Annotated in this window: 115 protein-coding genes and 7 pseudogenes (2 of these 122 running past the window's edge); 63 read left to right on the top strand and 59 right to left on the bottom strand. The window is 61.7% G+C overall.

Translation table 11 applies throughout. From position 1 onward, the window contains the following. Positions 1–179: the 5' end (the start) of a LysR family transcriptional regulator gene (locus B0E49_RS11695; protein ID WP_077562380.1), read on the bottom strand. 757 nt of this gene lie to the left of the window's left edge; the window shows 179 of its 936 coding nt (coding positions 1–179); it begins with the start codon at positions 177–179; its stop codon lies beyond the left edge, outside the window. Between the two features lie 130 nt (positions 180–309). Here B0E49_RS11695 and B0E49_RS11690 point away from each other — a divergent pair, with 130 nt between their 5' ends. Both B0E49_RS11690 and B0E49_RS11685 read left to right on the top strand, forming a co-directional pair. Next, positions 310–1,281 (top strand): tripartite tricarboxylate transporter substrate binding protein, encoded by a 972-nt coding sequence (locus tag B0E49_RS11690; protein ID WP_168175047.1) that lies wholly within the window; start codon positions 310–312, stop codon positions 1,279–1,281. Then, entirely contained in the window at positions 1,281–2,138 is an 858-nt protein-coding gene (locus B0E49_RS11685) for an alpha/beta fold hydrolase (RefSeq protein WP_077562378.1), read from the top strand. Before B0E49_RS11690 ends, B0E49_RS11685 begins: the two co-directional genes overlap by 1 nt. A gap of 859 nt (positions 2,139–2,997) precedes the next feature. Here B0E49_RS11685 and B0E49_RS11680 read toward each other — a convergent pair. Continuing rightward, complete coding sequence (locus B0E49_RS11680) at positions 2,998–3,498, bottom strand: hypothetical protein (protein WP_077562377.1); 501 nt, start codon at positions 3,496–3,498, stop codon at positions 2,998–3,000. A 630-nt stretch (positions 3,499–4,128) separates the two neighbouring features. Between B0E49_RS11680 and B0E49_RS11675 the strand changes: the two genes are divergently transcribed. The 3 genes from B0E49_RS11675 (at position 4,129) to B0E49_RS11665 (ending at position 6,562) form a co-directional block, all read left to right on the top strand. Beyond that, positions 4,129–5,490, top strand: a complete 1,362-nt coding sequence (locus B0E49_RS11675; RefSeq protein ID WP_077562376.1) for a hypothetical protein — start codon at positions 4,129–4,131, stop codon at positions 5,488–5,490. A gap of 402 nt (positions 5,491–5,892) precedes the next feature. Beyond that, complete coding sequence (locus B0E49_RS11670; RefSeq protein WP_077562375.1) at positions 5,893–6,273, top strand: hypothetical protein; 381 nt, start codon at positions 5,893–5,895, stop codon at positions 6,271–6,273. 73 nt (positions 6,274–6,346) lie between these two features. Beyond that, positions 6,347–6,562, top strand: a complete 216-nt coding sequence (locus tag B0E49_RS11665) for a helix-turn-helix transcriptional regulator (RefSeq protein ID WP_077562374.1) — start codon at positions 6,347–6,349, stop codon at positions 6,560–6,562. Positions 6,563–7,038: 476 nt separating this feature from the next. Here the strand turns inward: B0E49_RS11665 and B0E49_RS11655 are convergent, their stop codons facing one another. From B0E49_RS11655 to B0E49_RS11645, 3 genes are all read right to left on the bottom strand, one after another. Beyond that, positions 7,039–7,617: a hypothetical protein gene (locus B0E49_RS11655; RefSeq protein ID WP_077562372.1), complete on the bottom strand. Its 579-nt coding sequence runs from the start codon at positions 7,615–7,617 to the stop codon at positions 7,039–7,041. 105 nt (positions 7,618–7,722) lie between these two features. After that, the gene (locus B0E49_RS11650; RefSeq protein WP_077562371.1) at positions 7,723–8,109 is read right to left on the bottom strand and encodes a hypothetical protein; all 387 of its coding nucleotides are present in this window, start codon (positions 8,107–8,109) and stop codon (positions 7,723–7,725) included. A 57-nt stretch (positions 8,110–8,166) separates the two neighbouring features. Beyond that, positions 8,167–9,195 carry an AcrVA2 family anti-CRISPR protein gene (locus B0E49_RS11645; protein WP_077562370.1) on the bottom strand — a complete coding sequence of 343 codons (1,029 nt, stop codon included), beginning with the start codon at positions 9,193–9,195 and terminating at the stop codon, positions 8,167–8,169. Positions 9,196–10,071: 876 nt separating this feature from the next. Here B0E49_RS11645 and B0E49_RS20205 point away from each other — a divergent pair. The 6 genes and pseudogenes from B0E49_RS20205 (at position 10,072) to B0E49_RS11615 (ending at position 13,920) form a co-directional block, all read left to right on the top strand. After that, complete coding sequence (locus B0E49_RS20205) at positions 10,072–10,212, top strand: thermonuclease family protein (RefSeq protein ID WP_144264536.1); 141 nt, start codon at positions 10,072–10,074, stop codon at positions 10,210–10,212. Between the two features lie 246 nt (positions 10,213–10,458). Further along, a complete protein-coding gene (locus B0E49_RS11640; RefSeq protein WP_077562369.1) occupies positions 10,459–10,725 on the top strand; it encodes a hypothetical protein in 267 nt (88 codons plus the stop codon). 373 nt (positions 10,726–11,098) lie between these two features. After that, positions 11,099–11,605 (top strand): hypothetical protein, encoded by a 507-nt coding sequence (locus B0E49_RS11635; RefSeq protein ID WP_144264535.1) that lies wholly within the window; start codon positions 11,099–11,101, stop codon positions 11,603–11,605. 782 nt (positions 11,606–12,387) lie between these two features. Beyond that, entirely contained in the window at positions 12,388–12,738 is a 351-nt protein-coding gene (locus tag B0E49_RS11625; RefSeq protein WP_286137952.1) for a thermonuclease family protein, read from the top strand. 43 nt (positions 12,739–12,781) lie between these two features. Beyond that, positions 12,782–13,288, top strand: a pseudogene (locus B0E49_RS11620) (transposase); the annotation flags it as partial. 179 nt (positions 13,289–13,467) lie between these two features. Continuing rightward, positions 13,468–13,920: a tripartite tricarboxylate transporter substrate-binding protein gene (locus tag B0E49_RS11615; protein WP_077562366.1), complete on the top strand. Its 453-nt coding sequence runs from the start codon at positions 13,468–13,470 to the stop codon at positions 13,918–13,920. Positions 13,921–14,131: 211 nt separating this feature from the next. Here B0E49_RS11615 and B0E49_RS11610 read toward each other — a convergent pair whose 3' ends face one another. After that, the gene (locus tag B0E49_RS11610; RefSeq protein WP_077562365.1) at positions 14,132–16,042 is read right to left on the bottom strand and encodes an FAD-dependent monooxygenase; all 1,911 of its coding nucleotides are present in this window, start codon (positions 16,040–16,042) and stop codon (positions 14,132–14,134) included. Positions 16,043–16,218: 176 nt separating this feature from the next. Here B0E49_RS11610 and B0E49_RS11605 point away from each other — a divergent pair, with 176 nt between their 5' ends. Beyond that, complete coding sequence (locus B0E49_RS11605; protein ID WP_077562364.1) at positions 16,219–16,725, top strand: hemerythrin domain-containing protein; 507 nt, start codon at positions 16,219–16,221, stop codon at positions 16,723–16,725. Further along, entirely contained in the window at positions 16,722–17,363 is a 642-nt protein-coding gene (locus tag B0E49_RS11600; RefSeq protein ID WP_077562363.1) for a YitT family protein, read from the top strand. The genes B0E49_RS11605 and B0E49_RS11600 overlap by 4 nt, the downstream gene beginning before the upstream one ends. A 628-nt stretch (positions 17,364–17,991) precedes the next feature. On the opposite strand, the gene B0E49_RS11595 is transcribed toward B0E49_RS11600, so the two are convergent. Further along, a complete protein-coding gene (locus B0E49_RS11595) occupies positions 17,992–19,074 on the bottom strand; it encodes an IS630 family transposase (RefSeq protein ID WP_077562362.1) in 1,083 nt (360 codons plus the stop codon). Between the two features lie 497 nt (positions 19,075–19,571). On the opposite strand from B0E49_RS11595, the pseudogene B0E49_RS21025 reads away from it, so the two are divergent. Next, a pseudogene (locus B0E49_RS21025) lies at positions 19,572–19,994 on the top strand (tubulin-like doman-containing protein); the annotation flags it as partial. A 501-nt stretch (positions 19,995–20,495) separates the two neighbouring features. Continuing rightward, positions 20,496–20,933 carry a hypothetical protein gene (locus tag B0E49_RS20905; RefSeq protein ID WP_286137950.1) on the top strand — a complete coding sequence of 146 codons (438 nt, stop codon included), beginning with the start codon at positions 20,496–20,498 and terminating at the stop codon, positions 20,931–20,933. 361 nt (positions 20,934–21,294) lie between these two features. Here B0E49_RS20905 and B0E49_RS11580 read toward each other — a convergent pair whose 3' ends face one another. The 7 genes from B0E49_RS11580 to B0E49_RS11555 all read right to left on the bottom strand — a co-directional run bounded on the left by B0E49_RS11580 (position 21,295) and on the right by B0E49_RS11555 (position 28,216). After that, the gene (locus tag B0E49_RS11580; protein ID WP_077562359.1) at positions 21,295–22,281 is read right to left on the bottom strand and encodes a fumarylacetoacetate hydrolase family protein; all 987 of its coding nucleotides are present in this window, start codon (positions 22,279–22,281) and stop codon (positions 21,295–21,297) included. A gap of 42 nt (positions 22,282–22,323) precedes the next feature. Continuing rightward, positions 22,324–23,334 (bottom strand): PDR/VanB family oxidoreductase, encoded by a 1,011-nt coding sequence (locus tag B0E49_RS11575; protein ID WP_077562358.1) that lies wholly within the window; start codon positions 23,332–23,334, stop codon positions 22,324–22,326. Continuing rightward, positions 23,331–24,104, bottom strand: coding sequence for an HpcH/HpaI aldolase family protein (locus B0E49_RS11570; protein WP_077562357.1), 774 nt, complete (start codon positions 24,102–24,104; stop codon positions 23,331–23,333). Before B0E49_RS11570 ends, B0E49_RS11575 begins: the two co-directional genes overlap by 4 nt. Then, entirely contained in the window at positions 24,101–25,003 is a 903-nt protein-coding gene (locus B0E49_RS11565; protein WP_168175046.1) for a VOC family protein, read from the bottom strand. The genes B0E49_RS11570 and B0E49_RS11565 overlap by 4 nt, the downstream gene beginning before the upstream one ends. Further along, positions 24,984–25,850, bottom strand: coding sequence for a cupin domain-containing protein (locus tag B0E49_RS20530; protein ID WP_168175045.1), 867 nt, complete (start codon positions 25,848–25,850; stop codon positions 24,984–24,986). The genes B0E49_RS11565 and B0E49_RS20530 overlap by 20 nt, the downstream gene beginning before the upstream one ends. A 22-nt stretch (positions 25,851–25,872) precedes the next feature. Further along, complete coding sequence (locus tag B0E49_RS11560) at positions 25,873–26,847, bottom strand: tripartite tricarboxylate transporter substrate-binding protein (protein WP_286137949.1); 975 nt, start codon at positions 26,845–26,847, stop codon at positions 25,873–25,875. 100 nt (positions 26,848–26,947) lie between these two features. Continuing rightward, a complete protein-coding gene (locus B0E49_RS11555) occupies positions 26,948–28,216 on the bottom strand; it encodes a Rieske 2Fe-2S domain-containing protein (RefSeq protein ID WP_077562354.1) in 1,269 nt (422 codons plus the stop codon). Positions 28,217–28,377: 161 nt separating this feature from the next. Between B0E49_RS11555 and B0E49_RS11550 the strand changes: the two genes are divergently transcribed. Further along, on the top strand, positions 28,378–28,938 hold the full coding sequence (locus B0E49_RS11550; protein WP_077562353.1) for a carboxymuconolactone decarboxylase family protein: 561 nt from the start codon (positions 28,378–28,380) through the stop codon (positions 28,936–28,938). Here the strand turns inward: B0E49_RS11550 and B0E49_RS11545 are convergent. Together B0E49_RS11545 and B0E49_RS11540 are read right to left on the bottom strand one after the other, a co-directional pair. Next, positions 28,935–29,711: a helix-turn-helix domain-containing protein gene (locus B0E49_RS11545; RefSeq protein WP_077562352.1), complete on the bottom strand. Its 777-nt coding sequence runs from the start codon at positions 29,709–29,711 to the stop codon at positions 28,935–28,937. The two genes, B0E49_RS11550 and B0E49_RS11545, sit on opposite strands and share 4 nt — an antisense overlap. 180 nt (positions 29,712–29,891) lie before the next feature. Beyond that, positions 29,892–30,323 (bottom strand): alpha/beta fold hydrolase, encoded by a 432-nt coding sequence (locus B0E49_RS11540; RefSeq protein WP_353647353.1) that lies wholly within the window; start codon positions 30,321–30,323, stop codon positions 29,892–29,894. Here B0E49_RS11540 and B0E49_RS20900 point away from each other — a divergent pair. Together B0E49_RS20900 and B0E49_RS21020 are read left to right on the top strand one after the other, a co-directional pair. Beyond that, positions 30,213–30,455: a hypothetical protein gene (locus B0E49_RS20900; protein ID WP_286137948.1), complete on the top strand. Its 243-nt coding sequence runs from the start codon at positions 30,213–30,215 to the stop codon at positions 30,453–30,455. The genes B0E49_RS11540 and B0E49_RS20900 overlap by 111 nt on opposite strands. Beyond that, positions 30,355–30,849 (top strand): transposase, encoded by a 495-nt coding sequence (locus B0E49_RS21020; RefSeq protein ID WP_353647352.1) that lies wholly within the window; start codon positions 30,355–30,357, stop codon positions 30,847–30,849. The genes B0E49_RS20900 and B0E49_RS21020 overlap by 101 nt, the downstream gene beginning before the upstream one ends. A gap of 30 nt (positions 30,850–30,879) precedes the next feature. Here the strand turns inward: B0E49_RS21020 and B0E49_RS11530 are convergent, their stop codons facing one another. From B0E49_RS11530 to B0E49_RS11520, 3 genes are all read right to left on the bottom strand, one after another. Next, positions 30,880–31,473 carry a MarR family winged helix-turn-helix transcriptional regulator gene (locus B0E49_RS11530; RefSeq protein ID WP_077562350.1) on the bottom strand — a complete coding sequence of 198 codons (594 nt, stop codon included), beginning with the start codon at positions 31,471–31,473 and terminating at the stop codon, positions 30,880–30,882. Next, entirely contained in the window at positions 31,470–33,161 is a 1,692-nt protein-coding gene (locus tag B0E49_RS11525; protein ID WP_077562349.1) for an acyl-CoA dehydrogenase family protein, read from the bottom strand. Before B0E49_RS11525 ends, B0E49_RS11530 begins: the two co-directional genes overlap by 4 nt. Positions 33,162–33,666: 505 nt before the next feature. Continuing rightward, positions 33,667–34,416 (bottom strand): GntR family transcriptional regulator, encoded by a 750-nt coding sequence (locus B0E49_RS11520; protein WP_286137947.1) that lies wholly within the window; start codon positions 34,414–34,416, stop codon positions 33,667–33,669. A gap of 618 nt (positions 34,417–35,034) precedes the next feature. On the opposite strand from B0E49_RS11520, the gene B0E49_RS11515 reads away from it, so the two are divergent. Both B0E49_RS11515 and B0E49_RS20200 read left to right on the top strand, forming a co-directional pair. Continuing rightward, the gene (locus tag B0E49_RS11515; protein ID WP_077562347.1) at positions 35,035–36,090 is read left to right on the top strand and encodes a porin; all 1,056 of its coding nucleotides are present in this window, start codon (positions 35,035–35,037) and stop codon (positions 36,088–36,090) included. Positions 36,091–36,209: 119 nt separating this feature from the next. Continuing rightward, a pseudogene (locus B0E49_RS20200) lies at positions 36,210–36,383 on the top strand (IS5/IS1182 family transposase); the annotation flags it as partial. 182 nt (positions 36,384–36,565) lie between these two features. On the opposite strand, the pseudogene B0E49_RS11505 reads toward B0E49_RS20200, so the two are convergent. From B0E49_RS11505 to B0E49_RS11445, 13 genes and pseudogenes are all read right to left on the bottom strand, one after another. Beyond that, positions 36,566–36,916 (bottom strand): annotated as a pseudogene (locus tag B0E49_RS11505) (transposase); the annotation flags it as partial. A gap of 107 nt (positions 36,917–37,023) precedes the next feature. Then, positions 37,024–38,295, bottom strand: coding sequence for an IS256 family transposase (locus B0E49_RS11500; protein WP_077562344.1), 1,272 nt, complete (start codon positions 38,293–38,295; stop codon positions 37,024–37,026). 55 nt (positions 38,296–38,350) lie between these two features. After that, positions 38,351–39,229, bottom strand: a pseudogene (locus B0E49_RS11495) (ISL3 family transposase); the annotation flags it as partial. A gap of 82 nt (positions 39,230–39,311) precedes the next feature. Next, positions 39,312–40,091 carry an SDR family oxidoreductase gene (locus B0E49_RS11490; RefSeq protein WP_077562343.1) on the bottom strand — a complete coding sequence of 260 codons (780 nt, stop codon included), beginning with the start codon at positions 40,089–40,091 and terminating at the stop codon, positions 39,312–39,314. Positions 40,092–40,112: 21 nt separating this feature from the next. Beyond that, positions 40,113–41,462: a 3-hydroxyacyl-CoA dehydrogenase gene (locus B0E49_RS11485; RefSeq protein WP_077562342.1), complete on the bottom strand. Its 1,350-nt coding sequence runs from the start codon at positions 41,460–41,462 to the stop codon at positions 40,113–40,115. Positions 41,463–41,474: 12 nt separating this feature from the next. Continuing rightward, entirely contained in the window at positions 41,475–42,263 is a 789-nt protein-coding gene (locus B0E49_RS11480) for a crotonase/enoyl-CoA hydratase family protein (protein ID WP_077562341.1), read from the bottom strand. A gap of 36 nt (positions 42,264–42,299) precedes the next feature. Next, a complete protein-coding gene (locus B0E49_RS11475) occupies positions 42,300–43,268 on the bottom strand; it encodes a PDR/VanB family oxidoreductase (protein ID WP_286137946.1) in 969 nt (322 codons plus the stop codon). A 27-nt stretch (positions 43,269–43,295) separates the two neighbouring features. Then, positions 43,296–44,579 carry an aromatic ring-hydroxylating oxygenase subunit alpha gene (locus B0E49_RS11470; protein WP_077562340.1) on the bottom strand — a complete coding sequence of 428 codons (1,284 nt, stop codon included), beginning with the start codon at positions 44,577–44,579 and terminating at the stop codon, positions 43,296–43,298. Positions 44,580–44,613: 34 nt separating this feature from the next. Next, a complete protein-coding gene (locus B0E49_RS11465) occupies positions 44,614–45,591 on the bottom strand; it encodes a tripartite tricarboxylate transporter substrate-binding protein (protein ID WP_077562471.1) in 978 nt (325 codons plus the stop codon). A 39-nt stretch (positions 45,592–45,630) separates the two neighbouring features. Next, positions 45,631–46,869, bottom strand: a complete 1,239-nt coding sequence (locus tag B0E49_RS11460; RefSeq protein ID WP_077562339.1) for a Rieske 2Fe-2S domain-containing protein — start codon at positions 46,867–46,869, stop codon at positions 45,631–45,633. A 45-nt stretch (positions 46,870–46,914) separates the two neighbouring features. Next, positions 46,915–47,916, bottom strand: coding sequence for an amidohydrolase family protein (locus B0E49_RS11455; RefSeq protein WP_077562338.1), 1,002 nt, complete (start codon positions 47,914–47,916; stop codon positions 46,915–46,917). Positions 47,917–47,954: 38 nt separating this feature from the next. Further along, the gene (locus B0E49_RS11450) at positions 47,955–48,338 is read right to left on the bottom strand and encodes a RidA family protein (protein ID WP_077562337.1); all 384 of its coding nucleotides are present in this window, start codon (positions 48,336–48,338) and stop codon (positions 47,955–47,957) included. Between the two features lie 26 nt (positions 48,339–48,364). Further along, positions 48,365–49,135: a GntR family transcriptional regulator gene (locus B0E49_RS11445; protein ID WP_286137943.1), complete on the bottom strand. Its 771-nt coding sequence runs from the start codon at positions 49,133–49,135 to the stop codon at positions 48,365–48,367. A gap of 297 nt (positions 49,136–49,432) precedes the next feature. On the opposite strand from B0E49_RS11445, the gene B0E49_RS11440 reads away from it, so the two are divergent. The 13 genes from B0E49_RS11440 (at position 49,433) to B0E49_RS11380 (ending at position 62,251) form a co-directional block, all read left to right on the top strand. Beyond that, a complete protein-coding gene (locus B0E49_RS11440) occupies positions 49,433–51,583 on the top strand; it encodes an acetate--CoA ligase family protein (protein ID WP_077562335.1) in 2,151 nt (716 codons plus the stop codon). An 11-nt stretch (positions 51,584–51,594) separates the two neighbouring features. Continuing rightward, positions 51,595–52,782 carry an acyl-CoA dehydrogenase family protein gene (locus B0E49_RS11435; RefSeq protein WP_077562334.1) on the top strand — a complete coding sequence of 396 codons (1,188 nt, stop codon included), beginning with the start codon at positions 51,595–51,597 and terminating at the stop codon, positions 52,780–52,782. Between the two features lie 29 nt (positions 52,783–52,811). Then, positions 52,812–53,945, top strand: a complete 1,134-nt coding sequence (locus tag B0E49_RS11430) for an acyl-CoA dehydrogenase family protein (RefSeq protein WP_077562333.1) — start codon at positions 52,812–52,814, stop codon at positions 53,943–53,945. A gap of 1 nt (position 53,946) precedes the next feature. Further along, the gene (locus B0E49_RS11425; protein ID WP_217349238.1) at positions 53,947–54,291 is read left to right on the top strand and encodes an aldehyde dehydrogenase family protein; all 345 of its coding nucleotides are present in this window, start codon (positions 53,947–53,949) and stop codon (positions 54,289–54,291) included. A gap of 37 nt (positions 54,292–54,328) precedes the next feature. Beyond that, positions 54,329–55,309 (top strand): Bug family tripartite tricarboxylate transporter substrate binding protein, encoded by a 981-nt coding sequence (locus tag B0E49_RS11420; protein WP_077562331.1) that lies wholly within the window; start codon positions 54,329–54,331, stop codon positions 55,307–55,309. A gap of 221 nt (positions 55,310–55,530) precedes the next feature. Continuing rightward, positions 55,531–56,736 carry a thiolase family protein gene (locus B0E49_RS11415; protein ID WP_077562330.1) on the top strand — a complete coding sequence of 402 codons (1,206 nt, stop codon included), beginning with the start codon at positions 55,531–55,533 and terminating at the stop codon, positions 56,734–56,736. 5 nt (positions 56,737–56,741) lie between these two features. Next, on the top strand, positions 56,742–57,194 hold the full coding sequence (locus B0E49_RS11410) for a Zn-ribbon domain-containing OB-fold protein (RefSeq protein WP_077562470.1): 453 nt from the start codon (positions 56,742–56,744) through the stop codon (positions 57,192–57,194). 11 nt (positions 57,195–57,205) lie between these two features. Further along, entirely contained in the window at positions 57,206–58,423 is a 1,218-nt protein-coding gene (locus B0E49_RS11405) for a CaiB/BaiF CoA transferase family protein (protein ID WP_077562329.1), read from the top strand. Between the two features lie 18 nt (positions 58,424–58,441). After that, entirely contained in the window at positions 58,442–59,443 is a 1,002-nt protein-coding gene (locus B0E49_RS11400; protein WP_077562328.1) for a DODA-type extradiol aromatic ring-opening family dioxygenase, read from the top strand. A gap of 24 nt (positions 59,444–59,467) precedes the next feature. After that, positions 59,468–60,142 (top strand): RraA family protein, encoded by a 675-nt coding sequence (locus tag B0E49_RS11395; protein ID WP_077562327.1) that lies wholly within the window; start codon positions 59,468–59,470, stop codon positions 60,140–60,142. 2 nt (positions 60,143–60,144) lie between these two features. After that, complete coding sequence (locus B0E49_RS11390; RefSeq protein WP_077562326.1) at positions 60,145–60,822, top strand: RraA family protein; 678 nt, start codon at positions 60,145–60,147, stop codon at positions 60,820–60,822. Next, the gene (locus B0E49_RS11385; protein ID WP_077562325.1) at positions 60,819–61,481 is read left to right on the top strand and encodes an RraA family protein; all 663 of its coding nucleotides are present in this window, start codon (positions 60,819–60,821) and stop codon (positions 61,479–61,481) included. Before B0E49_RS11390 ends, B0E49_RS11385 begins: the two co-directional genes overlap by 4 nt. Positions 61,482–61,483: 2 nt before the next feature. Next, the gene (locus B0E49_RS11380) at positions 61,484–62,251 is read left to right on the top strand and encodes an enoyl-CoA hydratase/isomerase family protein (protein ID WP_077562324.1); all 768 of its coding nucleotides are present in this window, start codon (positions 61,484–61,486) and stop codon (positions 62,249–62,251) included. A gap of 53 nt (positions 62,252–62,304) precedes the next feature. Here the strand turns inward: B0E49_RS11380 and B0E49_RS20195 are convergent. The 8 genes and pseudogenes from B0E49_RS20195 to B0E49_RS11340 all read right to left on the bottom strand — a co-directional run. After that, positions 62,305–62,876, bottom strand: a pseudogene (locus tag B0E49_RS20195) (IS5 family transposase); the annotation flags it as partial. Between the two features lie 36 nt (positions 62,877–62,912). Then, a pseudogene (locus B0E49_RS20615) lies at positions 62,913–63,089 on the bottom strand (helix-turn-helix domain-containing protein); the annotation flags it as partial. A 432-nt stretch (positions 63,090–63,521) separates the two neighbouring features. Next, positions 63,522–63,974: a DUF4124 domain-containing protein gene (locus B0E49_RS11365; protein ID WP_144264533.1), complete on the bottom strand. Its 453-nt coding sequence runs from the start codon at positions 63,972–63,974 to the stop codon at positions 63,522–63,524. An 84-nt stretch (positions 63,975–64,058) separates the two neighbouring features. Further along, positions 64,059–64,922 carry a restriction endonuclease gene (locus B0E49_RS11360; RefSeq protein ID WP_077562320.1) on the bottom strand — a complete coding sequence of 288 codons (864 nt, stop codon included), beginning with the start codon at positions 64,920–64,922 and terminating at the stop codon, positions 64,059–64,061. Positions 64,923–65,075: 153 nt separating this feature from the next. Beyond that, positions 65,076–65,288 (bottom strand): helix-turn-helix domain-containing transcriptional regulator, encoded by a 213-nt coding sequence (locus B0E49_RS20610; protein ID WP_077562319.1) that lies wholly within the window; start codon positions 65,286–65,288, stop codon positions 65,076–65,078. A 3-nt stretch (positions 65,289–65,291) separates the two neighbouring features. Then, complete coding sequence (locus B0E49_RS11350) at positions 65,292–65,615, bottom strand: addiction module antidote protein (RefSeq protein ID WP_077562318.1); 324 nt, start codon at positions 65,613–65,615, stop codon at positions 65,292–65,294. Continuing rightward, positions 65,612–65,938 (bottom strand): type II toxin-antitoxin system RelE/ParE family toxin, encoded by a 327-nt coding sequence (locus B0E49_RS11345; RefSeq protein ID WP_077562317.1) that lies wholly within the window; start codon positions 65,936–65,938, stop codon positions 65,612–65,614. The genes B0E49_RS11350 and B0E49_RS11345 overlap by 4 nt, the downstream gene beginning before the upstream one ends. 173 nt (positions 65,939–66,111) lie before the next feature. Beyond that, entirely contained in the window at positions 66,112–67,086 is a 975-nt protein-coding gene (locus B0E49_RS11340; RefSeq protein ID WP_077562316.1) for an NADPH:quinone oxidoreductase family protein, read from the bottom strand. Between the two features lie 132 nt (positions 67,087–67,218). Between B0E49_RS11340 and surE the strand changes: the two genes are divergently transcribed. Genes surE through rlmD form a run of 5 tightly spaced genes read left to right on the top strand, consistent with a single transcriptional unit; the run spans position 67,219 to position 72,194 of the window. Then, positions 67,219–68,007 (top strand): 5'/3'-nucleotidase SurE, encoded by a 789-nt coding sequence (gene surE / locus B0E49_RS11335; RefSeq protein ID WP_077562315.1) that lies wholly within the window; start codon positions 67,219–67,221, stop codon positions 68,005–68,007. Further along, on the top strand, positions 68,007–68,810 hold the full coding sequence (locus B0E49_RS11330) for a protein-L-isoaspartate(D-aspartate) O-methyltransferase (protein ID WP_077562314.1): 804 nt from the start codon (positions 68,007–68,009) through the stop codon (positions 68,808–68,810). Before surE ends, B0E49_RS11330 begins: the two co-directional genes overlap by 1 nt. 11 nt (positions 68,811–68,821) lie before the next feature. Continuing rightward, on the top strand, positions 68,822–69,712 hold the full coding sequence (locus tag B0E49_RS11325) for a peptidoglycan DD-metalloendopeptidase family protein (RefSeq protein ID WP_077562313.1): 891 nt from the start codon (positions 68,822–68,824) through the stop codon (positions 69,710–69,712). A 5-nt stretch (positions 69,713–69,717) separates the two neighbouring features. Further along, positions 69,718–70,731: an RNA polymerase sigma factor RpoS gene (gene rpoS / locus B0E49_RS11320; protein WP_286137941.1), complete on the top strand. Its 1,014-nt coding sequence runs from the start codon at positions 69,718–69,720 to the stop codon at positions 70,729–70,731. 41 nt (positions 70,732–70,772) lie between these two features. Further along, entirely contained in the window at positions 70,773–72,194 is a 1,422-nt protein-coding gene (gene rlmD / locus B0E49_RS11315) for a 23S rRNA (uracil(1939)-C(5))-methyltransferase RlmD (protein WP_077562312.1), read from the top strand. Positions 72,195–72,243: 49 nt separating this feature from the next. On the opposite strand, the gene B0E49_RS11310 is transcribed toward rlmD, so the two are convergent. Then, complete coding sequence (locus tag B0E49_RS11310; RefSeq protein ID WP_077562311.1) at positions 72,244–72,945, bottom strand: Bax inhibitor-1/YccA family protein; 702 nt, start codon at positions 72,943–72,945, stop codon at positions 72,244–72,246. Positions 72,946–73,128: 183 nt separating this feature from the next. Between B0E49_RS11310 and B0E49_RS11305 the strand changes: the two genes are divergently transcribed. The 7 genes from B0E49_RS11305 (at position 73,129) to sufT (ending at position 79,537) form a co-directional block, all read left to right on the top strand. After that, entirely contained in the window at positions 73,129–73,536 is a 408-nt protein-coding gene (locus tag B0E49_RS11305) for a GlcG/HbpS family heme-binding protein (RefSeq protein ID WP_077562310.1), read from the top strand. A gap of 221 nt (positions 73,537–73,757) precedes the next feature. Continuing rightward, a complete protein-coding gene (gene sufB / locus B0E49_RS11300) occupies positions 73,758–75,212 on the top strand; it encodes a Fe-S cluster assembly protein SufB (protein ID WP_077562309.1) in 1,455 nt (484 codons plus the stop codon). Between the two features lie 20 nt (positions 75,213–75,232). Further along, positions 75,233–76,006, top strand: coding sequence for a Fe-S cluster assembly ATPase SufC (sufC, locus tag B0E49_RS11295; RefSeq protein WP_077562308.1), 774 nt, complete (start codon positions 75,233–75,235; stop codon positions 76,004–76,006). A gap of 4 nt (positions 76,007–76,010) precedes the next feature. After that, on the top strand, positions 76,011–77,258 hold the full coding sequence (locus tag B0E49_RS11290; protein WP_077562307.1) for a SufD family Fe-S cluster assembly protein: 1,248 nt from the start codon (positions 76,011–76,013) through the stop codon (positions 77,256–77,258). After that, positions 77,251–78,507: an aminotransferase class V-fold PLP-dependent enzyme gene (locus B0E49_RS11285; RefSeq protein ID WP_077562306.1), complete on the top strand. Its 1,257-nt coding sequence runs from the start codon at positions 77,251–77,253 to the stop codon at positions 78,505–78,507. The genes B0E49_RS11290 and B0E49_RS11285 overlap by 8 nt, the downstream gene beginning before the upstream one ends. After that, on the top strand, positions 78,504–78,995 hold the full coding sequence (gene sufU / locus B0E49_RS11280; RefSeq protein ID WP_077562305.1) for a Fe-S cluster assembly sulfur transfer protein SufU: 492 nt from the start codon (positions 78,504–78,506) through the stop codon (positions 78,993–78,995). Before B0E49_RS11285 ends, sufU begins: the two co-directional genes overlap by 4 nt. Continuing rightward, on the top strand, positions 78,992–79,537 hold the full coding sequence (sufT, locus tag B0E49_RS11275; protein WP_077562304.1) for a putative Fe-S cluster assembly protein SufT: 546 nt from the start codon (positions 78,992–78,994) through the stop codon (positions 79,535–79,537). The genes sufU and sufT overlap by 4 nt, the downstream gene beginning before the upstream one ends. Positions 79,538–79,556: 19 nt before the next feature. Here sufT and hemP read toward each other — a convergent pair whose 3' ends face one another. The 10 genes from hemP to ppsR all read right to left on the bottom strand — a co-directional run bounded on the left by hemP (position 79,557) and on the right by ppsR (position 86,271). Further along, on the bottom strand, positions 79,557–79,778 hold the full coding sequence (gene hemP / locus B0E49_RS11270) for a hemin uptake protein HemP (RefSeq protein ID WP_077562303.1): 222 nt from the start codon (positions 79,776–79,778) through the stop codon (positions 79,557–79,559). An 11-nt stretch (positions 79,779–79,789) separates the two neighbouring features. After that, positions 79,790–80,206, bottom strand: a complete 417-nt coding sequence (locus B0E49_RS11265; RefSeq protein ID WP_077562302.1) for an ExbD/TolR family protein — start codon at positions 80,204–80,206, stop codon at positions 79,790–79,792. 41 nt (positions 80,207–80,247) lie between these two features. After that, positions 80,248–80,961: a MotA/TolQ/ExbB proton channel family protein gene (locus B0E49_RS11260; RefSeq protein ID WP_077562301.1), complete on the bottom strand. Its 714-nt coding sequence runs from the start codon at positions 80,959–80,961 to the stop codon at positions 80,248–80,250. A 15-nt stretch (positions 80,962–80,976) separates the two neighbouring features. Beyond that, on the bottom strand, positions 80,977–81,669 hold the full coding sequence (locus B0E49_RS11255) for an energy transducer TonB (RefSeq protein WP_144264532.1): 693 nt from the start codon (positions 81,667–81,669) through the stop codon (positions 80,977–80,979). A 140-nt stretch (positions 81,670–81,809) separates the two neighbouring features. Then, positions 81,810–82,043, bottom strand: a complete 234-nt coding sequence (locus B0E49_RS11250; protein ID WP_077562300.1) for a (2Fe-2S)-binding protein — start codon at positions 82,041–82,043, stop codon at positions 81,810–81,812. Positions 82,044–82,177: 134 nt separating this feature from the next. After that, positions 82,178–82,414, bottom strand: coding sequence for a hypothetical protein (locus B0E49_RS21015; RefSeq protein WP_353647350.1), 237 nt, complete (start codon positions 82,412–82,414; stop codon positions 82,178–82,180). 35 nt (positions 82,415–82,449) lie between these two features. After that, positions 82,450–84,405 carry a ferrous iron transport protein B gene (gene feoB / locus B0E49_RS11240; RefSeq protein ID WP_077562298.1) on the bottom strand — a complete coding sequence of 652 codons (1,956 nt, stop codon included), beginning with the start codon at positions 84,403–84,405 and terminating at the stop codon, positions 82,450–82,452. Further along, positions 84,402–84,734: a FeoA family protein gene (locus B0E49_RS11235; protein ID WP_077562297.1), complete on the bottom strand. Its 333-nt coding sequence runs from the start codon at positions 84,732–84,734 to the stop codon at positions 84,402–84,404. The genes feoB and B0E49_RS11235 overlap by 4 nt, the downstream gene beginning before the upstream one ends. A 150-nt stretch (positions 84,735–84,884) precedes the next feature. Continuing rightward, on the bottom strand, positions 84,885–85,361 hold the full coding sequence (gene bfr / locus B0E49_RS11230; RefSeq protein ID WP_077562296.1) for a bacterioferritin: 477 nt from the start codon (positions 85,359–85,361) through the stop codon (positions 84,885–84,887). Between the two features lie 88 nt (positions 85,362–85,449). Beyond that, entirely contained in the window at positions 85,450–86,271 is an 822-nt protein-coding gene (ppsR, locus tag B0E49_RS11225) for a posphoenolpyruvate synthetase regulatory kinase/phosphorylase PpsR (protein ID WP_077562295.1), read from the bottom strand. A gap of 218 nt (positions 86,272–86,489) precedes the next feature. On the opposite strand from ppsR, the gene ppsA reads away from it, so the two are divergent. From ppsA to dnaB, 7 genes are all read left to right on the top strand, one after another. Continuing rightward, entirely contained in the window at positions 86,490–88,904 is a 2,415-nt protein-coding gene (gene ppsA, locus B0E49_RS11220; RefSeq protein ID WP_077562294.1) for a phosphoenolpyruvate synthase, read from the top strand. A 50-nt stretch (positions 88,905–88,954) separates the two neighbouring features. Further along, on the top strand, positions 88,955–91,285 hold the full coding sequence (locus B0E49_RS11215; RefSeq protein WP_077562293.1) for a VC_2705 family sodium/solute symporter: 2,331 nt from the start codon (positions 88,955–88,957) through the stop codon (positions 91,283–91,285). A 75-nt stretch (positions 91,286–91,360) separates the two neighbouring features. Further along, entirely contained in the window at positions 91,361–91,738 is a 378-nt protein-coding gene (gene rpsF, locus B0E49_RS11210) for a 30S ribosomal protein S6 (protein ID WP_077562292.1), read from the top strand. A 22-nt stretch (positions 91,739–91,760) separates the two neighbouring features. After that, complete coding sequence (priB, locus tag B0E49_RS11205; RefSeq protein ID WP_077562291.1) at positions 91,761–92,048, top strand: primosomal replication protein N; 288 nt, start codon at positions 91,761–91,763, stop codon at positions 92,046–92,048. A 31-nt stretch (positions 92,049–92,079) separates the two neighbouring features. Further along, entirely contained in the window at positions 92,080–92,361 is a 282-nt protein-coding gene (gene rpsR, locus B0E49_RS11200; RefSeq protein ID WP_077562290.1) for a 30S ribosomal protein S18, read from the top strand. A 13-nt stretch (positions 92,362–92,374) separates the two neighbouring features. Continuing rightward, a complete protein-coding gene (gene rplI / locus B0E49_RS11195; RefSeq protein ID WP_077562289.1) occupies positions 92,375–92,827 on the top strand; it encodes a 50S ribosomal protein L9 in 453 nt (150 codons plus the stop codon). Between the two features lie 172 nt (positions 92,828–92,999). Continuing rightward, entirely contained in the window at positions 93,000–94,406 is a 1,407-nt protein-coding gene (gene dnaB / locus B0E49_RS11190) for a replicative DNA helicase (RefSeq protein WP_077562288.1), read from the top strand. A 50-nt stretch (positions 94,407–94,456) separates the two neighbouring features. Here the strand turns inward: dnaB and B0E49_RS11185 are convergent, their stop codons facing one another. The 3 genes from B0E49_RS11185 to B0E49_RS11175 all read right to left on the bottom strand — a co-directional run bounded on the left by B0E49_RS11185 (position 94,457) and on the right by B0E49_RS11175 (position 97,344). Further along, positions 94,457–96,196 (bottom strand): PhoH family protein, encoded by a 1,740-nt coding sequence (locus tag B0E49_RS11185; RefSeq protein ID WP_077562287.1) that lies wholly within the window; start codon positions 96,194–96,196, stop codon positions 94,457–94,459. A gap of 181 nt (positions 96,197–96,377) precedes the next feature. Next, on the bottom strand, positions 96,378–96,854 hold the full coding sequence (locus B0E49_RS11180; RefSeq protein ID WP_077562286.1) for a peroxiredoxin: 477 nt from the start codon (positions 96,852–96,854) through the stop codon (positions 96,378–96,380). Positions 96,855–96,963: 109 nt separating this feature from the next. Then, complete coding sequence (locus tag B0E49_RS11175; RefSeq protein ID WP_077562285.1) at positions 96,964–97,344, bottom strand: Mth938-like domain-containing protein; 381 nt, start codon at positions 97,342–97,344, stop codon at positions 96,964–96,966. A gap of 63 nt (positions 97,345–97,407) precedes the next feature. Between B0E49_RS11175 and B0E49_RS11170 the strand changes: the two genes are divergently transcribed. The 7 genes from B0E49_RS11170 to B0E49_RS11140 all read left to right on the top strand — a co-directional run bounded on the left by B0E49_RS11170 (position 97,408) and on the right by B0E49_RS11140 (position 104,376). Next, the gene (locus tag B0E49_RS11170) at positions 97,408–98,652 is read left to right on the top strand and encodes a pyridoxal phosphate-dependent aminotransferase (RefSeq protein ID WP_077562284.1); all 1,245 of its coding nucleotides are present in this window, start codon (positions 97,408–97,410) and stop codon (positions 98,650–98,652) included. Between the two features lie 22 nt (positions 98,653–98,674). After that, positions 98,675–100,021, top strand: coding sequence for a homoserine dehydrogenase (locus tag B0E49_RS11165; RefSeq protein ID WP_077562283.1), 1,347 nt, complete (start codon positions 98,675–98,677; stop codon positions 100,019–100,021). Between the two features lie 141 nt (positions 100,022–100,162). Further along, positions 100,163–101,731, top strand: a complete 1,569-nt coding sequence (locus B0E49_RS20895) for a threonine synthase (RefSeq protein WP_077562282.1) — start codon at positions 100,163–100,165, stop codon at positions 101,729–101,731. Between the two features lie 69 nt (positions 101,732–101,800). Then, the gene (mobB, locus tag B0E49_RS11155; RefSeq protein ID WP_077562281.1) at positions 101,801–102,334 is read left to right on the top strand and encodes a molybdopterin-guanine dinucleotide biosynthesis protein B; all 534 of its coding nucleotides are present in this window, start codon (positions 101,801–101,803) and stop codon (positions 102,332–102,334) included. Further along, positions 102,331–103,566: a molybdopterin molybdotransferase MoeA gene (locus tag B0E49_RS11150; protein ID WP_077562280.1), complete on the top strand. Its 1,236-nt coding sequence runs from the start codon at positions 102,331–102,333 to the stop codon at positions 103,564–103,566. Before mobB ends, B0E49_RS11150 begins: the two co-directional genes overlap by 4 nt. After that, a complete protein-coding gene (locus B0E49_RS11145) occupies positions 103,563–103,814 on the top strand; it encodes a MoaD/ThiS family protein (protein WP_077562279.1) in 252 nt (83 codons plus the stop codon). Before B0E49_RS11150 ends, B0E49_RS11145 begins: the two co-directional genes overlap by 4 nt. 4 nt (positions 103,815–103,818) lie before the next feature. Continuing rightward, positions 103,819–104,376: a molybdenum cofactor biosynthesis protein MoaE gene (locus B0E49_RS11140; protein ID WP_077562278.1), complete on the top strand. Its 558-nt coding sequence runs from the start codon at positions 103,819–103,821 to the stop codon at positions 104,374–104,376. Positions 104,377–104,406: 30 nt separating this feature from the next. On the opposite strand, the gene B0E49_RS11135 is transcribed toward B0E49_RS11140, so the two are convergent. Beyond that, a complete protein-coding gene (locus tag B0E49_RS11135) occupies positions 104,407–104,886 on the bottom strand; it encodes a MarR family winged helix-turn-helix transcriptional regulator (RefSeq protein ID WP_286137938.1) in 480 nt (159 codons plus the stop codon). A 141-nt stretch (positions 104,887–105,027) separates the two neighbouring features. Between B0E49_RS11135 and B0E49_RS11130 the strand changes: the two genes are divergently transcribed. The 3 genes from B0E49_RS11130 to clpB all read left to right on the top strand — a co-directional run bounded on the left by B0E49_RS11130 (position 105,028) and on the right by clpB (position 109,922). Continuing rightward, a complete protein-coding gene (locus B0E49_RS11130) occupies positions 105,028–105,960 on the top strand; it encodes a tripartite tricarboxylate transporter substrate binding protein (protein ID WP_286137966.1) in 933 nt (310 codons plus the stop codon). Positions 105,961–105,990: 30 nt separating this feature from the next. Then, positions 105,991–107,226 (top strand): flavin-dependent oxidoreductase, encoded by a 1,236-nt coding sequence (locus B0E49_RS11125; RefSeq protein WP_077562275.1) that lies wholly within the window; start codon positions 105,991–105,993, stop codon positions 107,224–107,226. An 83-nt stretch (positions 107,227–107,309) separates the two neighbouring features. Next, complete coding sequence (gene clpB / locus B0E49_RS11120) at positions 107,310–109,922, top strand: ATP-dependent chaperone ClpB (protein ID WP_077562274.1); 2,613 nt, start codon at positions 107,310–107,312, stop codon at positions 109,920–109,922. Here the strand turns inward: clpB and B0E49_RS11115 are convergent. The 3 genes from B0E49_RS11115 to B0E49_RS11105 form a co-directional block, all read right to left on the bottom strand. Further along, the gene (locus B0E49_RS11115) at positions 109,897–110,316 is read right to left on the bottom strand and encodes a type II toxin-antitoxin system death-on-curing family toxin (RefSeq protein ID WP_077562273.1); all 420 of its coding nucleotides are present in this window, start codon (positions 110,314–110,316) and stop codon (positions 109,897–109,899) included. The two genes, clpB and B0E49_RS11115, sit on opposite strands and share 26 nt — an antisense overlap. Continuing rightward, positions 110,313–110,537 (bottom strand): AbrB/MazE/SpoVT family DNA-binding domain-containing protein, encoded by a 225-nt coding sequence (locus B0E49_RS11110; protein WP_077562272.1) that lies wholly within the window; start codon positions 110,535–110,537, stop codon positions 110,313–110,315. Before B0E49_RS11110 ends, B0E49_RS11115 begins: the two co-directional genes overlap by 4 nt. Before the next feature lie 88 nt (positions 110,538–110,625). Then, positions 110,626–110,892 (bottom strand): hypothetical protein, encoded by a 267-nt coding sequence (locus B0E49_RS11105; RefSeq protein ID WP_144264530.1) that lies wholly within the window; start codon positions 110,890–110,892, stop codon positions 110,626–110,628. A 64-nt stretch (positions 110,893–110,956) separates the two neighbouring features. On the opposite strand from B0E49_RS11105, the gene B0E49_RS11100 reads away from it, so the two are divergent. Next, a complete protein-coding gene (locus B0E49_RS11100) occupies positions 110,957–111,460 on the top strand; it encodes a PaaI family thioesterase (RefSeq protein WP_077562270.1) in 504 nt (167 codons plus the stop codon). On the opposite strand, the gene B0E49_RS11095 is transcribed toward B0E49_RS11100, so the two are convergent. Next, on the bottom strand, positions 111,438–111,638 hold the 3' portion of the coding sequence (locus tag B0E49_RS11095; protein ID WP_077562269.1) for a chaperone modulator CbpM. Its footprint extends 120 nt past the window's final position; only the last 201 of its 321 coding nucleotides appear in the window; its start codon lies beyond the right edge, outside the window — the gene reads right to left on this strand; its stop codon occupies positions 111,438–111,440. The genes B0E49_RS11100 and B0E49_RS11095 overlap by 23 nt on opposite strands.

Raw genomic sequence — 111,638 nt, 5'->3', positions numbered from 1 at the left:
GCTTCCAGCAATTGCTCAAGGTCCGCCAGCGCCTGGGTTGCCGTCGGCTGGCTGATACCTACAGCGTCGGATGCCCGCTTGACGGTTTGCAGTTCAGCAACCTTGACGAAAACGTGCAAGTGCCGCAGGCGCGCTCGATTCAACAGGCGGTTGCGCAAGGTGGTGGCGGTAGTTTCCATGGTCCAAGCCTTTAAACGTCAGCAATGGCGTGATATCGGTATTGTCTATTGCAAGCCGCCTTTTTTAATTGGACGTCAATACATGATGCCATCAGACTTGGTGGATTCCCAAAAGCACAAGGAGACCTCCATGCACAGTCCCACCCTCCAGCGCCGCCTATTGATCGCCTTGGCGATCGCTGCCCTGGCTCCGGCCGCGTTGAGCCAGACCTATCCGGACAAGCCGATCACGCTGGTAGTGCCCTATCCACCAGGCGCAGCAGTGGATCGGATGGGCCGCGCTCTGGCACTCGAACTTGCCAAACGATTGGGCAAGTCGGTCATTGTCGAGAATATCGGCGGCGCGTCGGGCACGATCGGGGCGATGAGGGTGAAGCGGTCGCCGCCCGATGGCTATACCCTGCTGCTTGGGTCCGTCAATGAACTACTGGTGGCTCCTGCTGTATTCAAGTCTGGGTATTCCTTCAAGGACTTCACGCCCATCGCCAAAAGTGCCCTCAACAGCACGGTGTTGGTGGCCAATCCGCGCTTGCAGGCCAACGACGTCGATCAATTGACTGATCTGGTCAAACATACCAAGGAGCCATTGCTGTGCGGTGCGACCGGCTCCGCGATGATGCAGACAATCGGTGGCGAGGCTATCGCCGGTGCCGCAGGCTTCAAGATAGAGAACATCGTCTACAAGGGGGGAGGCCCGTTGCTCAATGACCTGCTCGGCGGTCAGGTGATGGTCGGGACGATCGCGTTGACTTCCGCCCTGCCGATGATCCGGGACGGCAGGCTCAAGGCCCTGGGAATCATCTCGGAGCACCGTGACCCAACCGCGCCGCAGATTCCCACCGTCAACGAAGGCAAGGCGGTGAAGGGGGTATCTGCCGACCTCTGGTCTGGGCTGTTTGGCCCGGCCAATTTGCCGGCTCCCATCACCGCGCGCCTAGCGTCGGTAATGCGCGAAGTCCTCGCCGATCCCGCTTACCGGGAAGGCGAATTCAAGGCGGGTAGCGTCGTTGTAGACGCAGGCGATCCAAAAAGTTTCGCGACGTTCGTGCGGCAGGAGGCTGCTCGGCTGCAGCCCCTGCTGGCCAAGGTCAAGGCAGACTGATGGCACGCTTTGAACAGTTGGCGCTTCAGCGCACAGTAATCGCCGGCACAAACGAGATCCACTACGCCCAAGCAGGCGATGGACCGCCACTGGTTTTCGTTCACGGAGGAATGGGGGATTGGACATCGTGGGCCCCCCAATGGGAAGCATTTACCTCCCGCTTCCAATGTTTCACGTACAGCCGCCGCTATAGCAGCCCTAACAGGAATGAGATCAACAGTACCAGTCATTCGGTGCTTAACGAAGCCCAGGACCTGGCCGACTTGCTCGAAAGTTGGCTTGCCGAACCTGCGGTCCTCGTGGGTACTTCCTATGGCGCTTACACAGCGCTCCAGGTGGCACTGGCTTGGCCGCATAAGGTGAGAGCACTCGTCCTGACCGAGCCGCCCATCCTTCCGTTTGCCGACCGGGTTCCCGGGGGACGTGAGGCCCGTGTGCGCTTTGAGCGTGAGGTGCTCCAGCCATCCGACAGGTCATTCGCGGCGGGAATGCCCGAGGACGCGGTCCGGATCCTCACGGACGGAATCAACGGTAGCGCGGCGGGTGAAGCATCCACACCAGCGGGGCGCGCGCGACGCCTGCGCAATTCCGAGGCCATGCGCGCGCTCGCATTGTCCTCCAACGCCTACCCCGCACTTGACGAGACAGCGATGCACGCGTTGCGGGTGCCTACGCTCCTGCTTCAGGGTGACAGGACGTTGGACGTGCACCGTGCTACGACCGCCGCAGTGGCCGAACTGATGCCGAACGCCGAGTTCATGCAGGTGGCGGACAGTGGGCACGGCGTGCATCGTGACAACCCCGAAGAATTCAATCGAGTCGTACTGGGATTCCTTTCGAAGGAACTCCAATCGTAAGTTGACGAGGTTTCGTAGGGCACTCGAAGGCGCCTCGGGCTCATCCGGGCGCAGCCACCCACAGGCCTGAAGTTCACTACGCCTATCATCATGCTTGGGATGTCGGTTCCATTGAAGCAGCAGGTTGTCTTTCGTGTTGTGGCGCCTCTAGCGCTTCTCGTCACAACCAGATTGCTTGCTTGGGGCGCAGGATAGGCTTGGGACTGGCCCCCAATCACGCCGCCAACTGGGTCCCTTTTACCCCGCCATTCACTGAAGTTGTTTGCTGATGAAAAGTCGACATGACTGGCTTCGACTTTCCCCAGGTTGCCTTTGCGTTAACACGCCGACTGAGGTTGGCGCAGACTGTCGGCGTGTCGGCCACGAAAGCCCCGAAGATGCTCAACACCCCTTAGCAAATAGTCGCTGCTAAAAATCACTTCCAGGCCAATTGGCTCTTACGTTTTGGTTTTTCCCGTGCTCCACTGTTGCGCACGACGTCGACGCCAAATTGCTGACGATCAAGGCGTCGAGGTCAATGTCCGGTATGGAGCGACCAGTTCTGAAACCTCTACAGCCGCAGTCAGTCTTGAGCGGATCCTCTGCCGCGCATGTTGGCCGTCTGCTCCCGGTCGCCTCCCGCACGTCAGGCAAGCGCAAAGCGTCGATGTTAAGCAACAAAACGGTGGTCGCTCGGTCTTCCCTGTTCAAATTGTCCGCGCATGCCGGCCGACCCGTGTGCCCCCTGTGACGGATCTGATCTCCTGCTGATAGTGACTTGGCCCAAAGGCATATCCTCGCGGGACGGCCCGGATGCAGCAGATGATCCGCCGGCCAAATGGACCACGCATATCAGCCTGGGCCTCTTCTCGCAAACGATTCATCGGTACAAATTCATTATCCGGTATGGCTTTGGTATGGTGAGGTAGGTCATCGCAACGTATTGCTCAATGCCAAGACATCGGTCTCCAAGGCCCATTTCATACACTTCCGGGTCATCAGCAATATCAATCTCTTCACCCGTTTCAGGGTCTACAACTGCAAGCTTGATGGCGTCGAGATTATCGATAGGAACAATTTCCTTGAATGCTTCAAAAGCGCATCGCGCGGCCATGCTATCTTCTAAGTCGTCCGGCACGAATACTTGATAGAGGCCCGGGACGAGCAAGTCTTCTGGGTCCGCTCCAGCAATGTCCGAGGAGTTAATTGTGGCGTGTACGTATAAGTAGCGTCCGTCCGTGGGCACTGCATGCTTGGCATTGATGTCTCTTGCCGCATCGAGGAAAGACTTGGTTTTATCGTGCAATGTTGAATAAATGTTCATGTAAAGAAAGATTTGAAAGAATTGAATATCTATCGGTTGGCCAACTGATATTTCCATTTTCAGGTCTTTCCTCGAGGTCCGCAATCCAAAGAATGTGTTCTTTGGAGGAAATCTAAAAACATATTTTTGAAAGCATTAAAACCGGCCGGAGAACAAATTCTTTAGCTGTTTTTTTGCAACGCATATAGATTGATTCCATTGCCTTGGGATGCTTACGACGATTCGGATCGTGGAAAGTTGGGGGCCGGCCGCTGTGCGCTGCGACAAGTAGGTGTCTGCCGTCACAGTAAAGTAATTACAAGCGCGTGGGCGGCGCAACGACGCCAAGGCGCTAGGTTCAGCTCTCCATCATGGTGGGCAGCATCACGTCCGCCCAAAGATTGCCATCGCTGGTCGCATTTGTAATCGCGATGCTGGCCGTCCTTTTCATGAAATGAACCTGACTACGTCCATGGAACGAGTCATCGCCGCGATGCTCAAGGACCCCGAAGAGAGTTCGCCAAGGTGCCCAACCAGCATACGGAAGGCGCGTTCGCTCCTCGGGTGAAGGCTGGCTTGAACTGCCCCCTCGTTCCATCTTCTCAAGGCTTGACGCCACCTCAAGCCCCGGGGCGGTCCAGGGCCACTTTCAAAAGGAATAAAACTTCTACCTAGACCGGTTTCCACTTACTCATTTGCAGGAAACCCATGTCTAATTTTTCCAACAACCCCCTCCAATCCTTGCTTGACACCCGACCCGAAAACGACAGCGGCTTTCGCTCCGAGGTCTCGCAGGAGGCGCTCAATCGCGCACTGCAAAGTGCCGGACTGCCTGCTGGCGTGCCCCCCGAGCACGGAGCCTTCTTGCCGGCGCTGGTGGGGGACATGCGAGACCAGGCGGCAGCACAATCCGGCGGCCTGGCCTTGTTTGCGCTGTCGGGCAGCGACCTGCCGGGGCTCATTCCGCCGGGTTTGAGCGACTATGTGGTCTGGTACTTCACTCTGCCGTCGCAGATGAAAGACGCCATTGCCGAGTTGCTGACGGCGACCTTGGATTGCTTTGGGAACTTGACTGGGGACCCCTGGAGGAATGCCGTCTTCTTGGGACTGGTCACGCAAACGCAGCTGTCGCAGGGGTATCGACAGGACGGTACCAAGCCGCCGTCCCTGTGTTTCACCCAGGAGGGCACCTCCTTGTCCCGGGCGTGCAGGCAGGGCTGCGTTCTGGTGGTGTTCGACTGCGCCGGAGCGTTGCATCTGCGGGGCATTCCCATGGGCGAGAACATGATTCTCGGCCTGCAAGGATGCGAGGGGAGCTCCTTTCAGCGGCCCAGCAGGATTTATGCCTGGAAATATCTCCAGGAGCGCACGCGGGCGGTGGAGGAAACCGGTCACGACCCCGAGGGCCCGCCCGCCGGCGGTAACCACATCGTGACGGTGTATTCGCCAACGCAGGGCCAGGGCGCTGTGCGCCAGGCGTTGCCCGCGCATGTCATGCAACGTATGCCCCGTATCCGATGGTGTGGCATCGAGGATGCTGCCATCGGTCGGCTGAGGAAGGTCACCCACTTCCTGGAGGGCGCTCAGAGAGACGACGACCGCGTATACCTGAAAAATACCGTGGTACGGGAATTCCATGATGCCCTGGAATCTGAGCCCCTTGGCGCATGGGTCGAGCAGGTGGCCTTGCGCGAGGACAGCAGCAAGTCGTGCTATGTGCTGGTGCTGCAAGTCGGCTCCCAAGTGTGCGTGGTTGCGATGGACGTGGCGGACGAGCGGTTTCAGCAAGCGTATCGAATCTGGGCCGAAAAAGGGGCCTGCCCGCTGGCACTGGAAAATCTGAGGAACGGACGCATCGTGACCCGCGAAGTCGCCTGGCCTTCGGATTTCACCGGCAAGAGCGCCGCCGTCGGAAGCACGCATCCCCAAGCACGCCTGCCGGGCCGCGACCTGTCCGGCGACCCGGCCGTGTGGGCGCTGGTCGAGACGATTGGTGCTGCCGATGGGGAGCGCCTGGTTTGCTATAGCTGCGATGCAGTGGATGAGCACGATTGGGCCAATGCGTCCTAGAGCCGCTTGAAGGTTCGGCTTCCCCCGAACCGCCCGCAGGACAGGCCCATCGCGGACGGTGTTCCGGGCGATGGCGGACACCCTGCGCTAGCGTCCTGAGTGACGGTGGCAATCGAATCCCAACTGTCCGCGATGGCGCTGGACTGAAGCGATTCGGCATGGGTTAAACGGCGTTGGCGAGCTTTCTCATAGACTCGCCTTTGAGGGCCATCTTGTGTTTTCCGTACACACGGAAGTCAAGACGCTGCGCAAGCATTACTTCCAGCCGCGCGCTGCGAAGCAGGCAGCTACGCTCGCTGGAAAGGCCTCGGGGAGGAACATCCGAGTGTAGTGGTTGCCGAAGGGGGCCTTCCATATAAACAGCCTCTATATACGAGACTTCCCAACTATGAAGGACCTGAAATGGACACCGTGTGCCGCCGCATCGAAGTCAGCGATATCGTCAAACGAACCTTGCTCGATGTATTCACCACCCGCATTGCTCACCTCATTGCGGACGCCACTCCCGAGCACGCGAGGGACGGGAGCCTGTATGCAAGCAAGGAGAACGTTGTTTTTGCGTTAATACACAAGCATGTTATGGAGTTCTGCGCCGAATGGATGCTGGAGGAGGAAAGCGGCCTTGACCTGCTGGATGAGTGCGTTCCCAGGCTTTTTGGAGTGGCGGACAAACTCGGCCCCCACATGAAAGAACCTCGGCAGGCGCTGGAAGCCGCGTGGACAGGCGCAATGAACGCAGCGCGCGACGCCCTTGCCGATGCGGCTGGCGGCGCTGGGATGTGACCGAAGGCTAAACATTTCTCCCTAGACCAATCGCGGGCATCCCGTCCGCGATTGCGACTCCAAGGAGAAAGAAGTGTTCGAAAACAGTATTTCCAAGACAGCCGAGCATTCGGTCTACCTTACTGCGGCCGATGTCGCCCATCTTCTGCGTATCAGCTTGCGCACGCTGCACTCCCACGTCAAGCACAGGCGCGTGCCCAGCCCTATCTGGCTTGGGGGGAAGCGGCTTTGGGCGGCACAGGTCATTCACGACTTCCTCGGGGCGGCAAGGAATCACAAGCGCCGTTGAACTCGTGCACATGCCGTCAAGTGAGTGCGTAATTCCTCTAACCAATCAGCAGCAATTTGTCATGCATTCCGTCTCCGCCGACCTCACCCCCACCAGTTGAGTCTTGCTGGTATAGCGCCCCCTCATCTGAGGTTCTCCTGGAAATTGTTTCGTCCCAACTGGAGGATGCGCTCGATCTCCTTGGGATGGCGCTGGAAACGTATATTCTTGACGACGACGGCTGTGACGAAGCGAGGGAAGCAAACCCCTCTGGTCCGGCGGAGCCATGCCTTGCAGGTCCTCCTCCGCGCCCGCAACGCTCGCGCCACGCTGCGCTTGACCCCAAGCAATGCACATGCGGACGGCGTCCACGCGTGATGCGGAGCATCCAGATTCCGGCGTCCGCGCGCGGCCAAGACCCGGTCCCAGCCTTGGGGGCGAAACGAAAGTAGAGGGTCGGTGCAGTAGGTGGCTTTGGGGGCCACCAAGGCAGCCGCTCAGACGACTGCCGCAGGAGTAACGTGAAGCGCCTTCGCTGCCGCTTCCGACCCCACCAACACGGCCACGTGCTTCCTGGCCGCCGTGAACGACGGCAAATTCAACGAGCACAAAGCCGGAAGGCCCGGAACCACTTGCGATGCATGGGTGAACCAAGCCCGCGCAGAGGCAGCCGTGGTCGCCTTATCCTTGTACCTGCACAGGGTCTGGAACAGCAACCGTTCTTCGAGGGGAAGCGTGACGTTCCTGTAGACCAGGTCGATGCGGCCTTGGCTGCGAGCAAGGTCGAGCAACTTGCGAGTCGAGCCGTCACGCAGATTGAACAGGAAATACAAGGCAACGCCGCCAACAAGTAGCGCCAAGCCTCCGGTCGGAGTGGCGGAGCTCCCTGAGAGAACGAAGTCCATCCAGTCCGTTTCGGATGTGCCCAGACATGACCCTTCGAACAAGGTGGGAAGCGCGACCAAGACCCGGTGACGACCTGCGGTGTGGAGGGGCGACACGGGCTCACTGGTGAGGAGGCCCACGGTTAGCTCCACGTTGGCGGAGAAAGGAAGCGCGAAGATATGTGCTGACACGATGAACTCCTGAAAAGTAAAAGGAAGGGAATAAGGTGTAGCCCACGAGGTTTATCCGTCGGCGAACACCGGTGAACGCAGAGGAGGGCGCCGGGCACCCTGCTCTCATTCGTCTAGGTAGCTTGGCAGTTTAGGAAGGGCCGCAATTTCGTACGCACGGGCCGCCTGCGCGGCTACCAATGCTTCGTCGAACTTATTTGGAGGCACTGGCTCTTGCATTGAGTCAAGCACTGATTTCGAATAGTCGTAGCGGCCGCGCAATTGGTTAAAGTCAGCCACTTCCGCTTCGTCATGATCGTACGAACCATCCTGTCTCACCTGGCTAGTGCGGTACACCTCGACCAACGCCAGAGTCATCGCATCATGGGCGGTGTCGTAGGCTGCAATTTCCTCAGGACTAGAGTATTTCTTTGTGGTCATGTTGATATTTGCCCCGGGCCGGTGGATTGCGATGCGCAAAGTGGCAACCGCTGCGTCATGTGAGTAGTCCATTTAGACTCATCAAGTTTTCAAATCACCGTGAGTCGTACTTCCTGTGAAGAGACCGGCTCATTTGACAGCCCGAATTGTTGCGGGCAAGTCAGCGACATCGTCTAAATTCACCGCAATCGGCGGAAGCCAGCGAAGTTCGAATTTTCTGTCACGCGTGGCGATTTCACTCCCATCCTCCCGCTTCAATGGACCTGACAGAAAACCGTGCCAGTGTGCACGGCGGATATGGCCGCGCAGCCCATTGCGGGGCTCGCCATGTCCGGAACTGGCCACCTGATTGGCTTTGCGAAGCGCAGCACCTAAGCGAACGCCTACGTCCCAAGTCGTCACCCGGTTGGGGGGGAACAGTCGCCAACCACCGCCCTTGACTCGCGTTGGAGCCGGATGACTGGGCGTTCGCAAGCGGTCACCAATCTCTGATGCCTGGCTACACACGTAGAGCACGAGCGAAAGCAACTGCTCATGAATGGCTACCAATTGCGGCATATCGTCTGACATGTCGAATTTGGGTAGGCCATGCCGTTGTGATTCTGCGAAAACCCTTTCGATGGCTTCCTTGAGAGGCCATTGGCCCAGATGCAAAATGATGGGAGAGAGATAATCATCAGCGTCGGTCAACATACGCAATTCATGTCGACCGTCGTTCATGTCATACTCGAGATGCACCCACACACCGTGCAGTTGATCGCCTCCCCAAGCTAGGCCCGGCGTCTCAATATAAATGCACCATTCGGGCAAGTGATAAAGAACATCGCAAGGAATATCGCGTTCCACCGGGGTGTCTTTTACGGCATCGAAGACCGTAGGGTCGAACCGGTAGATACCTTGGGTGACCCGCCATGCGCCGAGAGCGCCCAGGCGTGACACGTCGCCCACCTTATCGAGTCCAAGCGGAATCATGCTCCCCTTACTGACTATGGCGTAGGTTCCGGCGAGGGGAAAAAAGCACCAATCAGGCCAGGTGGGCAGGCCCTTACCTCGGTCAGCGCGGAATTCGTCTATTTGCTTCCAGGCATCGGGATATTCCCGCGCAATTGCAACTAACGCGTTGCGAGGACGACAGGCGTTGCTATCAAGCTTGGTCATTTTTGAAAACTTTCAATTACAGAAGTGAGGAAATCAGTAACCCGGGTATCTTGAAGCTGACTGGGTTTGTTTGCACGAGGCGTCATCTAAAGCCTTTCATACTGTCGCTTTTTTCATCATCACTTCCAGTATCTATTTAAGATACCCAAGTAATGAACTTGAGTACGGGATATTTCGAGCGTTTAGCAGTATCAAGTAATCTCAATGTTGCTGATTATCTCATGTGTTGATTTACCAAAGTCAACAGATTTATGCGTCCGTCTGATGTCGACTCCAGATTGAGAGGAATCCAATATCGCGCCAGCATTTAATAATATTATTAATATCTTTTAAAAAATTACGGACAATAAGTAATCAAAATAATGAAGTTTCAAAGAATTACATTGGCACTGCTTTGGCGTAGTGGCCTTGCCGGTGGTGGCAGTGGTCTGCTGGGTATGCCAGGCCATGAATTGAGCCAAATTCCGTTGGCACCGCTGTGGTATGAAGGCCGTTTTGGGCACTACATCGTTACGGTTTCGAGAGTCTGGTAAGCGTACCGGCGCCCAGAACTTTCAACGTTGAAAGTTCTGGCGTGGAGCGTCCGGGTGCATCTTGCGGCGCCTCAGCCAAATGACCGGCACCGACTTTCAGCGCTGAAAGTTTTTGCTGCGCCATCGATACGTTACATGCAGTTACGCATCAGTGCAATGTCGGACGTTGACTTTGAACGCTGAAAGTCGTCAGGGGGCCTTCCACGGAACGGATACGCGTTCTCGATGACACCGACGCAGAAGTCAATGATTTTGGCGCTCGTGCTTGTTTTAAGCTCCAAGCTGACGGAGCCGCGACGATGGAAGGCCAGGTCGTGGGCGTGACTGCTAATGACGCGGTGGCATGGTGACGCCCCTGATTGCAGCCAAGGCTCGGCACAAAATTCGCCTGACGGGTATCGGCGCGCCAAAAAAGAAGCACAACCCTTCGGTCAGCGGCCAGCCGTCAAAGGATAATCTGTCGACCCGGGTGTTTGGCAAGTAGCCTTGGCCGACCCGCAAACTTATAACCTATCTGGCCCCAGCCTTGACAAGCACCGTGCACTAGTCCGGCTTCGACTGGACCGAGAATAGGGCGCGTTCGCAACTGGACAGGCAGACGCTGCCGAGCCGCTTGCTACTAGGGATGAATCAAGTCCACTAGTACTGAAACTGCATGAATCGCGCCAACGCTCCCTATAATGAATGACTTTGAGCGTGCAGGCGGACGGAGCGTCATTGGAAAGACGCTTTGGGCTCGACGAATGCCGGGATAGCCGAACCTCAGGATTACCTCAATAGGGCTGACTGCAGCAGCCCCTTCGTCAACTACTGCGCCGACGCCCTTCTGAATCGAGCGGGCAGCGCCATTCTGTCCATCAACCGCGCGAGAGCGACATCGAGTCTTGGTCTCGTGGCCTCGGCGTCGAACGACCTTGCCCTCGCCAACCGGTTTGTAGCCACCTCGAAAGAGATTGCGACGCCCAACAGCATGCTCGCAAGCTCGCTGAAGGCTTGAGCCTAGGTTTATCTGAAGGCACTCCCCTGCTTTGCCGACATTTAAACACACATGACTCACGACTCGTGAGTTCTGTCTCTTTAGACCGTTGAATAGGTTTTAGGCCATCTCATGGATTTTAGAAATCTGCCACCATTGAGAATTGCGATTGACCATTGACCGGCCAACTGTGTTGATTTTGCCGAAATCGCAGAAGTTTCTATCGCTGTTTGTGAATGGAATCACATTTTCGACCAAATAGGGCATTGCGCCATATGCGATTCAAGGTTCAAATTGCGCTTGCTTCTGCAGGAGCACCAATTTATCTAAACTAAATTCGCCTCAAGGCGATATTTTTAGATTCGATAATGATTTTAGATTTTAAAGGATTTTTATGTATACTTCACAAAGTAACGCTAATCGGGTGCCTGACAGTAGCGCGACTCAATTCAGCCTGACGATTAATGGAGCCGAGCTCCACATTCATTGCTGCCAGCCAAGTGAGTGGGCAATTGGCCAGTACCGACGAGCGCTTGCCCAATTTGCCTTGTTGGAACGGGAAGGAGTGGCGTATTTTCTCAGCAACTTCGGCGACATTGGGTGGATGGAGGCACCGTTTCACGCGGCCATCAATCCCCAACAGGTGGCCGGTGTACCTCCTGAGTTTGTTGCGGGGCGCCATCATATCGGTCTCCTTGTGAAACTGCGGGACTCAAATTCGCATGCCAGCTACGGGGGGCGCTTCGTGACTCTCAGCAAGCCGCTGTCTGCGCGACTGGTTGACGTCGCCAAAGAGCAATTGGCGACGCCGATAAGTACGCATGAGTATGAAATGCGTATTCAGCGCGCGTTTTCGCTGTTGACGCCGTCGCAAATGGCCAGTATGGCAACGCTGCAGTGACAGGGAGGGGAGGGCGAACCGGCTGCCAATGAGCCCTCGATGCAGGAAGTGAAGGGAGCAGATGACGTTGGACAACGGGCTGCGGTCCAAGCCTTTGAACATATCTCCCGTCTCAGCGGGCACACGTCCAGCCAACGCGCAGATTCAGTCACGCCAGGAGCAAGAGAGCTCAGTCGACATCTGATTGCGGACGCCCAAGCAACCGGGTGGAGTGAACTTAGGCTGCAAGGCACGCGGTATCCGGTTCACCCCAAGATTGAGGGCAGCAACTTGACGTGCCGGCTTTACCTGCCCTGCCGCATCGGGGAGAGAGCAAAGACTGCCATCCTAATTGCTGTCGCGCTCGATGCAGTCAAAGGGCAGAGCTGCTGGACTGACGTTCACGCCGCGGTCGGCGCACTGACCACCGCGACGAGTGCCAACCGGCCGCCATCGCAACCCTGGATTGCGGCTATGCCGATGTTCGATGAGTTCCTTCCGGGAATCCAAGAACGTAGGTTTGCGGAGCTGTTGAAGATGATGCGGTGGGCCGGAGGGTTTGAACGCTGCCTTGGCTTCGGGTTCGCAGATTGGTTTGTGGGCAATTAGCCAAGCGAGAGAACGCGGTCGGGTCAAACTCAGGTGTTGCGCGTCGTGATGCAATATGTCGCCAGAACCTGCTCGCAACCCCTTACTTGAACCATGCTTTCGAAGGAATCGGTGTTATTCACGAAGACTTCACGAGCGAAGGGGCGCGGCAATCGTGACGGTGGATAGAACTTTCGGCGCTGAAAGTTCACGGAATGGGCACCGAATCGGGCGGCTATGCATGCGCCATGACGCTCCCCCAAAAACGAATATTGCTGGCCCTCGCTCTTTGCCTCAGCGCCGGGCTGACAGTCGCCTCAACCATTGAGGGCCGCGTTGTGGGCGTGGCAGATGGCGACACCGTGACCGTGCTGGATGCAGGCAAGGTGGTGCAGCACAAAGTCCATCTGACGGGAATTGACGCCTCAGAAAAGGCGCGGCCGTTCGGCCGACGCGCCAAGCAGAATTTGTCAAACTGGGTGTTTGGCAAGCAGTTGCAGGTCGAAACGAACAAGAGCGACCTGTATGGGCGCGCGCTTGGCAACGTGATGGCCGGATGTAATTGACGCCAATTTGGAGCATGTCAAGGCAGGATTCGCGTAGCACTTCATGCCCGAGGCCTTGGCGGCGGTGTTTCCGGCCACCACGCTGCAGACCTGTATCGTGCATCTGATTCGCAACTCCCTGGCCTATGCCAGCTGGAAGGACCGCAAGCTGCTGGCCGCGGCGATCCGGCCGATCTACACGGCCACCAATGCCGAAGCGGCGCAGGCCGAGCTCGATGCCTTCGAGGCTGGCCCCTGGGGCCAGAAGTTCCCCACCGTGGTGGCCGCCTGGCGCCGGGCCTGGAGCCATGTGCTCCCGTTCTTCGTGTTTCCGCCCCAAATCAGACGAGTGATCTACACGACCAACGCGATCGAGAGCGTCAATGCGAGGCTGCGCAAGATCATCAAGACAAGAGGCCACTTCCCCAGCGACGATGCGGCCTCCAAGCTGATCTGGCTGGCCCTGCGAAACATCACGGCCGATTGGGGCCGTGCGGCCAAAGACTGGAAGGAGGCGATGAACCAATTTGCGATCCTCTATGAAGATCGTTTCACGAAGGTTGCCGCTTAAGATGTGGCACCGACTTGCCCACCGCGGCGTGCGTTCGTCGCAAGCGACGCCCGCCGCCGTGGACAAGTCTACTCAGCGCCTTGAACACAAAAATTCGGACAGCCCCGGGCGCAGCCGACTTCTTCACAGCACAACACAAATTCTTCTTGCTATCCGGGAGGCATCCATATAAGACCTCCATGCACCGCACCACCCTCCAGCGACGTCGCCTATTGATTGGGTTGGCGATCGCTGCCCTGGCTCCCGCCGCGTTGAGTCAGACTTATCCGGACAAGCCGATCACGCTGGTAGCGCCCTATCCACCAGGCGCAGCAGTGGATCGGATGGGCCGCGCTCTGGCACTCGAACTTGCCAAACGCTTGGGCAAGTCGGTCATTGTCGAGAATATCGGCGGCGCTTCGGGCACGATCGGGGCGATGAGGGTCAAGCGGTCGCCGCCCGATGGCTATACCCTGCTGCTCGGGTCCGTCAATGAACTACTGGTGGCTCCTGCTGTATTCAAGTCTGGGTATTCCTTCAAGGACTTCACGCCCATCGCCAAAAGTGCCCTCAACAGCACGTTATTGGTGGCCAACGGGCGCAATGACTGTCGAAATCGACGCCACTTTGCTGACGGGCAGGGACTGAGGTGAATGTCGGGTATCGAGCGAGCGTTTCGGGAAATCCTATGTCAACTAACCCTGCGATGCAGACGACAGCGGTATTTTGGACCGCTTCTCGATGCCGCCTTAGTTGACCGTGAGGTCTTCCGGCGTCTTGCATAAGCATTCACTAAACCACCCTGGCGTAGGCTGCGGTAGACACTCAATGCATACCACAGCCGATGTCTGATATGACGTCAAATTACCGCAGTATCCCTGCGAAGAATGCAGCCAATTCGTCAAAGCCATCCAATGGCAAGACGTGCGCGACATACTGATCGGGGCGAACCACCACCATACAGCCCTTGTCTCGGTTGACCCCACGCATGTCGAAAATATCTCCGGCACCTTTGTGGTCGACGCAGAATGCCTTTTCATGGTCTTGCAAACCGAGTTTGCCGGTTTTTGGCTTAAGCAGGGAAGGCATGCTTTCGTAGGCCAACTGATCAAAGGTTTGCTGGAACACTGCGCGAAAGTCGATTACAGCGTCAATGTCTTCGTCTTTGCGGGTGTGCCTGACAATCGGGGAACTTGCGTTGGTTTCCAGCCAGTCAGCGAGCCTGTGTATCGATGAGCCCGAGTTTGAACTGTCGGCCTTGCCAGCGAAAGCATAGATTCGCCAGCGCGCGTCTGCCTCGGCGGCATGGCCAAGCTGCATTTGTTTGGCATCCGACAAACGCACCACCGGCGCCGAGTGGAAGCGCCGGCCAATCGCCTCCCCGGTGGCAAGCGCCTGATGCGTACCGCCGCCGAAAAGCGTTGACTGGTCATATTTCACCGCGATGCCACCAGTGAACTCCAGATTCTTTTTGAACTGGCGAATGATGCGCGGTTCTTCGGTGCCATCCCGCTCGGCCTGGGTGGTCGGTGCCGACATAATCCGTGCCCACTCGTGGTCAGTCTCAACCAGTCTTTTGGCCTCGGTCAGCCGTTCCTTAGAGTAACTGCGCAGCAGGCTGGCGTCAGCCCTGCCCTGGAGCACGTGCACCAGCTTCCAGCCAAGGTTGAAGGTATCTTGCATCGAAACGTTCATCCCCTGACCCGCTTTGGGAGAGTGGGTGTGACAGGCATCTCCTGCAGTAAATACGCGGGGATTGCGGTCTTCGCCTTCCGGTACGTCGTCAAATTTATCGGTTATGCTGTGCCCGATATCGTAGATAGACCACCAGACCACCTCCTTCACCTCGATGGTGTAGGGACGAATAATGCGGTTCGCGGCGGCAATCATGTCCTCTTGGGTGAACTTGCGATGGGCTGCTTTTTCATCCGGTTTGAGCTTGTCGAGTTCGACATACATCCGAAATATATAGCCACCCTCGCGAGGCAGAATCAGCACATTGCCTTCATTGGCGGAAGAGATCAGACACTTCTGCCGCACATCGGGAAAATCGGTATTGGCCAGGATGTCCATCACACCCCAGGCTTGATGCGCGGCATCCCCGTGCAGTTCCCCTCCAATGGCCTTACGGACCGCTGAGTGTGCGCCATCGCAACCGACCACATACTTTGCCCGTACAGTTCGCGTTGCCCACCAGTTCACGCCGCTCGCGTCTTTCAATGTCACCGTTACGGGGTAATCGTCCGTCGTGGAGTCGATCGTCAAACCCACAATTTCCCAGCTGTAATCCGGCTCAAGCCGCGACGGTGAATTCCGCATGACTTCCAGAAACAGCTCGTGAAGCCGCGCCTGATTAATCAGGATGTGCGGCATTTCCGAGCTGTCGTCGGCCACGTCTTGCACTCGGCCAACCCGGTTGATGTGCTCAGGGTTAACTGGATCTGGCATCCAGAAATTAGTCTGGTTTACCCAGTACGTCTCGCGTTTGACCTTATCGGCAAATCCGAAGGCCTGAAACATCTCCATGGTGCGCGTGTTAATGCCGTCCGCCTTGCCCTTGATGATATTGCTGGGCATGCGCTCAACAATCATCGTCTTGATCTCAGGGAACTGCGACAACTGCGCTGCCAGGCACAGACCGGCCGGTCCGGTGCCGGCAATGAGCACGTCGACTTTCTCTGGCAGCGGTTCGTTGGGGCCTCGGTTACGCCGGTTCGGCGCTGCTTCTTTGATGTCAGGGTTACCGCCCCTGAAGCCATTTTTATAAAACTGCATCACTTGTCTCCAAAAATTAAAAACAGCACCTGAAATTCGACCAATGATAACTAGTAACTGTACTTATTAGTCTTTATCAAGATAGTAAATATGATCGACGCTTCATGACATGGATCAGTGCTTTTCCCCTTGTAATTACGTAAGCTTGTGAGTTGCTAAAAGAGGAGCACTCCAACATGCCAAATCTTGAATGGTCTGACGCCCTGGCGCTCGACCTGCCCGCCATGGACGACACACACCGCGAATTTGTCGATCTGCTAGCCCTGGTCGAAGCCGCCCACGACGAGACGCTGCTGGCGCACTGGCGCACGCTGGTAGACCATACCGGCGAGCACTTCGGCCGCGAAGACCAGTGGATGCAAGCGACGCGATTTTCCTCCTCCAACTGCCACAGCGTGCAGCATCGGGTGGTGCTGCAGGTGATGCGCGAAGGCATCAGCCGCGCCGAGGCTGGCGATCCGGGCGCCGTGCGCCAGATGGCGCGCGAACTCGCCATCTGGTTTCCTCGACACGCCCAGTCCATGGACGCTGCACTGGCCCTGCATCTGCGCAACATTGGTTATGACCCCGCGACCGGCGCAGTCACCTTGCCCGACGCTCTGCCGCAGGCCATCATCCATGGCTGCGGCGGCGCTACCTGCTCCGACAGCGAACGCATTGAATCCGCGGTCCAGGCGGCATGAACACCACCCCGGCAAACGTCATGGATCCGGCTCACGCGGACGCCGCAACGCACCACCGCTGGTACGAAGACATCCAGGCGCTGCTCGCCGGCACCCTGTTTGTCGCCTTGGGCGTGGTGATGTTCGGTCAGGCCGGGCTGTTGACCGGAGGCACGGCCGGTATCGCCTTCTTGATCCACTACGCCACGGGCGTAAGCTTCAGCCTGGTATTTTTTGTGATCAACCTGCCCTTTTATGTTTTCGCATGGAAACGCATGGGCGCCGCATTTGCAGTCAAGACCTTTGCCGCCGTGGGCCTGTTGTCACTCTTTACCCATTTCCTGCCGCAGGGGCTGACCTTTGACTATCTGTCACCCTTTCTGGCGACGGTTCTGGGCGGGCTGCTTTGCGGCACCGGCATGCTCATCCTGTTTCGCCATCGCGCCAGCCTGGGAGGCCTGAACGTGCTGGTGCTGTACCTTCAGGAGCGAATGGGCTGGCGCGCCGGCAAGGTACAGATGGCGATGGACGGGTTGATCGTGCTCGGCGCGCTGATGGTGGCCGACGGCGAACGCGTGGCACTGTCCGTGCTGGGCGCCGTGGTGCTGAATATGACGCTCGCCATCAACCACCGCCCCGGCCGCTACATGGCACTTTAAACCTCACGATCGGCATCAACGCGGCATAATTTGCTATGAAGGTGATAGCCTCTTACGCTGATAATGGGTTTCATTTCTACGGCGATCTTTGCTTCATTTGCAACACTCCTTCTGTTCAAACAGTTTTAGCGTGTTGCATCGACCGGTTGGATCCGCCCTGCAGTCCTGTCGACCGGGGCCTTGCGCTGACCGGCTGGAGGAGACTGATTGCGGTTGTAGAGGTTTCAGAACTGGTCGCTCCATACCGGACATTGACCTCGACGCCTTGATCGGCAGCAATTTGGCGTCGACTACGTGCGCAACTTTGGGGCACGGGAAAAGCCACAACGTAAGTGCCAATTTGCCTGGAAGTGATTTCTAGGGGCGGCTATTTGCAAACGGGGTGGAGCATCTTCGGGACTTTCGTGGCCGCCACGCTGACAGTCTGCGCCAAGCTCAGACGGAGTGGTAACGCAAAGGCAACCTGGGCAAAATCGAAGCCAATCAATGTCGACTTTTCATCAGCAAACAACTTCAGTGAATGGCGGCGTAAAAGGGACCCAGTGGGCGGCGTGATTGGGGGCCAGTCCCAAGCGTATCCTGCGCCCCAAGAATGCGGCCTAGTGCAGTGCGCCACTCTGTTCTGTACTTATCCCGCGGCGGCAGTCAAGGCCGCCTTTGCCCGAGTAACTTTGGCCAGGATGTCGCAGGCGCTGGCGGTCCAGATGAACGGTTTGGGATCGATGTTGTGGTGGGCGACATACAAATCGATGGCCATCTCCAATTCCGCCACGCTGGTGAAACTGTCGCGCCGGATGCGCTTGTCGGTAATGTCGCGAAAGAAGCGCTCGACCATGTTCAGCCACGACGCGCTGGTGGGTGTGAAGTGCATGACGAAGCGCGGGTGCCGCGCCAGCCACTGCTGCACATCGGGGTGGCTGTGCGTGGCGTAGTTGTCCACGATCAGATGCAGGCTCAGATGCTTGGGCGTGCGGCGCTCGATGAGCCGCAGGAACTTGAGCCACTCGCCGTGGCGGTGCCGCGGCTGGCACATCGAGATCACGCTGCCGTCCAGCGTGTTGAGGGCTGCAAACAACGTGGTCGTGCCGTGGCGCTTGTAGTCGTGGGTGACGGTGCCAGCACGCCCGCGCTTCATCGGCAGTCCCGGCTGCGTGCGGTTCAAGGCCTGGATCTGACTCTTCTCGTCGCAGCTGAGCACCAGCGCATGCTCGGGCGGGTTCATGTACAGGCCCACCACGTCCAGCAACTTGTCCTGGAAGCGAGGATCGCTCGACAGCTTGAAGCCGCGACTCAGGTGCGGCTTGAGGCCATGGCTGTGCCAAACGCGGCGGATGGTCGTGGCACCCGTTCCAAGATGCTCGGCCAGTGTGCGGGTGCTCCAGTGGGTGGCGTTGACTGGTCTCTCATGCAACGTGGCATGCACGATGCGCGACTCCATCTGCGCCGTGACCGTGGCGGGCCGACCTGCGCGCGGAGCATCCTTGCGAAGCGCATCGATGCCGCCGTCCAGAAAGCGCTGGCGCCACAGCGCCACTTGCCGGCGATCGAGCCCCGCCTCGACCGCGATGTCCTTGTTCTGCCAGCCCTGGGCGGCCAGCAAGACCACGAGCGCGCGCTGCTGAAGCCGGGCCTCCACTCGCCGGCGTTTGGCCAACACACGAAGCTCCCGCTCGGTGCGCTCATCCAGTTCAATTGTCTTGGCAATCCGCATCGCTCCAACCTCCTGAGCGATTGGAGTATGCCGACTCAAATAGGTTCTATTACTTCACGCGCACTGCACTAGTTATGACGAGATGCGCTGGAGGCGCCATAACACGAAAGATCACCTACTGCTTCAATGGAACCGACATTCCACGCATGACGATTGGCGTAGTGCGCTTCGGGCCTGTGCGTGACCGCGCCCGCATGGGCCGGGGGCGCCTTCGAGTGCCCTACGTAAGCTCGTCAACTTGCGAGTCTAGTTCCGTCGAAAGGAATCGCAGTACGACTCGATTGAATTCGTCGGGGTTGTCGCGATGCACGCCATGCCCACTGTCCGCTACCTGCATTAACTCGGCGTACGGCATCAGTTTGGCCACCGCGGCGGTCGTAGCGCGGTGCATATCTAACGTCCTGTCACCCTGCAGCAGGAGCGTAGGCACCCGCAACGCATGCATCGCTGTCTCGTCAAGTGCGGGATAGGCATTCGAGGACAACGCGAGCGCGCGCATGGCCTTGGAATTGCGCAGACGTCGCTCGCGCCCCGCTGGTGGCCTCCTCAACGAGACTGACAAGTGGACCGTTCTCGGACAGGATTGCTCGCTCGCCCGAACCCAGGTGGGCGTCTACGCGGCCAGCGGGGTGCCGCCTATTCTGAAGGACCCCGACTCGTATCCCGGCATGCGCGACTGGATCGAGCCTCGGCGTGTGTTCGATTTCATCGATGCGGGTACGGCAGGGGCCGCACAAGAACGCAAGCTCGGTCGGCCCGTCTTTGCCCAGAATGCGCGCCACATCTCGCAACTGCTCGAAGATCGTCTTCAGGCGCTCGAGACTACTGGAACCAAGAGCGCCCAGGCCACGATCCATGTGATTTGCGGACTGGCCGGCGGCACGGGCAGCGGCTTCGTTGCCGATACCATCGCCCAGCTTCACAGGCTACGTCCGCGAACTACCGCATCCTGGTGTACGCGCTGGTGCCGGACGAGGGCTCGACTTGGGCCAAGTCCGTGGCTGGATTCGGGACCTACTACGCCAACGGATCTGCCGCTCTGTCTGAGCTCAACGCGATGGCCGCGCGGCGGTATCGCCCCGTCTACGTGCCTCGATGGATCTCGGCTGGAGGCGTCCAAGTTCTTCAATGGTTGGAGAGGATGCCGACGTCTTTGCTCCGTCGCAGCGCCTGGAACGTTCGGATCATCTTTACACGATGGCCAACCACGTACTTTGGCAGGGAGGTCGAGCAGAACGCATACCAAGTCGTCCCCAAAAAGCGCGCTCAAAAAACTACCCCCGTCAGTGGGCCTTTTCTCTCGATCTCAAGAAAAGTTGTGTTCATGGCGCCCGCGCAGCCCTACATGGATTAATAGCCGCTTCATCATCGTCCCACTTCGGAGCGAGGGACCGGCTGAACCACAAGGAACTGACCGCACCATGAAATTTGACGATGAAAAGCTTGCCGCGCAATTTACCAGCGTCTTCACTAGCCTTGGAACCAAGAGTTGGCACACGATGCTTCACCAAGGCGGAAAGTTCGAACTCGATTTTGTGACCCGCTCAGCGAGGCTCTTCCCGGGTCAGACGCTCCCAAGGCCGCAGGTCATGCAAGATATGGCAACTAACGCCACCGTCAGGATTGCGATTCCTATCGGCCTGGATGACTCCGATGTCGCTCGATTGGACGGCTCCGACGTCGCAATCATTCGCGAACGCTTCCAAGCCGAAGTCGGTGCCTGGATTCGAGTCATTCGCTATATCGAGAAGGACTTGGCCAAGCAAAAGCCGGCCAAGTACGTCATTTGTATGCCACGACGGGTGGCGGAAGAGATTCAAAGCCAACTTATGCGAGGCGAGCGTCGTATGCCGTATTGAGGCGACCAAACGACGCGGTAACGAGACGAAAGGCCTCGCACGAGAGGCCTTTGCTCGGCTCGCTGTGCCGCGAAAACTACACCGCGGGTTGAGGCTAAGCCGGATTCGTCGACTCGCACTGCTACGGCACGACGATGTAGAGGGAATCCAGGCCGCGATGTGAACGATCCACATGAACTGGAAGCCCTGTGCCAAGAGCACGGCGCGCAACCAAAGCGTCTCGCACCAGTGCATCGGGGGCATTGCGACAAACCGTACGCGATTAGCCGAATTGCTCGCGCTGGCGATGTTCAGACGGCGATACTGGGAGATGGTCTGCAAATAAGTCCAAGAAGAATACGCTCTGTGCAAACGACAACGTTCATTCCGAGATGGATCGGACCATCCGATGTTCAATCGCACCAAACACACTCCGCCCCATTACATCGAATACCTCGAAGCGCAACACGTCGCCAAACTTGAGAAACGGCGTACTGGCATCACCGTGACTGATCATTTCCGCTGCGCGGCGTTCGGCCAAGCACGCCGAACCGACCTGACGGTAGCCCTTGTTCGAAACCGTACCCGATCCCAGAATTGTGCCGGCCCCCAATCGCCTGCTGTACGCAAGATGAGCGATCAGCTCGCCGAAGCAGAAATCCATCTCGCGTCCGTTGGGATGACCAAACCAAGCGCCGTTGCGAGATACGCGCAGATCCAGATGAATGCGCCCGTGGCTCCAAGCCGGCCCGAGCTCGTCAGGGGTGACGGCCACGGGCGCAAAAGCCGTCGCCGGCTTGGCTTGTATGAATCCGAAACCCATGCCGAGCTCCCTGAGCATGTGAGCGCGCATGCTGACGTCGTTGAGCAGCGTGACCAGCTTGATGTGTTGCTGGGCATCGTCTGACCTCGTACCCATCGGAACGTCGCCAAGAATGGCCGCGAACTCGCCCTCGAAATCCGGATCATCGCTTTCACTGGGAATGGGATAGTCGTCATGGGGGCCAAGGAATGCGTCGCCTTGCCTCTGCACCAGGATGGGAACCCCCGGAATCTTCTTTACGGTCACCTTGTAGGCTTCTTCCAGAATGTCTCCGTGGTTCAGGAACGCAGAAGCGTCGACAAACTGATAGGCGCGTGGCAAGGGGGCCATGCAGTTCACCGGGTCAAAGGCGAAGGCCCCGGCTTCCTGACCTGCGTTCAGGCGCTCGGAGATGACGTTCAGCTGAGGCCCTGCAACCGACCAGCGCTCCAGCGCCGCTTGCAAGGTTGGCGCAACTTGCGTGGCAGCCACGGCGGTCGTCAGGTCACTCGAGACCACAACCAGTTTCCCGTCTCGGGTTGAGTTCTTGATGGAGGCTAATTTCATGTGTTTTTGCTGGGTCGCGGTGCCCGTGAGGACGGCTGATTGCTACAGGTCAAGGACGAGAACAGGCGTCTTGGATCGCGAGACACACGGAACAACGTGGCGGTACGACGTCCGATCGGACGCGGACAGAACATCGTCGCGGTGATCAGGGACGCCGTCCAACACGCCAGTGATGCAGGTTCCGCAGATGCCAGATTCGCAGGAAGTCGGTATTCCGACGCCCTCCTTGGCGAGCGCGGCAACGATGGTTTCGCTCGGGCCGACGTCTACAGATCGACCCGTTCGCGCAAGGCGGACCGTGAACGCCCCGGCAGCCACCGTGCTGACAGGAAGCGCGCCGAAGTGCTCGACATAAATATTGTCCTCGGGCCAGCCCTGCGTGTGCGCCACCCCCCTTGCCGCCTCGATGAACGGCCGCGGTCCGCAGATGTACAGGTCGCAGCGGTCCGAGCCATCCGCCAGGATCCGGCCCAGCTGCAATCCAGTCGCCTCGGCGTCTAGGCTCAAGTGCAGCGTCGTCAAGTCCCTGAAAAATGGTGCGCCCAGCAAGTCGGCGAAGGTGGCATGGGCATACGAACGCGCAAAGTAGTGCAGATGAAAATCTTCCTGTGTGGCGACCAACTGACGGGCCATCGCCAGCAGTGGGGTGATGCCAATCCCTGCCGCTAAGAGGAGATGCCGGCCAGCACCTGCACGCAGTGGGAAGTTGTTGCGCGGCGCGCTGATGCGCAGCAGGTCCCCCTCGCGGAGCGCGTCGTGCACGTACCGAGATCCGCCGCGTGAGCTCTCCTCCAGCTTGACCGCGATTGTGTACTGGCTGCTGTCGGACACCTCGCCGCAAAGCGAGTACTGGCGCACGATCCCGGACGGCAGGTGCACATCAATGTGCGCGCCGGGCGTGAAGCGGGGCAACGGACTGCCGTCGGTCGCGGCGAGTGTCAGCACACGCACATCGAGCGCTGCGGGATCCAACTGCCGGACGCGGACACCGAGCATGCCAGCTGCCGCCTTCTCGCCCGCCCGCGTCGCGGCCGTGAGGGTCTCGTCGTTCATACTGAGCCACCTCGTCTCAGTTCGTCCCCCAGAGAGGCGGCCGCCTTGCCGAACAGCGTCGCATCGTTGCTCACCAAGACAAATGAGAAACCACGCGCCGCGGAACGCAGCGCCGCAGCAGCATCCTGCGCTGCTGCGCCGCAGGGAATCTGGCGGACGCGGCATGCCGACAGCAACCGGTCGACCAAAGCTTGCAGTTCACTGTGCGACGCGGGAAGTCCTGAAGTGAGCTGCAGGTCTCCCATACCGAGAAATGCGGCGTTGACGCCTTCGACATCGAGTACCGCCTCCACCTCCTCGAGGACGGAGCGGTCCTCGAGTTGCACGCAGCGCAGCACGCGTTCGTTTCCGTCTTCCAGGTATTCATCGAGGGGTTTCAGCCCCCATCGTCCGGCGCGCGACGTGATCCCCAGTCCCCGTTGGCCGCCCGGGCTGAACAACATGCGACTGACAGCATGGCGCGCCTCGGGCGCGCTACGCACGCGTGGCACGAGCAGCCCGTCGGCGCCGCTGTCGAGCAGACGCTGGATGTCGTTGCTCGCCTGATCAGGTGTTCTCACCAAGGCGGACATGCCCAGGCCCTGCGCATGCGCGATCAGCTTGTAGGTCGACTCGAGTGACAGCGGAGCGTGCTCCGTGTCGATGGTGACGAAATCGAATCCAGCATTCGCAAGGAGCTCCAAGGTTTCAAGCGTCGGCAGCTTGACCCAAGTTCCGAAGAGGCACCGCTGCGCGGTCTTCAATCGTTGCAAAAAGGCAGGTGTGCTCATTTGCGGTCCTTGGAAGGCAAGGGTTTGCGATGGCCCCACGGGCGACCCGTGCGCAGGAAGCGATCGCTGGCCCAGGTGTCCTCTGCGATGAACCGGGTACCTGTCGCCAATTCGAACTCGAAGCCATCGGGCGTGGCCACATAGAACGAGACCACCCCGTCGAGCGGGTGTGACCCCAGGTCGCGTGAGAGCGTGATGCCCGCATTCAGCAGTCGGTCGCGCACTTCGCCCAGGCTGTCCAAATTGGCGATGTCGGCCATGACGTGCACCGTGCCGGGAGGACGTTGTGCCATCTGCGCGAACGCAAAGCTGTGGTGTCGGGCGTTGCAACGCAAAAAGTAGACGCGGGAATGCCCCTCCATCCATGCCGCGTCGCTCAGCCGCAACCCCAGGCCCTGGATGTAGTAGTCGAGCGTCGACTGGGAGTCGGCCACATTCACGGTGACATGGCCGTTGCCGCAGGCGCCGGACTCGAACGAGGTTCCCGTCGGCGATTGAAACGGGATGCGCAACGCCGTGTTCGGCCCCCAGTAGATCTCGTTGCACAAACCATCCGGATCGACCGCGACGATCATGTCCTCGACCTTGCGCGCGGTCTTCTCTTCGAAAGATGCGTCGCGCACGCCGCTGCCGAGCACGCGCAGGCGCTCGCCTACTGTCGCCAGCTCGCGCGGTCCCGCGACTTCCCAGCCAACGGCCGACAGGCCCGTGACAGGCGCCGCATGCACGGCGATCCGGTAGTCGCGCTCGGCATCGGTGCGCAACTGCAGTTCGCCTGCGGGGGCGTCCGACACTTGCCCGAAGCCGACGAGGGCGGCGAAATTCTGCCACCAGTCGAGCGCCCGCACGCCGAGCCGGAAGTAGCCAAGCTGGAGGATTTCAGGCGCAGGATTCGTCATGGACAGATGTCTCTTGGAATGGATAGTCGGCTTCGTTGCACAGCCAGCCCGGCTTCTCCACGAAGTCGGGACGCGGCGGCGAGAAGATGTCGACCAGTTGGACCCACCCTTCGCCAACATCCTGCGTCGTGTGGAGGACCTGGGCAGGCATCACGATGACTGAGGGACTGCCCACTGCGTGATGCTCGTCGGTGCGCCATTGGGTCATGTCGGTCGACCAGGGATAGCGCAGGTGGTGCACGAAGTGCCCTTGCAGCGCGAGTGACGCTTGGTCGAAGTCGTCGTGCGCATGTGGGGTCATCTTGCGCGTGTCGCGACGGAAATCACGCGGCACAAACGCGTTGACCAGTAGATTGGTCGAGCGGAACGGCCGCGCTGGACTGTCGGGCTTCTTGTACTGCTCAAGCGGATAGTGCCGCAGCTTGAAGCCGCCAGGGGGCGGCGGCGGTGGGGCATCGGGCGCCTGGACGGGATAGCTCTCCGCGTTGCTAGCCAAAGCCGCGAGATCCGCCGCCCGGTGCGAAAAAACGCGGGTGACCCATCCACTGCCGTGAACCGTGATTGCGCTCTCGCCTGGAGGCACGATCGTCAACGTGTCGCCTTGGCCATCGGATGCGACGGTTTTGCCGCCGGCCTCGATGCTAACCTCGAGTCCGCCAGGGACCAGAAGCATGTATTCGTCGGGATGGTGGGTGCGCTCCAGACGAACGCCAGCCGTAACGCGGGAGATCGCTACAACAAAGGTGCGACCTCGTGTCAACCATGTCTGCATTCCGTCAGATCCGGTGATTTGCGGCGGGGTTTCGCCGGGCTCGCAGACGCTCGCTTTTGGAATGGGTGTTTGCATTATGGTGTGGGCCTTGAAGGGGTTATTCGGGTTTGAAGCCCGACGCTTTGATGATGGGTTCCCAGTACTGCATCTCCGCTTCTTGGACGTGCGCCAATTCGGCGGCATTGCGGAATGTCGGAATGTCGTTCAGGCGGCTCGCCATGGCCTCCTTGACATCCGGCATTTCAAGAACTTTCCGGACGGCATCCTGCATGCGGTCGATCTGCGCCTTCGGCGTCTTGGCCGGTGCCCACATGGCCTGCCAGGCCTCGCTCTGCACGTTGGGAAAGCCCTGCTCGGCGAACGTGGGAATGTCCGGCGTCAGGGGCGAGCGTTTCGCGCTGAACACGCCGATCACACGCAGCCTACCGGCACGGTGGAATTTGAGCATGTCGTCCATAAGACCGATGGCCGCCGGCACCTGTCCGGCAAGGAGGTCGGTCACCATAGGCGTCACTCCCTTGTACGGGACGACCTGTAGATCGATCCCAGCGGCTTTCGCGAACTGCATGCCCAGAAAATGCGTCTGACCACCCAACCCCGTACTCCCGAATGTGGCCTTCTCAGGGTTGGCCTTTACCCATTTGAGGTATTCAGGAACACTACTGACACCGATCGAGACCGGAACCGCAAATCCAAGAGCGTAGGTCGTGAGACCCGCAACCGGCGCAAAGTCACGCTGGTAGTTCCACTTGATCTGGTTGGCAAACACCAGTGACTGGAATGTGAGTACGGCATTGTTTGCCACCATGAAGGTGTTGCCATCGGGTGCCGCAGCCACAAGGGCGTTCGCCGCACGGACACCGCCAGCACCGGGCAGGTTTTCGACGATCACCGGTTGGCCCAGCACTCCCGGCAACTTGTTCGCAATCAAGCGAGCCACGGCATCGGTGCCGCCTCCCGGCGTGAAGCCGACGAGCAGCTTGATGGCTTGTCTATGGGACTGGCCATGGGCGAGGCCCGCGGCAAGCAAGGCGGCCGCTGCTAGCAGTCCGCGACGGTTCAGGTGAAACATGTCAAACATCCTCATTTAGGGTCGAGCCATTGATGGCGCGATGAGTTCAGCAACCCACACCACCAGTGGTGTGCAGGCACAAAGAAGAGAAGGCAAGCGTTCAGGCGCCGTCGCCGGTGCCAGCGCTTCCGTAGAGGTCGCGATCCTCAAGCAAGGTGCGCCAAGTCTCGTCGGCACCATAGACCCCGCCAAACGAGACGATGTCGCTGTACTTAAGGTCACTGCCGCGCGCCAGCTTCGGCGGCTCGCCTGCCATGAACTCCTGCACTGCCTGCAGCACCTGGTTGCGCATCAGAACCAACGCCCGGTCAGAGGAGCAAAGCTGCTCGCGCGTGCGGTCCATTCGCGGCCCCTGGCTCATGAAGATGGCGAAGTCCTCGGTCGCGAAATGCTGAGGAAACCCGGAAAAGAAGCCGCGCTTCATCACTGAACGGCTCTGGCCCCAGTTGTTAGTCGCGTCGCCGGGAGGAAGCGGCGGAAAGTTCATCGGATCCGGCGTTACGGAAAGCTGAGTGATGCCGATCGGGGCATGCAGGTTAAAGTGCACGAACCACGCGCGATGGTGGGTGTCGTCCACCGGCACCGAGAAGAATGCAGTGGCGGGCCCCTTCTCCTCGGGGGCCGTGATGAAGCCGTACCAGGGCATGACAAAGTTGTTGACGCGGGCGTAGTTCCGGCCATCGCCGAGCGCGCGAACGGCGGCATAGCGAAACCCATACGGGCGTTCCTCGAATTCGAACGTTGGCTTCGAACTCTTCGCGAGGTTCACGCGCTCGTTGCCGCCACTTGCTAGCGCGACAAACGACTGATGCAAGGCGCCGGCATGGGTAGTGTCTACCGTTGCCTCGACGCCCTGCAGCCAGTTGCTGGGCACAAGTTGCGTCGTGATTGCGAGGTGGGAGTCCGGAAGGCGCGTGAAAGGAAAGTCCGGGAACACCGGTGACTCACCCTGGCCGAACCATGCCCAGAGGATGCCGCCCGCCTCGCGAACGGCGTACTGATTGCTGCGAATCGATTTGCAGAACGTTTCCTCGTTACCTGCATGATTCGGCGCCTCGATAACTTCGCCCTGAACGTTGAGCTTCCAGCCGTGGAAGATGCAACGCAGCCCGTCGTGTTCGTTCATGGCCAGAGCCATCGATGCTCCGCGATGGGGGCATTGCTCATCAAAGACGCCGGCCTTTCCGTTGCCGGCGCGGAACGCAACGTAGTCGCTTCCATTGAGCCGAACGCGCATGGGAGCACCACCAGCCTCGAGCACGACAGACGGCAGAACGGGGAACCAGTAGTGCTGCCTCAGCATTTCGCCGAGCGGAGCCCCGTTCTCCACAAGGGTGATAAGGTCGTTTCTTTCTTTGGTCAGCGCCATTCGGTCTCCTTGTCAATGATGTCGATATAGTAGGCGCGGGCGCTGCCTTGGCATAGTGCTCTCGAACTGCATTCCGCCTGCCGGAAAACCTTCAGATATGCACGACTGTTCTTGTACCGTCCGCCGACACTGAGGGTCTCTTACACAGCAGGATCCTTGTTATGCCAATCCACATCGCAGAGGCCCCGGGCCGTCCGTTTCGCCTTGCCGCCAGCGAGATGTCCGGGGTCCAAATCGATCTCGTACAGCGCATCCTTTCGGGCCCGCGCAAGGACCTGCCGATCAATATGGAGATCTGGCTGCACAGCCCCCACTTCGCTGAGGTGGCCAACAGCTTTGCCGAGTACGTCGGCCACCGCGCGCCGATGAGCAAGCGAATCAAGGAAATCACGATCCTCGTCGTGGCTGCCTATTGGGGCTCGCGGTTCGAGTGGTTCTGGCACGAGCGATTGGCGCGTCAGCTCGGAATCGACGAGAGCCAGATAGCACAACTGAAGGAACGTCAGGCGGCGGGGTTCGAGGATCCTGCCGAACAGACGGCCTACGATGTTGCGTTCGCCATGATGGAGCGGCGCGACGTTGACGACGAGTTGCATGCGCGCGCTATCCGCGATCTAGGACATGCGGCGGTGGCCGACCTCACCGGCCTGATTGGCCTGTACTCGATGGTCGCCTTTACGCTTGATTTTTACCGTGTACCGTTGCCTGACGTCGAAAACTAGCCAACTTGCCGCTGGCCTTGGTCACTGGCAAAGGCTTCGGCGATCTCCGCGGCGGTGCTCTTGAGCACGGGAAGGAACTGCTCGACCATTTTCCGGGAAATCAACCTGCCAAACACCGTCATGCCGAGGGAAGCGATGGCTTCTCCCTCGATGCAGATCGGCACCGCAACCGTGGCAGATTCGCTGCCCCGACCAGGGCGGCGCACTGCAAAACCGTCATGCCGGACCTGTGAAAGTGTTCCGCGAATCTCCTCCATCCTTGCTTGACGCGGCGCATCAAGCGAAAGCTCGAAGAGGTCCAGGAGGCTGTTGCGCTCGGCGGCGCTGCAATGCGCCAAGTACACCTGCCCCATCGCGCTCTCGGTCAGGCTGAGACGGTGGCCGATCGTGGTGCTGTGCACCGCCAGAGGGCTGTACGGCATGGTGCTGTGGGCCACCACCATCGCCTCCCCATCGCGGACCCCGATTGCCAGTGGCCACTTGATTTCACGCGTTACACGCAGGGCGATCGGCGCCCCGGCCGTCACCACCTTGGCTTGTTCCGAGTATCCGGCAGACAACTCACGCACCTTGGCGCTGAGCGCATATTGCCCACGTGCAGGATCAACTTGGACGTAACCTTCTTGTTGCAGCGTAGCAAGAATTCGGAATATGGTCGATTTCGGCAGGCGCGTCTGCCCGTGCAGTTCATGGATCGTCCATCGCTGCGCAGTGTTCATCAGACGCAGCACTACGAATGCACGCGCAACCGCTCGAATCAGATTGTCGTCCATGATGCGACGAGCTTATCAGTGCGCGGTCGAGCGCCTGCGGGCACAACGGAACAATTCTGCCGACCGCGGATTACCAGCTTCAGAAATACAGGAAGCGCTTGCCGCCGCATACCGCAGCTATGAAGTCGTTCGCTGCGATCTCCCTCGGATAGGTTTGGCGTGGGCACGCGCCTTCGCCCATCAGTGGCTCAAGAAATCCAGCACCATCCGGTTGAACTTGTCCGCATGCTCCCACTGCGCCCAGTGGCCGCACTGATTGAAGATGTGCATCTCGGCGTTCGGAATGCCCCAGATCACGCGCAACCCCACGTCCATTGGCACGAAACGGTCATCGCGTCCCCAGATCACCAGCGTCTGCGCCTGGATTTCGGACAAGCGGTGACCGTAGTCGGTGAACTGCTTCGGATTGATCTGCAGGCTCTTGACGCTCCCTTTCTCTTGCGCCGCTGCAGTGCCGGAGTGTGGACGTGTGATCTTGACTGCGCGCACCTGATTACCCATGTGCACGCCACTGTGGCCGATGTTCATGAAGCGATGTGGACGCGGGGCATTCACGATGCCACGCGCGAAAAAGACCTGCTGCTGGCAGCGCATTTTGTCGATGCGGCTTATGTGTCGGCCGAGCTGCTCATGGGCAGCCGAGCTGATTACGGCGTCGACCTGGTCGGGCCGCCGCGCGCCAATCCCACCTGGCAAACCAAGGTCGAGGGCGCCGATACCAAGGAGCAATTCAAGATCGATTGATGAGGAGGGCAAGCTGTATCACCGGGTCCACTTTCCAAAGCGCGCGTGCGGCGCTTGTCGCGCTCGGGCGCCTTGCACCAAAGCCAAATGGGCGCCACGTCTACTTTCGCTGCATCCGCAGGCGCAGCATGAAGCGCTGTCTGCGGCCCGGCAACGCCTGGGCAGCGAGGAAGGGTGGCGGTTATACGCGCGCCGCGTCGGAATCGAGGGCACCTTGTCGCAAGCAGTTCGCGCATGCGGATTGCGCCACACGCGTTACCGGGGATTGGCGAAAGCGGGCCTGCAGCATGTAGCGACGGCAGCCGCCATGGATGTCGAGCGGGTCACAGCGTGGCTGAGCGGCCAGCCTCAGGCCAAGACACGAACATCGCGTTTCGCTCGGCTGGCGACATGAATTGAACAATTCGCCAGCAGTATCCTCCCGTTAGTCGGTCTGAAGGTATACTTTGCGCAACAGACTTGTCAGGGTTTTGCGCTCGGTCAGGCCCAAGCGCGAGGTGGCATCGATTTCAATGGCATAGGCCGTCTGCTCTGCCAATGGGAGCGTGGCTTTACCCGTTTCGGTGAGGTGCAGGCCTTGTGCGCGGCGGTCAGTCGGGTGATCGCGTTTTTCCAGCATGCCGAGTTTTTCCATGTGCTGGATTATGCCGACCAGGTTGGGCGGCAGGATGTCCAGGGTGGCGCACAACTGGCGCGAAGTGATTCCAGGGTTGTGGCCGATGAGCGTGAGTACCGAAAACTCGACCGGACGCAGGCTGAACTGCGCCATTCGCGGCAGGAATTCTGCAATCACCACGAGCGCAGCGCGGCGGGCGTTGTAGCCGATCAGGGTTTCTAGAAAAGATGTGTCCACCCGACCGACCGCCTTGCCGGGCGGAACTGGCACCTTCGTTGCCGGCGCCGATTGGCGGGCTCTGGTCTGGTTGCGCAGTGTTTGGGTAATCGATTTTTCGGCCATGGTGCTTGACAAATAAGGCCGGGTGAGGGTAGAACCGTCATCATAGCCGGGGCGGTTCATACCTTGAGCGCCTCCAGGACCATGCCGCGGCGCATGGCCAACTCGGGCCATACCCACCGGATGAACGCTTGGCCACCGTTCCCAGGCGCACCGGCCGCTTCCAGGCGGGTCCAGGCCCAAGCCATCAATGCAATGGCCGTTGCGCGCAAAAAGTCACTGGCAACGGAGTAAAGCTTTTCCGGCGCAGCGGCATCGCAGGACTCGATGGCGGCCAAAAGATCACGCAACAGGGAAAAACCTTCTTGCGTGCGTTGAGCCGATGCCGAGTTGCAGCCATGCAGGTCGGCTTGCAGTCCATTGAGGATGGTAGCGAGGCCCCTGCCCTGGTCGGTCAACACCTTGCGAAACAGCAGATCTTGCGCCTGGATCTCGTTGGTGCCTTCATAAATCATGGCCACGCGCGAGTCGCGCACAATTTGCTCAATCCCCCATTCGCGCACATAGCCATGACCGCCAAAGACCTGCAGGCAATCGCTGCTGCCATGAAAGGCCTGGTCGGTCCAACTGGCCTTGAGCACCGGGGTGACCAGGGCGCACCACTGGCCGGCCTGCTGGCGACGGGCACTGTCCGGGTGGTGTTTGGCCACATCGAGCTCAATGGCTGTCTGGTACGCCAGCACGCGTCCGGCATCAACCCAGGCGCGCTGGGTATCGAGCAGGCGCTGCACGGCCGGGTGCCGGGTGATGAGGTCGGCGGCTTGCGACGTGTCGCGCGGACCCGGCGCACGCATCTGGCGGCGCTCTTGCGCATAGGCGTTGGCCTTTTGCCAGGCGGCATCGAGCAGGCCGACCCCCTGCAGGGCCACATGTAGGCGCGCTGCGTTCATCATCAGGAACATAGCGTTCAGCCCCTTGCCATGCTCGCCCACCAGCCAGGCGGTGGCTTGGTCAAAGCGCATCACGCAGGTCGGGCTACCGTGCAGGCCCATTTTTTCTTCAATTCGCTCGCAAAACACCGCGCTGCGGCTACCGTCCTGGTAGAACTTGGGCACCAGGAACAGCGACAGGCCCTTGGGCCCGGGCGGGCTGTCAGGCAGGCGGGCCAGCACCAGATGCACGATGTTGTCGCTCAGGTCATGTTCGCCGCCCGAGATGAAGATCTTGGTGCCGCTGATCTGGAAGCTACCGTCTGGCTGCGGCAAGGCCCTGGTGCTGACCAGTCCCAGGTCGCTGCCGGCGTGGGGTTCGGTCAGGCACATGGTGGTCAGCCATTCGCCGGTAGCGACCTTTTCCAGGTAACACGCCTTGAGTTCATCAGAGGCGTGGTGCTTGATGCACTCGTAGGCGCCATGCAGCAGGCCGGGCGCCATGGTCCAGCCGTGGTTGGCGGCACTGAGCCATTCGTAGAGCACCATTTCCAGCACAACCGGCAGGCCCTGGCCGCCATCTTGTAGCGCGCCGGACAAGCCTGGCCATCCTGCCTGCCAGAACGCCTGGTAGGCGGCCCGAAACCCTGGCGGCATGGTCACGGCGCCGTCATTGAAGCGGGCGCCGATTTCGTCGCCGTCTCGGTTCAGGGGCGCCACCACTTCGCCCACGAACTTGCCGGCTTCTTCCAGCACTTGGCGCATCAGGTCGGTGTCTGCAGATTCGACCAGGACCGGCAACTGGGCCAGTGTGTCTTGGGCGCGGAGCACATCGAACAGCATGAACGATGCGGCGGCGGCGGAAGGTTGGTAGGAGTTCATGGCGACGGCAGTTGCAAGCGAGTGATGAGGTCAGCGCAGCGAAGGCATTGCGCTGGCTGGGTTGAAGCAAAACCCAGCCAGCCCCTGGGGCATGACAGGGCGGCGGGGCATCAGGAATCGGCCGAGAAGCCGATTTCCTTGACAATGCCGCGTCATTGTTCGGCATCTGCCTTGGCGTCGGTCAGCCAACTGGTCGGGCGTGGAAGATTGCACGTCCATGCCGACCTGGACTAGGCTGTCTATCACGTCTTTGTGCGCCAGCGCGGGCTGCAGATAGGCTGCTGCGCGGCGGCGGGCTTCCGGCGTGGCCTTGGCTGGCAAGAAGAAACCGTATCCTCGCGGCGCATCGTGGGTTGGTCCATGAGTGAGACCATGTAGGCCAAGATGGTCAGCGATGCGCTGTTGATGGCGCGGGCGCCGGAGTACACCACGCGACATCTGGGCGTGGCTCAAGCCGGAACCGGACATCGAACCGGGCATCAAGTTCCAAACAGAATTCAACACACTACACGAGGTCCTCGGAGCCTGCCTCTAGGAACCCGGTTGGAATCGTTGCAAGGAATTCCGAGAAGCCGCTCGAACCCGCTGGAACATGCAACAGCATTGCCTGGGCGGCTAGAGCTTCATCACCTTCCTGAATCGCGCGGGCAATTTTTAGGTGGTCTTGCAAGGACTTGCTGATTTGCGATTTGCTATGAAAGTCCCGGACACGGTAGCGCTGAATCAGTCGACGTGAATTTCGGATCAGTTCCGCCAAGTACTCGTTTCGACTTCCTGTGTAGATGACTTCATGGAACAAAGTATTGGCTACGGCGTACTCTGCCGCTCCATCATGAACCGCCGCTTCCTGACAACTGGCAATAGCGCTATCCAGTTCCCGCTTGAGTTTTTCATCTACCCGGCGAGCAGCAAGCTTCGCACAAAGTGATTCGAGTTCTCCCACTGATTCCATGATTGCCCGGACTTTGCTGACAGAGAGCCGGGCAACGCTAACCCCTTGCCTTGGTGCATTTTTGACCAGTTCTCTCGCAGCCAGTTGTTGCAGAGCTTCGCGTACGGGAGTGCGAGACACTTTGAATCGTGCGGCGAGTGCCCGTTCATCCAGCGGGGTTCCTGGCGGAAGACGGCCGCTCTCGATCTCTTCCTGCAGCGCAGAGCGAATCTCGCTGGCGCGGCCACCTCGTGGACGTCGGGCGTCCAATGCATTGGGCAGGTCGCTAGTGGGCATGGCTTGCTTGCCAAGTGATTGGTCCATATTACTACTCTTAATGTATTCAGAATTGTTTTTTTGGCATTCAAATATTGATCTCTACGAATGCTAACGATGGTTTTTGCGCCTCAGAAGTTACCTGATTTAAGCACATGGCTTCGCCAAGTGATAGCGCATTTTGCATCTTCGGTAGACCGGGGGCGGGATCTATTCCGACAACAAGTCGCTTTTCGGCGTTGTTGCTCGAAGCTAGCGGGGTTGTCATGGCTTGACGGACTTCGCTTTCAGCCTGCGCGTTGCCGTAGGGGTTGACGCCGATACCCCGCTTGACGATGACTTCAGGCTTCTGCCGCGCAGACTAGGAGCGGGTTTTCGTTTCCCCAGCACCACCAGAGTCAGGTGAGGGGTCATGTGCCAACGGTGGGGCGTGGCCTGTCGCCCATGCGTTGCCTGCATAAAAGCCATCGCGGGAGGGTGCACTGCCGGCTGGACGGGTTGATTTGGGCTCGGGCGGTTGGTTCTTGGGATCACTCGAAGACACCTGAACTTCATTATTTGGATATAAACAACACTAATGGTTATCCCTCATATTGTAATTTGTGTCCAAAGTATAAAGTTTGGTATTCAACAATATGAATTTTGTATTTAAATTTGGAGCGACTCATGAAAAATTGGAAGTTTTTGCCGGTCCCGTTCTTGCTGGCGGTGCCAATGATGGCGGGGGCGCAGTCGAGCGTGACTCTGTATGGTCTAGTTGATGTGGCCGTATCGGTACAAAACTTGGGCAAGGGCAACGTCAACAGCATGCAAGGGGGGAGTTACCCCAGTCGATTGGGGGTTAAAGGTACTGAGGATTTGGGCGGCGGACTTAGCGCTACATTTCAGCAAGAGGGTGACCTGAATGTTGACGCAGGAACTGGCAATGCAACTGGAGGCGGGTTCACTTTCTCCCGCATATCCCTTGTAGGCCTCAAAGGCAGCTTGGGCCAACTTGAAATGGGCCGAAGCTACACTCCAGCCTTTTTGGGGGCGCTCAATCATGACTATTCAGCCTACGGCTTTTACAACAGTCTGCTGACCTTCACGGCAATTCCGGGCGGCATAACGACCCGCTACAGCAACGGATTGTTCTATACGAGTCCTGATCTGTCGGGAGTGACGATGCGCGCAGCGGCGAGTCTCGGTGAGCGCAGCACGGCTCCGAAGACTGTTGGAAATGCATTCGGGCTATCCGCAGTATACAAAAAGGATAATTTTGGCCTAGATGCCTACTATCAAGTGGATCAGGTCGGGCTGCCCATTGGGGCTGCTACGCCGCTTTCTGCCGCCGGAAAGGTCCAAGCCGGTTTGGGAGGTCAATACACTGTGAGTGGCGTACGTCTTCTCGCCGGCTATGGACAGGTCAAGACGAACGGCTTGTCGGACAAGGTCACGGCTACAAACGTTGGCGTAGTTATTCCAGTCGGCGTTGGTCAGATCCTCGGGCAGATTATGAGGATCAACGGTTCTGCCGCGACAGGAGCGGCGCCGTCTGCGGTGGCTTGGGGTGCTGCATATCGCTATTTCATGTCCAAGCGCACGTCACTCTACGTTACCGCAGGGCAAACTAGGAACAACGCAACAGCGACCTATGCCTTGTTCAGTACTGTTCCCAATGTGCCCAGTGCGGCGGGCATTTCCCCAAGAGGGTTCGCCGTAGGCATTCAACACAGTTTCTAAGGACGGTTTTACGTGGGCATCTTCCGTAAAGCATGCTTTTGGGGAAACATCCGGATTTTGCGTAAAGAGGCCGGGTATGTGGCCTCCTTGGATTGAGCCGGAGCGCGCTCCAACCATTTGCGGGGGGCGTGTCGGTGAACTACCACGCGCTCAATGACTTTCGTGCTGGCAACGAAGCGCTGATGCACGAATTGCTCACGGACAACGTGGCCGCATTGGCCGCCATGGGTGCGATCAGTCTGGATCGGGTGGCGCAGGACGGGATGCGCGTGCGCGCCGACGCTGGTGCGGCCTGCTGCGAATGCCAGTGCGCGGCTTGGTCAAGGTCCGATCTGTGGTGGGCCTGTTCGTGCTGGCGCACAACCTGTTGCGTACGGCCGTGCTCGCGCCGCAACTCATTGGTTGGGTGTTGTGCGCCGAAAGTCATAGAAATGGAATAAGAATTATGGAGCTTCGTTGAATCTACTGTGATTTTTCAAGCCATCGCCAAGTTCAGCTTTCCACAATGAAACAGAATTCGTGCTCGGTAGTTGGTGAAGTTACGAAATCCACGGGCATTGGCTTTGATGAGTTGTATTGCACTATTGAAGCCTTCTGCACAGGCGTTGCTGATTCTGTGCTGACTGAAGTTGAGCAGCCCTTCTTCGTGGCGCCTGAGCATCTTGACGACCTTCTTGACTGGCTCCAACTTGCTGCGCATCGCGTTGTTCGACCATGCCTTGAAGAAGCGTTTGGCAGCACCCTTGTAGCTGTAGCTCCAGAACTGGGTGAAGTTCTCCTTGATGCACCAGGCCCTACTGGTTTTCAGATTGAGCTGGTTCAAGGCCGGGCTTGTCTGAATTTTTGTGTTCGAGGCGCTGGGTAGACTTGTCCACGGCGGCGGGCGTCGCTTGCGACGAACGACCGACGCGGTGGGCAAGTCGGTGCCACATCTTAAGCGGCCACCTTCGTGAAACGATCTTCATAGAGGATCGCAAATTGGTTCATCGCCTCCTTCCAATCCTTGGCCGCGCGACCCCAGTCCGCGGTGATGTTTCGCAGGGCCAGCCAGATCAGCTTGGAGGCCGCATCGTCGCTCGGGAAGTGCCCGCGGGTCTTGATGATTTTGCGCAGGCGCGCGTTGATGCTCTCGATGGCATTGGTCGTGTAGATCACCCGGCGGATTTGCGGCGGAAACACGAAGAACGGGATCACATGGCTCCAGGCCCGGCGCCAGGCGGCCACCACGGTAGGAAACTTCTGGCCCCAGGGGCCTTGCTCGAAGGCATCGAGTTCAGCCTGGGCCGCTTCGGCATTGGCAGCCGTGTAGATCGGCCGGATCGCCGCGGCCAGCAGCTTGCGGTCCTTCCAGCTGGCATAGGCCAGGGAGTTGCGAATCAGATGCACGATACAGGTCTGCAGCGTGGTGGCCGGAAACACCGCCGCCAAGGCCTCGGGCATGCCCTTCAAGCCATCGGTGACGGCGATCAGTATGTCACCCACGCCGCGGGTCTTGAGGTCGTTGAAGACTTTCATCCAGAACTTGGCGCCCTCGGTGCCCTCGATCCACAGCCCCAGGATGTCGCGCGTACCGTCGGGCAGCACCCCCAGGGCCAGGTAGATGGCCTTGTTGCGCACCACCGCGTCTTCCTTGATCTTCACGCGCAGCGCATCGAAGAACACCACCGGGTACAGCGGCTCCAGTGGCCGCGCCTGCCAGGCGGTGACCTCAAGCATCACAGCCTCGGTCACGCTGCTGATGAATTCGGCAGAAACGTCGGTGCCGTAGGACTCCAGCAGGAACCCCTGGATCTCGCGCATGGTCATGCCGCGCGCGTACATGGCGATGATGTGCTCGTCAAAGCCGGTGAAGCGCCGCTCGTGCTTGGGGATCAGGATCGGCTCGAAGCTGCCGTCGCGGTCGCGCGGCACCTCGATGCGCACCGGCCCTTCGCCGGTGAGCACGGTCTTGGCGCTCCTGCCGTTGCGTTGGTTCGCCGCAGGTTCGGGTTTGGCTGCGCCGGCAGCGTAGCCCAGGTGCTGGCCCAGCTCGGCGCCCATCACGCGCTCGATCAGGGCCTTCTTGAAGGCCATGGAGGCCGCATTCACGGCCTCCCCGGTCATCGGACCAGTGACAAACTGGTCAATCAGTTCCTTGGGTATCTTCGGCAGCGCCGCACTCCTGGCGGCGACGGCCGCATTCTTCAACTTCGTCTTGCTTGGCATAAATGGTCCTGTAGGTCATGTTTATGCCTCAAACACAAAATTCAGGACAGGCTCTCAAGGCCCGAAACGAAATGGCCTCAGCGCTACGGCCATCGGGATACTTCCTCAACCAAGCCCATTTGCTGCCCGTCAATGGCGACGTGCCTGCTTGGGAGAAGCTTCGGTGCTCCTTCTTTCTCACCGCATCCACTGCCTCGCCAAGGTACTTGGAGATATGAAACTTGTCATGCACGATGTCCGCTTGCGGCACGCATTGTCTGGCTGCACTCATGTACGCCGGCCACATGTCCATGGCCACCGCCTTGACCGACATGCGTTGTGCCGACGTGAGCGTTTCCAGCAAGCACACAGCCGCTTCAAGCTTTCGCTCTGGCACCAACTCCAGTACCCGCGAGCGGTCGATGTCCGTCAAGATGCTGGCGTAGGTGTGTCCCCTCTCGGAACCCTTCTCATCGATGCCAAGGTACGCAATCTCTTCCTCGGTACGCCGCAGCATGCCGCGCTCCACAGCGCTGACCATGATGGCGTTGACCGTGCTCCAGGACAGTCTGGTGAGCGTGCATACGGCCTGGGTGGTGGGACAGGCCTCAAGCAGTTTGATGACGAAGCCGGCCATCATGGTGGTGACCCGGCTGTAGCGTTCCGCCCAGGGGACCATCAACTCTTCGACGGTGCCGTCGCTGTATTTGAGTTGGGGAACGCGGGCTTTGATGATGGTCTCAAACTGGCAGGTGTCAAGGTGACGCCATTGGCGCTCGCTCCAGCCATTGATGTGTGCTCTCTTGGTCGCGTCTGTGGGGTCCGCCCAGACCTGCCCATTCTTCAACACGACTTCAACCACCACACGCTGGTCCGCCAAAGAAAGGTCTACCTTCTTGACCGACCAAGGCGTCTTCAATCCGAGAAGCTGTTCATACAGCGCCGTGTCTTTCATGTTGATTCTGATAACTTTGAAAAACTGAATTCTCTCGCACCGAGCAAAAAATCACAGTGGAATTGACGGAGAACCAGAATTATTAAAGCAATCCACAGTAGGCTCCGCCGTCGAGTTGCAAGCTTTGTCCGGTGATGAAACCGGATTTGGCGCTGCAAAAATAGGCACAAGCTGCGCCAAATTCAAAAGGGCTTCCAAACCTTTTTGCCGGTAGCGTATCAACTATTTGCTGCCGCGCCTGGTCCCGTGAAATTCCGTTTTCTCGCATCAGGCGCTGGGCCATGAACTCCTGACGAGGAGTATCAAACCTCTCGGGGAGGAGGTTGTTGATAGTCACGTTGTCGATGACGCATTCGCGCGAGAGCGCCTTGGACAATGCCGTCAGTCCTGCCCGCGCCGCCGTGGACAGCCCCATCGCCGGATGCGGCGACTTGACCATGGCCGAGGTGATGTTGATGATGCGTCCGAATTGACGTGCGCGCATGCCGGGAATCACGGCACGCATCAGCAGCGCCGCGGCCAGTAGGTTGCTCTCCAACGCGCCGATCCAGGCGGTATGGTCCCAGTCGGCCAACTGGCCGGGCGGTGGCCCGGCGTTGTTGTTGACCAAAATGTCCGGGTCTGGGCAGGCCGCCAGCAGGTCTTCGCGGCCCGCCTCGGTGTTGATGTCGGCCAAAACTGGCGCCACCGCGGCGCCGGTCAGGCGCCTCAATTCGGCCGCGGCCGCGAGCAGGCGCACTTCTGAGCGTCCATTGATGACGACGCTGCAGCCTTCGCTGGCCAGCGCCAGCGCACACGCGTAACCCAGCCCCTGCGAAGAGGCGCAGACGATGGCCGAGCGGCCCTGAATGCCAAGATCCATGCGGACGGCCTCTGATCGGGCTCAGGCGCCCGTCTGCAAGTCGGCAAAACACTTGCCTTCGCGAACCAGCTTTTCCAGCAGCGGTGCCGGCTGCCACCAGAAGCCGTCCTGCTTGTGGAAGCGTTGAATGTCGGCATAGACTTTGGCCAGCCCGATGCGGTCGGCCAGGTACATCGGGCCGCCATGGTGGGCCGGAAAGCCGTAGCCTGTGAGGTAGGTGATGTCGATGTCGCTGGGCCGCAGCGCAATGCCTTGCTCCAGCAGCTTGGCGCCTTCGTTGATCATGCCGTACAGACAACGCTTGAGAATTTCATCTTCTGACTTGGCTTGTCGCTTGATACCCATTCGGGCGGATTCTTGCACGATGAAGTCTTCAACCTCAGAATCGCGCTGCGCGGCGCGGTTGCCCTTTTCATAGCGGTACCAACCTTTGCCCACCTTCTGGCCGAGGCGGCCCAGATCGCACAGCTTCATAATCAAGTCATTCCAACGACGGTCATTAGGTCGTGTGGCCATTTGCGCCTTGCGGGTCTGGTAGCCCACATCGTTGCCCGCCATGTCGTGCACCGCAAAGATGCCCATGGCGTACCCAAACTTGGTTAGCACCTGATCCACTTCGTGTGGCAGTGCGCCGTCTTCGACGAGGAAATGTGCCTCGCGCGTGTAGTTGCGGAACAGCGCATTGCCGATGAAACCGGGGTAGATGCGTGCCAGCACGGCAATCTTGCCCATGCGCCGGCCCAGGTCCATCAGCGTGGCGATCACGTCGGGCGCAGTCTTGGTGGTGCGCACCACTTCCAGCAGCTTCATGATGTGCGCGGGGCTGAAGAAGTGCGCGCCCACCACGTCTTCGGGGCGCTGGGTAACAGCTGCGATTTTGTCCACGTCCAGGCCTGAGGTGTTGGTGGCCAGGATGGCGCCGGGCTTGGCCAGAGCGTCGAGCTGGCGGAAGATGTCCTGCTTCAGATCCATGTCCTCGAACACGGCCTCTATCACCATGTCGGCATCCTTCACGTCGACCATCTGCAGCGAGCCTGTGATGAGGGCCAAGCGCTGATCCATGTCGGCCTGTGCCAGCTTGCCGCGCTTGACGCTAGTGGCGTAGTTGTCCTTTACGCGTTCCAGGCCGCGTTCCAGCCCTTGCGCACTGGCGTCGATCAGCGTGACCGGGACGCCGATGTTGGCCAGCGACATGGCAATGCCGCCGCCCATGGTGCCGGCGCCGATCACTGCCACCTTGTGGATGGGGCGCAGGCGGAGCCCGGCGGGCAGGTCGGGAATCTTGGCGGCCTCGGCCGCGGCGAACTTGGCGTGAGCGAGAGCGCGTTCGCGCTCGGCATCGCTGACGGTGAACAGGTCGATGTTGTTCATGGTGTTTTCGCCTTATACCTTGGGGGCCTGAAGGGGCTTGGCGTTGCCTTCAACGAAGTCGCGCAGGCGCTGCTCCACTTCAGGCGGGCGCGCCATGGCCGAGTTGAGCTGCTCTACAAACAGGCCGTCATCGTGCGACATGTCGTTGATGCGGGGCAGCACGTTGATGATCTTCCAATTGGTCTCGACGGTATTCTGGGCAATGCGGTTGGCCAGTTCCTTGGCCTTGGCCAGGGCTTCACCGGCGGGGGTCACATAGCGCACCACGTGTTCTTGTAGGCCCTCGGCGGGCGAGAGCAGGCGGCCCGTGAGCATCATGTCCATCATTACGGTCGTGCCGACCACGCGCTGGATACGCACTGTGCCGCCACCGCCCACGAAGATGCCTCGCTGGCCTTCGGGGAGGCCGAAGAAGGCGGTGTCGTCGCACACGCGCAGGTGCGCTGCCGTGGCCAGTTCCAGTCCGCCACCGACCACGGCGCCGTGCAGCGCGGCCACAAACGGGATCGGACCGCGGGCGATCTGGTCGAACACCTCATGCCAGTTGTGGCGACGGCGCTTGCGCGACGGCTGCACCTTGCCGGTGGCGCGGGCCAGCGCTTCGGCCAGGTCCAGGCCGGCGCAGAAATTGCTGCCGTGGCCAAACAAGATCGCCACATTGGCCTCTTCATGGGCGTGCAGCACGGCGGTGCGCAGTTCGTCCACCAGGACGTCGTTGATGGCATTGCGTTTGCCGGGGCGGTTCAGGCCGATCAGGGCGACAGCGCCGTCCAGTTGGTAGGTGATCAGGGAGTCGCTCATAGTTGTTTTCTGTAAATGAAAAAATGGAAACAAGGGTTAAAGGTCGAGGATCAGCTTGGCACTCTTGGCACCCGAGCAGCAGATCATCATGCGGTTGTTGGCGGCTTTTTCGGCATTGCTGAGCACCAGGTCGCGGTGATCCGGCGTGCCTTCGAGCACACGCACCTCACAGGTTCCGCATACGCCCTCCTGGCAGGAGTACGGGGGCTCGATGCCGATATCCAGCAGGCTGTCCAGGATGGTTTGCCCGGCTCGCACGGCGACGCTCTTGCCCGAGCGTGCCAGCTCCACTATGAAGCCGCCTTCGGCGGCGGCACTTTCCTTGGCGGCGAAATACTCAAGATGCACCTGTGCCGGCGGCAGGCCGGCTGCCGCCAACTCGAAAGCGGTCAGCATGGGCAGCGGGCCGCAGCAATAGACATGCGCCTCTGGCGGCAATGTTTTCATGATCGCGGCCAGGTCCATGCGCTGGCCATCGGGCTCCTGGTCAAATGTGAAGCTCAATTCAACGTTGGGATCGTTGTGGTAGCCATGCAGGGCGTCCAGGAACGCCGCGTTGCGGCGGCTGCGGGCGGCGTAATACAGTTTCCAAGGCCGACCCAACTGCTGCGTGCGCGCAATCATGCTCATCATCGGTGTGATGCCAATGCCGCCGGCGATGAACACATTCATCGGGGCCTGCTCGTCGAGCGGAAAGTTGTTGCGCGGCGCGCCGATGGTCAGCGTGTCGCCCGCGCGCAGCACTTCATGCAAGTAACGCGAACCGCCTCGGCTCTGCGCGTCCTTGTTCACGCCGATTAGATAGTGGTGGCGCTCTTGTGGGTTGTTAAGCAGCGAGTAGCTGCGAATCAGCCCGTTGGGCAGGTGCAGGTCGATATGGGCGCCTGCCGTGAAGGCCGGCAACGCCTTGAGCGGGGGCATGGGCACCAGCTCAAAGCTCAGGATGCCATCGGCTTCGTAGGTCACAGCTCGGAAGCGGACCTGAAGGGTGTCGGTGGTGTTCACACGGTTTCTTTCGACAATGGGAATAGCTTAGAGATCGAGCACATTCATCCGTTGGATCTTTACACCCGTGGCGGCCTCATGGGCCTGCTGGACCCACTCGGGCTGGCCGACGTGAAAGATGAAGTGGTTGAGCAGCCGGCTCCACTTGGGATGGCGCTGGTAGTCGTGCAGCGGCAGTCCGTGCAGGAAAAAATCCCGCGAGTCGCTGGGCAGGCCAACTTGTTGGTTGGCTTGTGCATTGCGCAGTACGCCCTTGGGGTCGCGACCGCCACGCACGGCATCGATGTCCTCGAACAGCTGGCGGCGCAGCATGGCCACACCCCTGTCACTGGCACCCAGGTTTTCTTGCGTGCGGTCGGTGATGCGGCCCTGGCCCACCCAGGCGATGATGTCTTGGTTGATTACATGGCTGGTGATCCACCGCCCGGTTTCCGGATCCTTAATCGGGCTGACCCAAGTCGGGATGCTGGTTTGCACGAAGGGCTCGGCCTCACGCGGTACTCGGATGAAGGACCAGGTCACGCTCAGCGTGTTTTCGTCATCGACCGGCACGCGCCATTCAAAATGGTCGCCCAGGAAGAAGCCGTTCGGCCATAAGCAGACACGGCCGATGGTCCACAGGGGGTGTGTTGCGTCGGTGTCTTCGCTGATGCGCTTGTAGACAAAGCCATGCTCGATTTCCTCGAAATCCAGCTGCAGGTGCCTGGGGGCATAGCCCTCGGTGTGCCCGCGCAGGCGCCGGCTCCAGTTGGCATGCATCCATTCAAAATGCACCGGGTCAATCGAGTTCTCCTGGGTCTGCAGCCAGTTGCAGGGCACGTCCGAAAATACCGCCTGCACAAAGCCGTTGGCCCAGCTGAAAGCCTCCCAGTCGGGCAGTTCAGGCGCGGGTTCCGGCCCCATGTAGGCCCACAGCAGGCCGGCCTTGGGCTGCACACGGTAGGCTTTGAGGCGCACCTTGCACCTTTGCCGGGCCTGCGGGTCGGCCACTTCTTCATATGGTTGCTGGATGCAGCGTCCGGCATTGTCATACTGCCATCCGTGGTAGTTGCAGCGAATGCCGGTTTCCTCGACGTAGCCATAAGACAGGTCGGCGCGGCGATGGGCGCAGTGGCGGTCCACCAGGCCGTAGTCGCCGCCCAGATCCTTGAACAGCACCAGGTCTTCGCCCATCAGTCGCAAGGGTTTGACCGGATGACGCTCAAGGTCGTCGATCCCGGCCACCGGATGCCAGTGGCGTCGCAACACCTCGCCCATCGGCGTACCGGGGCCGACCTGAGTGAGTTGACGGTTTTTTTCTTCGCTCAACATGGGGAGGCTCCGCTTTGCAATAGCCTTTGTTGGCTTATTCCGGTTTGAAACCGGAAGCCTTGACGATGGGCTCCCAGGTGGCGAGTTCATCACGCTGGGCCTTGGCCATTTCCTGGGCGTTGCGGTAATGCGGCATTACCGCCAGGCGCGTCATCAGGTCGTCCTTGACCTGCGGATTGGCCAGGATTTTCTGCAGGGCCTGCTGTATGCGCGCAATCTCGGCCGGTGGTGTCTTGGCAGGTGCCCACATGGCGGTCCAGCCGTCGCCCGACGACACCTTGTAGCCCTGTTCGGCAAAGGTCGGAATGTCCGGCATCAGCTCGGAGCGCTTGTCGCTGAAGATCCCGAGCACGCGCAACTTGCCCGCGCGGTGCTGCTGGAGCAGATCGTCCATCAAGGTCACTGCGGCGGGCACTTGGCCACCGAGCAGATCAGTGATTAGCGGTGGCGTACCCTTATAGGGGATGACGGGTAACTGGATGCCAGCAGCCCTGGCGAATTGCACCCCCAGAAAATGGGTTTGGCCACCCAGACCGGGTGTGCCGAAGCACGCCTGCTTGGGGTGGGCTTTGACCCATTCCACAAACTCGCGCGCGTTGGTGGCACCAGTGTCCAAGCTGACACCCATGCCTAGTGGATAGGACACCAGGCCGGCCACCGGCGCGAAGTCGCGCCAGATGTTCCACTTGAGTTGAGAACCGAACACCAGCGTCTGGAAGGTCGGTGTGGCGTTTGGCGCTATCATATAAGTTAGGCCGTTGGGCGCGGCCTTCATCAAGGCATCAGCGGCCAGCCGCCCCCCCACACCAGGACGACTTTCAATGATCACGGGCTGGCCCAGCTCCTCACTCAACCTGTTGGCGATATAGCGCGCGATGGCGTCGGTGCCGCCACCGGGCGGCAGACCCAGCAGGATGCGGATCAAGGGCTTGTCCCGAGATTGCGCCCGTACCATGGGGGCCGCCATCACCAGCCCGGAGGCTAATAGCCAGCTTCTCCGGTTTAGCTTCATGTTTTTCTCCATCGTGTTTTGCGGAGGACGACAATGGCTTTACGCCGCGTCGGCCAGGCTGCGCCAGTCGCTGCCCGCCGGCAGCACGCCGCCGACCGACTTTACTTTTGTGTAGTCCAACTCTTGGCTGTCCGCTAAGGTGGGGGTCTTGCCGGCCATGAATTCGCGGGCCGCCTTCAGCAGCAGCTGACGGACCCGAACTACCGCCCCGTCAGCTGAGCACAGCTGCTCGTCGGTCCGGTCATGAATTGACCCCTGGCTCAGGAACATGGCGAAATCTTCGGTCCCCAAGTGCTGGGGAAAGCCGGTGGCGTGGCCACGCTTCATGATGTCCCGGTTCTGCCCCCAGTTGTCGTTGGGACTGCCGGGCGGCAGTGGCGGGAAATTCCACACATCGGGCGAGGCCGACATCACGGTCATGCCCAGCGGGCGGTTCGGATTGAAGTGCACGAACCAGGCGCGGTGCGTCACGTCGTCCACCGGGGTGGAAAAGAAAACTGTGGTCGGACCGTTGGTGTCCGGCGGGCAAATGACGCCGTACCAGGGCATGACGAAGTTGTTGACCCGGGCGTAAATCTTGTCGTCGGGCAACGCGCGAAGGGCGGCATAACGATAACCGTAGGGGCGCTCTTCAAATTCCAGCTTTGGTGCTAGCGCCTTCGTCATGTGCATGCGCTCATTGCCGCCGCCAGCGGTGATTTGGGTGGTGGATTCGTGCAATACGCCTACATGAGACGAATCCACTGTCGCTTCCACACCCTGTACCCAATTGGTAGGCACTTCGACGCAGGTGACCGAGCGCTGATGGGACGGTAGATTGACAAACGGCAAGTCGGGAAACTTAGGCGCAGAGTTGCCCTTGCCTAGCCAGACCCAGATGATGCCCCCACGATCCACTGCGGTGTAACGGTTCACGCGCACATGCGAGCAAAACTGCTCTTGGTCACCTGCGTGGTTGGGGGCTTCCACCACTTCGCCTTTAACGTTGAATTTCCAGCCATGGTAGAGGCAACGCAGGCCATTTTCTTCATTGCGGGCCAGCGCCAGTGAAGCCTTGCGGTGCGGGCACTGTTCGTCAAGAACGCCCACGCTGCCGTCGGTGGCCCGGAAGGCGACATAGTTGCCGCCCAGCAGGCGCACCCGCACTGGGGCTCCGTCAGCTTCGAGCTTGACCGACGGCACGGCCGGCAGCCAGTAATGCTGGCGAATCATTTCGCCCATCGGTGCGCCGTTCTCGACGCGGGTCAACAGTTCGTTGTCTTCTTTGCTCATGGACATGGCGGTCTCCTTATCGTGTGAAATGTGAAATTCGAAGCGGTTGGCTCAGCAGTCTTCGTCTTTGCGGAAGGCGAGCGGATAGACGCGGCGGCAATTGCATTCAAAAATGTTCTTGCGCTGCTTTTCGGTGAGCCACTCGATGCTGTCGATCACTGGTTTCATGTCGTCGTAGTCGCGGCCGCTGATCGGGTCACGCGAACTGCCGGTGCCAGGTTTTTCGGTGCCGAACAGCACGTTGTCGGTTCCTGCGACCTTGAGCAGCAGCTCGATCGCTTCCTTGCTGTAGTTGCAGGTGTCAAAGTAGAGATTCTTGAGCTGCTCGTCAAAGGTTTCCTTCTCGCCCTTGCGCACGTTCCAGGAGCGAAAGCGCCCCATCTGGTAAGGAATGGCGCCGCCGCCATGGGCGACCACGATTTTCAGGTCGGGGAAGGTGTCAAAGGTCTTGGCGCCCAGCAATGAAATGATGGCAATGCTTTCCTCGTTGATGAACTTCAGCGTGTACGACTCGCGGGCGCTGCAGCTGCCGGCCGAGTGGATCAGGCCGGGCACGTTGAGCTCGGTCATGGCCTGGTACAGCGGGTGCCAGAATGCATCACCCAGGCCCGGAGGATCGCCCAGACCTTCGGTCGGGTCCGGGTTGATCAGGCAGCCGACGAAGCCGAGTTCGTTGACGCAGCGCTTGAGTTCGGGAATGACGCGCAACTCCAGTGCCTCGTCCATGTACTGCGGCAGACCGGCCACGCCGCGGAAGCGGTCGGGGAACATGGCGACGACGCGCGAGATAAGGTCATTGCAGTGGGTGGTCCAGAGTTCGGTCACGCGACCGGGCTTGACCGAATGCATCTGCAGGTAGGGGCGCGGCGAGATGAATTGCACGTCGGTGCCGACGTTGTCCATGCTCTTGACCAGCTCCTCGGCCACCTTGCGCAGTGAGGTATCGGGAATCTTGGGCAGGGTGTTCGGGTTGGCGCGGCCGCCGATCAGTTCCGCCATGAAGCGAAAGCTCTCAGGCGGCATGACGATGTGGGCGTGTGAGTCGATGATCATTAGGTCTCCTTGACATTGTTGAGAGAGGGACGGGTGTTTTACTGGATGACGGCCATGGCTTCGAGTTGCAGCCACATGCCGTGCTGCAGGTCATAAACCAGGGTGTGGCGCGCCGGGCGGTCATGCGGGTCGGGAAAGCAGGCCAGCCATTCGGCATTGACGGCTTCGCGCACCGAGTTGTCCTTGATGTACACGGTGAGCTTGACCACGTCGGACAAGGCGCTGCCGCCAGCCTGGAGCAAGGTTCTCAGATTGGTAAAAGCCAGCTGGGCTTGCACGGCCGCATCAGGGGGTAGCAGACCGGTGGTGGCGTCCTTGCCCGAAATGGCGGATGAGCACAGCACGTTGCCCACGCGGGCGCCGGCCGGGATGGGAGCGTTGTGCGAGGCGCCGGGAACGTCAAGAGAGCGGGAAGAAGACATGCGTGGGTCCTGTGGGATGAAAGGTCTTATTGGTCTGAGTGTTCGTTGTCGAAAAAACTCATGGGCATGCGGGCCAGAAACTCCGAAAAGCCGGTAGAGCCTGCTGGCACATGCAGCAGCATGGCTTGCGCTGCCAGGGCTTCGTCACCGTCCTGTATGGCGCGGGCGACCTTGAGGTGGTCCTGCAGCGACTTGCTAATCTGTGCCTTGCTGTGAAAGTCCTTGATGCGGTAGCGCTGAATCAGCCGGCGCGCATTGCGAATCAGTTCGGCCAGATAGTCGTTGCGGCTGCCGGCGTAGATGGTTTCGTGAAAAAAGTGGTTGGCCAGGGCGTATTCGGCCGACCCACTCTGAACGGCAGCTTCCTGGCATTGCGAGATGGCATCGTCCAGATTGCGTTTGAGCTGGTCATCGACACGGCGTGCCGCCAGCTTGGCGCACAAGGATTCCAGCTCACCCGTAGTTTCCATGATGCAACGAATCTGGTTGATCGTCAGGCGCGCCACGCTGATGCCTTGACGCGACACTACGCGAACCAAGTCAAGTGCTGCCAATTGCACCAGGGCTTCACGAACCGGTGTGCGTGAAACCTGAAATCGGGCTGCTAGAGTGCGCTCGTCCAGCGGAGCACCGGGCGGCAGCTTGCCACTCTCGATTTCGTCCTGAAGTGCGGTACGAATCTCATTGGCGCGCCCGCCGCGTGGGCGCAACTCGTCCACGGTACCTAGCAGTTCAGCTTCAAAGGCAGATGAGGTATTTTCCATAAGCGTTGTTGAGTATACCAAAAAAATCATCATGGCATACAATGAATTTATATTTGTATTTAAGAAGCAAGATTCCGAATCTGGTCCATAGGGATTTCCATGCTTGCATCTGAGGCGGGCCATGTGGAGGTGATGCTGGGGCAAGCGGTTTGACCTTGTTTCGCTACATTTCAGTGCTTTAAATTTAGATTTTTGATAAATAAACACCAAAAAAAATAATTGGAGTATTGAAAGTACCATATTTGTATGCCACAATCAAATTGCATGATGCAAACTTGGGTTTTGGTCGGCATGCGATAGATAAATACCCCCTACAAAGGATTGACCCACATGAATCCGGCCCCAGAGAGTCCAGTGTTAGTTGTTTTGCCCATTGATCGCATTTTGACGCCGCGTTCAATAGCGATTGTTGGCGCCTCTGCGGACCCGCGCTCGTTTGGCGGTTTTGTTCTTGCCAATTTGGACCGCTTTGGCTATCACGGAGCGGTTCACCTGGTCAGCCGCAGTAGCGCTGAAATCAATGGGCGGCCTTGTGTCAAGACCGTCGCTGACCTGCCCGAGGGAATTGATTTGGCGGTGCTGGCAATTCCTGAGGGTGGTGTGCTGGAAGCGGTGCATCAGTTGGCGGCGCGCAAAACTGGGGCGGCCGTTCTCTTCGCTTCTGGCTACGCCGAGGCTGGCGAGGAGGGGCAGGCGAAGCAGCAGGCTTTGGCTCTTGCCTCGCGCGAGTCGGGCATTCTGTTGGTGGGGCCTAATTGCATGGGCTTCACCAATTATGCCGACGGCGTCCCTGTGACATTCGAGCCGATAGAGCCGTATGCGAAGGTCGGCCAACCGGGTGTTAGCGTCGTAGCGCAAAGCGGCTTCATGGCGGCGAATCTGCGCGATGGCCTGATCGGGCGCGGTCTGCCGATCGGTGCCATTTTTTCCACGGGCAATGAGGCGTCCGTAGGCGTCGAAGATGTGCTGGCTCACTACATTGGTGATCCGAAAACCCGTGTGATCTCGGTCTATGTGGAACAAATCCGTCGACCCAAGCTGTTCCTTCAATTGGCGGCTCAGGCGCGCGAAGCTGGCAAGCCCATCGTTCTCTTGATGCCGGGCCGCAGTGCCCGGGCGCGCGAAGCAGCTCAGTCGCACACCGGGGCGCTGGTGGGCGACCACGCCACAGCCACCACGCTGCTGCAGCGCGAAGCTGTGGTGATGGTCGGGTCGCTCGACGAACTGTTCGATACCATCGCCATCCTTCTGCGTTACCCCGCACCGCCCACGGGCGGCGTGGCTTTCATGACCGGCTCGGGCGCCATGAAAAACATTGCGTTGGATTTTGCTGACGACATAGGCCTGCACTTGCCTCGCCTAACCGAAGCCACCACGCAGCGCTTGAAAGACATGCTGCCCAGCTATGCAGTCGCAGAGAACCCCTTGGACTACACCACGATCGGCGTGCGCCAGCCCGGGCTGATTGGCGAAATCCTTGAAACCATCCTTGCCGATGAGCCCGTTGGCAGCATCGTACTCAGCATTCCAGCCGGCCCGGCCATGGCACAGCGCGACAAGGCAGAACATATTGTGCCCGCGCTCGCCCGAGCTACTAAGCCGGCCGTACTGGTGATCACAGGTGACGGTGGCCCAATGGAGTCTTTTTTTCTTGAGGCGATTCGGTCAAGCGGTGTGCCTTTCTTTCGCTCCACTGACCGCGCGTTGCGGGCCTTGGGTCGGGTGGCAGGGTATACAGAAGCGCTACAGCGAGCGGCCCGCGCGACACGCGACACCCCCGCTGCGCTGTCGCTGCCGGGCTTTGTACCAGCTTCAGGTGTGTTCGCAGAATACCAGGGGAAGTCCTGGTTGGCGCAAGCCGGACTCGCGATCCCGAAAGGAGCGCTTGCGCGCAGTGCCGATGACGCCGTGCGGATTGCAAATGATATTGGCTACCCGGTGGTGATCAAGGCGCAGGCCAGTGAACTGCCGCACAAGAGCGATGTTGGGGGGGTGATCGTAGGCCTGGCAGACGAAGCTGACCTGCGAGAAGGATGGCAGCGACTACATGCCAATGTCACTCGACACAAGCCGGACCTGCAACTCGACGGTGCGTTGGTCGAAGCGATGGGCCCTCGAGGCCTGGAGCTGGTGGTTGGCGCGAAGCGGGACGCCGAGTGGGGGCCGGTGGTGTTGGTTGGGCTGGGCGGTATCTGGATCGAGGCGCTCAAGGACGTGCGCCTGCTTCCTGCCGACATGGCCGAGGACGACATTGTGGTTGAACTGGGCCGCCTGAAAGCTGCCGTTGTGCTGCAAGGCATTCGGGGCGCAGCCGCAGTTGATTTGCGTGCCATTGCCCGCGTGGTGGCACTGGTCGGTGCGCAAATGCGCGCCAATCCGCAGATCACCGAAATCGATATCAATCCACTGGTGGCTTACCCGGTGGGCTCTACCCAACCGGTGTTGGCGCTGGACGCACTTGTCGTCGTCGCACCCGCTTGAGGAATTTTCCGATGCAATTGCAGTTTTCCTCCGCCGACGAATCCTTCCGCCTGGAAGTGCGCGAATTCGTCAAGACCCACCTGCCTGCTGACATTCGGCGCAAGGTCGAACTCGGCTTGCGCCTTGAGCACGCCGATTACGTGACCTGGTTTCGCATCCTTGAACAGCGTGGCTGGATCACACCCGGTTGGCCGGTCGAGCATGGCGGGCCAGGCTGGAACCATGTGCAGCGCTACATCTTTGATGAAGAAACGCTGCTTGGCGGTGCGCCCCGAATCATTGCCAGTGGCATACAGATGCTGGGTCCGGTGCTGATTGCGTTTGGCACTCCTGAGCAAAAAAATAAATACTTGCCGGATATTCGCCGCAGCAACACGTGGTGGGCGCAGGGCTTTTCCGAGCCGGGTGCAGGGTCTGATCTGGCGGCGGTACGGACCACGGCGGTCCTCGAGCCCGATGGCAAGCACTTCATGGTCAATGGCCACAAGGTGTGGACCTCTTATGCGCAATGGTGCTCCATGATGTTCGCGTTGGTGCGCACCGATCCCAGCGCCAAGCCCCAAGAGGGCATATCCTTCTTGCTGATTGACATGGCGTCGCCCGGTGTCGAAGTGCGGCCAATCCGCATGCTCGAGGGCGGTACCGATCTCAATGAGGTGTATCTGGACAACGTCCGTGTACCGGCCGAAAACCTGGTGGGTGAACTGAATAAGGGCTGGTCGTATGGCAAGTACCTGCTGGGACATGAACGCACCGGGATTGCCGGCATCGGTTCATGCAAGCAGCAACTGGCCCGCGCGCGCACGCTGGCCCGACAACAGGGTCTCGGTGACGACGTCGTGATCCAGGCGCGGCTGGCGCAGTTCGAAGTGGAACTGATGGCGCTCGAATTCACGGCATTGCGCTTGTTGAGCGCTAACCAGCAAAGCCGGATTCCAGCGGTGGAGGCCTCCATGCTCAAGGTCCGGGGAACTGAATTGCGTCAGGCCATCTACGAAGTGCTGGTGGATATTGCCGGCCCGCAGGCTGTGCCGTTCTCCGTGGAAGCCCAGTTTCTGGAGCATTTGAGCGAAGCCTCAACGCCTGCTGAGATGGTGTCACTTGCCGCGAATTGTCTCGATTCGCGCAAGCTGACGATTTATGGCGGAGCCAATGAAGTCCAGCGCAATCTGATTGCCCGAGCAGCTCTAGAAGCCTGACGCACGGCGAAGAAACTCAAGGATTAGAGATGGATTTTTCCCTTAACGATGATCACCTGGCACTGCGTGATGCCGTGCGTCGATTCTGTGACGGCGAGTACCCTTTACAACATCGCGGCAGCCCGGAAACCCCAGTGCTGGCGGCGCAGCGCTGGGCAGGTATGGCGGAAATGGGCCTATTGGGTCTGCCGTTCGATGCCGAGTGGGGAGGTAGCGCCCAAGGGGCGGTGGAGCTGATGTTGGTGGCGCAGGAGTTGGGTCGCTGCCTGGGCGGGGCGGGCTATGTATCTACCGTGGTGCTGGCTGGCCAGTTGCTGGCGCGTACCGGTAAGCCTGAACAAGTGCGCCAATGGTTGCCGCGTGTGGCGTCTGGGCAATTGCAGCTAGCGTTGGCGCTGCACGAGGAGGGTGTGCGGTATGACTGGGTGGATGCACAAACCCGTGCCGTTCCCACGGCAGGGGGTTATGTGTTGAACGGCCGTAAGACACTGGTGTTGCATGGTGACACGGCCGGTCTATTGCTGGCCGTGGTGCGCACATCAGGCGGTCGCGCTGACCGCGAGGGGCTCACTCTCTTCGCCGTCGAGGCGGATACGCCAGGCATGCAGATCCGCGGCTTTGATACGCTGGATGGCCGCCGGGCCGCGCACGTGGAGTTCAAGGATGCCCAGGTGACTACCGATTGCGTGCTGGGCGATGTCGGCAAGGCGCATGCCGTGGTCGATGCCGCCCTAGACGGCGCAATCGCTGTGCTTTGCGCCGAAGCCGTGGGTGCGCTGGATGCGCTGATTGAGCTTACCACCGAGCATCTGCGGACCCGCAAGCAGTTTGGCGCGCCACTGGCCAAGTTTCAGGTGCTGCAGCACCGCGTGGCCGACATGGTCATCGCGCTGGAGCAGACCAAATCAATGGCTTGTGTGGCGGCCATGGCGGTCGTTGACGGCAATGTGACTCAGCGCAAAAGATTGGTATCTGCCGCCAAGATACTGGTGAGCCAGTTGGGCCGTCAGGTGAGCCTGTGGGCAATTCAGTTGCACGGTGCCATGGGCATGACGGATGAATGCCGGGTGGGCCATTACGCCAAGAGATTGTTGGTCATTGGCCAGCTGTTCGGTGATAGCCGTCACCATCTTCAACGATTTGTCGAGCTACCGCAGAGCTGACGTGAATTCACATTCCACAAATCTACACAAGGAGGCAACGCATGATTGTTCGCAAAACATTGAACCCGCTCATGGCGGCTACGCTGACAGCCTGGACGAGCTTGCGGCTCGCGCCAACGATACCGACTTTGGCTTGTCAGCTGGAATCTGGACGCGTGACATCGGTCGCGCGCATAAGCTCGCGCGCCGCATCCGCTCAGGCAACGTGCGCGTCAATGCGGCAGTAGCTCCTGATTTTGCGATGCCTTTTGGGGGCTACAAGCAGTCCGGTTGGGGGCGAGAAAACGTCCGAGAGGGTGTCGAAGCCTACACCGAGCTGAAGTCTATCGCGATCGATCTCGGTTGATTATCTGTTTCAACTTTTATTGAAAGTAAGTGAAAACATGTTTTACTCAATTCGTTTCAAGTCTCTTTTTTTGGCGTTTGTATTGGGCATTACGCCAGCCCTTCACGCCCAGGACAAACTTCCCATCAAGCTCTTGGTAGGCTTCGCTCCCGGTGGATCCACGGACACCTTGGCCCGTCTGCTCGCAGACAAGTTGCATGGCCGACTGGGGCAGACCGTGATTGTGGAGAACAAGCCAGGCGCGGGCGGACGCTTGGCGGCCGAGGCGCTCAAAAACAGCCGGCCGGATGGCTTGACCTATATGATTGCGCCGAGCGCCACGATCGTTTTTCAGCATCTGCTATATCCGGTGTCTGTTCGCAGGTACGACGCGCTGACCGATTTCGCGCCGGTGGCGATGATCGTGTCCTACCCGCTTGCGATGGCGGTGAGCGACCGAATAGGGGTGAACAACGCGAAAGAATATGTTGCCTGGATCAAGGCCAATCCCAAGGAGGCCAGCTTCGGCACGGCTGGACTGGGTGGCCAGACACACTTTTCAGGCATTCAACTGGGCAAAGCAATCGGACAGGATTTGCAGGCGATTCCCTATCGTGGAAACGGACCATTGGCGACCGATTTGCTGGGCGGGCAGGTGGCGGCCGCCATCATGACCGCCGGTGACATCCTGCCGCAGCAAAAGAGTGGCAAGGTCAAGGTGATAGGTGTGTTTGGCAGCAAGCGCTCCTCATTGATGCCCGATGTACCCACTTTCATGGAGCAGGGCATCAACATAGATTCCGGCGATGCCTGGGCTGGCATGTGGGCCCCTGCGAAAACACCCAAAGCTGAACTGGACCGCATGCAGGCCGCACTCAAACAGGTTTTGGCTTTGCCCGAGGTACATGACTTTCTGATTAACAAAGCGACGCTCAACCCGGACTTTCGGTCGGCCGACGAACTTGACAAGCTACAGCGCAAAGAGCTGACCTATTGGGGCCCCATTATCAAGGCCACTGGCTTTACACCGGATAAGTAACTCAGCGTGCTGACATGCAATTGAAAACCGGAATGTCATCAGCGATGCGCAAGGAGTGTGGCGCGGACAGGTCCACAGCCTGGGCGTCTAGCCCGCTGGCCAGGCTTGCTGCTATTGGGAGCCCTGCCTTGGCGCTTCCACAGCTCGACCACCGAAGGTCGGTCAGGCTGTGGTTGGGCTTTCCCGCGGAATGAAATCACCTCAACGAAAGAGCATTCAAGATGAGTCTAAATGGATCCGCCTACATCGTGGGTGCCTATGAACACCCCACCCGTAAGGCCGACGACCTGTCGGTGGTACGGCTGCATGCCGACGTGGCCAAGGGCGCGTTGGAGGACGCGGGCCTCTCCAAGGGTGACATCGACGGCTATTTTTGCGCCGGTGATGCGCCAGGCCTGGGCACTACCACCATGGCCGAATACCTGGGGCTGAAGCTGCGCCATGTGGATTCCACCGAATGTGGTGGTTCCGCGCCCATCCTGCATGTGGCCCATGCCGCCGAGGCGATAGCTGCGGGCCATTGCAACGTGGCCCTGATCACGCTGGCCGGGCGCCCGCGTGCCCAGATGGCGGCAGCCCAGGCCACCGCCAAGGAGGGGAAGGGCGGCAAGGCACCGCTGGCCCTGAGGCCGCCAGATACCGACGCGCCCGAGTTGGCGTTTGAATTGCCCTTTGGCCCTGCCACGCAAAACCTCTATGCCATGGTGGCCAAGCGCCATATGTTCGAGTTTGGCACCACCAGTGAGCAGTTGGCCTGGATCAAGGTGGCGGCCTCCCACCACGCCCAGCACAATCCGCATGCCATGCTGCGCGATGTGGTGACGGTGGAGGATGTGGTGAACTCCCCCATGGTGAGCGACCCATTGCACAGGCTGGATTGCTGCGTAATGAGCGATGGCGGCGGCGCCATCATCGTGGCGCGGCCCGAAATTGCGCGCCAGCTCAAGCGGTCGCTCGTCAAGGTTCGTGGCACCGGTGAGGCGCCCAAGCACGGCATGGGCGGCAAGATCGATCTGACCTACTCTGCGGCCGCCTGGTCCGGGCCGCTGGCGTTTGCCGAGGCTGGCATCACGCCGGCTGACATCCAGTATGCGTCGCTGTACGACAGCTTCACCATCACGGTGCTGATGCAGCTGGAAGACTTGGGCTTCTGCAAGAAGGGCGAGGGCGGCAAGTTCGTCGCCGACGGCAACCTGATCTCCGGTGTCGGCAAGTTGCCGTTCAATACCGACGGTGGTGGCCTGTGCAACAACCATCCAGCGAACCGTGGCGGCATCACCAAGATCATCGAGGCCGTACGTCAGTTGCGCGGTGAAGCCCATCCGGCCGTTCAGGTGCCCAACTGCGCCCTGGCCCTGGCCAACGGCATTGGTGGCGCGCTGGCTTCGCGCCACACCGCTGGTACTTTGATTCTGGAAAGGGTTTGAACACCATGAGCGCCCCCGAAACCACCGACAAACCTGCCACCGACAAACCGGTCCGTCCAGCCGCACCGCCGGCCGGCCCTCGCAGGATCCCCGCGCCGCGTGTGCTGCCCGAGTCGCAAGCCTTCTGGACCGCCGCCGACGAAGGCCGCTTACTGCTCAAGAGGTGCAACGCCTGTGGCGAGGTGCACCACTACCCGCGTGACATCTGCCCGCATTGCCTGAGCGCCGACACCGAATGGTTGCCGGCGGCCGGTACGGGCACGGTCTATTCCTACAGCACCATGGGCAAAGGCGAAGCCGCCTACACGTTGGCCTTTGTCACGCTGGATGAAGGAGTGACCCTGATGACCAATCTGGTCGATTGCGATCCTGCCCGGGTGTCGATAGGCGACAAGGTACAGGTCGTTTTCAAGCCCACCGAAGGCGGCCACGCCGTGCCCATGTTCACCCCGGTGTAAGGAGACTCTTCATGCCCACATCCGAATCTACCGCCCCACGCAGGGGGCCGCTGTCCCGCTTCACCATTCTGGACGCCACCCGCGTGCGCGCCGGCCCCACAGCCGTTCGCACCTTTGCCGACCTGGGCGCGCGCGTCATCAAGCTCGAAATTCCGCCTGGCGCGCCTGGTGGCGACGACATGATCGGCAGCCGCGACCATAACCGCGCCGACTACGAGAACCTGCACCGCAACAAGGAAAGCCTGACCCTCAACATGAAGGAGCCCGAGGGGCTGACCGTTTTGCAGGAGCTGGTGAAGACGGCCGACGTGTTCATCGAGAATTACCGGCCTGACGTGAAGCACCGCCTGGGCATTGGCCCGGAGCAACTGCGCGCCATCAATCCGCGGCTGGTATACGCCAGCATCTCGGGCTTTGGCCAGGATGGGCCTTACGCCAATTGGCCGGGTTTTGATTCCATTGCCCAAGGCATGGGCGGCCTGATGAGCGTGACCGGTAAGTCCGGGGAAGGCCCTATGCGCGTGGGCATCCCGATTACCGACCTGTGCTCGGGCCACTTCTGCGCGCAGGCCATCATGGCGGCGCTGCTGGAGCGTGAGGTGTCGGGCGAAGGCCAGTGGGTGCAGACCTCGCTGCTGGAGTCGCAAATCGCCATGCTGGACTTCCAGGCTGCACAGTGGCTGATCGACCACAAGGTACCCAAGTCCACGGGAAACGAGCACCCACTGACGGTGCCCACCGGTGTATTTCCCACCAGTGACGGTTACCTCAACCTGGCCGCCATTGGCCAGACCATGTGGAAGCGCCTGTGCGAAGCCCTTGAAGTGCCGCACCTGGTGCAGGAGCCAGGCTTCGGCTCCGACCCCGAGCGGGTGCTAAACCGCGACAGTGTCAATGCCGCCATCGGCGCCGCGTTCAAGACCCGCAGCACCGCTGAGTGGACCGAACGGCTGCTCAAGGCCGGCGTGCCCTGCGGCCCCATCAACACGGTGGACCAGGTGTTCGATGACCCGCAGGTCAAGCATCTGGGCATTGCGCGCCCCATGCACCACCCGGAGCTGGGCGACATTGAGGTCGTGGGCCTGCCGATGCAGTTTTCGCGCTACCCGCGCAGCGAGGGGCCGCTCCAGCCCGCGCCGCACCAGGGCGACCAGACCGATGCCATCCTGGCCGGCCTGGGTTACAGCCCCGAGCGTATCGCCGCTTTGCGCGACAAATTTGTTATCTGACCATTCCGAGGTTTATCCATGGCCCGACTTGTAGCCGCCTTTGGCTCATCCCACAGCCTCATGCTGGTCTCGCAGCGCGAGGACTGGCAAAACGGCTTTCGCGTGATCGACACGAAGAACGCCCATTACTACGATAAAAACGGCAACAAGACTGACTATGACGCGCTGCTGGCGGCCGCGCCCGCCGGCACCGAGGCCATGGTCACGCCCGAAAAGATGGGCGAGCGCTATGACGCTGCCGAGTCCGCCATGGACCAGCTGAGCCAGCGCATCAAGGACGCCCGGCTCGATGTGCTGCTGATCGTAGGCGACGACCAGACCGAGCTGTTCCGCACCAGCAACAACCCGGCATTTGCCATTTACTTTGGCAAGACGATCCGCAACACCGCGCGCGAGCCGGTCTCTGCCAGTGACAGCTGGGTCAAGTCGGCGCGCATGTGGCGCCACGAGCCTGCGCAGGACTGCGAATACCCGGTCAAGAGCGACTTGGCCGGGTGGCTGATCCGACAGCTTTGCGATCGCGATTTCGACATCGCCGCGATGGACGGTCTGGAGCGCGGCCAGTTTGAAGGCCATGCTTTCCAGTTCATCCACCGCCGCCTGCTCCAGGACCAGCAGCTGTCGGTGATCCCGGTGATCCTGAACACCTTCGATCCGCCCAACCAGCCGACGCCTCGCCGCTGCGTGGCGCTGGGCGCCGCGCTGCGCGAGTTGGTTGCGGACTGGCCCGAAGACCTGCGCGTGGGTGTCATCGCCTCGGGCGGCCTGAGTCACTTTGTGGTGGACGAGGAACTGGACCACAAGGTCATCACGGCCATCCGCAACAAGGACAGTGCCACGCTGGCTGCACTGGACCCCAAGCTGCTGCAGGCCGGCAGCTCGGAAATCCGCAACTGGCTGGTGGTGGGCGAGATGGCCCGCGACCTGGACCTGGAGTGGGTCGAGTACGTGCCCGGTTACCGCAGCCCTGCGCTGACCGGCACGGGGCTGGCCTTTGCGGCCTGGCACACGCTGGATTGAACACCGTCTTTCAAAAGGATTTTCATGACCGACATTTCATCTGCCGCACGCGGCAATGTGCAGCGCCTGCGCCGGCTGGACGGCTGTGCCGTGTCCGACGCGCTGGACAAGCTGGGCGTGGCCGGCGCCGTGACGGGGCTGCCGCAGCGCTCCGGCAAGGGCCGCATTGCAGGCCAGGCCATCACCGTCAAGCTGGGCACGGGCGATCCTCAGCCCGGCCCCCCGAAGCACCTGGGCTGCACGGCGATTGAGGCCGCTGGCGCAGACCACATCATCGTGGTGGAGCAGCGCACTGGCGTCGAGGCTGGCTGCTGGGGCGGCCTGCTGACGCTGGGCGCCAAGGTGCGCGGCGTGGCCGGCGTGGTGGCCGACGGGCCGCTGCGCGACGTGGACGAGGCCGTGGCTTACGAGTTCCCGATTTTCAGCCGCAGCGTGACATCTTTCACGGCGCGGGGCCGGGTGGTGGAAAAAGGCACCAACGTGCCGGTCGAGATCGGCGCCATCACCGTGCAGCCGGGCGACTATGTGCTGGCCGACGGCAGCGCCGTCCTCTTCATCGCGGCCGCTTACATCGATCGGGTGCTGGAGGCGGCTGAAATGATCGTCGCCAAGGAAGCGGCCATGGCCAAGGCCATTTTGTCGGGAACGCCCATCGGCCAGGTCATGGGCGGCAATTACGAACACATGCTGGAGAAATAAACATGAGCGACATTCAAGACAAGAACGTGGATGAAAACGTGGAGAGGGCCGCCCGGCTCGACACCCCGACGCTGAGCGATGCGCTCGACAAGCTGGGTATTGTCGGCCAGTGCTACAAGATCAAGCCGCGTGACCACAGCTTTCGCATGGCGGGCCGCGCCTGGACGCTGAAATACGGCCCGGCCGCCAACCCGTGCGGCACCGTGGGCGACTACATCGACGATGTGGCGCCCGGCAGCGTGATCGTGCTGGACAACAATGGCTGCGAAAATGCCACCGTCTGGGGCGACATCCTGACCGAAATCGCCCACCGCCGCGGCATCGCCGGCACGGTGATCAACGGCATCAACCGCGACACGCACCTGTGCCTGTCGCTGGGCTACCCGGTATTCTCCATTGACAACTGGATGCGCACCGGCAAGGACCGGGTGCAGGTCGAGGCCACCGGCATTTCGGTCAACCTTGGCGGCGCCCGCGTCGCGCCCGGCGACATCCTCAAGGGCGATACCGACGGTGTGGTCGTGATCCCCAAGGAGCATGAAGACCGCGTGCTGGAGGTGGCAGAGGAAATCGAAGCAGCAGAAAACAAGATCCGCGAAACCGCCCGCAGCGGCATGCGCCTGGACGAAGCGCGCAAGCAGTTCAAGTACCACCAGCTGCAGACCCGGGAGGCTTCATGAACCGCGTTGATCCTGCACTGACCACGCGCCTGGACTTTGCTCGCCTGTCGCCCGCACTGGCCGCGGCTGCCGGCAAGCTGCCCACGGCGACGCTGCATGAAGCCGCCAGAAAAGTTGGCGCGCTGCCCTCGGTCATCAAGCCGGTGGCGCCGCAGTTCAAGTTTGCCGGCTCGGCGCTGACGGTACATTCGCCCGCCAGCGACAACCTCTGGCTGCACCGCGCCCTTGAAGTGGCGCAGCCTGGCGACGTGATGGTGGTGTTTGCCGGCGGCGCCTACGAGCATGGCTACTGGGGCGAGATCATGACCACTATGGCCAAGATGCGCGGCCTGGCCGGGCTGGTGATCGACGGTTGCGTGCGTGATGGCGTGCTGCTGGGCGAGTTCGGCTTTCCGGTGTTCGCGCGCGGTTTGTGCATCCAGGGAACCGGCAAGGACTTTGGTGCGACCGGCTGGATCAACCACCCCGTCACCATGGGCAACGTGGTGGTCCACGCTGGTGACCTGATCGTGGGTGACGCTGACGGGGTGGTCGCCATCCCGCAGGCCCGCGCTGCTGAGGTGATTGCCGCCGGCGAGCAGCGCGAGGCCGAAGAGGCCGCGATCCTCAAGCGCTTGGAAGCCGGCGAAACCACGATGAAAATTTACGGCTGGGCCTGACCATGAGCATCAATGCAGGACAGTTACCTCATCTCAGCGTCCAGGGGCCTGTGGCCACCTTGCGACTGAATCGCCCCGAGCTGGCCAACCGGCTCGAAGTCGAAGACCTGAAAGCCGTCCAGCAGTTGCTGGCCCGGGTCAACTCAAATCAGAATATCCGTGTGCTGCGCATTACCGCGACAGGTCGTCATTTTTGCAGCGGTTTCGACACCAGAAAAATATCGGGTGATGATGCCGGGACGTTGTTTGAAGCCACAGCGCAGGCGTTGGAGCAGGTGCGCCCTCTGACGATTGCAGCCATCAATGGCGGGATTTACGGTGGAGCGACGGACTTGGCCTTGGCCTGCGATTTCCGAGTCGGTGTTCAGAGTGCCAATATGTTTGTGCCAGTTGCAGAAATAGGGCTGCATTTTTACGGCAGCGGGTTGGAGCGGTATGTGTCACGCTTGGGGCTGACGGTCGCTAAAAGGGTGTTGCTGGCGGGCGAGAGGCTCGATGCCAGTCAAATGCTGTCCTGTGGATTCCTAGACAAGATGGTCGGCGATATGCAAGAGCTGCAAGCCGAAGTGGATCGATTCTCTTCTCATCTGGCATCCATGGCGCCATTGGCGGTTCAGGCCATGAAACGACATCTGAACCGCTTTGCCCGTGGTGCACTGGATATGAATACCCTGAAAGACGATATCCATCGAGTTCAAACATCGGCTGATTTGCTCGAAGGCGTCAAGGCCAAGGCTGAAAAGCGAAAGCCTGTTTTTATCGGCGCTTGATGTGCTTATGACTACCGCCGTGAATCGTTCAATCTCGATCTTGCTGGGGCCTGTTAACACAAACGAAGTCCATCGGCGATCAGCGCGAAGCTGATGAAGTCGATGAACATCACGTCCAGTTTCTCGAAGCGCGAGAAGATCCGGCGATAGCCCTTGAGCCGGCGGAACAGCCGCTCGACCTCGTTGCGCCGTTTGTACATCTCGCGGTCATACTCCCAGGGCTCGATTCGGGTCTTCACCGGCGACACGACCAGGATGAAGCCCAGATCAAGCGCCAACTGCCTGGTTTCGTTGCCTTCGTAGGCGCGATCCATCAGCAGATGTAGTGGTCGCACTGGCGCGCCAAGCTTGCTGAGCAACTCCCGTTCTGCCGGCGCGTCATGCGCCTGGCCCGGCGACAGACTGAACGTTACGGCCGTTCGAGCATCTACGGCAACCATATGAATCTTGGTGGTCCAGCCGCCACGAGGCTTTCCGATGGATTGCGGGCCGTTTTTTTTAACGCCCCGGTGCCATCGGGATGCACCTTCACGATGGTGCTGTCCAGCGACACGGCCTCGATCTTGATGCGCACGACCTGGGCCTGCTGCAGTTCCTGGAACACCCGGTCGAGCGCACCGCTCTTGTACAGCTGCACGACCTGGTCAACTTCCCGCTCACTGACTCGGCGCTTGGAGATCTGGCTCAAGCGCCTGTCCAGCAAGCCGCCCAGGCCGTTGGCCTCATAGCGTTCAATGTGGCGGCGAAAGCTGCGTTCGCACTGGCCCAGCGACAGCGCCGCCTCGGCCTGTGTCAGGCGCCCCTGGTTCCAGCCCTCAAAGGCTTCTTCGAATCTCATGTTCCGGTTCTCCTGCATGTAGCGGGCCCAGCTTATGGGGGCGTGTCGCATCGCTCCTCCACAAACCGGACAGATCACTTGCTAGAAACTGGGCAAGTCATTTACTCCCGACACACTTTGGTCAAAAGGCTTGGAAAATTAGGTCCGAATTGATACACTGCTTGTGACACAGCGTCGTGTAACAACCTCTTGAAACCCGCATGGATACTGGGGTTGGGTTATGGGCAGTGGCTCCCCATCAGCCACCCCAGGTAAATAAAAGAAAGCCCGCTATCGAAACGATAGCGGGCTTTCTTCGTTTTCATCCGACGTAACGGCGTATGAAAATTGATTTTTCGAATCAAGGTAGAGCGCGGACCGTCGCCGCATGCCCTGACCGGCCTAGTGCCTCACCACACACGCGCCCGTTGACTTGTTGGTAATGTCCGCCGCTTAGCATTTCAGGGTTTTGAATTGCTTCCTCGACCTATACAGTTTTACATCGGCTTTTGCCTTATCAGTGTCTGCGGCATTGCGTGCCGCCATTTCTTGAGCCGGAATTGCACCGTCCAGCGCTGCGCACTGACGTTGGTGGGCTACCGGTAGTTGTTGGCGGCGGCCAGCTTTTTCGAGCTCTTCCGCATTCATGCCCGTGAGCGGCCTAATCGCAGTGGCGAGGGCCTCTCGTTGTTCAACGCGTTGAACGTCTTTCCCCTTTCGGCTGACGCCCGTGGATTTGTCCATTCCTTGGGTTGGTGTGGTGTCCACCACCTTGGCCCCCATGCATGGCTCGTCCGAATACTCGGTGCGTGTCCCATATTGGCACTTGTACGTGGACGAGCCTCCAGCGTATGCGGTCCCCAGGCACACAACGGCGATCCCCGCCAGTAGCAAGTGTTTATTCATGTTATTTCCCTCTTTCTTGTTCGTCTTAACGTTTTGGATGCGCGATGATTCGTCCGGCAGGTACGCCAGAGACCCCAACATCCGTTAACCGATCTGCCTGGTTCCTCGGCAGGCAGGATAGCCGCTGCAACCCCAGAACGTATTGCCTGTTTGGTTGCCGCGCTTGGCAGTCCGCTGCACCATCGGCTTCGTGCATACGGGGCATGACGGCGGCGTGACAGCTTTGGCGGGGAAGGGCACCTCTTGGGTTCCAGCCGCCTTGGCCCCGACACCGTGATCTGCGGTCACCTGTTTGATCAGGCTATGCAGGAGCGGCCCGTCGATGAGTTTCACGTTGCGCCCGCTGGCGAACGCTTTGGCCTCATCGGTGAAACGGCCCGACGTGACCACAAAGCCGCCTGTCGCCCCCTTGGCCGCCATGACCCCATAGAGCTCGCGCACGACAGCCATGCCCACGCTGAAGGCTTTCCATTGTTTGCATTGCACAAGGTACTTCTCGCCGCCTTTGCGCAGCACCAGATCGATGCCACCGTCGGCACCACCGCCGCCAGTCTCGGTGACCTGGTAACCCTGCAGCCGGAACGCCTCGCCGACCAGCCGCTCAAACTCTTGCCAACTCATGCCGTCCAGGGCATCGGCGGCCTTGCTCCCCACGAGACCTGCAACCAGGTTCTGGCGGCGCCATCGACGATAGGCGGAAACGGCGACACCGACGAGGCACAGTAGGGGCACGAGATACTGTCCGAAGCTCGCCAGCGTCCGCCAGATGCTCTGAATCATCGCGGGCGCGATCTGCCCGGGGGCCACATTCGTGATGACTTGTTGCGTCGCGATCCGATGCAGCAGCAAGTACAACACGACGGCCAGTACGCACCCCACCCACCAGGGCAGCATGGCGATCAAATCGACCAGGTCCTCTGCGGGACTGCTCTTGCGTCTGCGCACCATTGAACCTCCTCCCTGCGTTGATGCCCAATCTTGTTATGTTTGGGCGTGCTTCACTGTAACGCAGCCCGTCGGCATTTGATGGAACGGTCGAGCTACGCGCGAACAGGCTCGAAGCATAGCGGGTAGGAACGACAGCACTACCGACGCAGCCTGTTAGGACTTTTGATTCCCATAGCTCAGGTCGACGTTAGCAAGTCGGGCGACCTCGGCCATGCCGTGGGCCTTGGCGACTTGACGCAGTGCCACCAGCAGCGCGGCCGGGTCGTCGAGCTCGATGACGGCCTCGATATAGGCAGCGGCCTCCGCCGGGGCCGTCAGCAGCGGTAGAAACGTTTCCTCGTAACTTTTGTCGCGCGGTGTATTCATGGCTCAGGCGTGCGCGTGGTCGTCGGGCTGGCGCGTCACAGCCAACTGCAGGCCAGCAGCACCCAGCACGGCCAGTAAAGTTTTGATGGTGGGGTTACCCCGTGGCGATAAAGCACGGTACAGGCTTTCACGCGGCATGCCTGCTTTCTCTGCGACGGCTGCCATACCCTGTGCCTCGGCAATGTGGCGCAGCGCGGCCAGCAGGGCGAACTGCCCACCAGGTAGGTTAGCTTCTTCAAGTGCGGTCGCCAGGTAGATGTCTGCCATCTCCGGGTCGGCTTTGAGAATCTCCACCACGGTTTGGTCGTGCGGTTGTGCGGCTTTCATTTTGCGTTGCTCCGTTTCCAATCATTCCAGTAACTGACAGCGGCTGCAATATCAGCCTGCTGCTTTCGCTTGTCTCCACCTGTCAGCAGCAAGACCAGACGCTTGCCTGCTTGGGCGTAGTACAAGCGGTAGCCCGGCCCCCAGTCGATACGCAGTTCCCAAACACCATCGGCAACGGGCTTGCAGTCACCGAAGTTGCCAGCCGCCATGCGGCTCACCCTCACCAGTACGCGGGCTTTGGCGTGTTTGTCCAACAGTCTTTCGAGCCAGTCGGCATAGGGTTTACGGCCTTCGCTGTCTTTGTATGTCAGGACTTCAAACACGATTTTTGTGAATTATACGATACAGTATGAAAAAAGGTTACCCGGTCACCATGCGTAGGCATCCGGGCGCACCCATGGAATCGAGCTTGATGTCCAGGTAAATAAAAGGAAACCGGCTATCGAAACGATAGCCGGTTTCCTTCATGTTGCTAACGCCGTCTTCGGCGCGCAGGTCAGTTCACCATCACCAGCTTGCCTTTCACGCCGCGCGAGCCCATGTGCGCATAAGCGGCCTTGAGCTCGGCCATGGGCATGGTGCGGTCGATCACAGGCTTGATCTTGCCCTGCGCATACCATTGGGCCAGCTCCGCCATGGCGGCCGCGCTGGCCTTGGGTTCCTGCTTGGCGAAGCCGCCCCAGAACACGCCGACGATCGACGCGCCCTTGAGCAGCGTGAGGTTCAGTGGCAGGGAAGGAATCGGCCCCGACGCAAAACCCACCACCAGGTAGCGGCCGCGCCAGGCGATCGAGCGGAACGCGGGCTCCGCAAAGTCGCCGCCCACCGGGTCGTAAATCACATCCGGACCCTTGCCGCCGGTCAGCGTCTTGATGGCCTCGCGCAGGTTCTCCGTGCTGTAGTTGATAGTGGCGTCGGCGCCGATGGATTTGCACAGCGCGCACTTCTCGTCGGTGGACGCGGCCGCGATGACTTTCGCACCCATGACTTTGGCAATCTGGATGGCCGAGGTGCCGACACCGCCGGCCGCGCCGAGCACCAGCACGGTCTCGCCGGCCTTGAGCTGCGCCCGGTCCACCAGCGCATGGTGCGAGGTGGCGTAAATCATGATGAAGGCGGCCGCATCCACGTGCGGAAAACCCTCCCGCAGCGGCATGCACTGCGCGGCGGGTGCGATGGTGTGGGTGCCGAAGCCTCCGGTTCCCGACAGGCAGGCCACGCTCTGGCCCACCTTGAGATGCGTCACGCCGTCGCCCACGGCCTGCACCACGCCGGCATATTCTGAGCCGGGCACGAAGGGCAGGGGTGGCTTGATCTGGTACTTGTTCTGCACGATTAGCAGGTCCGGGAAATTCAGGCTCGCGGCCTTGATCTCGATCAGCACCTCGCCCGCTTTCGGGGTCGGGGTGGGCAGTTCTTTCCAGGTCAGCGCGTCGACGCCGATGGGGTTTTCGCAAAGCCATGCATGCATGAAAAATTCTCCAATGAAACTGCCCAGATGATAGAGCCTGGACCATGCCCCGAATGTCTCACGAGAGACCTGTGCAGCGGCACTATAGAAGGCAGGCGTGCAACCTACAATCGGTTGCACTCTAAAGCAGTTATGAAAATCCTGATCTCCAACGACGATGGCTACCATGCGCCCGGTATCGTGGCGCTGTACGAGGCCCTGAAGGACGTGGCCGACGTCGAAGTGGTGGCGCCCGAGCAGAACAACAGCGCCAAGTCGAACGCACTCACGCTGCACGCCCCGCTGTACGTGACGCCCGCGGCGAATGGTTTTCGCTACGTCAACGGCACACCTGCCGACTGCGTGCACATCGCGCTGACCGGCCTTCTCGGCTATCGGCCGGACCTGGTGATCTCGGGCATCAACAATGGTGCCAACATGGGCGACGACACGATCTATTCCGGCACCGTGGGCGCGGCCATGGAAGGCTATCTGTTCGGCATTCCGGCGATGGCCTTCTCGCAGGTCGAAAAGGGCTGGCGCGAGCTGGACGCCGCAGCGCAAAAAGCGCGCGAGCTGGTGCTGCAAATGATTCGCGGCAGCCTGCTGGGCCTGGCACCAGGTGCCGAGCCCTGGCTGCTCAACATCAACATCCCCAACCTGCCATTGGAGCAACTCAAGCCATTGAAGATATGCCGCCTTGGGCGTCGGCATTCGGCCGAACGGGTGATCACGCAGGCCAGTCCGCGGGGTGAAACCATGTACTGGATCGGCGGCGCCGGGCCGGCCAAGGACGATGCCGAGGGCACGGACTTTCACGCGGCGCTGCAGGGGCACGTCACGGTGACGCCGCTGAAGGTGGACCTGACCGATCACGATCACTTGCGCTACTGGGCGCAGACGGCCGTGCGGCTGGCCGATAGCCGCGATGGGGCCCCCTGATGGCGCAGCGTCCGAGCTTTCCGGCCCGCATGGATTTGTCGTCCCGCGCTGCAGTTGCTCCGAAAAATATAGCTGACAGTGCTGTCCATACAAGGGCTAGAAGCCAAAATGATGCCAAACCCGGGTTGACACCGGCGGCCCAGGGGCATGGTCTGGATTCACAGATGGTGCGCGGGCGGATGGTGAAAAAACTGGCGCATCAGGGCATCACTCATCCTGATCTGCTGGCGGCGATGGGCGCCGTCGAGCGCCACCGGTTCGTCGACAGCGCGCTGGTGAACCAGGCCTATGAGGACACCAGCCTGCCTATCGGCCTGGGCCAGACGATTTCCAAACCCAATGTGGTCGCGCGCATGATCGAGCTGCTGCTGCAGGGGCAGGATGAAGGGGCCATCAAAATGGGCCGCGTGCTGGAGGTGGGCACCGGCTGCGGCTACCAGGCGGCTGTGCTGGGCCGGCTCGCGCGTGAGGTCTACAGCATCGAGCGGCTGCGCGGCCTGCACGACAAGGCGCGCGCGAACCTGCGGCCCTTTCGGCTGGCCAACGTGCATCTGCTGTTTGGCGATGGCATGCAGGGATACGCCAAAGGCGCGCCGTATGCCGGCATCATTGCCGCGGCGGGTGGCCATGCGATCCCGCAGGCCTGGATCGACCAGCTTGCGGTCGGCGGGCGTATCGTGGCGCCCATGGAGACGGCCGCGGGGCAGCAGGCGCTGGTCGTGGTGGACAAGCTGGAGCGCGGTTTGAAGCACAGTGTTCTTGAGGCGGTCCATTTTGTCCCCTTAAAATCGGGTATCGCTTGAAGGGATTGCATATGTTGGGGATTCGACGACAGGGGTGGATGTTTGCTGTGGTGCTGGCGATCGGGCTGAGCCTGGTCGGATGCGCCTCGAAAAGTCCCAATTGGGCGCCTGTCTCGGATCGCAGCGCGGGCACCGTCGGGGCCTCCGCCACCGACGCCAGCGGCGCCGTCAAACCGCTGCCGGGCGTCGAGAATGCCGGCAAACCCGGCTACTACACGGTGCGCCCCGGCGACACCATCATGCGCATTGGCCTGGACACCGGGCAGGCCTGGCGTGATCTGGCGCGCTGGAACAACCTCGAAAATCCCAATGTGATCGAAGTCGGGCAGGTGCTGCGCGTCGTGCCGCCCGTGGGTGAGTCGGTTGCCGTGGCCAAGCCCGTGTCCTCGTCTTCCGTAACGCCCGTGACAGCCGCGGCACCCGCAGCGGCCGCCAGCGCGGCCAAATCGCTGCCGCCGGTCGTTGCCTCCATCGCGCCGACCCCTGTTCCCCCGCCGGCGCCGACTCCCGCACCGGCACCGGGCAGCGATGACGATATCGCCTGGATCTGGCCGACCCACGGCGGGCCCTTGCTGGCAGGTTTTGACGATGCCAAAAACAAGGGCGTGGATATTGGCGGCAAGGCCGGAGAGCCGGTATTGGCCGCCGCCGACGGGCGCGTGGTGTACGCGGGTGCGGGATTGCGCGGCTACGGCAATCTGGTTATCCTCAAGCACAACAACACGTATCTGACCGCGTACGCGCACAACCAGACGCTGCTGGTCAAGGAAGACCAGACCGTGCGCAAGGGCCAGAAAATTGCCGAGATGGGGAGCAGTGATGCAGACCGCGTGAAGCTGCATTTCGAAATCAGACGCCAGGGCAAGCCAGTCGATCCGACCAAGTATCTTCCACCAAGGTAGCTTCCATGAAAAAGCGCAGCGGACTCATCAACACCGATGGCCCGAATGCGCTTGACGGCGGCACGCTCGCGAGCAAAATGCCGCCAGCCCATGACGAACGGGCAGACTCTGCTATTGATTCAGGAGCAAACGAGCTGGCACGGGATGTTCCTGCCGAATTTCCCGGCGAGTCCAGCGACGCGCTCACCCTGTACCTGCGTGACGTGCGGCGCACCGAACTGTTCAGCCCCGAAGAAGAGTTTGCCATCGCGACGCGCGCGCGCGCCGGCGACTTCGTGGCGCGCCAGTCGATGATCGAGCACAACCTGCGCCTCGTGGTCAGCATCGCCAAGCGCTATCTGGGGCGCGGTGTGCCGCTGTCGGACCTGATCGAGGAAGGCAACCTGGGCCTGATGCATGCCATCGACAAGTTCGAGCCCGATCGGGGCTTCCGGTTTTCCACCTACGCGACCTGGTGGATTCGCCAGTCGGTCGAGCGCGCCGTGATGAACCAGGGGCGGGTGATCCGGCTGCCGGTGCATGTGATTCGCGAGCTGCAGCAGGTGCTGCGCGCGCGCCGCACGCTTGAAAACGACGAGATTTTTGTCGCCACGCGGCCCGACGGCGTGCGTGTGGAGGACGTGGCCGCCCTGCTGGGGCGCGACGTGCGCGAGGTGGCCGATTTGCTGTCGCTGGCGGAATCGCCGCGCTCGCTGGACGCCGCCATGGACAAGTCCGAAGACGACCACTCGCTGGGCGACACCATGCCCGACGATCTTGCCGTGGACCCGACCGATACGGCCCAGACGCATCAGGTGGAGCGCCTGGTGGGCGGCTGGATCGATGCGCTGACGCACCGCGAGAAAGAAGTGCTGGAAGGCCGCTTCGGCCTGCACGACCGCGAACCCGAAACCCTCGAGGTGCTGAGCGACCGCCTGGGCCTGACGCGCGAGCGCGTGCGCCAGATCCAGAACGAAGCCCTGCTCAAACTCAAGCGGCAGTTGAACCGCAGCGGCATCGGCAAAGAGGCGTTTCTGTAGCGTGGACTGAATCTGGCTGCGCGGGCCTGAGACAATCGGGCATGACCGATTTCGCAAGCAATAAATCAAGCTACCCCGCCGACTGGCTGCTGGTCGAATCGCTCGACATGGAGGCCCAGGGCGTAGCCCACAAGCCCGACGGCAAGGTCGTGTTCATCGAAGGGGCGCTGCCGTTCGAACTGGTGACGGCCAACGTCAACCGCAAGAAGAGCAGCTTCGAGCAGGCCACGGTCTCGGCCATCCACCGCGAATCATCGCAGCGCGTCAAGCCCGCCTGCCCTCATTTTGGCTTGCACGAAGGCGCCTGCGGCGGCTGCAAGATGCAGCATCTGCATATCGGTGCGCAGGTGGCCGTGAAGCAGCGCGTGCTGGAAGACAATCTGTGGCACCTTGGCAAGGTCAAGCCCGACAACATCCTGCGCCCGATCGAGGGGCCGGCGTGGGGCTACCGCTACCGGGCACGGCTCTCGGTGCGCCATGTTCGCAAGAAAGACGCCGTGCTGGTGGGGTTTCATGAGCGCAAGAGCCGTTACGTGGCCGACATGCTGGAATGCCACGTCCTGCCGCCACGGGTCAGCGCGCTGCTGCTGCCGCTGCGCGGGCTGATTGGCGCGATGCAGGCGCGCGAGGCCTGCCCGCAAATCGAACTGGCGATGGGCGATAGGGGCGGTGGCGATGACGACGTGATTGCGCTGGTGCTGCGGCACCTGGAGCCGCTGGGCGCCGCGGATATCGACCTGCTGCAAGCCTTTGCGAGCGCCCATCGGGGCGTGCAGTGGTGGCTGCAGCCCGGCGGCCCGCAAACGGCACATTTGCTGCACGAGGGGGGCGCCCAACTGGCCTACACCTTGCCCGAGTTCGGCATCACCATGCCGTTCAAGCCGACTGACTTCACGCAGGTCAATCCGGCCATCAACCGCGTGCTGGTGAGCCGTGCACTGCGCCTGCTGGATGCGCAAAGGCACGAGCGCGTGATTGACTGGTTTTGCGGACTGGGCAATTTCTCGCTGCCGCTGGCGACCCAGGCCGGCGCGGTGCTGGGCGTCGAGGGCAGCGAAACCCTGGTGGCGCGCGCCCGTCAAAATTTTGAGCTAAATCGGGCTGCAGCCCTTGAAGGTTCTTCGCTATCAGCTACTGAATTTGTAGCGCGCAACCTGTTCGAGATGACGCCGGCGCTGCTCATGGCGGACGGCGCGGCCGACAAATGGCTGGTGGACCCGCCGCGTGAAGGCGCGTTTGCACTGTTCAAGGCGCTGGCCGATTTGCAGCAGCGGCCCGAACTGCGCGGCGGATGGATGCCGCCCACGCGCATCGTCTATGTCAGCTGCAACCCGGCCACGCTGGCGCGCGACGCCAACGTGCTGGTGCACCTGGCCGGGTATCGCTGTGCGGCGGCGGGGGTGGTCAACATGTTCCCGCATACGGCGCACGTGGAGAGCATGGCGGTGTTCGAGCTGGCATAAAAAAAGGGCTGCGCAGGCAGCCCTTTTTTGAAGTGGCGGGAGGAGCGTCTCAGTCGCGCTGGCCGCCAAAGATGCCCAACAGCGCCAGCAGGCTCTGGAACACGTTGAACAGGTCCAGGTACAAGGCCAGCGTGGCGCTGATGTAGTTGGTCTCGCCGCCGTCGAGGATGCGCTTGAGGTCGTACAGCATGAAGGCGCTGAAGATCCCGATGGCGGCCACCGAGACGGCCATCATGCCGGCCGTGGAGCCGACAAAGATGTTGATGACAGCGCCGATCATCAGCACCACGGCACCGACGAACAGCCATTTGCCCAGTCCGGACAAGTCGCGCTTGATGACGCTGGCCACGCTGGCCATCACGAAAAACACGCCGGCCGTGCCGCCAAAGGCCGTCATGATCAGCTCGGGGCCGTTCTTGAAACCCAGAATGGCCGCAATCATGCGCGACAGCATCAGGCCCATGAAGAAGGTAAAGCCCAGCAGGATGGGCACGCCGGCCGCCGAGTTTTTGGTCTTCTCGACGGCGAACATCAGGCCGAAGGCGCCGACCATAAACACCATCAGGCCCATGCCGCCGGTCAGCGAGCGGGTGATGCCGGTGGCGACGCCGAGCCAGGCGCCCAGCACGGTCGGGACCAGACTCAATGCCAGCAGCCAGTAGGTGTTGCGCATCACCCTGTTGCGCTGCTCGGGTGAGACGGCGTAGCCGTAGCCCGCACCCTGTCCAACGGTTCGCACTTGATCAATCATGGTTTTGACTCCTTCAACACTGTACATACAGATAGTGTCATTCTAGGGTGATTCAAGGGCTCGCCACGAATGCCGCATGCAACGCTTCCTATTTTCTGTAAGGTTACTTTTCGCTACGCTGCTCCGGCAAACCAGAGCACAGCCGTTATGCTTGGAAGTTCGATCACTGTTATCCGTGAAATCATGAAAAACAAACCTGTTCTGGAACTCGCCGACATCAAGAAAATCGCCGCCGCCGCGGAAGCCGAGGCGCTGCGAAACAACTGGGCCGTGAGCATTGCGATCGTGGATGACGGCGGCCACTTGCTGTGGCTGCAGCGGCTGGATGGCGCGGCGCCCATTTCCGCCCATATTGCGCCGGCCAAGGCGCATACCGCAGCGCTGGGGCGCCGTGACAGCAAGGTCTACGAAGACATGATCAATGGCGGGCGTGCGTCGTTCCTGAGCGTGCCCGGGCTGCAGGGCCTGCTTGAAGGGGGCGTGCCGGCCATGAAAGACGGACAGTGCCTGGGTGCCGTCGGGGTCAGTGGCGTCAAGTCCAGTGAGGATGTGCAGGTCGCTCGGGCCGGTCTGGCGGCCATCGGCCTGTAAATCTGTCTGGCCGGCGACGGTTGTGGAGTTTGCCTGCGGCAGCGGCCGGCAAAGCCCCTGATCCACTCGTTGGCAATGTCGCTCAGCCTGTTGGTGAGCATTAAGATGCATAAAATATGAATCTATAAAATGCCCATCATTCGCGCAGGGTGGGGCTCCGGGTACTGTAATACTGGGTTGCCGGAGTTTTAGTTGCAATGTGTATGGTTTGGAGGTACTGAATGGCTCTCGCTGAACAAGCCGCACCCCTGGTGCAGGCGCTGGATGGCCAATATCGACATGGGTTTTTTACCGATGTCGAATCGGACTCGTTGCCTCCAGGGCTGGACGAGGATATCGTGCGGGCCATTTCCCTGCGCAAGCGCGAACCCGAGTTTTTGCTGAAGCGGCGCCTGGAGGCTTTTGCACACTGGCGCACCATGCCGCTGCCCGAGTGGGGCAAGCTGCGTGTCGAGCCGATCGATTTCCAGGCCTTGTGCTACTACTCGGCACCGAAGTCTCTCAAAGATGGGCCGAAGAGCCTGGCCGATGTGGATCCCAAGCTGCTGGAGACCTACGAAAAACTCAACGTCCCGCTGCACGAGCGCGCCCGCCTGGCCGGCGTGGCGGTGGATGCGGTATTTGATTCCGTGTCGGTGGGCACCACGTTCCGCGAGCAACTGGCCGAGGTCGGGGTGATCTTCTGCTCGTTCTCGCACGCGGTCGAGCACCATCCCGAACTGATCGAGCGTTATCTGGGATCGGTGGTGCCATTGGGCGACAACTTCTACGCCGCGCTGAACTCCGCCGTGTTCTCCGATGGCTCGTTTGTGTATATCCCCAAGGGCGTGCGCTGCCCGATGGAGCTGTCGTCGTACTTCCGCATCAACGCGCCCAACACGGGGCAGTTCGAGCGCACCTTGATCATTGCCGAAGCCGGCAGCCACGTCAGCTATCTGGAAGGCTGCACGGCGCCCCAGCGCGATGAAAACCAGCTGCACGCGGCGGTGGTGGAACTGGTCGCGCACGACGATGCCCACATCAAATATTCAACGGTGCAAAACTGGTATCCCGGCGACGAGAACGGGCGCGGCGGCATCTATAACTTTGTGACCAAGCGCGGCCTGTGCGCCGGCAAACGCTCGCATATCGCGTGGACGCAGATCGAAACCGGCTCGGCCATCACCTGGAAATACCCCAGCGTGGTGCTGCGCGGCGATGATTCCAGCGGCGAGTTCTATTCCATCGCAGTGTCCAATCACTACCAGCAGGCCGACACCGGCACCAAGATGATTCACTTGGGGCGCAACACGCGCAGCCGCATTGTGTCCAAGGGCATCAGCGCCGGCCATGCGCACAACAGCTACCGCGGGCTGGTGCGCGTCGCGCCGACCGCTGCCGGCGCACGCAATCACACCCAATGCGATTCGCTCCTGATCGGCCCGCACTGCGGCGCGCATACCTTCCCCTACGTCGAGGCGGCCCGGGACGACGCGGTGGTCGAGCACGAGGCGACCACCACACGCATCTCCGAGGAGCGCCTGTTTTATTGCCAGCAGCGCGGCATCGATCCGCAGGAGGCCACCTCGCTGATTGTGGGTGGCTTTTGCCAGGCAGTGCTCGAAGAGCTGCCGATGGAATTTGCACTCGAGGCCAAGGCCTTGCTGGCCGTGTCGCTCGAAGGTGCCGTCGGATGATGAATGAACCAAGGAAAACCATGAAGAAACCATCGGAACCACTGTTGGAGGTGCGTGATCTGCGCGTCGATGTGGGGGAGCAAAACGTCCTCAAGTCGGTGTCGTTGGCCGTGCCGGCTGGCGCGCTGGTGGTGCTGATGGGCGCCAATGGCAGCGGCAAGAGCACGCTGGGCCTGACACTGGCCGGCCACCCGCGCTACAAGGTGGTGTCGGGCGAGGCGTGCTTTGGCGGGCAGGATCTGCTGCCGCTGAGCCCCGAGGCGCGCGCACGCGCCGGCCTGTTTGTGTCGTTTCAGGCGCCGCCCGATATTCCGGGTGTGAAGAACGGGCTGTTCATCCGCAGCGCGCTCAACGCGGTGCGCGAATCACGCAGCGAGTCGCCGCTGGATGCGTTCGACTTTCTGGCGAGTGCCCGCACCGCGGCCGCCGAATTGGGCCTGCCCGATGCAATGCTGAACCGGCCCGTCAACGACGGCTTTTCGGGCGGCGAGCGCAAGCGCAACGAACTGCTGCAACTGGCGCTGCTCAAGCCCCGGCTGGCGCTGCTCGACGAGATCGATTCGGGCATGGACGTCGATGGCGTGCGTGCCGTGGTCCGGCTGGTGCAGTCGCTGCGCGCGCAGGGCACGGCCTTTGTTGTGGTCTCGCACTATCTGCAGTTGATCGAGTCGCTGGAGCCCGATTCGGTGCATCGGCTCGATCAGGGTGCCATTGTCGAGGACGGTGGACTGGCGCTGGCGCGCGACATCGCGCGCACCGGCTTTGTGCGGACCCCGGCGTTGGCGGAGGCATGAACGCATGAATCACGCGCGCGCTGAAGGTTTGACCGCCAGGGAGCGACTGGCTTCGATCGGCTGGATTCCGGGCCGGTCCGAATATTTTCGCCATTTGCCGCCGCCCGGCATGGAGGTATGGCTGGGTGACGGCGGCGAGATGTCCGCTGCCGATCCATTGGCGAAGGAGTCTGTCGATGCCGGCTGGGTGCTGGAGCCGCTCGGTACCGCACGTCAGGGCCTTGTCGAGGCCCAATGGCTCGATGCGGCGGATGCCACGCAGCGCAGCCGGCTGTTTGCGGGGATTGCCGCGCCGGGCGACAGCGATGCCGATCGCTTTGCATGGGCGCATCAGGCCATGTGCCGCCGCGGGCTGCGCCTGCGCATTGGCGGTGGTGCAAAGGCGGGTACGGATGGCGGGCCAGGCGAGACCGTCTCGTTGGTGCTGCGACGCCAGGCGCAAGCAGCCCTTGAAGCGCCCACGCTGGTGATCGACGTGCTGCCTGGCATGCACTGCGTGCTGCTCGAGACGCATGAACGCGGGGCGTCCATGGAGGCCGTCGTGCAGAACCTCGATGTTCACATCACGCTGGGCGCGGGCGCCAGCTTGCAGCATCTGCGCGTGGCCACGCCGGGGCGGGATGACCGTCTCGTGCACCGCGTGCATGCCCGCCTGGGCCGTGGCGCCCGCTACGATCAGGCGCTCATCGCCAGCGGCAGCAATTACCACCTGCAGCGCACCGAACTCGATCTGCATGCCGCGCAGGGCTCGGCGCGCACCGGCGGCGCACTCTTCGCGGCGGGCACGGCGCTGGAACAGCAGGTCGAGGTGCTGCATCGCGGCGCGGACACGACCAGCGACGTCGAGGCCCTCGTGCTGGCCAGCGGCAAGGCGCGCGGCGTTGTGAACGCCTACAGCCGCATTGCGGCCGGTGCGGACGAGGCGTCCGTACGCCAGCGGCTCAGCGGAATCCCCACGGACGGCCAGCCCCGGCTGGTGCTGCGTCCGCATCTCGAAATCAACCACGACAAGGTGCAGGCGGTGCATGGCGCGACCTGGGGCGCGCTGCCCGAGGATGCGCTGTTCTACGCCCGCCAGCGCGGCCTGAGTGAGAGCAGTGCGCGCGCCTTGATCATTCAGGGATTGCTGACGGCGCTGCTCGAACGCAGCCTGGGCGACCCCGTTGCGCTGGAGACACTGGGCGTGCATGCGCTGCTGGGCACCGCGGTGGCCCGCTATCTGGCCGCAGGCAAGGAGTTGTCGCATGCGTGAGTCATCCATCCTGCAGGAGGGCGAACTGGAGCGCCTGCGTGCACAGTTCCCCGTGCTGGCACAGCGTATCCATGATGCACCGCTGGCCTACCTCGACAATGCGGCGACGACTCAGGTGCCGCAATCGGTGCTCGCTGCAATGAACGGCTTTGAGCAGCATGACCGGGCCAACATCCATCGCGGTGTCCACACGCTCAGCCAGCGTGCGACCGACGCGTACGAGCGCGCCCGGGCCGGCGTCAAGCGCTTCGTCGGCGCTGACGCGTCGCACGAATTGATCTTCACGTCCGGCACCACGGAGGCGCTGAATATGGTGGCGCAGGGGCTCTCGGTGAGCGGCGAAGCGCCAGCCGTGATACGCCCCGGCGACGAGATCATTGTGAGCGGCCTAGAGCATCACGCCAACCTCGTGCCGTGGCAGCAGGCGGCACGCCGCAGCGGCGCTACCTTGCGCATCCTGATGCCCGATGCCCAGGGGAGTGTTCATGCCGATGATTTGAAACGACTGCTGTCGCCGCGCACCCGCGTGTTCGCGCTCACCGCATGCTCCAACGCCACGGGCTACCGCCCGCCCTATGAAGCCCTGCTGGCGCTGGCCGCCGACACCGGTGCGTTGACCGTGCTCGACGCAGCGCAGGCCGTGGGCCACAGCGCGCTCCAGTTGAGTACCCTGGCGTGCGACTTCATGGCGTTTTCGGCGCACAAAATGTACGGCCCCATGGGCATGGGCGCGCTGGTCGGGCGCCGCGCCGCGCTGGAGCGGCTGGTGCCGCTGCGCTTTGGCGGCGACATGGTGGACTGGGTCACGTTGGAGGGCGCCGGGTTTACCGGCTTGCCCGCGAGGCTCGAAGGCGGCACGCCGCACGTCGCCGGCACCGTCGGCATGGCCGCTGCCGCGGCGTTCATCACGGCCGTCGGGCATGACCGGTTGGAGCAGCACCTGGGCGCATTGCGCGAACATGCTGCAAAAGGCCTGCAGCGCATCGACGGTATCCGGGTGCTCTCACCCGACGCCGAGTCATCGGCCATTGTTTCGTTCGTGGCCAGTGATGTGCATCCGCACGACATCGGAACCCTGCTGGACGAAGACGGCATTGCCGTGCGCACCGGCCATCACTGCGCCCAGCCGTTGCTCGATCACCTGGGTGTCGGACCGACCACGCGGGCCTCGTTTGCCGTCTACAACACCCACGACGAGGTGGAGCGTTTGCTGGCCGGCGTCTCGCGTGCACTGAAGGTGTTTCGATGAGCGCCGACACCGATCTGTACCAGGAGGTCGTGGTCGAGCACAAACGCTCGCCGCGCAACTTCGGCCTGCTTGCCACGTGGACGCATCAGGCCCGCGGCAGGAACCCGCAGTGCGGCGATGACCTCAGCGTGCAGTTGCAGGTCGAGCAGGACCAGATCCGCGACATCCGTTTCCATGGGCAGGGCTGTGCCATTTGTATTGCATCTGCGTCGATGATGACCGAGGCGGTGCGGGGCGGTAGCGTGGGTGCCGCGCAGCAGCTGCAGCAGCGGTTTCGCGCCGTGATGACAGGGCAGCAGGAGCCCGATGACGCCTACCTTGGCAAACTGATCAGCCTGGCCGCGGTGCGGCGCTATCCGAGCCGCATCAAGTGCGCACTGCTCGGCTGGCACGCACTGGCGCACGCGCTGGGCGATACCCCCGAAAGCGGCGACGAGCCCGAGCAGCCCGAACTGGACAGTGCGCCACAAACAAAGGTGCCGCAATGAGGCGCAACCGCGAAACCGTGCTGGTCCGGCGCCCGGTCTGGGTCGAGTTGATTCCCGACGGCACCCGGTTCGAGCTGATGCCAGATACCATGGCCGAGATCACGCAGGCGCTCGGCTCCTCCATCACGCTGTATGTCGAGGGACGCCTGGTGCGTCTGCAGGGCGACGATGCCGATGCCATCGGCAAGACACCGCCTGCGGTTCCGTCGCTCGCGGCGGACGCCAGCACCGACGACGTGCGCGCACTGGTCTGGGAAACCCTCAAGACCTGCTATGACCCCGAGATTCCGGTTGACATCGTCGAGTTGGGGCTGGTCTACGTCTGCGACGTGCTGCCGCTGCATGACGACCAGCTACGGGTCTCGATCAAGATGACATTGACGGCACCCGGCTGCGGCATGGGCGAGAGCATCGCCCAGGAAGTACGCCAGAAGCTGCTGCGGCTGCCGCGCGTGGAGGAGGTCGATGTCGAGGTGGTCTTCGATCCGCCGTGGTCGCGTTCGATGATGTCCGAGGCTGCGGAATTGAGTCTCGGGCTGTAGCAAAACCGGGTCGAAAAAACTATTTGGTCAGGATCAGCTTGCCCAGCCGGGTGGCCTGCAGCCGATAGATCACGCCGTTGTGGTTGATCTCCACGGTTCTTTCACCCCTGAACAGGTCGGCGCTCTCCATGGCGCGTGGCGCTCGCCTGCGGGCGCCTCCGTCGGCCTCTTGCGCAAGCGCGCCAGCGTCTAAACGGAGTGCCCGGCTGGTGTCGGGTTCGTCGATAGGCGCGTGGGGCATGGCCGATAAGCTCACGGCTGCTTGGGCGGCTCGGTAATGAACCCGATCTTCTTGATACCTGCCTGCTGGGCCGCGGCCATCGCCTGCGCCACGCGCTCGTAGCGCACGGCCTTGTCACCGCTGATATGCAACTCCGGCTGCGGCGTCTTGAGGGCCGCCGTCTTGAGCAGCACGGCCAGGTTCCTGTCGTCCGTGGGGCTGTTGTTCCAGAAGTAGTTACCTTGCGCATCCACGCTCAGGCGCACGGTTTCGGGCTTGGGGTCCAGTCGCTGGCTGCTGGCGCGTGGCAAGTCAATATTGACCGAGTTCTTCATCACCGGCACGGTAATGATGAAGATGATCAGCAGCACCAGCATCACATCGACCATCGGTGTCACATTGATCTCGTTCATCACCTCGTCGGTGTCGTCCTGGGTTCCGAAGGCCATGGGTCAATTCCTTGTGAATGCGCAAAACGTGCAGGCGGGCCTCAAGCCTTTTTCATCACAACGATGTTGCTGTCGCCGCTGCTGGACACCCGGGCACCCGTCACAAAGTAGGCGTGCAGGTCGTGCGTGAAGCTGCTGAGCTTGATCAGGATGAATTTGTTGCCGCGCACCAGGGCGTTGTAGCCCAGCACCGCCGGAATCGCGACGGCCAGTCCGAGCGCCGTCATGATCAGCGACTCGCCCACCGGGCCCGCGACCTGGTCGATACTGGCCTGGCCGGCCGAACCGATGCTGAGCAGGGCGTGGTAGATGCCCCAGACCGTGCCAAACAGGCCCACAAACGGGGCGGTGGAGCCGACTGACGCCAGAACGGCCAGTCCGGATTGCAGCTTGGCGGAGAATTCATCGATGGTGTTGCGCAGGCAGCGCGAGACCCAGTCGCTCACATCCAGCGTGTCATGCAGATGGGCCTTGGTGTTGCGGTGGTGCGCAGTGGCCTCGCGGCCTTCCAGTGCGAGTTGGCGGAAAGGGTTGTCGGCATCGGCGCCCAGCTTGGTCAAACCCGCCGCAAAGTCTTCGCTGTGCCAGAAATCGGCCGCCTTGATGGCGAGTTTCTTGTACTTGATGACGTCCAGCGCCTTGATGATGATGACGATCCAGGATGCCAGCGACATGACCAGCAGCAGCACCGCGGTGGCCTTGATGACGAGGTCACCCTGGGTCCAGATGTGGGCAAGGCCGAATTGGGATTCCATAACAACTCCAGAAATTTATTCGAGAACAAAATTGATCGGCACGTTGAACCACATGGCTTCGGCGACGCCACCGCGTTTGCCGGGGACATAGCGCCACTTCAGCACCGTGTCCAGCGCCACGCGGTCGAGCCGGTCGAAGCCGCTGGACTGCTTCAGTTCGGCTTTTTGCGCCAGCCCGTCGATGCCGATCAGCACGCGCACGATGACCTTGCCTTGCTCGCCCAGGCGTTTGCTGATGGGCGGGTAGGGCGGTTTGGGGTTTTGCAGGTAGTCGGCGTTGCTGGACGGGAGCTCGACCTTGGCCGGTGCCGGCGGCGCGACGGGCGCGGCAGGGGCTTCCATGACCGGCGCTGGCGGTGCCGGCGGCTGGGGCGTGGTCACCCCGACGGGCGCCGCTGGCGCCGGTGTGGGGTCGGCGATGGCGACGGGTTGTGGCGCCGGGCGTGGCCGAACGACGGGTTTGGCGACTGGCTGCTTCACGGGGGGCGGAGCAGGCAGCACGACCGGCTTGGGAAGATCGACCTTTGGCGCGGGAGGTTCTATCAGCTGGGACAGCATTTCAACCGGCACCACGATCTCTGCGGCCCGGTGCAACAGGCCGGCTTGCAGCGCCCACAGCGCCGCAATGTGGAACAGCACCACGCCGGCGGCAATGAGGGTGTTACGGCTCAGACCGGCAGCAAAAGGGCGTGTGGCAGACAGGGTCATGGTGGACGGGTTGGACGGGTTCCCGGCTGCAAAGTTTCGCCGGGCCGGGTGTTGTCGCTATTTGCGCAAAACCCACCAGACCGAGCCGACAACCAGAATCAGGCTGGCGCCGAGTGTTGCGAGGAATTCCATGCGCGGCCTCAGAGGCTTGCGGAGGCCCGCGTGCCGGCTGGCGCGCCGCAGTCGTCGCGGTTCAATGCTGCAACGGGGTGCGAGGCGTTGCACTGCGCCACCACGTCGCGGGCGCAACCTTCGCACTGGCCGCACTGGGTGGCCACACCGAGTTCGAGTTGAATCTCGTCAAAACCCATTCCGGCCCGCGCGTAGCGGGCGATTTCGCGGTCCGAGATCCGGTGGCATACACAAACAATCATGGCGACAGGCGGTCAGTGGCTGACGGTTGAAGATGAGTGATTATAAATACGAATCCGTCTCATTTGCAACGACGAAAATGTAAAGGCGTATTGCAAACTCTGGAAACGGGGCCCTGTCATCCGTGCGGGTGATGTCACCGGTGCTTGATGAACCTGATCTTGACTGGTTTTGTTGTGGCGGCGGTCGGCGCCGCCCCGCTGCTGCAGCCGCTGCAACCGGAGCCACAGCCGCCTTTTTGCTGCGCCCAGCCCTGCAGCCGGCGCGACGAACGCAAGTGGGGCGACATGGCCATCAAGGCGGTGGCGAAACGCCGCTTCAAGCTGGCGGGCGCCAGGGTCCACGCGGCGTAAACGGTGCAACACGCCACCATGACATAGACCAGCAGCGACTGCAAAACGGTGCCCATCATGAGGTCAGCGCCAGCGCGACGCGGTAGGTGATAAACGAGGCCGCATAGGCCAGCGCAAACAGATACCCAGCCATCAAGAGCGGGTAGCGCCACGAGTTGGTTTCACGTTTGACCACGGCCAGTGTCGAAATGCACTGCGGCGCAAACACGTACCAGGCCAGCAGCGAGTACGCCGTGGCCAGCGACCAGCTCTGCACGATCAGCGGCACCAGCGCCTTGGCCGTCTCTTCGCCCGTGGCGGACAGCGCGTACACCGTGCCGAGCGCGCCCACCGCCACTTCGCGTGCCGCCATGCCCGGCACCAGCGCGATGGAAATCTGCCAGTTGAAACCGATCGGCGCAAACACCACTTCCAGCGCCCGGCCAATCATGCCGGCAAAGCTGTACTGGATGGCCGGGCCCGTCACGCCCGCGGGCGGGCTGGGGAAGGTCGACAGGAACCACAACACCACCATCAGCGAAAAAATGATGGTCCCCACGCGCTGCAGGAAGATTTGCGCACGCTGCCACAGGCCCAGCACCAGGTTGCGCAGGTTGGGCACGCGGTACGGCGGCAACTCGAGCATCAGCGGCTGGTAGTTGCTCTTGAGCCAGATGCGCTTGAAGACCCAGGCGACGCCCATGGCCGACACGATGCCGGCGGCGTAGAGCACGAACAGGGTGATGCCCTGCAGGTTGAACCCGCCGACCTCGCGTTTCGGCACAAAGGCGCTGATCAGCAGCGCGTACAGCGGCAGGCGCGCCGAGCAGGTCATCAAGGGCGCAATCATGATGGTGGACAGCCGGTCGCGCCAGTTCGGGATGGTGCGCGTGGCCATGATGCCCGGAATGGCACACGCGAAGCTCGACAGCAGCGGGATGAAGGCGCGGCCCGACAGGCCGACCTTGCCCATCAGGTTGTCCAGCAGGAAGGCCGCGCGCGGCAGGTAGCCCGAGTCTTCGAGCAGCAGGATGAAAAAGAACAGGATCAGGATCTGCGGCAAAAACACCAGCACGCTGCCCACGCCCGCCACCACACCGTCCACCAGCAGGCTCTGCAGCATGCCGGGCGGCATGTGCCGCTGGATCAGGGTGCCCACGCCGGTGACCCCGTTCTGGATCAGCGCCATCGGCAGATTCGCCCAGGAAAACACCGCCTGGAAGATCAGGAACAGCACCACGCCCAGCAGGAGCAGGCCCAGCACCGGGTGCATCACGACCGAATCAATGCCGTGGTTGAAGCGCTTGATCTGGCCGGCATTGGGCACCGCTGCCGCCAGAATCGATCTGACCTGCGCTTGCAGCGCCGCCGGTGTCAAAGGCGGGTGTGCTACATCTTTAGTAGCTGCTTGCGCAGGCTGGGTATGGGCTTGAGGCCTTAAACCATCGTAAACGTCGGTCAGGAATGCGGCCTGCGCCGCCTGCAGCAGGGCTTCGCGGCCGTTGTCACGGGAGCGGCCCAGCCAATTGCTGATCCAGTTGGCCTTGACCGCCACCGTCTCTACCACGGGCATACCCAGTTCGCTTGATAGCCGGGCGACGTCGATCTGCAGGCCCTGCGCGCGTGCCACGTCGATCATGTTCAGCGCCAGCACCATGGGGCGGCCCAGCGCGCGCAACTGCAGCACCAGGCGCAGGTTCATGCGCAGGTTGGTGGCATCCACCACGGCGATGATGCCGTCGGGCCGGGTCTCTCCGGCGCGCCGGCCCATCACCACGTCGTGCGTCACGGCCTCGTCGGTGCTGGCCGGGTTCAGGCTGTAGGCGCCGGGCAGGTCCAGGATGGAGACTTCGCGGCCGTCGGGCAGGCGCGTAAACCCCTCTTTGCGCTCGATTGTCACGCCCGCGTAGTTGGCCACCTTCTGGCGTGCGCCGGTGAGCAGATTGAACAGCGCGGTCTTGCCGCAATTCGGATTGCCGACCAGGGCGATACGCAGGGCGATGCCCGGCGGCATCTGGGTGGCGGCGTTCATGCTGCTGGAATCACCCGGATGCAACTGGCCTCGAGGCGGCGCAGCGCAAACACCGTGTCGCCCACCTGGACGGCGATCGGTTCGCGCCCACCGGGCCCGCGATGCAGTACGCTGACGGTCTCGCCCACGATGAAACCCAGCTCCGCCAACCGCGCCGCGACGCCGGTGGACTTGGCCCGGCCATCGGGCTCCGCCAGCCCCGTGATGGTGGCGACGAGATGAGCCGCCAGGTCGGCCACCGACAAGGTGTCCAAACCCACCGCGAGTTGGGGCGCAGTCGGCGACGCGACAAAGGGTGCGGCTAAATCTGAAACTGCTGCGCGATACATGAGGTGGCTTCTATCCGCCGCGGACAGGTTGTTGAGTATGAGAATCGTTATTATTCAATTTTATTCTCATCGAGTCAACGTGGCGTGACATGGGTCCGCGCGCTGGGAGCGGCCCTCACTGCTATCGCGTGCGGCTTGGGGCAGGGTGTTTCAGCCGGCTTCGCCCATCTGCGATTGCAGGTAGTTTTGCAGCCCGACCTTGCCGAGCAGTTCAATCTGGGTTTCCAGGTAATCGATGTGCTCTTCGGTATCGTTCAGGATGTCCTGCAGCAGGTCGCGCGAGACATAGTCCCGCACGCTTTCGCAGTGCGCCATGCCGGCCTTGACGGTGGCCTGCGCGCCCTGTTCGGACTGCAGGTCGCAGGCCAGGATTTCGGGCACATCCTCGCCCACCAGCAGCTTGGCCAGGTCCTGCAGGTTGGGCAGGCCGTCGAGCACGAAGATGCGGTCCATCAGCCGGTCGGCGTGCTTCATCTCGCCCATGGACTCCTCGTATTCCTTCTTCGCCAGCTTGTCCAGCCCCCAGTGCTTGAGCATGCGGTAGTGCAGGAAGTACTGGTTGATGGCGGTGAGTTCGTTTTTGAGCTGCGCTTGCAGGTATTCGATGACTTTGGCGTCGCCTTTCATGGCGTTCTCCTGTAAGGGTTGAGAAATGGGTATCGAGTCGATTGTGCGGTGCCCGCGCGACTTGCACAACCGCAGGCGCGTGCCGCGTTCAATACGTCAGCCGCTCCGGCTGGAGTTCCTGCAGGATGGTCGTGGCGATTTCTTCGATCGACTTGGTGGTGGTGGACAGCCAGCGGATGCCGGCGCGCCGCATCATGGCTTCGGCTTCGCTGACTTCCATGCGGCAGTTCTCGATCGAGGCGTAGCGCGAATTCGGGCGGCGTTCGTTGCGAATCTCGCTCAGTCGTTCGGGCTCGATGCTCAGGCCGAAAATCTTCTTGCGGTGTGGCATTAGCGCAGGCGGCAGCTGGCGGCGCTCGAAGTCCTCCGGGATCAAGGGGTAGTTGGACGCCTTGAGCCCGTATTGCATGGACAGGTACAGCGAGGTCGGTGTCTTGCCGCTGCGGCTCACGCCGACCAGAATTACATCCGATTTTTCCAGGTCGCGGTTCGACTGCCCGTCGTCGTGCGCCAGGCTGAAATTGATGGCTTCAATGCGATCGTGGTAGGCCTTGCTCTGGCTGACATCGCTGAAGCGGCCAATGCGGTGGTTGGATTTCAGGCCCAGCTCGATCTCCAGCGGTCGCACAAAAGTGCCAAACATGTCCAGCAGCATGCCCTGGCAACCCTGCTGGATCACACTGAGCACCTCCATGCTCACCAGCGTCGTGAACACGATGGGTTTCTGGCCTTCGATTTCCGTCGTGTGGTTGATCTGGCGCACCGCCTGGTGCGCCTTGTCCACCGTGTCGGTGAAGGGCAGGCGCACGTGGCGCGGTTTCATCTCGAACTGCGCCAGGATGGCGTTGCCGAAGGTCTCCGCCGTGATGCCCGTGCCATCGGAGATGAAAAAAACGGTGCGGGTGGGCATGGTCGACACGGATTTAGGGCTTTCAGCGGTTGGCGATGGCGGGGCGCCTGACGGGGGCAGGCCGGCGCCTACAATGGCGCCAATTATTTGAATTCTCCCATGCACGGCACCGACCCACTACAAGAAAAGCAAAGTCGCGCTGTTTGCATGAGCGTCGCGGGGGCGCTTGTGCGCGCAACGCGTCACGCAGACCCGGTTTTAACTTCTGGAGCTTTCCCATGTCTGCGCTTTTCGATAAGACCGCCCTGGTCGTACCGTTTGAAAACCTGAGAATGACCGACGTCGAGGCGGTTGGCGGCAAAAACGCCAGTCTCGGCGAGATGATCTCGCAACTGCCCACCGGCGTGCGCGTTCCCACCGGCTTTGCCACCACGGCGCACGCGTTTCGCGAGTTCCTCCAGTTTGACGGACTGGCCGAACGCATCAGCGCGCAACTGGCCACGCTGGATACGGAAGATGTGCGCGCGCTGGCCGGCGCCGGCGCCGGGATTCGCGCGATGATCGAGGCCCAGCCGTTTCCGGCCGGCCTGGAAAAAGCCATCCGCGATGCGTTCGCCGCCTTGAGCGCCGGCAACCCGGCTGCTTCGTTTGCGGTGCGCTCGTCGGCCACCGCCGAAGACCTGCCCGACGCATCCTTTGCCGGGCAGCAGGAGACCTTCCTCAACGTGGTGGGCATCGACGACGTGCTGCACAAGATGCGCGAGGTGTTCGCCTCGCTCTACAATGATCGCGCCATCAGCTACCGCGTGCACAAGGGCTTTGCCCACGCCGACGTGGCGCTTTCCGCCGGCGTGCAGCGCATGGTGCGCTCCGATCTGGGCGCGGCCGGTGTGATGTTCACCCTCGATACCGAATCCGGTTTTGAGGACGTGGTGTTCATCACTTCCAGTTATGGCCTGGGCGAGACCGTGGTGCAGGGCGCCGTGAACCCGGACGAGTTTTATGTGCACAAACCCATGCTGCGGGCCGGCAAGCAAGCCGTGATCCGCCGCGCCCTGGGCTCCAAGTTGATCCAGATGGTGTTTGCGACGCCTGAGGAAAAGGCGGCCACGGGCAAGCTCATCAAGACGGTGGACGTGCCCGCCGAGCAGCGCAACCGCTATTCTTTGAGCGATGCAGACGTGCAGCAGCTGGCGCATTACGCGCTGGTGATCGAGCAGCACTATGGCCGGCCCATGGATATCGAGTGGGGCAAGGACGGGACCGACGGCCAGCTCTACATCCTGCAGGCGCGGCCCGAGACCGTGAAGAGCCAGCAGGGCGACAAGGCCGAGCTGCGCTACAAGCTCAAGGGTCAGCAGGGGCAAGGCCGCACCGTTCTGGCCGAGGGGCGCGCCATCGGCCAGAAAATCGGCACGGGCCGGGTCCGGCTGGTGCATGGCATCAGCGAGATGGACCAGGTGCAGACCGGCGACATCCTGGTCACCGACATGACCGACCCGAATTGGGAGCCCGTGATGAAGCGTGCCAGCGCCATCGTGACGAACCGCGGCGGGCGCACCTGCCACGCGGCCATCATTGCGCGCGAACTGGGCATTCCGGCCGTGGTCGGCTGTGGCGACGCCACGGATCTGCTCAAGGACAGCACGCTGGTGACCGTGAGCTGTGCCGAGGGCGACACCGGTTTTATTTACGATGGCCTGCTGGAGACCGAGGTGACCGAGGTGCAGCGCGGCGCCATGCCCGAGATCAAGACCAAGATCATGATGAACGTGGGCAACCCGCAGCTGGCGTTCGATTTCTGCCAGTTGCCCAACCATGGCGTGGGGCTGGCACGGCTCGAATTCATCATCAACAACAACATTGGCGTGCACCCCAAGGCCATCCTGGACTACCCGAACGTCGATGCCGACCTGAAAAAAGCCGTGGAGTCGGTGGCGCGCGGCCATGCCTCCCCGCGGGCCTTCTACGTGGACAAGGTGGCCGAAGGCGTGGCCACCATCGCGGCGGCGTTCTGGCCCAAGCCGGTGATCGTGCGCCTGTCAGACTTCAAATCCAACGAATACCGCAAGCTGATCGGCGGCTCACGCTACGAGCCCGAAGAGGAAAACCCCATGCTCGGTTTTCGCGGTGCGGCGCGCTACATCAGCGACGACTTCCGCGAGGCGTTTGCGATGGAGTGCGAAGCACTCAAGCGTGTCCGCAACGACATGGGCCTGACGAATGTGCAGGTCATGGTGCCGTTTGTACGCACGCTGGGCCAGGCCGAGAAGGTGACCACACTGCTGGCCCAGCACGGCCTCAAGCGCGGCGAATCGGGCGAGGCAGCGCTCAAGGTCATCATGATGTGCGAGGTGCCCAGCAACGCCATCCTGGCCGACGAATTTTTGCAGTATTTCGATGGTTTCTCGATTGGCTCGAACGACCTGACCCAGCTTACGCTGGGGCTGGACCGTGACTCGGGCCTGGAGTTGCTGGCGGCCGATTTCGACGAACGCGACCCCGCCGTCAAGGCGCTGCTGGTTCGTGCGATTGCGGCCTGCAAGGCGCAAGGCAAGTACATCGGGATTTGTGGCCAGGGGCCCAGCGACCATCCCGACCTGGCCAAATGGCTGGCCGATCAGGGCATCGCCTCCATCTCGCTGAATCCGGACAGCGTGATCGCCACCTGGAAGCAACTGGCCGGGTTGTAGCAAATACCCTGAGTGTCCCGGCCGGGCCCCGATGGCATGATTGAAAGCTCATGCCAAACCAGACTCTGCCAAGCCCCGCAGGACCCCCCGTCACGGCGGGCTTTGGCAGGCTGCGCGCCGCCTTGTTGCTGGTCTGGGGCGTGGCGTCTTTCGGGATGGTCTTTTTTGCGCGCGACCTGCAGGCCGTTGTAGCCGGCTGGCCGTTCAACTTCTGGTTTTCCGCCCAAGGCGCCGTACTGGTTTTTATTGCGATACTGGCCTGCTACGCCTGGATCCGCAACCGCCAGGGCGGCGATCCCGCCAGTGTCATGGCCGACGGCGCTGTCTATAGGGACTACAAGCGCCGGCTGCACCGGATTCTGGCCACGTATGTGGCGTGTTTTCTCGTGTTTTTGCTGGTGATGGCACTGGCCGAAAAGGCCGGCTTGTCAAAGGCGTGGATTGGCGCCGTTTTTCTGCTGGCCACGGTCCTGTTTTATGCGGCCATCGGCATCTACTGCCGCACCGCCGACGCGGACGAATATTACGTGGCCGGCCGGCATGTCCCTGCCATGTACAACGGCATGGCCACGGCCGCCGACTGGATGAGCGCGGCGTCATTCATCAGTCTCGCGGGCGGTCTCTACCTGCAAGGGTTCTCGGGCACCGAAACCCAGCCCGGAGGCCTGGCCTACATCCTGGGGTGGACCGGCGGGTTCTGCCTGGTCGGCTTGCTGATCGCGCCGCATTTGCGCAAGCTCGAACTCTATACCGTCCCGGACTATTTTCGCGTGCGCTTTGGCGGCCGCTGGCCGCGCCTGATCGCGGCCTTTGCCGCCGTCCTTTGTTCGTTTACGTATGTGGTGGCGCAGATTTACGGTGTCGGGCTGATCACCTCGCGCCTGACCGGGGTGCAGTTCGAGATCGGGATCCTGTTGGGACTGGGCGGCGTGCTGGTGTGCTCGTTCCTGGGCGGCATGCGCGCGGTAACGTGGACACAGGTGTCGCAATACGTGATTTTGATGCTGGCCTTTTTGATCCCGGTGTCCTGGCTGGCCTACAAACAGCTGGGTAATCCGCTGGCGCCGCTGGTTTACGGTCAGCAGCTTGAAAAAATCACGGCGCTGGAGCACCAGCTTGCCAGGTCTCCCGCCGAGAGGGCCGTGATGGCCGAATACGCGCGCCGCGCCCGGGTCTATGAACTCAAATTGCAGGATGTGCAAGCGAGCCTGACGCGCGAGCGCGAAGCATTGCACGCCAGGCTGCAGTTGCTGCACGACCAGAAAACCGACGCCTCGCTGATATTTACCGCCAGTCGCCAGCTGTCGGCCTTGCCGAGAGATGCCGCGGCAGCGCGGGAGCTGTGGACCCGGGCCATGCAGGAGAATCTGGCGCGCGCCCAACCGCTGGGCGGCCTGCCACCGCATGCCCGGGCTTTTGCCGGGGATCCAGACGGCACGCCAGCGCAGAAACATGCCTTCCAGGTTTCACGCCTGAATTTTCTGGCGCTGATGTTCTGCCTGATGGTCGGCACGGCCGGCTTGCCGCACCTGCTGACCCGCTATTACACGACGCCCTCGGTGGCCGAGACACGGACCTCGGTGGCGTGGTCGCTGCTGTTTATTGCCCTGGTGTATGTGGCCATGCCAGCGCTGGCCGTGTTGGTCAAGTTCGAGGTGTTGAGCAAGCTGGTGGGGCACCCCTTCGATACCCTGCCCACCTGGATGGCGCAATGGACCCGGGTGGACCCGGCCCTGCTGTCGGTCAGCGATGTCAACGGCGACCACCTCCTGCAGTTTGGCGAGCTCAAGCTGGGTGCCGACATGGTGATGCTGGCCATGCCCGAGCTCGGCGGTTTGCCTTATGTCATTTCGGGCCTGGTCGCCGCCGGCGGGCTGGCGGCAGCGCTGTCGACCGCGGACGGTTTGCTGCTGACCATCGGCAACGCCCTGGCGCACGACACCTATGTGGGCCGCGTGAAGGACCATCGGGGCGCCATGCAGCGCGTCATGCTGTCCAAATTTGCATTGCTGCTGGTGGCGCTGGCGGCCGCCTATGTGGCAGCGCAGAAACCGGCCGATATCCTGTATCTGGTGTCGGCGTCGTTCTCGCTGGCGGCGGCCGCCTTTGTTCCGGCGATGGTTCTCGGGATTTTCTGGCGCCGCACAACCCGCCAGGGTGCCGTTGCCGGCATGCTGTCGGGCCTCGGCCTGACGATGTACTACATGGCCATCAACCTACCGGCCGTCAGAGCGGCACTCGGACTGCAGGGTGACGGCCTGTGGTTCAGCATCCAGCCCATTTCGGCCGGCGTATTTGGCGTGCCGGTGGGGGCCGCCGTGACTTGGGCGGTGAGCCTGCTTGCCAGGTCCGCGCCGCACCCGAGTCCGGCCGCCACCTGATCGTTTACAATACTAGGCTTTGCCTTGCCACACCGCTACCGACGCAGTGGGTGGCTTATCCCTTAAGGAGAATTTATGCGTCATTATGAAATCATCTTGATGATCCATCCGGATCAAAGTGAGCAGGTTCCGGCCATGCTGGAGCGTTACAAGGGCATGATTACCGCCGGTGGCGGCAAAGTGCATCGTGTTGAAGACTGGGGTCGCCGGCAGCTGACCTACATGATCAACAAGCTCGCCAAGGCCCACTACCTGTGTGTCAACATCGAAGCCGACCAGGCCGTGATGGCTGAGCTGGAACACGCGTTCAAGTTCAACGATGCCGTGTTGCGCCACCTGACGGTGCAGATGGACAAGGCGGAAACCGGCCCATCCTCGATGATGAAAACCGTCGAGCGCGAAGAAGCCCGCAAGACCCAGCAGGCGGAGTACGCGGCGCACGCAGCGCATTAAGCGCGTTTGCTGCTAGCGAGGCGTGAACCACGTTGTTTTGACGGCCTGTATCGCAGAGGTGAATGCCCTGCGCCACACGCCCGCCGGATTGCCCGCCCTGGACATGAGACTCGAACACGAGTCCAGCATCGAAGAGGCCGGTCAGATGAGGCAAGTCAAGATGGCGATCAAGGCAGTGGCCTTTGGTGCGATGGCCGAGAGAATCGGTCAGCAAACTATCGGCAGTGCCTGGAAGTTCACCGGCTTTTTGGCCAACGCGCGGGGCGGCAAACACATCGTGCTTCACGTGCTGGATTTTCAGCAAGATTAACGAATTCATAACCTTTTCCAAGGAGTCCATCATGCCCGGACCAAAACGTTTCAACAAAGACAAGCGCCCCAAGCGCAATACCCAGTCCCTGCTGTTCAAGCGCAAGCGCTTTTGCCGCTTCACCGTGACCGGTGTCAAGCAGATCGACTACAAGGACATCGACACGCTGCGTGACTTCATTGCCGAAAACGGCAAGATCATTCCGGCCCGCCTGACCGGCACGCGCGCGATTTTCCAGCGCCAGCTCAACACGGCCATCAAGCGCGCGCGCTTCCTGGCCATGCTGCCGTACAGCGACCAGCACCGCATCTAAGGGAGCCACGACCATGCAAATCATTCTGCTCGACAAAGTGGTGAACCTCGGCAACCTGGGCGAAATCGTCAAGGTCAAGGACGGCTACGCCCGCAACTTCCTGATTCCCAGCGGCCGCGCCCGGCGCGCCACGGAAGCTGCCAAGAAAGAATTCGAAGCCCGCCGCGCCGAGCTCGAAAAAGCCGCGGCCGCCAAGCTGGCCGAATCGCAGGCACAGGGCGAAAAGCTCGGCGGCACGACTGTCAAGCTGACGCAAAAGGCCGGCGTGGACGGTCGCCTGTTCGGCTCGGTGACGAACTTCGACATTGCCGAAGAGCTGAACAAGCAAGGCTACAAGGTCGCCAAGGCCCAGGTGCGCATGCCGGGCGGCCCCATCAAGGTGGTGGGCGACAGCACGGTCAGCGTAGCGCTGCACACCGACGTGGTGGTGGACATTACCGTCACGGTGTACGGCGAATCGGCTTGACCGTCGGCGCGCCCAGGGAAGGCCGCCTTCGGGTGGCTTTTCTTTTTGCGCCCGTTGTTTTACAGGGATAGTCACCGTTTATGCACCGGCCCCCCACAGCTTTGTGCACGGCCCGTTTTGACGTCCGCCATGGGCGGACGTAACATGCCTTTTTCTAGGAACCCCCCACCTGATGTCTGCCGTTTTCAGCGCCGTTGACGATGAGTATCCTGTCGATCGCCAGGTCGCCCAGCTGCGCATCCCGCCGCACTCCATCGAGGCGGAGTCCAGCGTGCTGGGCGGCCTGCTGCTGGACAACAGCGCCTGGGACCGTGTCGGCGACCTGCTCGCCGATGGCGACTTTTACCGCTACGAACACCGGCTGATTTACGCGGCCGTCGGCGGCCTGATCAACGCCACCCGGCCGGCCGACGTGATCACGGTCTACGAGCAGCTGCAGAACCTGGGCAAGGCCGAGGAAATCGGCGGCCTGGGTTACCTCAACTCGCTGGCCCAGTACGTGCCGAGCGCCAGCAACATCCGCCGCTACGCCGAGATCGTGCGCGAGCGCTCCATCCTGCGCAAGCTGGTGCGCGCCAGCGACGAAATTGCCACCAACGCGTTCAATACCCAGGGCAAGGCCGTCGACAAGATCCTGGACGAAGCCGAGCAAAAAATCTTCAACATCGGGGAAGAAGGCTCGCGCATGAAGCAGGGCTTCCAGGGCATGGACTCCCTGGTGGTCCAGCTGCTGGACCGCGTGCAGGAGATGGCCGACAACCCGAACGACATCACCGGGGTGCCCACCGGCTTTTACGACCTCGACCGCATGACCTCGGGCTTCCAGGCCGGCGACATGATCGTGCTGGCGGCGCGCCCGTCCATGGGCAAGACCGCGCTCGCGATCAACATCGCCGAGCACGTGGCGCTGCACGAGGAACTGCCGGTGGCGGTGTTCTCGATGGAAATGGGCGCGAGCCAGCTGGCGGTGCGTATCGTCGGCTCGATCGGGCGCATCGACCAGATGCACCTGCGCACCGGCAAGCTGACCGACGCCGAGTGGCCGCGCCTGACCGAGGCGATCGAGAAGCTGCGCAATATTTCGCTGCACATCGACGAGACGCCGGGCCTGACCGTCAGCGAGCTGCGCGCCAACGCCCGGCGCCTGGCCCGGCAGTGCGGCGGCAAGCTCGGCATGATCGTGGTGGATTACCTGCAGCTGATGAGCGTGTCCAGCAGCATGAGCGACGAGAACCGGGCGACCGCGGTGGGCGAAATCTCGCGTGGCCTGAAGATGCTCGCGAAGGAACTCGGCTGCCCGGTGATGGCGCTGTCGCAGCTCTCGCGCGGCGTGGAATCGCGCACCGACAAGCGTCCCATGATGAGCGACCTGCGCGAGTCCGGCGCCATCGAGCAGGACGCGGACGTGATCATGTTCATCTACCGCGACGACTACTACAACAAGGAGTCGAAGGAGCCGGGCGTTGCCGAGATCATCATCAGCAAGCAGCGCAACGGGCCCACCGGGACCGTCAAGCTGGCTTTCCTGAAAGAGCTCACCCGGTTCGAGAGCCTGGCTTCAGGCAGCAGCGATTTTTAAGAGAAAAGTGCCTGTAGCCTTTACCAGTCCTGCACAGTAAGCTATTGTTTCTATAGCACTTCGCTGGCAAAGTCGGCCAGCCGCGAGCGTTCGCCGCGCGCCAGCGTGATGTGCCCGCCGTGCGGCCAGCCCTTGAACTTGTCGACGGCAAACGTCAGCCCCGACGAGCCCTCGGTCAGGTACGGCGTGTCGATCTGCGCCAGGTTGCCCATGCAGATGATCTTGGTGCCGGGGCCGGCGCGCGTGATCAGCGTTTTCATCTGTTTGGGCGTCAGGTTCTGCGCCTCGTCGATGATCACGTACTTGTTCAAGAAGGTGCGCCCGCGCATGAAGTTCATGCTCTTGATCTTGATGCGCGAGCGGATCAGCTCGTTGGTGGCGGCGCGGCCCCATTCGCCCGAGGTGGTCTCGGTCTTGGCCAGCACCTCGAGGTTGTCGTCCAGCGCGCCCATCCAGGGGCCCATCTTTTCCTCTTCGGTGCCCGGCAGAAAGCCGATGTCCTCGCCCACGCTCACGGTCGCGCGGGTCATGATGATTTCGGTATAGCGGCGGTCGTCCAGCACCTGGGTCAGGCCCGAGGCCAGCGCCATCAGCGTCTTGCCGGTGCCGGCATTCCCCGCGAGCGTCACAAAATCCACTTCCGGATCCATCAGCACGTTCATCGCGAAGTTCTGCTCGCGGTTGCGCGTGGTCACGCCCCAGACCGCGTTTTTCAGGTGGTTGTAGTCCTTCAGCGTCTTGAGCACCGCCGTCTTGGCGCGGATCTCGGTGACGCGGGCGTACAGGCTGGGCTCGCCCGGCGCCTCGAAGTAGACGAACTGGTTGATCAGCAGGTTCGGCACGATCGGCCCGCTGATGCGGTAGAACGTATAGCTGCCGCTTTGCCAGCTCTCCATGGTCTTGCCATGCTTGGTCCAGAAATCCAGCGGCAGCGCCAGGCTGCCTGCGTACAGCAGGTCGCCGTCGTCGAGCGTCTTGTCGTTCTGGTAGTCGTCGGTCGGCAGGCCCAGCGCGCGCGCCTTGACCCGCATGTTGATGTCCTTGGAGACCAGCACCACTTCACGCGCGCCCGCGTGTGAATCCTTGCCTTGCGGCGCGTACTGCTTGCGCAGCGCCCCCACCACCCCCAGGATCTGGTTGTCGGCCTTGCCCTGGGGCAGGCTCAGGGGCAGGGTGTAGTCCAGCGTCTGGGTCTGGAAGAACAGCTTGCCGCCGGCCTCCTTGTGGCCCGTGGCATCGAGCTTCAGGCCGCTGCCGAAATCGGCGCCCTGGGTGCCGGCCAGCGCATCGAGCGAGCGGCTGGTCTGGCGCGCGTTGCGCGCCACTTCCGTCATCCCCTTTTTGTGGCCGTCGAGCTCCTCCAGCACGATCATCGGCAGGAAGATGTCGTGCTCTTCGAAGCGGAACAGGCACATCGGGTCGTGCAGCAGCACGTTGGTGTCCAGCACAAACAGCTTGCTCGGCCCGGCGGCCTTTGCCTTTCTCGGTTTGACGTCCGCTTGAGGCACTGCGGCGCTACTTTTTTTGTAGCTGGGTGCGCTTGGCTGTTCAGGGCTTCGGGCCGTTTCAGTGCGGAACTTCGGCTGGAAGGCGGCCGGATGCTCGGCCGCTGCGCCACTGCTGGACATGTGCTCGGCCGTGGCCAGTATCGGCGCATTGCCGTCCCCCGGTGTGCCCTCGTCGTCGGCCTGTGGTTTTCGCGATGCGCGGGCGGAAGTTCTGGCGGGCGCGTCGTACGCTTCGGGCGCCAGCAGGGAGGCGCGCTTGGTGGGGGCGGGTGGCAATGGCATAAGGGGCAGTGTGCTCGCAGAAGGTGGGGAGTGGGAAACGGCGTGTAAAGGGTGTTCAAAAAGCGAAAAAGCCGCCTGGAGGCCAAGGCGGCTTTGGTTGGGGAGCGGTTGCAAGTTCCAACGGCATGGGGTCATTATGCATGAGCGCCGTGGCTTGCAATCCCCCTGTTGCTTTGAGGCGTCAAGCGGCCTTTTTCAAGGCCTTGACGGCCTTCAGGACTTCGTCCACATGGCCTGGAACCTTCAGGCCGCGCCATTCATTTTTCAGCAGGCCATCGGCACCAATCAGGAAGGTGCTGCGCTCGATGCCCTTGACCTTTTTGCCGTACATGATCTTGTTCTTGACGACGCCGAACATGTGGCACATTTTTTCTTCGGTGTCGGCGATCAGCTCGAAGGGCAGCTCCAGCTTGGCCTTGAACTCGTCGTGCGACTTCATGTTGTCGCGCGACACGCCGAACACGGTGGCGCCGGCCTTCACGAAGTCCTTGAACTTGTCGCGGAACTGCATGGCTTCGGTGGTGCAGCCCGGGGTGTTGTCCTTCGGGTAGAAGTACAGCACGAGGACATGCCCTAGATGTGATGTATTGGATACTTTGACGCCGCCGGTGGCATTCGATTCAAATTCCGGAAGGGGTTTGTTAACAACGATCGCCATAAAACTTCAATCTCGTGTGACAGGATGTGGTCGTTGATGGGATGCGCGGGAGCTGTTCCATCACAGCGCCCACCACTAAACCCCTCGATTTTACCCTAAAGGCACACGCCTAGCTGCCCGGCACCTCCAGCAGCAGGGCCGCTACCACGTGCCGGCCTTCGCCCGCGAGAATGTTGTAGGTGCGGCAGGCGGCCTGCGTGTCCATGGTCTCCACGCCAATGCGTCTGGCCATCAGGGGCCTGAGCCAGACCGGCTGCGGAAAGCGGATGCGCTCGCCGCTGCCGAAGATGACGAGCTCGGCATCGAGCGTGGCAATCTGCTCGAAATGCGCCGGCGTCAGATCGGCAAAACTGCGGCACGGCCAATCCAGGCGCTGGCCCTGCGAGCTGATGATGAGGCTGGAGGTGATTTTTTCACCGTCCAGCGCGACCCAGCCGGGACCGTAAGCGCTGATGGATTGAACGTCGAACTTGTCGGGTTGCAGCTTCATGGTGTTTTGGTAACTGTGGTCAAATTATAGGTTTTCATCCTTTAGACGCCCCCCGGAGGGACATTGAAAACGATTCAAAAATCGGCCAAGCTGGCCAACGTTTGCTACGACATCCGCGGCCCCATCATGGACCGCGCGCGGCAGATGGAGGAAGAGGGCCAAAAGCTCATCAAGCTCAACATCGGCAACCTGGCCCTGTTCGGCTTCGACTCGCCCGAAGAAATCCAGCAGGACATGATTCGCAACCTGCCGGGCTCGGCCGGTTATTCCGACAGCAAGGGCATCTTCGCAGCGCGCAAGGCGGTGATGCACGAGACCCAGAAGCAGGGTGTCAAGGGCGTCACGCTGGACGACATCTACCTGGGCAATGGCGCCAGCGAGCTGATCGTGATGGCGACCAATGCGCTGCTCAATGATGGCGACGAGCTGCTGCTGCCCGCGCCCGACTACCCGCTGTGGACGGCCGCGGCCAGCCTGTCGGGCGGCACACCGGTGCACTACCTGTGCGACGAGGCCAACGGCTGGATGCCGGACCTGGGCGACATTCGCGCCAGGATCACGCCGCGTACCAAGGGCATCGTGATCATCAACCCGAACAACCCGACCGGCGCGCTGTATTCGGACGAATTGCTGCGCGGCATCGTGGACATCGCGCGCACGCATGGCCTGGTCATCTTTGCCGATGAGGTGTACGACAAGGTGCTGTACGACGGCGTGCGCCATACGGCCATCGCCAGCCTGAGCGACGACGTGCTCACCCTGACCTTCAACTCGTTGTCCAAAAGCTACCGCTCCTGCGGCTACCGCGCGGGCTGGCTCGTGGTGTCGGGCGACAAGCGCCCGGCCGGCGACTACATCGAGGGCCTGAACATGCTCTCCAACATGCGCCTGTGTTCCAACGTGCCGGGCCAGTGGGCGATCCAGACCGCACTCGGCGGCTACCAGAGCATCATCGACCTGGTGGGCGAGGGCGGGCGCCTGCGCCGTCAGCGCGACCTGGCGTACGAACTGATCACGGCCATTCCGGGCGTGAGCTGCGTCAAGCCCAGTGCGGCGCTGTATATGTTTCCCCGGCTCGACCCCAAGGTCTACCCGATTGCGGACGACCGGCAGTTCTTTCTGGAACTGCTGCAGGAAACCCGCGTCATGCTGGTGCAGGGCACGGGCTTCAACTGGGCCACGCCGGACCATTTCCGCATCGTCTTCCTGCCGCACGAAGACGATTTGCGCGAGGCCGTCAGCCGCATTGCCAAATTCCTGGAAAGCTATCGAAAACGTAGCGCCAAGCCCATACTCAGCGTGGCCTGAGAGCACTTTTTACCAAAAACCAATGAAACCCATTCAAGTAGGCCTGCTGGGCATCGGCACCGTGGGCAGCGGCACGTTCAAGGTGCTGGCACGCAACCAGAACGAGATCAAGAGCCGCGCCGGCCGCGGCATCGCGATCACCATGGTGGCCGATCTGGACGTGGCGCGTGCGCAGGCGGTCGTCGGCGCGGGCGTGACGGTGGTGGCCGACGCGCGCGCCGTGATCGCCAACCCCGAGATCGACATCGTGGTCGAACTCATTGGCGGCTACGGCATTGCGAGGCAGCTGGTCCTGGAAGCCATCGCGGCGGGCAAGCATGTGGTCACCGCCAACAAGGCGCTGCTGGCGGTGCACGGCACCGAGATTTTCGCGGCTGCGCACGCCCGGGGCGTGATGGTGGCCTTCGAGGCGGCGGTGGCGGGCGGCATTCCGATCATCAAGGCGCTGCGCGAGGGCCTGGCGGCCAACAGCATCCAGTGGATTGCCGGCATCATCAACGGCACCACCAACTTCATCCTCTCCGAGATGCGCGACAAGGGCCTGGACTTTGGCGTGGCGTTGCAGGACGCGCAGCGCCTGGGCTACGCCGAGGCCGACCCCACGTTCGACATCGAAGGCGTGGACGCGGCGCACAAGGCGACCCTCATGTCGGCCATCGCGTTCGGCATCCCGGTGCAGTTCGAAAAAGCCTATGTGGAGGGCATCACCCAGCTGGCCACGACCGATATCAAATACGCCGAGCAGCTCGGCTACCGCATCAAGCTGCTGGGCATCACCAAGCGCACGGCGCAGGGCATCGAGCTGCGCGTGCACCCCGCCCTGGTGCCGGCCAAGCGGCTGATCGCCAACGTCGAAGGCGCCATGAACGCGGTGATGGTCAACGGCGACGCCGTGGGCACCACGCTGTACTACGGCAAGGGCGCGGGCAGCGAGCCGACCGCCAGCGCCGTGATTGCCGACCTGGTCGACATCACGCGGCTGCACACGGCCGATGCGGCGCAGCGCGTGCCGCACCTGGCGTTCCACCCCGACGCCATGAGCGACCTGCGCGTGCTGCCCATGAGCGAGGTGGTGACCAGCTACTACCTGCGCCTGCGCGTGGCCGACGAGGCAGGCGTGCTGGCCCAGGTGACCGGCATCGTGGCCGACGCCGGCATCAGCATCGACGCGGTGCTGCAGCGCGAGGCCGACGAAGTGGGTGGCGAAGGCGGTGCGCCGGAGGGCACACAAAGCGTGCCGCAGACCGACCTGATCATCCTCACGCACGACACCCGCGAAGGCACCATGAACGAGGCCATCGCGCGCATGCAGGCGCTGCCCAGCGTGCTGGCGCCGATCACGCGCATCCGCAAGGAAGAGCTGGCGTAAATGAGACCACCCCCGTTTCTCGCGCACTTCATGTCGCTCGCATCCCCCCTCAAGGGGGCGCATCCAGCGGCCCGGCAAAGCCGGTTCCGCGTATGCCCGCGGATGGGCTTTGTTGCGCTTGCCGCGTGATGGAGCGTTGACATGCATTACATCTCGACCCGCGGCGATGCCACGCCGCGCAAGTTCTGCGACATCCTGCTCGAAGGCCTGGCGCCCGATGGCGGGTTGTACCTGCCCGAGCACTATCCTCAGGTGGACGCGGCCACGTTGGCGAAGTGGCGCCCGCTGCCCTATGCCGATCTGGCGTTCGAAGTGCTGTCGCTGTACATCGACGACATTCCCGCCGACGACCTGCGCGCGATCTGCCGCAAGACCTATTCGCAGGAGGTGTTTGGCACGCGCGAGATCGTGCCGTTGAAGGTTCTGGATTCCCGCCCCCCGATCGGAGTCGAGGGCAGGCCCCGCGGGAATGACGAGTCTGTGGTGTACCTCGAAGCGCTGTCCAACGGGCCGACGCTGGCCTTCAAGGACATGGCGATGCAGCTGCTCGGCAATCTGTTCGAGTACGAGCTGGCGCGCCGTGGCGAGGAACTCAACATTCTGGGCGCGACCAGCGGCGACACCGGCAGCGCGGCCGAATACGCGATGCGCGGCAAGAGGGGCGTGCGCGTTTTCATGCTGAGCCCGAACGGGCGCATGAGTCCGTTCCAGCAGGCGCAGATGTTCAGCCTGCAGGACGACAACATCCACAACATCGCGGTGGATGGCGTGTTCGACGACTGCCAGGACATCGTCAAGGCGGTCTCGGGCGACCTCGATTTCAAGCGCAGGTACAAGATCGGCACCGTCAACTCGATCAACTGGGCGCGATTGCTGGCGCAGGTGGTGTACTACTTTGCGGGGTACTTCCAGGCAACCAGCCCTCACCCCAACCCTCTCCCAGGAGGAGAGGGAGTGAATGCGGGGTCCGGCGTGACTCCCTCGCCCCTTCGGGGAGAGGGCGGGGGTGAGGGGCTTGCCGCGACGCCGTCCCTTGAGCGCGTTAGTTTCACAGTGCCCAGCGGCAACTTCGGCAACGTCTGCGCCGGCCATGTGGCGCGCATGATGGGCCTGCCGATCGACCAGCTCGTGGTGGCGACCAACGAGAACGACGTGCTCGACGAGTTCTTCCGCACCGGCGTGTACCGCGTGCGCGCCAGCGCCGACACGCATGAGACCTCCAGCCCGTCGATGGACATTTCCAAGGCCAGCAACTTCGAGCGCTTCGTGTTCGACCTGCTGGGCCGCGATGGCGAGCGCACACGCGCGCTGTTTGGCGACGCCCTGGCGAAAGACGGGCGCTTTGACCTGAGCATGAACCCGGCCTTCCGGCAGGCGGCGCAGCGCTACGGCTTTGTCAGCGGCAAGAGCACCCATGCCGACCGGCTGGCGACCATCAAAGACAGCTTCGAGCGCCTGGGCGTGATGATCGACCCGCACACCGCCGATGCCGTGAAGGTCGCGCGCGAGCACCTCGTGGCGGGCGTGCCGATGATCGTGCTGGAGACCGCGCTGCCCATCAAGTTTGCGCAGACCATCGCCCTGGCGCTGGGCCGGGAACCCGATCGGCCGGCCCGGTTCGACGGCATCGAGCAATTGCCCCGGCGTGTGACGCTGATGATTCCGGATGCCGTTGCGGTGCAGGCCTACATCGCCCAGCATTGCAGGTAAAAAGTGGCTGTAGCCCATATGGGTCGTTCATAGTTAGCTATAAAAAATAGAGCAACCTGAGAAAACTCCATGAAAGTTGTTGGCTTCGCGGGCTACTCGGGCTCGGGCAAAACCACTCTGGTTGAAAGCCTGATCCCGATGTTCAAACAGCGCGGCCAGCGCGTCTCGGTGGTCAAGCATGCGCACCACCGTTTCGACATCGACCACGTGGGCAAAGACACCTGGCGGCATCGCCAGGCCGGCGCGTTCGAGGTGGTTGTCGCCTCCGACCGGCGGCTGGCCCTGATGCGGGAATTCGAGCGCGCCACCGCGCTGTCGGTGCACCAGCTGATTGCCGAGCTCGATGACGCGGTGGACTGGGTGCTGGTGGAGGGCTTCAAGCACAGCGACCTGCCCAAGGTCGAGGTCTGGCGCGCCGCAGCGGGCAAGCCGGCGTGCTATGCCGAGGATGATTTCATCGTCGCCATTGCCACCGATTCCCCGCGGCAGCTGCCGCAAACCACCATCCGCCCGGTACTGGATTTGAATGCGCCGGACGCGGTGGCGGCGTGGTTGGCCGACAATCAGGATCAGTTCGTTTACCGTTCGGAGCTGCATGCATGAATGACCCGCGTCCGCCCCTCAGGTCCCTCGACGACGCCCTGGCAGAGTTGCTGGACCGTGCCGTGCCACTACTCGAGTCCGAGCGGGTTTCCACCTTCGATGCCGATGGCCGCGTGCTGGCGCAGGACGTGGTCTCAAACCTGCAGGTGCCGCCGCAGGACAACAGCGCGATGGACGGTTATGCACTGCGCTGCGCGGATGTGACGGCCGCGGGCGCGTTGCTGCCCGTCTCGCAGCGCATCCCCGCCGGCAGCGCGGGCGCCGCGTTGCAGGATGGCACGGCGGCGCGCATCTTCACGGGTGCGCCGATTCCGCCCGGCGCCGACGCCGTGGTCATGCAGGAAGACTGCGAAGTGGTGGCTGGTGCGCCGGCGGCCATTCGCGTGATGCGGGTGCCCAAGCCCGGCCAGTGGATCCGGCGCGGCGGCGAAGACGTCATGCGCGGCGCCGTGGTGCTCTCAAAAGGAGAGCTTCTGACGCCCGCCGGTATTGGGCTGGCGGCCGGTATTGGCATGGATACGCTGCTGGTGGCGCGCCGTCCGCGGGTCGCGCTGTTCTCCACCGGAGACGAGCTGGTGATGCCCGGCGACGTCGCGCCCGAGCAGATGAAGCCCGGCGCCATCTACAACTCCAATCGCTTTTTTCTGCGCGCCTTGCTCAAACGGCTGGGCTGCGAGGTGACCGATCTGGGCATCGTGCCGGACCGGCGCGACGCCACCATCGATGCCCTGCGCAGCGCCAGCGCACAGCACGACCTGATCCTGACCAGCGGCGGGGTCTCGGTCGGCGAGGAAGACCACATCAAGCCGGCCGTGCAGGCGCTCGGCGAGCTGAACCTGTGGCAGATCGGGATCAAGCCCGGCAAGCCGTTCGCCTATGGGCGCATAGCGCAGGCGCACTTTGCCGGGCTGCCGGGCAACCCGGTGTCGAGCTTCATTACCTTCCTGCTGCTGGTGCGCCCGTTCCTGCGCAAACTGCAGGGCGCGACCTCGCTTGCTCCCAAACCTGTAGCTGTCCCGGCCCATTTCACCTGGCCGAGGGCCGATAAACGCCGTGAATTCCTGCGCGTGCGGCGCAATGCGGCGGGCGGGCTCGATCTGTTTCCCAACCAGAGTTCCGGCGTGCTGACCTCGACGGTGTGGGGCGACGGTGTGGTCGACAACCCCGCGGGGCAGACCATCAGCCACGGCGCCATGGTGCAGTTCATTTCGTTTGCGGAGTTGCTGTCGTGAAAATTACGGTCAAGTATTTCGCCTCCATCCGCGAGGCCATCGGGCAGGGCAGCGAGCCGGTGGAAACGTCGGCCGCCAGCCTGCTGGCGCTGCGCGACGAGTTGATCGCACGCGGGGACGCCTACGCCGCGAGCCTGGCGCGCGGCCGGGCCGTGCGCGTGGCGCTGAATCAGGTGATGGCGGACGAATCGGCGGCGCTGGTGGACGGCGCCGAAGTGGCTTTTTTCCCGCCGGTGACCGGGGGCTGACAGCATGACGTCCAGGGTCTCGATCCAGACGGATGATTTCAACGTTGCTACTGAAATCGAAGCGCTGCGTGCAGGTGAAAAGCGGGTTGGCGCCGTCTGCAGCTTCATCGGCACGGTGCGGGACAGGTATGGTGCCCCCACGCTCGGCACTAACGCGTCCTCGCTGCCCCCCGAGGGGGCCCTTTCGCCTTGGGGCGGCCCGGCGGCGAAAGACGATGGCTCGCGCGTGACGGCGATGGAGCTCGAGCACTACCCCGGCATGACCGAGAAGGCCATCGAGGCCATGATCGACGAGGTGCTCAAACGCTTCGACATCTATGCGGCGCGCGTGATCCACCGCGTCGGCCTGCTGCAGCCGCTCGACCAGATCGTGATGGTGGCCGTGACGTCGGCGCACCGCGGCCAGAGCTTTCAGGCCTGCGAGTTCCTGATGGACTACCTGAAAACCCAGGCGCCGTTCTGGAAGAAAGAGCAGACGCCCGAGGGTGCGCACTGGGTTGATGCGCGCGTCAGCGATGACGCGGCGCTCGCCAAATGGGGCATTCACGCCGCCAATGCCTGAGCGATGGGCTGTCCGGTGGGTGGTGCCGGGCTAGGTTTGATCTGGCGGCACAAAGACGGCCCGCGCATCATCTTCCAGCCCTTCGGTGAGTCGCTGCAGCAATTCCACCAGCATGGCTTGTTGTTCGGCACTCAAGGGTGCCATCAGGCGGCGGTAGGCCCTCTCGGCCGGCGTTTGCGCCTGCTTCAGCAGGGCGGCGCCGGCATCCGACAACGAAATCGACAGATTGCGCCGATTCTGTGGAACCGCTGATCGGGCGACCAGTCCGCGGGCCTGCAGTCCGCGCAGCACACGCAGCACCGTCACCTTGTCGAAGCCGAGTGCACGCGCCAGACTCGACTGGTCCAGCCCCGGCGTGGCCCGCAGCACGGTCAGCACCCCGAACTGTGCAGGTGTCAGGCCGACGCTGCGGCATTCCTCCTCGAACACGGCCGCCGATATCTGGTGCGCGCGGCGCAACAGGAAGCCGGGACGGCTGTACAGGCGTGTGAGGGAGTGGGCAGGGGGCACGGGCAGGCTTGCAGGCTTAGGGAATTCATGGATTGTGCCTCGTTGGTTCTTGCTGAAAATAGTTAGCATGCAAACAAAGTGGGATCATCCATGGTTTCCGTCTTCAAACACCTGGCACTGCGCGTAGCCGGCACGTTGGTAATGGCGCTCGTCGGTGTTGGCGCGCTGGCGCAGACCACGCTGCCCGATGCGCCGATCCGCCTGATCGTGCCGTTCTCGCCCGGCACGGGCATCGATCTGATTGCGCGCACGGTGGGGCCCAGGCTCGCCGAGCGGCTGGGCCGTCCGGTGGTGGTGGAAAACCGGGTTGGCGCCTCGGGCAACATCGGCACCGAGGCGGTGGTGCGCGCGGCCCCGAATGGCTCGACCCTGCTGGTATCGGTCAACACCCTGGTCATGAATCGCAGCCTTTATCCCAATCTGAGCTTCGATCCGGTGCACGATCTGACGCCGGTGGCGCTGACCAGTTGGGGCCAACTGATTCTGGTGACGAACCCTAAAACCGGCTACAAAACCGTGACCGATTTGATCGCGGCGGCGCGCCGCAAGCCGGGCCAGATCAACTACGGCTCGCCCGGCGTCGGCACGCCGCATCACCTGTCCATGGAGTTGTTCAAGGCCACGAGCGGTGTGTTCCTGACACATATTCCCTATCGTGGGACCGGGCCGGCGTTGACCGACTTGCTCAGTGGGCAGATTGACGCGATGTTTCTGCCGATTCACGTCGCGTTGCCATTTGTGAAGGCCGGCAAGCTGGTGGCCCTGGGCATTGGCAGCGACAAACGCCACCCCTTGCTGCCTGATGTGCCGACGCTGGCCGAGGCCCATGCCGGCAATGTGAACGTGGCCATGTGGTACGGCATCTTTGCGCCGCGCGGCATGGCGCCGGACCTGGTGGCGCGCCTGAACCACGAGATAGGGGACATCGTGGCAACCCCGCAGGTGCGCAGCGCTTTCGAGGTGCAGGGCATGGACCCGGCCAGCGGCACGCCGCAAGAGTTTCAGCGACTGGTCGAGAAGGATGCCGTCCGGTGGGCGCAACTCATCAAGTCGCAGCACATCACGGCCGAGTGACATGAACCACGCAGACCGCAGGAGCGATAGATGAAGATTGCAGTGGTGGGGGGAGGCATTGCCGGCCTCAGTTTTGCTTTGGCACTCCAGCAGCGCGGCCTGTCGTGTGACGTGTTTGAAACCGTGCCGCAGGTCCGCGAGCTGGGCGTGGGCATCACGCTGCTGCCGCACGCCATGCGTGAACTGGCGGCGCTGGGCCTGCAGGACCGGCTCGAAGCCATCGGTATCGAGAACCTGGAGAGCGTGTTCTTCAACCGCTTTGGCCAGTTTATCTACAAGGAGCCGCGCGGGCGCCATGCCGGTTACGCCACCCCCGAGATCGGCCTGCATCGCGGCAAATTGCATCGGCTGCTGTACGAAGTCGCACTGGAGCGGTTGGGGGCGCTAGCCATTCACACCGACCACCGCTGCATGCGCGTCGACCAGGACGGCGCGGGTGCGACCCTGCACTTTGTACAAAGCTCCACCGGCGCCCAACTGGCGCCGGTGCGCGCCGATGTGGTGATTGCCTGTGACGGCGTGAACTCCTCGGTGCGTCGCCAGTTCTATCCCGCCGAGAAAGTCGCTTTTGCCGGCATCAACACCTGGCGCGGCGTGACCCGGCACAAACCCATCCTGACCGGCAAGAGCTACCTGCGAATCGGCTCGATCGAGACCGGCAAGATGGTGATCTACCCGATCGTCGACAGCGTGGACGCAGAGGCCACCCAGTTGATCAACTGGGTGGCCGAAATCCGGCGCGACGACGCGAGCATGAATGACTGGAATCACCAAGGCAATCTCGGTGACTTCTTGCCCATCTTCAAGGAATGGCGCTTCCCGTGGCTCGACGTGCCCGCGCTGATCTCCGGCGCCGAGCAGATTCTCGAGTACCCGATGGTCGACAGGGACCCCGTGCCGCAATGGACTTTTGGCCGTGTCACCCTGATGGGAGACGCCGCCCATCCTATGTATCCGCGTGGCTCCAACGGGTCGGCGCAAGCTATTATTGACGGACGAACGCTGGCCGAACTGCTGGTCCAAAACAGCGATCCGCTGGCGGCGCTGCAAGCCTATGAAGCGTTGCGGCTGGAGCCCACTGCCCGCATCGTGCTCACGAACCGCTCGGTGCCGCCTGATTTCATCATCATGAAGGCCGACGAACTCAGTGGCGGCAAGCCGTTTGACAACATTGACGATCTGATCAGCCAGGACGAGTTGCGTCGAATCTCCGAGAACTACAAAAAGATTGCCGGGTTTTCGCTCGACGCAACGAGGGAAGTTTGAGCCAGATCAACCGGTTGCATGGCATGGCCCCTTGAAAATGCAGGGATAAGCACTAGCTCATAGTGAACAGGAGTTCAATTCCCATGCGACAAGACAAACTCACCACCAAATTTCAGGAAGCCTTGGGCGAAGCCCAGACGCTGGCGCTCGGCAAGGACCACGCCTATATCGAGCCGGCCCACGTGCTGGCGGCCATGCTGCGCCAGGACGATGGCCCGCGTGCGCTGTTGCAGCGCGCCGGCGCCAACGTGCCGGGCCTGCTCGCGGGCGCCGAGAGCGCCATGAACCGGCTGCCCCAGGTGCAGGGGCAGGAGATGGTGCAGGTCGGCCCCGAGCTGGCCAAGCTGCTGCAGGCGACCGAGAAAGAAGCCCTCAAGCGCGGCGATGAATTCATTGCCGGAGAGCTGTTCCTGCTCGCGCTGACCGACAGCAAGGCTGAACTCGGCAAGGTGGCGCGGGAGAACGGACTCACGCGCAAATCGCTCGAGGCCGCGATCGATGCCGTGCGCGGCGGCCAGAGTATGGACAGCGCCGACGCCGAAGACCAGCGCGAATCGCTAAAAAAATACTGCCTGGACCTGACCGAGCGCGCGCGCCTGGGCAAGCTCGATCCGGTGATCGGCCGCGATGATGAAATCCGCCGCGCCATCCAGGTGCTGCAGCGCCGCACCAAGAACAACCCCGTTTTGATTGGCGAGCCCGGTGTGGGCAAGACCGCGATCGTGGAAGGTCTGGCCCAGCGCATCGTGGCCGGCGAGGTGCCGGACTCCCTCAAGGGCAAGCGCGTGCTCTCGCTCGACATGGCGGCCCTGCTGGCCGGCGCCAAGTACCGCGGCGAATTCGAGGAGCGGCTGAAGAACGTGCTCAAGGACCTGGCCAAGGACGAAGGCCAGACCATTGTCTTCATCGACGAGTTGCACACCATGGTGGGCGCCGGCAAGGCCGAGGGCGCGATGGACGCCGGCAACATGCTCAAGCCCGCGCTGGCGCGCGGCGAACTGCACTGCGTGGGCGCAACCACGCTGGATGAATACCGCAAGTACATCGAGAAGGATGCCGCGCTGGAGCGCCGCTTCCAGAAGATCCTGGTCGGCGAGCCGACGGTCGAGGCCACCATCGCGATCCTGCGCGGCCTGCAGGAGAAGTACGAAGTGCACCATGGCGTGGACATCACCGACCCGGCCATCGTGGCCGCGGCCGAGCTGAGCCACCGCTACATCACCGACCGCTTTCTGCCCGACAAGGCGATCGACCTGATCGACGAGGCCGCGGCCAAAATCAAGATCGAGATGGACTCGAAACCCGAGGTCATGGACAAGCTCGACCGGCGCATGATCCAGCTCAAGATCGAGCGCGAAGCCATGAAGAAGGAAAAGGACGAGGCCTCGCACAAGCGCCTGGCCTTGATCGAGGAAGACCTGGCCAAGCTCGAGCGCGAATACAACGATCTGGACGAGATCTGGAAGGTCGAAAAGGCGGCTGCGCAGGGCTCGGACCAGATTCGCAAGGAGATGGACCAGATCAAGTTCCAGATCGAGGAATTCACCCGCAAGGGGGACTTCAACAAGGTCGCGGAGCTGCAATACGGCAAGCTGCCCGAGCTCGAGAAGCAGCTCAAGGAAGCCCAGGCCAAGGAGGCCGGCAAGGGTGCGGGCAAGGGGGGCGGCACGGCGCGCAAGCTGTTGCGCACCCAGGTCGGCGCGGAAGAGATCGCCGAAGTCGTGGCGCGTGCCACCGGGATTCCGGTGAGCAAACTGATGCAGGGTGAGCGCGACAAGCTGCTGCTCATGGAAGGCAAGCTGCACGAGCGCGTGGTCGGCCAGGACGAGGCGATCTCGGCCGTGGCGAATGCCATCCGGCGCTCGCGCTCGGGCCTGAGCGACCCGAACCGCCCGACCGGCTCGTTCCTGTTCCTCGGCCCCACGGGCGTGGGCAAGACCGAGCTGTGCAAGGCACTGGCCGGTTTCCTGTTCGACAGCGAAGACCACCTGATCCGCGTCGACATGAGTGAGTTCATGGAGAAGCATTCGGTGGCCCGCCTGATCGGTGCGCCGCCCGGCTATGTGGGCTACGAAGAGGGCGGCTACCTGACCGAGGCCGTGCGCCGCAAACCGTATGCCGTGCTGCTGCTCGACGAGGTCGAGAAGGCGCATCCCGACGTGTTCAATGTGCTGCTGCAGGTGCTCGACGATGGCCGCCTGACCGATGGCCAGGGCCGCACGGTGGACTTCAAGAACACGGTGATTGTCATGACCAGCAACATCGGCTCGCCGATCATCCAGTCCATGGTGGGCAAGCCCGCCGAGGAGATCAAGGACGCGGTGCTGGAGGAGTTGAAAAACTACTTCCGCCCCGAGTTCCTGAACCGGATTGACGAGACGGTGGTGTTCCACGCGCTCGACGCGAAAAATATCGAGGCGATTGCCGCGATCCAGATCAAGGTGCTGCAGGCCCGGCTGGCCCGCATGGACCTGACGCTGGAAGTCTCGCCCGCCGCACTGGCCGAGCTGGCCAAGGTCGGCTTTGACCCGGTGTTTGGTGCGCGGCCGCTCAAGCGTGCGATCCAGCAGCGCATCGAGAATCCGCTGTCCAAGCTGCTGCTGGAGGGCAAGTTTGCGCCCAAGTCGGTGATCCCGGTGAATGTGGACCCGATCCGTGCGCCGGGGCAGTTCAGTTTCGAGCGGGTGGTGCACTGAGCCGCTCGTGCGGGCTCGCATGGGCCCGCAGCCAGGCCGCGAAGTCGTGTTCGGTGATGTCGCCGCTGGCGACGGCCAGCATGGTGAGCACGCAATCGGCATCCGTAACTTCAAGACGCCAGCCATTGAGCCGCAGAAACAACTCGGTCGCCACCAGTGCCGTGCGCTTGTTGCCATCGACGAAAGCGTGGTTGCGGGCAATACCGTAGCCATAGGCCGCAGCCAGTGCGGCAGCATCGGGCTCGCCGTAGGCAGCCAGATGGAGGGGTCGACCGAGTGCAGAGTCGAGCAAAGCCTCATCGCGCAAGCCGGCAGCGCCACCGTGCTCTGCCAGTTGCATCTCATGCACGGCGATCAACACCGCGCGGTCAACCCAGCGCCAGGCGGCGCTCACTTGGCCAACTCGCGCAACACGGCGCGGCGGTCCTTCATGATCTCGCGGCCAATCCGCATCTGCTCTTCGAACTCCGGGTTATGGGGCGTGATGCGCAGGCCGTCTGGCGTTTCAGTGACATAAAACTCGTCGCCTTTTTCCAGCCGCATCTGCGCGAGCAATTCCTTCGGAAAAATCACCCCCACGGAGTTGCCAATCTGGGTGAGTTTGAGTGTGTGCATGGCATTCTTTCGTTATTACAGATGTAATACTAAACCGGTAAAGCGGCGGCGTCAAACGGGCCGCCGCAAGCGGGCGGCTGGGCCTGTGTCAAGACTGGCCGCGCCAGCAGTGCGTCGGCGCCCTGGCCGGGCGCGAGGCCGCCCCATTCGCGTTGTCCACCCACGGATGGTCGGCAATGGCAAACACCAGGGACACCGCACCGGCAGCGGGGTGCGGCCCGCTGGGGACCGATTTCTGCGCATTGGGCAGTATGAGGACCGCGGCGGGCCGTGCCCCGCTGCCGGCACCCCGCCGTGCGCCGGAGCGCCGCAGCGCCACTCCTTCGACAGGCTCAGCGTGAACGAAGGGCGGCACGGATCGGCCTTCAAGCGCCGCCTCGCGGCCCGAGTCACAGACGGCACCATGAGGTTAGGATGCAATGCATCCCAACCTCGCGTTTTTCGCCGTGACCTCTACCCCCAACCCTGCAGATATTCCCGAAGGCTTTCACCCCGTCAGCATCGGCGGCCCCTTCATGGCCCACAACGGCCCGCTGTTCGCCAAATGGAGCGGCGATCGCGTGCTGCTCGGCTTTCGGGTCGCGCCGCAGCACACCAACCCCCTGAACATCTGCCACGGCGGCATGCTGGCCTCGTTTGCCGACATGCTGATGCCCTGCGCCGCGATCTACCAGATGCAGGGGGAGCGCCGCTTTTTGCCCACCATCAGCCTCAACGTCGACTACCTGGGCGCATCGCCCCTGGGTGCCTGGGTGCAGGGTCAGGCCGACGTGCTGCGCACCACGCGCAACATGCTGTTTGCGCAGGGTCTGGTGACGGCCGACGGCGCGCCGGTGCTGCGCGTCAGCGGCATTTTCAAGATGGGCCCGTTGCTCGGCGATGGGGCGGACCGCGACCCGTTCAAGCTGCGCCCGCAGCCCTGAGCCGGGCGCGCAGCGCCTCGAGTTCGTCCAGCAATTGCAGCGCCAGTGCGGCGCCGGCGACGTTCACGCCCAGATCGCGCTGCAGGTGCACGGCCACGCTGGCGTGGCGCACCTGAACGCCCGTGAAGCGCCACTGATCGGGCGCCTGGCCCGCCGGCGTGAGCACGCCTTCCTCGAC

This window comes from Polaromonas sp. C04 (assembly GCF_002002705.1).
In the GTDB taxonomy this organism is placed as follows: Bacteria; Pseudomonadota; Gammaproteobacteria; order Burkholderiales; family Burkholderiaceae_C; genus Rhodoferax_A.
The sequence above is the reverse complement of the archived record's forward strand: the minus strand, read 5'-3'. Positions and strand labels throughout refer to the sequence as shown.

Bases quoted from the DNA above. Each gene is read 5' to 3' on its own strand.
- B0E49_RS11690 (WP_168175047.1), top strand. From the start codon at position 310: ATGCACAGTCCCACCCTCCAGCGCCGCCTATTGATCGCCTTGGCGATC.
- B0E49_RS11685 (WP_077562378.1), top strand. From the start codon at position 1,281: ATGGCACGCTTTGAACAGTTGGCGCTTCAGCGCACAGTAATCGCCGGC.
- B0E49_RS11680 (WP_077562377.1), bottom strand. From the start codon at position 3,498: ATGGAAATATCAGTTGGCCAACCGATAGATATTCAATTCTTTCAAATC.
- B0E49_RS11675 (WP_077562376.1), top strand. From the start codon at position 4,129: ATGTCTAATTTTTCCAACAACCCCCTCCAATCCTTGCTTGACACCCGA.
- B0E49_RS11670 (WP_077562375.1), top strand. From the start codon at position 5,893: ATGGACACCGTGTGCCGCCGCATCGAAGTCAGCGATATCGTCAAACGA.
- B0E49_RS11650 (WP_077562371.1), bottom strand. From the start codon at position 8,109: ATGGACTACTCACATGACGCAGCGGTTGCCACTTTGCGCATCGCAATC.
- B0E49_RS11645 (WP_077562370.1), bottom strand. From the start codon at position 9,195: ATGACCAAGCTTGATAGCAACGCCTGTCGTCCTCGCAACGCGTTAGTT.
- B0E49_RS20205 (WP_144264536.1), top strand. From the start codon at position 10,072: ATGGTGACGCCCCTGATTGCAGCCAAGGCTCGGCACAAAATTCGCCTG.
- B0E49_RS11635 (WP_144264535.1), top strand. From the start codon at position 11,099: ATGTATACTTCACAAAGTAACGCTAATCGGGTGCCTGACAGTAGCGCG.
- B0E49_RS11625 (WP_286137952.1), top strand. From the start codon at position 12,388: ATGGGCACCGAATCGGGCGGCTATGCATGCGCCATGACGCTCCCCCAA.
- B0E49_RS11615 (WP_077562366.1), top strand. From the start codon at position 13,468: ATGCACCGCACCACCCTCCAGCGACGTCGCCTATTGATTGGGTTGGCG.
- B0E49_RS11610 (WP_077562365.1), bottom strand. From the start codon at position 16,042: ATGCAGTTTTATAAAAATGGCTTCAGGGGCGGTAACCCTGACATCAAA.
- B0E49_RS11605 (WP_077562364.1), top strand. From the start codon at position 16,219: ATGCCAAATCTTGAATGGTCTGACGCCCTGGCGCTCGACCTGCCCGCC.
- B0E49_RS11600 (WP_077562363.1), top strand. From the start codon at position 16,722: ATGAACACCACCCCGGCAAACGTCATGGATCCGGCTCACGCGGACGCC.
- B0E49_RS11595 (WP_077562362.1), bottom strand. From the start codon at position 19,074: ATGCGGATTGCCAAGACAATTGAACTGGATGAGCGCACCGAGCGGGAG.
- B0E49_RS20905 (WP_286137950.1), top strand. From the start codon at position 20,496: ATGAAATTTGACGATGAAAAGCTTGCCGCGCAATTTACCAGCGTCTTC.
- B0E49_RS11580 (WP_077562359.1), bottom strand. From the start codon at position 22,281: ATGAAATTAGCCTCCATCAAGAACTCAACCCGAGACGGGAAACTGGTT.
- B0E49_RS11575 (WP_077562358.1), bottom strand. From the start codon at position 23,334: ATGAACGACGAGACCCTCACGGCCGCGACGCGGGCGGGCGAGAAGGCG.
- B0E49_RS11570 (WP_077562357.1), bottom strand. From the start codon at position 24,104: ATGAGCACACCTGCCTTTTTGCAACGATTGAAGACCGCGCAGCGGTGC.
- B0E49_RS11565 (WP_168175046.1), bottom strand. From the start codon at position 25,003: ATGACGAATCCTGCGCCTGAAATCCTCCAGCTTGGCTACTTCCGGCTC.
- B0E49_RS20530 (WP_168175045.1), bottom strand. From the start codon at position 25,850: ATGCAAACACCCATTCCAAAAGCGAGCGTCTGCGAGCCCGGCGAAACC.
- B0E49_RS11560 (WP_286137949.1), bottom strand. From the start codon at position 26,847: ATGTTTCACCTGAACCGTCGCGGACTGCTAGCAGCGGCCGCCTTGCTT.
- B0E49_RS11555 (WP_077562354.1), bottom strand. From the start codon at position 28,216: ATGGCGCTGACCAAAGAAAGAAACGACCTTATCACCCTTGTGGAGAAC.
- B0E49_RS11550 (WP_077562353.1), top strand. From the start codon at position 28,378: ATGCCAATCCACATCGCAGAGGCCCCGGGCCGTCCGTTTCGCCTTGCC.
- B0E49_RS11545 (WP_077562352.1), bottom strand. From the start codon at position 29,711: ATGGACGACAATCTGATTCGAGCGGTTGCGCGTGCATTCGTAGTGCTG.
- B0E49_RS11530 (WP_077562350.1), bottom strand. From the start codon at position 31,473: ATGAACCGCCCCGGCTATGATGACGGTTCTACCCTCACCCGGCCTTAT.
- B0E49_RS11525 (WP_077562349.1), bottom strand. From the start codon at position 33,161: ATGAACTCCTACCAACCTTCCGCCGCCGCCGCATCGTTCATGCTGTTC.
- B0E49_RS11520 (WP_286137947.1), bottom strand. From the start codon at position 34,416: ATGGACCAATCACTTGGCAAGCAAGCCATGCCCACTAGCGACCTGCCC.
- B0E49_RS11515 (WP_077562347.1), top strand. From the start codon at position 35,035: ATGAAAAATTGGAAGTTTTTGCCGGTCCCGTTCTTGCTGGCGGTGCCA.
- B0E49_RS11500 (WP_077562344.1), bottom strand. From the start codon at position 38,295: ATGCCAAGCAAGACGAAGTTGAAGAATGCGGCCGTCGCCGCCAGGAGT.
- B0E49_RS11490 (WP_077562343.1), bottom strand. From the start codon at position 40,091: ATGGATCTTGGCATTCAGGGCCGCTCGGCCATCGTCTGCGCCTCTTCG.
- B0E49_RS11485 (WP_077562342.1), bottom strand. From the start codon at position 41,462: ATGAACAACATCGACCTGTTCACCGTCAGCGATGCCGAGCGCGAACGC.
- B0E49_RS11480 (WP_077562341.1), bottom strand. From the start codon at position 42,263: ATGAGCGACTCCCTGATCACCTACCAACTGGACGGCGCTGTCGCCCTG.
- B0E49_RS11470 (WP_077562340.1), bottom strand. From the start codon at position 44,579: ATGTTGAGCGAAGAAAAAAACCGTCAACTCACTCAGGTCGGCCCCGGT.
- B0E49_RS11465 (WP_077562471.1), bottom strand. From the start codon at position 45,591: ATGAAGCTAAACCGGAGAAGCTGGCTATTAGCCTCCGGGCTGGTGATG.
- B0E49_RS11460 (WP_077562339.1), bottom strand. From the start codon at position 46,869: ATGTCCATGAGCAAAGAAGACAACGAACTGTTGACCCGCGTCGAGAAC.
- B0E49_RS11455 (WP_077562338.1), bottom strand. From the start codon at position 47,916: ATGATCATCGACTCACACGCCCACATCGTCATGCCGCCTGAGAGCTTT.
- B0E49_RS11450 (WP_077562337.1), bottom strand. From the start codon at position 48,338: ATGTCTTCTTCCCGCTCTCTTGACGTTCCCGGCGCCTCGCACAACGCT.
- B0E49_RS11445 (WP_286137943.1), bottom strand. From the start codon at position 49,135: ATGATGATTTTTTTGGTATACTCAACAACGCTTATGGAAAATACCTCA.
- B0E49_RS11440 (WP_077562335.1), top strand. From the start codon at position 49,433: ATGAATCCGGCCCCAGAGAGTCCAGTGTTAGTTGTTTTGCCCATTGAT.
- B0E49_RS11435 (WP_077562334.1), top strand. From the start codon at position 51,595: ATGCAATTGCAGTTTTCCTCCGCCGACGAATCCTTCCGCCTGGAAGTG.
- B0E49_RS11430 (WP_077562333.1), top strand. From the start codon at position 52,812: ATGGATTTTTCCCTTAACGATGATCACCTGGCACTGCGTGATGCCGTG.
- B0E49_RS11420 (WP_077562331.1), top strand. From the start codon at position 54,329: ATGTTTTACTCAATTCGTTTCAAGTCTCTTTTTTTGGCGTTTGTATTG.
- B0E49_RS11415 (WP_077562330.1), top strand. From the start codon at position 55,531: ATGAGTCTAAATGGATCCGCCTACATCGTGGGTGCCTATGAACACCCC.
- B0E49_RS11410 (WP_077562470.1), top strand. From the start codon at position 56,742: ATGAGCGCCCCCGAAACCACCGACAAACCTGCCACCGACAAACCGGTC.
- B0E49_RS11405 (WP_077562329.1), top strand. From the start codon at position 57,206: ATGCCCACATCCGAATCTACCGCCCCACGCAGGGGGCCGCTGTCCCGC.
- B0E49_RS11400 (WP_077562328.1), top strand. From the start codon at position 58,442: ATGGCCCGACTTGTAGCCGCCTTTGGCTCATCCCACAGCCTCATGCTG.
- B0E49_RS11395 (WP_077562327.1), top strand. From the start codon at position 59,468: ATGACCGACATTTCATCTGCCGCACGCGGCAATGTGCAGCGCCTGCGC.
- B0E49_RS11390 (WP_077562326.1), top strand. From the start codon at position 60,145: ATGAGCGACATTCAAGACAAGAACGTGGATGAAAACGTGGAGAGGGCC.
- B0E49_RS11385 (WP_077562325.1), top strand. From the start codon at position 60,819: ATGAACCGCGTTGATCCTGCACTGACCACGCGCCTGGACTTTGCTCGC.
- B0E49_RS11380 (WP_077562324.1), top strand. From the start codon at position 61,484: ATGAGCATCAATGCAGGACAGTTACCTCATCTCAGCGTCCAGGGGCCT.
- B0E49_RS11365 (WP_144264533.1), bottom strand. From the start codon at position 63,974: ATGAATAAACACTTGCTACTGGCGGGGATCGCCGTTGTGTGCCTGGGG.
- B0E49_RS11360 (WP_077562320.1), bottom strand. From the start codon at position 64,922: ATGGTGCGCAGACGCAAGAGCAGTCCCGCAGAGGACCTGGTCGATTTG.
- B0E49_RS20610 (WP_077562319.1), bottom strand. From the start codon at position 65,288: ATGAATACACCGCGCGACAAAAGTTACGAGGAAACGTTTCTACCGCTG.
- B0E49_RS11350 (WP_077562318.1), bottom strand. From the start codon at position 65,615: ATGAAAGCCGCACAACCGCACGACCAAACCGTGGTGGAGATTCTCAAA.
- B0E49_RS11340 (WP_077562316.1), bottom strand. From the start codon at position 67,086: ATGCATGCATGGCTTTGCGAAAACCCCATCGGCGTCGACGCGCTGACC.
- surE (WP_077562315.1), top strand. From the start codon at position 67,219: ATGAAAATCCTGATCTCCAACGACGATGGCTACCATGCGCCCGGTATC.
- B0E49_RS11330 (WP_077562314.1), top strand. From the start codon at position 68,007: ATGGCGCAGCGTCCGAGCTTTCCGGCCCGCATGGATTTGTCGTCCCGC.
- B0E49_RS11325 (WP_077562313.1), top strand. From the start codon at position 68,822: ATGTTGGGGATTCGACGACAGGGGTGGATGTTTGCTGTGGTGCTGGCG.
- rpoS (WP_286137941.1), top strand. From the start codon at position 69,718: ATGAAAAAGCGCAGCGGACTCATCAACACCGATGGCCCGAATGCGCTT.
- rlmD (WP_077562312.1), top strand. From the start codon at position 70,773: ATGACCGATTTCGCAAGCAATAAATCAAGCTACCCCGCCGACTGGCTG.
- B0E49_RS11310 (WP_077562311.1), bottom strand. From the start codon at position 72,945: ATGATTGATCAAGTGCGAACCGTTGGACAGGGTGCGGGCTACGGCTAC.
- B0E49_RS11305 (WP_077562310.1), top strand. From the start codon at position 73,129: ATGAAAAACAAACCTGTTCTGGAACTCGCCGACATCAAGAAAATCGCC.
- sufB (WP_077562309.1), top strand. From the start codon at position 73,758: ATGGCTCTCGCTGAACAAGCCGCACCCCTGGTGCAGGCGCTGGATGGC.
- sufC (WP_077562308.1), top strand. From the start codon at position 75,233: ATGAAGAAACCATCGGAACCACTGTTGGAGGTGCGTGATCTGCGCGTC.
- B0E49_RS11290 (WP_077562307.1), top strand. From the start codon at position 76,011: ATGAATCACGCGCGCGCTGAAGGTTTGACCGCCAGGGAGCGACTGGCT.
- B0E49_RS11285 (WP_077562306.1), top strand. From the start codon at position 77,251: ATGCGTGAGTCATCCATCCTGCAGGAGGGCGAACTGGAGCGCCTGCGT.
- sufU (WP_077562305.1), top strand. From the start codon at position 78,504: ATGAGCGCCGACACCGATCTGTACCAGGAGGTCGTGGTCGAGCACAAA.
- sufT (WP_077562304.1), top strand. From the start codon at position 78,992: ATGAGGCGCAACCGCGAAACCGTGCTGGTCCGGCGCCCGGTCTGGGTC.
- hemP (WP_077562303.1), bottom strand. From the start codon at position 79,778: ATGCCCCACGCGCCTATCGACGAACCCGACACCAGCCGGGCACTCCGT.
- B0E49_RS11265 (WP_077562302.1), bottom strand. From the start codon at position 80,206: ATGGCCTTCGGAACCCAGGACGACACCGACGAGGTGATGAACGAGATC.
- B0E49_RS11260 (WP_077562301.1), bottom strand. From the start codon at position 80,961: ATGGAATCCCAATTCGGCCTTGCCCACATCTGGACCCAGGGTGACCTC.
- B0E49_RS11255 (WP_144264532.1), bottom strand. From the start codon at position 81,669: ATGACCCTGTCTGCCACACGCCCTTTTGCTGCCGGTCTGAGCCGTAAC.
- B0E49_RS11250 (WP_077562300.1), bottom strand. From the start codon at position 82,043: ATGATTGTTTGTGTATGCCACCGGATCTCGGACCGCGAAATCGCCCGC.
- B0E49_RS21015 (WP_353647350.1), bottom strand. From the start codon at position 82,414: ATGGTGGCGTGTTGCACCGTTTACGCCGCGTGGACCCTGGCGCCCGCC.
- feoB (WP_077562298.1), bottom strand. From the start codon at position 84,405: ATGAACGCCGCCACCCAGATGCCGCCGGGCATCGCCCTGCGTATCGCC.
- B0E49_RS11235 (WP_077562297.1), bottom strand. From the start codon at position 84,734: ATGTATCGCGCAGCAGTTTCAGATTTAGCCGCACCCTTTGTCGCGTCG.
- bfr (WP_077562296.1), bottom strand. From the start codon at position 85,361: ATGAAAGGCGACGCCAAAGTCATCGAATACCTGCAAGCGCAGCTCAAA.
- ppsR (WP_077562295.1), bottom strand. From the start codon at position 86,271: ATGCCCACCCGCACCGTTTTTTTCATCTCCGATGGCACGGGCATCACG.
- ppsA (WP_077562294.1), top strand. From the start codon at position 86,490: ATGTCTGCGCTTTTCGATAAGACCGCCCTGGTCGTACCGTTTGAAAAC.
- B0E49_RS11215 (WP_077562293.1), top strand. From the start codon at position 88,955: ATGCCAAACCAGACTCTGCCAAGCCCCGCAGGACCCCCCGTCACGGCG.
- rpsF (WP_077562292.1), top strand. From the start codon at position 91,361: ATGCGTCATTATGAAATCATCTTGATGATCCATCCGGATCAAAGTGAG.
- rpsR (WP_077562290.1), top strand. From the start codon at position 92,080: ATGCCCGGACCAAAACGTTTCAACAAAGACAAGCGCCCCAAGCGCAAT.
- rplI (WP_077562289.1), top strand. From the start codon at position 92,375: ATGCAAATCATTCTGCTCGACAAAGTGGTGAACCTCGGCAACCTGGGC.
- dnaB (WP_077562288.1), top strand. From the start codon at position 93,000: ATGTCTGCCGTTTTCAGCGCCGTTGACGATGAGTATCCTGTCGATCGC.
- B0E49_RS11185 (WP_077562287.1), bottom strand. From the start codon at position 96,196: ATGCCATTGCCACCCGCCCCCACCAAGCGCGCCTCCCTGCTGGCGCCC.
- B0E49_RS11180 (WP_077562286.1), bottom strand. From the start codon at position 96,854: ATGGCGATCGTTGTTAACAAACCCCTTCCGGAATTTGAATCGAATGCC.
- B0E49_RS11175 (WP_077562285.1), bottom strand. From the start codon at position 97,344: ATGAAGCTGCAACCCGACAAGTTCGACGTTCAATCCATCAGCGCTTAC.
- B0E49_RS11165 (WP_077562283.1), top strand. From the start codon at position 98,675: ATGAAACCCATTCAAGTAGGCCTGCTGGGCATCGGCACCGTGGGCAGC.
- B0E49_RS20895 (WP_077562282.1), top strand. From the start codon at position 100,163: ATGCATTACATCTCGACCCGCGGCGATGCCACGCCGCGCAAGTTCTGC.
- mobB (WP_077562281.1), top strand. From the start codon at position 101,801: ATGAAAGTTGTTGGCTTCGCGGGCTACTCGGGCTCGGGCAAAACCACT.
- B0E49_RS11150 (WP_077562280.1), top strand. From the start codon at position 102,331: ATGAATGACCCGCGTCCGCCCCTCAGGTCCCTCGACGACGCCCTGGCA.
- B0E49_RS11140 (WP_077562278.1), top strand. From the start codon at position 103,819: ATGACGTCCAGGGTCTCGATCCAGACGGATGATTTCAACGTTGCTACT.
- B0E49_RS11130 (WP_286137966.1), top strand. From the start codon at position 105,028: ATGGCGCTCGTCGGTGTTGGCGCGCTGGCGCAGACCACGCTGCCCGAT.
- B0E49_RS11125 (WP_077562275.1), top strand. From the start codon at position 105,991: ATGAAGATTGCAGTGGTGGGGGGAGGCATTGCCGGCCTCAGTTTTGCT.
- clpB (WP_077562274.1), top strand. From the start codon at position 107,310: ATGCGACAAGACAAACTCACCACCAAATTTCAGGAAGCCTTGGGCGAA.
- B0E49_RS11110 (WP_077562272.1), bottom strand. From the start codon at position 110,537: ATGCACACACTCAAACTCACCCAGATTGGCAACTCCGTGGGGGTGATT.
- B0E49_RS11100 (WP_077562270.1), top strand. From the start codon at position 110,957: ATGCATCCCAACCTCGCGTTTTTCGCCGTGACCTCTACCCCCAACCCT.